This is a genomic window from Streptomyces sp. AHA2 (genome assembly GCF_036857595.1).
GTDB lineage: Bacteria > Actinomycetota > Actinomycetes > Streptomycetales > Streptomycetaceae > Streptomyces.
The window spans coordinates 1-115,343 of record NZ_JAUQWJ010000002.1 but is presented as its reverse complement, the minus strand read 5'-3'; the positions used below and the strand labels follow the sequence as shown (position 1 = coordinate 115,343).

The following is a 115,343-nucleotide window of genomic DNA, read 5'->3' as shown; positions in this document are numbered from 1 at the left end:
CCGTTACGAGACCGTCGGCGCCGGGGACGGGCCGGTCAGGCCCCGCTCCGCGCGCCAGCCGTCCACGATGGCCGCCTGCAGTCCGAACATCTCGGCCTTCTCGTCCGGCTCCTCGTGGTCGTAGCCCAGCAGGTGCAGCACCCCGTGGACGGTGAGCAGCTGGAGCTCCTCGTCCATGGAGTGCTGTGTCTCCGCTTCCCTGCCCTGCTTCTCGGCGACCTCGGGGCACAGCACGATGTCGCCGAGCAGGCCCTGCGGCGGCTCGTCGTCGTCCTTGGACGGCGGACGCAGCTCGTCCATGGGGAAGGACATGACATCCGTCGGGCCCGGGAGGTCCATCCACTGGATGTGCAACTGCTCCATGGCGTCGGCGTCCACGACGATCACCGACAGTTCGGAGAGCGGGTGGATGCGCATCCGCGCCAGCGCGTAGCGGGCGATGTCGAGGATCGCCTGCTCGTCGACCTCGGTGCCGGACTCGTTGTTGACGTCGATCGACATGGTGTTGTGCTTGTCTACTTCCCCTTGTGCGCGGACTTGCCCCGGCCCTTGTGCGTGCCGTTCTCGGTGCCGTGCGTGGTGTCGTACTTCTCGTACGCGTCGACGATACGGCCCACCAGCTTGTGCCGGACGACGTCCTGCGACGACAGCCGGGAGAAGTGCACGTCCTCCACGCCGTCCAGGATGTCCTGCACCTGGCGCAGGCCGCTCTTCGTCCCGTCGGGGAGGTCGACCTGCGTCACGTCACCCGTGATGACGATCTTCGAGTCGAAGCCGAGGCGGGTGAGGAACATCTTCATCTGCTCGGGACTGGTGTTCTGCGCCTCGTCCAGGATGATGAAGGCGTCGTTGAGCGTGCGTCCGCGCATGTAGGCGAGCGGCGCGACCTCGATCGTGCCCGCGGCCATCAGGCGCGGGATCGAGTCCGGGTCGAGCATGTCGTGCAGCGCGTCGTACAGCGGGCGCAGGTACGGGTCGATCTTCTCGTAGAGCGTGCCCGGGAGGAAGCCGAGCCGCTCTCCGGCCTCGACCGCCGGGCGGGTCAGGATGATGCGGTTGACCTGCTTGGACTGCAGGGCCTGCACGGCCTTGGCCATGGCCAGGTAGGTCTTGCCGGTGCCGGCGGGGCCGATGCCGAAGACGATGGTGTGCTTGTCGATCGCGTCCACGTAGCGCTTCTGGTTGAGCGTCTTGGGGCGGATCGTGCGGCCGCGCGAGGACAGGATGTTCTGCGTGAGCACCTCGGCCGGGGTCTCCTGGCCGTCGCTCTCGCCGTTGTCGCTCGCCTTGAGCATGGCGATCGAGCGTTCCACTGCGTCCTCCGTCATCGGCTGCCCGGTGCGGAGCACCAGCATCATCTCGTCGAACACGCGCGCGATGAGGGCGACGTCCTTCGGATCGCCGACCGCGCTGATCTCATTGCCCCGGACGTGGATGTCGGCCGCCGGGAAGGCCTTCTCGATCACGCGCAGGAGGGAGTCGCCGGATCCCAGCACGGTCACCATGGGGTGCTGGGCGGGGACGGTGAACTGTGCTCTCGCCTGCTCCTGCGCGGAGGTGTGAGCTGTCGGTGATTGAGTCATGGGCCGGCGCTTAAGGCCTGCGGTTCCTCCTCGTCACGGCCGCACAGCTGAGGGCGGCCTCGCGATTCCCAGGGTACGACGGTGCGGTGACAACACCGTAGGAGTTTCGGGGACGGGAGGACGGCCGGCAGCGGCGGCGGCTCCCGGCCGGCGCCGGGTTCCCGGCTGCGGCCGGGTCATGCCGAGCGGCGGAAGCCGATCGTCGGCACCGCGCGCCGCAGCGGCCACGGCCTCACCAGCTCCTCCGGCACCAGCCCGGCCAGGAACCCGTACCGCCGCAGCGCCTGGGGGTCCTGCCCCTCGACGGACTGCACCCTGCGCCACCACGCCGCGATCTCCGACCACCCGGGTGCGGACAGCGATCCGCCGAACTCCTGGACCGACAGCGCGGCCGTCAGCCCCGCGAACGCCAGCCGGTCGGCCAGCGGCCAGTCCGCCAGCGTCCCGGCCACGAACCCGGCGACGAACACGTCCCCGGCCCCGGTCGGGTCCAGTGCCTCGACCTCGATGGCCGGCACCTCCGCCGTCTCCCCCGTGCGCCGGTCCACCGCGTACGCGCCCTCCGCGCCGAGGGTGACGACGGCGAGCGGCACGTGCTCGGTGAGGGCGTGCGCTGCGGCCCGCGGGCAGTCGGTGCGGGTGTAGCGCATGGCCTCCTGCGCGTTCGGCAGGAACGCCTCGCAGTGCTTCAGGTCGGGCAGCCGGGCCAGGTCCCACGCGCCGGTGTCGTCCCAGCCGACGTCGCCGAAGACGCGCGTGCCCCTGCTCGCGGCCTGCGCGATCCAGGGCGCGCTCACACCGGGCGCGAGGGAGGCGACGGCGGCCCGGGCACGCGGCGGGCACGCGGGGGCGGGCTCCTCCGGGGGCGGCTCGTGGCCGTGCGAGACCATCGTCCGCTCTCCCTCGTACGCCATGGACACGGTCACCGGCGAGTGCCAGCCGGGCACCGTGCGCGACGGGGAGAGGTCGATGCCCTCGCCGTGCTCCAGGGCGTCCCAGCAGTACTCGCCGTAGTGGTCGTCGCCGAAGGCCGCGGCGAGGGAGGTGCGCAGCCCGAGCCGGGCGAGCGCGGTGGCCATGTTGGCGACGCCGCCGGGGCTCGATCCCATCCCGCGAGCCCAGGACTCCGTGCCGCGCACCGGGGCGGAGTCGAGCCCGGTGAACACGATGTCGAGGAAGACGGTGCCGGTGAGGTAGACGTCCCAGGGCGGGTCGTCCGGCGCGCGCAGCGGGGCGAGGGGATCGACCTGGCTCTGACGGTGCGATCCCTTGCCGGCCGGGCCCTTTCCCGCCGGACCCTTTCCTGCCGGGGCGGTGGACGCGATCACGATGCGCTCCCTGACGTGGTGCGGATCAGGCCAGTCTGCACCACACCGCCGGGAAGCGGCCGCTACCAGCGGGGCATCGAGGGCGTCGCCCACCCCGGGTCCGCGACGCGCATCGCCGCCGCGTCGTCCCGGTCGCGCAGCGTCCCGTCGTCGTCCAGCCAGCGCCGGTGCAGCACGGCCAGCCGCTCGCGGTCCAGCTCCACGCCGAGCCCGGGGGCGTCGGACACCGCCACGCGTCCGCCCTCGAAGGCGATCCGCTCGGTGAGGACGTCCTCCGACTGCCACGGGTAGTGGGAGTCGCAGGCGTGGTGGAGGTTCGGGACGGTGGCCGCCACGTGGGTCATCGCGGCCAGCGAGACGCCCAGGTGGGTGTTGGAGTGCATGGACACCCCGACGCCGAAGGCGCGGCACACGGCGGCGAGTTGCTGGGTGTTGCGCAGTCCGCCCCAGTAGTGGTGGTCGCAGAGCACGACCTGTACGGCGCCGCGGACGAACGCCTCCTCGATCTCGGCGAAGGTCGTCACGCACATGTTGGTCGCCAGCGGCACCCCCGTCCCGGCGGCCACCTCGGCCATGGCGGGCGTACCGAGGGCCGGGTCCTCCAGGTATTCGAGGACGTCCCCCAGCTCCTCGGCCACCCGCAGCGAGGTCGCGACCGACCAGGCACCGTTGGGGTCCAGCCGCAGCGGACGCCCGGGGAAGGCCTCGGCCAGGGCGCGCACGGCCGCGATCTCCTCGTCGGGCGGGAACACGCCGCCCTTGAGCTTGAAGGAGGTGAAGCCGTGGCGTTCGGTGAAACGGCGGGCCTGCTCCACCACCCCGGCCGGGTCCAGGGCCGCGCCCCAGTCGTCCGTCTCGGCCGGCACCCCCTCGGGGTGGGCGGCCCACTTGTAGAACAGGTAGGCGCTGTACTCGACCGCGTCGCGCACCTTGCCGCCGAGCAGCGCGTGCACGGGCAGGCCGAGCGCTTTCCCGAGGGCGTCCAGACAGGCGACCTCGAACGCGGAGACGACGGACAGCCGGAGCTTGCCGGCGGTCTGGACGCCGCGCAGTCCGCCGACGTCGACGGCGGTCTCGACCCGGGAGCCGTCCACCGCCACCCGGTCCGCGAGGGTGAACAGCCCGTTCAGATCGCTGACCGGGTGTCCGGCCAGCTGTTCGGCGAAGGGCCGGGCCAGCTCCAGGTACTTGCCGTCGCCGTAGGTCTCCCCCACGCCGGTGACCCCGTCCGCCGTGACGACCTCGACGATCAGCCGGGGCGTGTACGGCTGGTGGACGCCCTGCGTGTTCAGCAGCGGCGGGTCCGCGACCAGGATGGGCGTCAGCCGCACGTCGGTGATGGCGAGCTTCACAGGGCGGCTCCCACGAGGTCGAGTCCGGCGGTGAGGAGGGCGGTCAGGGCGGCCAGGTCGGCGGGCGCGGGGTCGGTGAGCGGGGCGCGCACGGGGCCCACGGCCCGGCCGCGCAGGCGTGCGGCGGCCTTCACCAGTGACACCGCGTATCCGGGGGCGCGGTCGCGGAGTTCGACGAACGGGACGTAGAAGCCCCGCAGGAGCTTGTCGACGGTGCCGTCGTCGCCGTCGCGCAGGGCGGTGAAGAAGGCGCCGGCGATCTCGGGGGCGAAGGCGTGCACGGCGGAGGAGTAGGCCGGGACGCCGACGGCGGCGTAGGCGCGGGCCTGGATCTCCGCGGTGGCGGCGCCGTTGAAGAACAGGAAGTCCTCGGGCGCCGCGAGGGTGAGGCGCTGGAGCCGGTCGAGGTCGCTGTGGCCGTCCTTGAGGCCGATGACGGTCGGCAGCGCGGCGATACGGCGGAGGGAGTCGGCGGTGAAGGCGGTCCGGCCGCGCTGGTAGACGACCAGCGGCAGCGGGGTGCGGGCGGCGATCGCCTCGACCTGGGCGACGAGACCGTCCTGCGGGGCCTCGACGAGGTAGTGCGGCAGGACGAGCAGGGCGTCGGCTCCGGCCTCCTCGGCGACGCGCGCGAACCGGGCGGCCTGGGCCCAGCCGTAGCCGATGCCGGCGACGACGGGGACGCGGCCCGCCGTCTCCTCGACGGTGAGGGCCACCACCTGCCGGTACTCGTCCTCGTCCAGGGAGAAGAACTCGCCGGTTCCGCAGGCGGGGAAGACCGCGCCCGGCGCTGCGGCGAGCCGGCCGGCCACGTGGGCGCGGCAGCCGTCCGGGTCGAGCGCGCCGTCGTCGCGGAAGGCGGTCAACGGGAAGGACAGCACCCCGCCCGCCATGCCCTCGCGCAGCCGCCGCGCGACCGCCACCGCACCAGCACTCACGTCGTCTCCTCACGCAGCCGTCATCCACGTATGAGAATGCTGGTTGGATATACGAACGTCAACAGGTGCGACGGCGAGGACCCTTGACGGGCGGCACGACCGGCGAGGGCGCGCGTTTACCCGAGGTTCATCGAGACAAACCGAATGTGACTCAGATCACATCGACCGGGCTCCCGTGTCCGAGTGGTTGCTTGATACAAATTGCCCGCGCGTTCCTGTCCGTCGACGGTCGTCGCCCCACCTCCCCCTGATCGCCGCTCCTTTCGCCTGCCCCGGGAACGCCCGTGTTCGCCCCCCGCACCACTCCCTGGCCCCTCGTCGCCCTTTTCACGGCCGGGTACCTCGCTCCGTATCTGCTGCCCACCACCGTGGGCCGCCTCGACTCGGGGCTTGCGCTGTCCGCCACCCAGGCCGGGGCCGTCGGCAGCGCCCTGCTGCTGAGCTCCGCCACCGCCGGATTCGCCCTGGCCTCCCGGGTCGAACGGGTGGGCGCCCGCACCCTCGCCCGGCTCGGCCTCGCCCTGGCCCTGCTCGGCTACGGCGGCGCGGCCCTGACCACCGCGGTCCCGGCCGTCGTCGCCGGCGCGATGCTCGGCGGGTTCGGCTCCGGCACGGCCACCACCGTCGCCGCGACCCTCATCGCCGGGCAGAAGGACCCCCACCGGGCCTCCACCGCCGGGCTGCTCAGCGTCTCCGCCCTCGCGGGCGCCGTCTATCTGACGGTGCCGCATCTCGGTCCGGGGCACGGGCTGCCGCTGGCCGCGATCGCCCTCACGGCCGTGGCCGTGTGGCCGCTGACCGGCCGGCTGCCCGCCGGGACGCCCCCCACCCCCGTGCGCACCGGCAAGGCCCGTCTGCCGCACGCCCGTTCCGGGCTGGTGCTGGCCGCCGCCATGGTGTGCTGGTCCCTCGCCCAGAACTCGCTGTGGGGCGTGAGCGGCCGGATCGGCCTGGAACAGGCGCACCTGAGCGAGACCACCGTCGGTGCCGTGTTCGCCGTGGCCCTGGGCGCCGGGCTCACGGGCGTCCTCGCGGCCGGCGCCCTCGGGGCACGGCTCGGCAGGGCGGTGCCGATCGGCCTGGGCACCACGCTCATCGCCGGCTGCATCGTGGTCAGCGCCTCCGCGACCGGGCTCGGCGGCTTCGCGGCCGGCGAGATCGCCTGGAACACGCTGTACCCGGTGGTGCTGTCGTACCTGATCGGGCTGGCCGCCTCCCTCGACCCGCGCGGGCGCTGGGCGGTCCTGGTCGGCTCGGCGTCCTCGCTGGGCACCGCGGCCGGGCCGCTGACCGGCAGTGTGCTGTCGGCGCAGGCCGGTTTCCCGGTGATGGGAGCGGTCCTCGGCGCCGGGCTGCTGGTGGTCGCCCTGCCGATGACCGCCGTCGCCCTGCACACCGGAGGGCGCCCGCTGCTGCCCGGTGCGATCCGCCGCCGCGGCGGCCACCCGGCCGCCCTGGTCGCCGCCGCCACCGGCACCCCCACCGGCGCGGTCCCGCAGATCGGCGCCCCGGAGCAACCGGTGGTGGAGATCCCCGTCGAGGCCCCGGCCGTCCCCGCCCAGCGCGCCTACGGCAAGGCCGGGTCGGAGGCCCCGTGAGGGCCTGGGGCCTGTCTGACGATCACCGCCGTCGCCCGGAGGGCGGCCTCGCGGCGTCAGGTGCGGGCTCTCGGCGTGCCGGGCGTAGAGCGTCGTACTGGAGTACTCGGTTCTGCGCCCGGTGCGGCGAGAGTGCGTGCATGGCGTCGCGAGGCAGGAGGGAATCGTCAGACGGGCCCTAGCCGAAGCTGTACGCCTCGACCTCCGCCAGGTAGCGCGCCCGGAGCTGCTCGTCGTCCTCGAGGAACGAGGCGAGGAAGGAGTTGCGGGCCAGCTCGCGCAGCCGCTCCTCGCCGAGCCCGAGGGTGTCGCGCACGGCGTCGAAGTTGTCCCCGGCGTAGCCGCCGAAGTAGGCCGGGTCGTCCGAGTTGACCGTGCACACCAGGCCCGCGTCCAGCATGGCGGGCAGGGGGTGCTCGGCGAGGGTGTCCACCGTGCGCAGCCGGACGTTGGACAGCGGGCACAGCGTCAGCGGCACGCGGTCGCGCACCAGCCGCTCCACCAGGGCCGGGTCCTCCACGCAGCGCAGCCCGTGGTCGACCCGCTCGACGCCGAGGACGTCCAGCGCCTCGGTGATGTAGGCGGGCGGCCCCTCCTCACCCGCGTGCGCGACCCGTCGCAGCCCCAGCGCGGCGGCGGCCTCGTAGACCTCGCGGAACTTCGCCGGCGGGTGCCCGACCTCGGCGGAGTCCAGGCCGATCCCGGTGATCCGGTCCAGGTGGGGCCCGGCGGCGTCCAGTGTGGCCAGGGCCGACTCGGCGGACTCGTCGCGCAGGAAGCACAGGATCAGCCGGGTGGAGACACCGTGGTTCGCCTCGCTGTTCCCCAGCGCCCGCCACAGCCCTTCGACGACCGTGCCGAGCTCCAGACCGCGGCCGGTGTGGGCCTGCGGATCGAAGAAGATCTCGGCGTGCCGCACGCCCTGCGCGGCGGCCCGGGCCAGGTAGGCGTTCGCCAGGTCCTCGAAGTCGCGCTCGGTGCGCAGCACGGCCATGAGCTCGTAGTACAGGTTCAGGAACGACTGCAGGTCCTCGAAGCGGTACGCCTGGCGCAGCTCGTCCGTGTCGGCGTAGGGCAGGGTGACGCCGTTGCGCGCGGCGAGCTCGAAGGCAAGCTCCGGCTCCAGAGTGCCTTCGATGTGAAGGTGCAGTTCGGCTTTGGGGAGGGGCATCAAAGCATCGTACGGTCGTTTCACCGACGCTTCGGAACCGGCACCCGCAGCAGGTCGCGTGCCACGGTCAGCTCGCCCTCGTACCCGGCGGCCCGCGCCTGGCGCTCGAACTCCTCCGGTTCGGCGTAGCGCTGGCTGAAGTGGGTCAGCACCAGGTGCCGCACCCCGCTCTCCTGCGCCGCCCGCGCCGCCTGGCCCGCCGTCAGGTGACCGTGCTCGACGGCCAGGTCCTGGTCCTCGTCGAGGAAGGTCGACTCGATGACGAGCATGTCGCAGCCCTCGGCCAGCGCGTACACGCCGTCGCACAGCCGGGTGTCCATGACGAACGCGAACCGCTGCCCGCGCCGCACCTCGCTGACGTCCTCCAGCGAGACGCCGCCGAGGGTCCCCTCGCGCTGGATGCGGCCCACGTCCGGGCCCCTCAGGCCGTGCGCGGCGAGCCGCTCGGGCAGCATGCGCCGGCCGTCGGGCTCGACGATGCGGTAGCCGTAGGACTCCACCGGGTGCGACAGCTTGCGGGCCTCCAGCAGGTAGCCGCCGGTGCGGGCGAGGGGGCCGTCGGCGTCGACCGGCGCCTCGGTGATGCCGACGGTCTCGCGGTAGGCGGTGGCGTACCGGAGCCGGTCGAAGAAGCGCTGCCCCGAGCGGGGGTAGTGGGCGGTCACCTGGTGCGGGACCCGGTCGAGGTTGATCCGCTGGATCACGCCCGCCAGGCCCAGGCTGTGGTCGCCGTGGAAGTGCGTGACGCAGATCCGGTTCAGGTCGTGCGCGGCCACCCCGGCACGCAGCATCTGCCGCTGCGTGCCCTCACCGGGATCGAAGAGGACGCCCTCGCCGTCCCAGCGCAGCAGGTAGCCGTTGTGGTTGCGGTGCCGGGTCGGCACCTGGCTGGCGGTGCCCAGGACGACCAGTTCGCGTACGGACAAGACGCGTTACCCCGGAGGCCACTGCAGACCGCGGCCGCCGAGCACATGGCCGTGGACGTGCCAGACCGTCTGGCCGGCACCGCTGCCGGTGTTGAACACCAGGCGGTAGCTGTCGAGCTTCTCCTCCTCGGCGACGGCCCGGGCCTCGCGGAGCACGTCCGCGGTGAGGGCCGGGTCGGCCTCGACGAGGGCCGCGGCGTTCTCGTAGTGCGCCTTGGGGATGACCAGGACGTGGGTCGGGGCCTGGGGGTTGATGTCGCGGAACGCGAGGGTCGTCTCCGTCTCGCGCACGATCGTCGCCGGGATGCTGCCCGCGACGATCTTGCAGAACAAGCAGTCGTCCTGGGGTTCCCCTGCCATTGTCCCTCCGGGGGTCGGCCGAATGCGGTCTCGGGTGGGCATCGTATCGTCGTCGGGTGCGGGTGCTTCGTGGCCGGTCGCGCAGGCGCCCGCGCCGCTAGGGAGCCGGGATGGCCGGGGGAGCCTTCGCAGGGCTGGCCTCCAGACTCTCCAGCGCCAGGCGGATGGCCTCGTCGAGCTGCACGTCCCTGCCCGCCGCGTGGTCCTGTGGGCGTTGGACGATCTCCACGTCGGGATCCACCCCGTGGTTCTCCACGCCCCACTCGTAACCCTCCAGCCAGAAGGCGTACTTCGGCTGGGTGACCAGAGTGCCGTCGACCAGGCGGTAGCGGCTGTCGATGCCGATGACACCGCCCCAGGTGCGGGTGCCGACGACCGGTCCGAGGCCCAGGGCCTTGATCGCCGCGTTGACGATGTCGCCGTCCGAACCGGAGAACTCGTTGGCGACGGCCACGACGGGACCGCGCGGGGCGTCCTCGGGGTAGCTGTAGGGGCGCATGCCGCGCGGGACGGCCCAGCCGACGATGCGCCGGGCGAGCTTCTCCACCACGAGCTGGGAGGTGTGGCCGCCGCGGTTCTCGCGCACGTCGACGACCAGGCCCTCGCGGGCCACCTCGACCCGCAGGTCGCGGTGGATCTGGGCCCAGCCGGGCGCCTGCATGTCCGGGACGTGGAGGTAGCCGAGGCGGCCGCCGGACTTCTCGTGGACGTAGGCGCGGCGGTCGGCGACCCAGGCGTGGTAGCGCAGCGGCTCCTCGTCGGCGAGCGGGACGACGACGGCGTGCCGGGGCTCACCGCCCCCGGACGGCGAGATCGTGAGCTCCACCGGCTTGTTCGCCGTGCCGACCAGCAGCCGTCCGGGTCCGGTGACCGGGTCGACCGGCTGCCCGGCGATCGCCACGATGGCGTCCCCGGGGCGTACGGCCACACCGGGCGCGGCCAGCGGGCTGCGGGCCTCCGGGTCGGAGGTCTCCGAGGGCAGGATGCGGTCGACCCGCCAACTGCCGTCCTCGTGACGGGAGATGTCGGCGCCGAGCAGTCCCTGGCGGGGGCCGCCGCCGTGGCCGGCGCGCGGGGTGACGTAGGCGTGCGAGGTGCCCAGTTCGCCCTGGACCTCCCACAGCAGGTCGACCAGGTCGTCGTGGGTGGCGCACCGGTCCACGACCGGGCGGTAGCGGTCCAGGACGCCGTCCCAGTCGACGCCGCTCATGTCCGGCCGCCAGAAGTGGTCGCGCATGATGCGGCCGTTCTCGTCGAACATCTGCCGCCACTCGGCGGCCGGGTCGATGAACTGGCGCACCCGCCCGAGGTCGACGGTGAGGTTGGAGTCGCTCTCGTCGTCGCCGGAGGCACGCCGGTCGCTGGGGACGACCTTGAGCCGTCCGCCGGTCCACAGCAGCACCCGCTTGCCGTCGCCGCTGACCTCGAAGTGGTCGGCGTCCGCGGCCAGATGCTCGACGCGCTGCTGGACGAGGTCGTAGCGCTCCAGCTCGGTCTTGGGCTCCTGCGCGTCGGGCGTGGCGCGCGACGCGCCCAGCACCCCGGCGACGGGGTGGCGCAGCCACAGCACCCCGTCCTTGGCGGCGCGCAGACCCGAGTAGCGGGCGGCCTCGACCGGGAACGGCACGATGCGGTCGGCGAGGCCGTCCAGGTCGATGCGCGTGGTGGGAGTGCCCTCGCTGTCGGGGGTCTCCTCACGGTCGGGCGTCTCGAAGGGGCGGCCGTGCCGCTGCGGGCCGAACGGCGAGGGCGTGGTGGCCGCGAGGGTGATCAGGTGCGGCCGGGCGCCCTCCACGAAGGCCAGGTCGAAGACGTGCTCGTCGTAGACCGGGTCGAAGGCGCGGGTCGACAGGAAGGCGAGGTGCCTGCCGTCGGCGGTGAAGGCGGGCGAGTAGTCCTGGAAGCGCAGCGGGGTGGCCTCGGTGACCGACAGGTCGGTGGTGTTGGCGAGCCGGAGCTGGGACAGCGGGCGCGGTCCCGGGTGGGACCAGGCGAGCCAGGCCGAGTCGGGTGAGAAGACCAGGCCGGACACGTCGCCGTCCTCGCTGCGGTCCACTTCCCGCACCTCGCCGGTCTCCCGCTCCACCAGCAGCAGGCGCCCGTCGTGCGAGGCCACGGCGGCACGGCTGCCGTCGGGCGCCATGGCGAGGTCCAGCACCCTGCCGAGCTGCCCGGCGGCGAGCCGGCGCGGGGTGGCGCCCGGGGTGAGGCCGGTGGCGGGCGCGAACTCCAGGGCGTCGTCGCCCTCGGCGTCCGTCACCCACACCACCCACTCCTCGCCGTCGGCGCGGAACGTCCGGGGCAGCCGGGCCCGGACGCCGGGCGTGGCGGCGAGCGCGCGGGCCGGGCCGGAGCGGTGGGTGACCCAGTGCACGGAGCCGCGCACGGACACGGCGCTGCCGCGGGCGGTGTGGTCGGGAGAGGCCGAGCCGAACCAGCGGGAGGCGTTCACCGTGAAGGGCTGGAGGTCGGCGCGCTGCCCGCCGAGGCGCAGGTCGAGCCGGCGCGGCTCGGCCCCGTCCAGGTCGTCGAGCAGCCACAGCTCACCGGCGCTGGAGTAGACGACCCGGCTGCCGTCGGTCGCGGCGTGCCGGGCGTAGAAGCCGCCGAGGGGGGTGTGGCGGCGCAGGTCGGAGCCGTCGGCGAGGGAGGAGTACAGCGCGCCGGTGCCCTCGTGGTCGGAGAGGAAGCCGACCCGGTCCCCCACCCACAGCGGGTACTCGAGGTTGCCGTCGAGGTCCTCGTGCAGCCGCACGAACTCGCCGTCGCCCTCGCGGTCGATCCACAGCTTGCCCGCGGTGCCGCCGCGGTACCGCTTCCACCAGGCCGCCTCACGGCCCATGGGCGCGGACAGCAGCACCGTGTGCGGGCCGTGGGCGACGTCCCCGACGGGACCGTAGGGCAGGGTGGCGGCCGGGCCGCCGTCCAGCGGCACGGCACGGGCCCAGGTGCGGCGCAGACTGGCCTGCCCCTCGGTGCTGATCGCCAGGACCTCGCCCCCGGGGGTCCACCCGCGCACCTGGGTCCTCAGGCTGCCCCAGTGGGTCAGTCTCCTCGACGGGCCGCCGTCGACCGGCGCGATGTGCACCTCGGGAGCTCCGTCGCGGGTGGAGGTCCAGGCGACGGTGGTGCCGTCGGGAGAGATCCGGGGCTGGGTCACCGGCACGTTGTCGGCGCTGACCCGCCACGCGCGGCCGCCGTCGAGCGGGGCGAGCCACACGTCGTCCTCGGCGGTGAAGGCGACCAGGTCGCCGTGCACATGGGGGAACCGGAGGTAAGCAGGCGATGTCACCCGATCACCCTATGCAGGCGGGCCGTCGCGCGGACAGGGTTCGGATCACTTGCCCTCGACGGGGCGGCAGTCCGGGTACCGGTCGCACCAGATGGTCTGCGTGACGGTCACGGTGACGGTGGGTCCGGGCTGCCCGTTCCCGCTCCCACTCCCGCCCCCGCCGACCGGCGGCGGGCTGGTGCGGTCGCAGTCGCCGAGCCCGTCGACCGTGAACCAGGTCTTGCCGTCGACCTCGGCGGTGATGGTGCCGCGCACGCAGGCGCCCTCGACGGCGTGGGTGACGCGGCCCTCGACGTCGATGTCCTTGCCGTCCTTCGTCTCGCCCTGGCAGTCGACGGTGGCGACGGTCCGCTCGCCGGCCCGGTCCGCCGAGGGCGACGCCTTGCCGCCGTCGCCGTAGGAGGCCGTGCAGGTCAGCCAGCGCACGCCCGCCTTCTGCCGGTTCAGCTCCCTGGTCACGGTCTCGTCGACGGTGTACGCGACGGACGCGGAGCTGATGCCGCCTGGCTCACACGCGACCGCACCGCCCACGGCGACCACCGCGAACACCGCCGCCACCGCCACCCGGCGGCCCCGCGCTCCCCGACAGATCCTCCTGAATGCCCCCATCATGAAGGGCAGCCTGCCACCGACGGGGGCGGCGCGGTAGGGCGCAAAGGCGTCAACCGCGCAGCAGGAGCCGCTCCTGACGCTCCACCAGATTCCCCAGCTCGTCGCCGAGTTGCACCGCCCGCGTGCGGTCCGCGCGTTCCACGGTGCCTCCGGAAGGGGTCAGGACCAGCGCCCGGTGCGTGCCAGGAGCACGGCGGCCGCCGCCGTCCCGGCGGTCGAGGTGCGCAGCACACTGCGCCCGAGGCGGTACGCCCCGGCCCCCGCCTCCTCGAACAGCGCGAGCTCCTCCGGCGCGACGCCCCCCTCGGGCCCCACGACGAGCACGATCTCGCCGGTGGACGGCAGGCCGGCCGTCGCCAGGGGCTCCTCGCCGCTCTCGTGCAGCACGGCCGCGAAGTCCGCCCCGGCGAGCAGCGCGGCGACCTGCTTGGTGGTCGCGGCCTCCGCGACCTCGGGGAAGCGGACCCGGCGGGACTGCTTGCCGGCCTCGCGGGCCGTCGCCCGCCACTTCGCCAGGGCCTTGGCCCCGCGCTCGCCCTTCCACTGCGTGATGCACCGCGCGGCGGACCAGGGCACGATCGCGTCGACACCGACCTCGGTCATGGTCTCGACGGCCAGTTCCCCGCGGTCGCCCTTGGGCAGGGCCTGGACGACGGTCACCCGGGGCTGCTCCGCGGGCTCCTCGCTCACCGAGTCGAGCCGGACGATCAGCCGGTCCTTGCCCTCGGTGCCGAGCACGACGCAGTCGGCCCAGCGCCCGGCGCCGTCCGTCAGGACGACGTCCTCGCCGGCCCGCAGCCGCTTCACCGCGACGGCGTGCCGCCCCTCCGGTCCGTCGAGCACGTACCGGCCGCCGCCGTCCGCGGGGAAGTGCTCGACCACGAACACCGGCGCGGTCATCGCGCACCCCCCGCCAGCGCCGCGCGGGCGGCGGCGAGTTCCCCGGCGAGCACCTCGACCAGGTGCCCAGCGGGCATCTCCCGGGCCAAACGGTGCCCCTGCCCGGCCCAGAGCGCCATCCCCTGGGCGTCGCCGGCCTTGGCGGCGGCCTTGCGCAGCGGCGCGGTGAGGTGGTGGACCTCGGGGTAGGCGGCGGGCGCGTACGGGCCGTGCTCGCGCAGGAACCGGTTGACCAGGCCGCGCGCCGGGCGGCCGGTGAAGGCCCGGGTCAGCTCCGTGCGGACGAACAGGGGGTTGGTCAGGGCCTGCTTGTGCAGGGCGTGCGCACCCGACTCGTGCGTGGGGAGGAAGGCCGTGCCGAGCTGGGCGGCGCCGGCGCCCGCCGCGAGCACCGCGGCGATCTGGCCGCCGCGCATGATGCCCCCGGCGGCGACGACGGGGATGGTCACGGCCTCACGCACCTGCGCGACCAGGGAGAGCAGTCCGATGCCGCTGCCGTCGGTCTCGGGGGTGTCCCGGTGGGTGCCCTGGTGGCCGCCGGCCTCGACGCCCTGCGCGATGACGCCGTCCGCGCCGGCCCGCTCCACGGCCCGGGCCTCCTCGGGGGTGGTCGCGGCGGCCAGGACGAAGGTGCCGACGCGGTGCAGGGTGTCGATCACCTCGCGGTCCGGGACGCCGAAGTGGAACGACACCACCGGCACGGGGTTGTCGCGCAGCACCACGAGTTTGGCCTCGAAGCCGTCGTCGCGTCCGCTCTCCGGGTCGCCGAGCTCGGTCTCGTACCAGGTCGCCTCGCCGGCCAGCTGGTGGGCGTAGACGTCCACGGCGGCGGGGTCGGCGAGGTCCGGGTGCGGCATGAAGACGTTGACGCCGAACGGCCTGCCCGTGAGGCTCCTGAGCTGCTTGATCTCCTGGTACATCCCGTCGGCGGTCTTGTACCCGGCGGCGAGGAATCCGAGCCCGCCCGCCTCGCACACGGCGGCGGCGAGCTGCGGGACGGAGATGCCGCCCGCCATGGGGGCCTGCACGATCGGGAGCGGGAAGAGATCGGTCAGAGCGGAGGACATGACCGCATGTTGTCACGTCCTCCGCGCCCGCCCGAAACCGGCCTGCTGTATGGCATAGACCAGAGGAATGCCCGCTTCCGCACCCCGCCGCGGCGCTTTCGCCGACACCGCCCGCAGGCTCGCTCAGCGCCCGTTGAACGCGTCCTTCAGCCGCGAGAACAACCCCTGCTGCCCGGGCTGGAACTGGCCCGTGGGGCGCTCCTCGCCGCGGAGTTTGGACAGCTCGCGCAGGAGGCGCTCCTGCTCGGGGTCGAGCTTGGTCGGCGTCTGGACCTCGACGTGGACGATGAGGTCGCCGCGCCCGCCGCCGCGCAGGTGGGTGACACCCCGGCCGTGCAGCGGGATCGACTGGCCGGACTGGGTGCCCGGGCGGATGTCGACCTCCTCCAGGCCGTCCAGCGTCTCCAGCGGGACCTTCGTGCCGAGGGCCGCCGCCGTCATCGGCAGCGTGACCGTGCAGTGCAGGTCGTCGCCGCGGCGCTGGAACTGCGCGTGGGGCAGCTCGTGGATCTCGACGTAGAGATCGCCGGCCGGACCGCCGCCGGGCCCGACCTCGCCCTCGCCGGCGAGCTGGATGCGCGTGCCGTTGTCCACACCCGCCGGGATCTTGACCGTGAGGGTGCGGCGGGAGCGCACCCGGCCGTCGCCCGCGCACTCGGGGCACGGCGTCGGGACGACCGTGCCGAAGCCCTGGCACTGGGGGCAGGGACGGGACGTCATGACCTGGCCCAGGAAGGACCGGGTGACCTGCGACACCTCGCCGCGGCCGCGGCACATGTCGCACGTCTGCGCGGAGGTGCCCGGCGCGGCGCCCTCGCCGTTGCAGGTGTTGCAGACGACGGCCGTGTCGACCTGGATGTCCTTCGTCGTGCCGAAGGCCGCCTCGTCGAGCTCCACCTCGATGCGGATCATGGCGTCCTGGCCGCGGCGGGTGCGCGAACGCGGTCCGCGCTGCGACGCCGTGCCGAAGAACGCGTCCATGATGTCGGAGAAGTTCCCGAAGCCGCCGGCTCCGAAGCCGCCCGCCCCGGCGCCGCCGGACTGCGAGAGCGGGTCGCCGCCGAGGTCGTAGACCTGCTTCTTCTGCGGGTCCGACAGCACCTCGTAGGCGGCGTTGATCTCCTTGAACCGCTCCTGGGTCTTCGGATCGGGGTTGACGTCCGGGTGCAGCTCGCGGGCGAGCCGCCGGAAGGCCTTCTTGATCTCTTCCTGCGACGCGTCGCGGCGCACGCCGAGTACGGCGTAGTAGTCCGTGGCCACTACGACTCCGCCAGGATCTGTCCGACGTACCGTGCCACTGCGCGTACCGCTCCCATCGTTCCCGGGTAGTCCATGCGGGTCGGTCCGACCACGCCGAGCTTGGCGACTGCCTCGCCGCCCGAACCGTAGCCGACCGACACGACGGACGTGGAGTTGAGTCCTTCGTGGGCGTTCTCGTGACCGATCCGTACGGTCACGCCCGGATCCTTCGCCTCGCCGAGCAGCTTGAGGAGCACGACCTGCTCCTCCAGCGCCTCCAGCACGGGCCGGATCGTGAGGGGGAAGTCATGACCGAAGCGGGTCAGATTGGCGGTGCCGCCGATCATCAGCCGCTCCTCGTTCTCCTCGACGAGCGTCTCCAGGAGTGTGGAGAGCACCGTGGAGACCGTACCCCGGTCCTCGTGCTCGAACGCCTCCGGGAGATCCTCCACCAGACCGGGCACGTCCGCGAAACGGCGGTTCGCCACCCGGCTGTTGAGGCGCGCGCGCAGATCCGCGAGCGAGGCCTCGCCGAAGGGCGCCGGGCAGTCCACCACGCGCTGTTCGACCCGGCCGGTGTCCGTGATCAGCACGAGCATCACCCGGGCGGGCGCCAGGGAGAGCAGCTCCACGTGCCGCACGGTCGAGCGGGTCAGCGACGGGTACTGCACGACGGCGACCTGGCGCGTGAGCTGCGCGAGCAGCCGCACCGTGCGCGCCACGACGTCGTCGAGGTCGACGGCGCCCTCCAGGAAGTTCTGGATCGCGCGCCGCTCGGGCGCGGTCATCGGCTTGACGCCGGCGAGCTTGTCCACGAACAGGCGGTAGCCCTTGTCGGTGGGGATCCGCCCGGCACTGGTGTGCGGCTGGGCGATGTACCCCTCGTCCTCCAGGGCCGCCATGTCGTTGCGCACGGTCGCCGGGGAGACGCCGAGGTTGTGCCGCTCGGTGAGGGCCTTGGAGCCGACCGGCTCCTCGGTGCCGACGTAGTCCTGGACGATGGCGCGCAGCACTTGCAGCCTGCGTTCACTGAGCATCGCGCACACCTCCAGAAGTCGTCCGCCCGTTGCCCGCCGTTCGCGGCCTGGCACTCTGCGCGTGCGAGTGCCAGCATTCCCCGGCCCAGTGTACGGCGGTGGGGTACGCCCCCGGCAAGGCTGGTCGTGCGGCGTCGTGCCGCGGGCGGGGCGCACCGCTAGCGTCGCCGTATGACGGTGACTTGGGAAGAGGCCGGGTGGGAGCGGATGGCCGCCGGGGTGGGGCGGTGCCGCCTGCCGGTGTGGGACTGCACGGCGGGGCTGGTCGCCGGTGAGGGCGCGGTCCTGGTGGTGGACGCGGGGTCCAGCCCGGCCGAGGGCGCGCGGTTGCGCGAGCAGGCGCAGTCGCTCACCGGTCGCCGTGTGACGCATCTCGCGCTGACGCATCCCCACTTCGACCACGTCTTCGGGGCGGCGGCGTTCACCGGGGCGGAGATGTTCGCGGCGGTGGGCGCGGACGCGGCGCTGACGCGTGCACGGGACCGCGAGGAGCTGTACGAGGACGCGGTGGGCAACGGCCTGGCACGGGACGTGGCCCGCGCGTCGGCGGACCGGCTGGCCGCGCCCCGGCACCTGGTCTCCGGCGAGTGGACCCTGGACCTGGGCGGCGGGCGGCGGGTGCTGCTGGCGAACGTGGGCCCGGGGCACACCGCGCACGATCTGGCGGTGCTGGTGCCGGGCGATCCGGAGGTGGTGTTCTGCGGGGACCTGGTGGAGGAGTCGGGCGAGCCGCAGGCGGGCCCGGACGCCGTGCCCTCGCAGTGGCCGGCCGCGCTGGACCGGCTGCTCGCCCTCGGCGGCGAGGACGCGCTGTACGTGCCCGGTCACGGAGCGGTGGTCGACGCGGCGTTCGTCCGGGCCCAGCGGGACGCGCTGGCCGCGCGTTTCGGCGTGTCGTCGTGACCGTCCGGCGGCTTTCCCTATCGTCGTGCGAATGCGCCAGTACTCGACCGATCTGACCCCGCCGTGGAAGAAGCCGAAGCCGGTTCCCGAGGTCCCGGCCGAGCCGGGCCTGGTGGTGGAGGAACCCGGAACCGGATTCTGCGGCGCGGTGATCCGCTGCGAGGCGGGCACGGTGACCCTGGAGGACCGCTTCGGCAAGCACCGGGTCTTCCCCCTGGAGCCGCGCGGGTTCCTGCTGGAGGGCCGGGTCGTGACGCTGGTCCGGCCGGGCCCGGGCGCTCCGGCACGTCCCTCGCGCACGGCGTCCGGTTCGGTGGCGGTGCCGGGTGCCCGCGCGCGCGTGGCCCGGGCGGGCCGCATCTACGTCGAGGGCCGGCACGACGCCGAGCTGGTCGAGAAGGTGTGGGGCGACGACCTGCGCATCGAGGGCGTGGTGGTGGAGTACCTGGAGGGCGTGGACGACCTCCCGTCGATCGTCGACTCCTTCGCACCCGGCCCGGACGCGCGCCTCGGCGTCCTGGTCGACCACCTCGTGCCGGGCTCCAAGGAGTGGCGCATCGCGCAGTCGGTGACGAGCGAGCACGCGCTGGTGGTGGGCCACCCGTACATCGACGTCTGGGAGGCCGTGAAGCCGTCGTCCCTCGGCATCGCGGCCTGGCCCCGTGTGCCGCGCGGCCAGGACTGGAAGACGGGCGTGTGCCGCGCCCTGGGCTGGCCGGAGAACACGGGCGCGGCCTGGCAGCGGATCCTGTCCGGGGTCCACTCGTACAAGGACCTGGAGCCCGAACTGCTCGGGCGGGTGGAAGAGCTGATCGACTTCGTGACGGCCCCCGCGGACTGACCGCCTCGCCCCGTTGCCGCACGCGCGGCCCGCCGGCAGCGCCCTCAGTCCACCAGGTCGCGCACCACGCCGTCCGCCAGCAGCCGCCCCCGCAGGGTCAGCACGGCCCGCCCCTGCTCGTACGGCCCCGGCTGCAGCAGTCCGTCCGACAGCGCCCGGCGCGAGGCGGCCAGGCCCGCCTCCCGCAGCAGTGACAGCGGGACCCCGTCCCGCAGCCGCAGCTCCAGCAGGATCCGCTCGACCCGCCGGTCCTCCGCCGAGAGCACCTCACGACCGGCCCCGGGCGACCTTCCCGCCGCCAGGGCGGCCGCGTAGGCGCCCGGGTGCTTCACGTTCCACCAGCGCACCCCGCCGACGTGGCTGTGGGCCCCGGGTCCGGCGCCCCACCAGTCGGCGCCCCGCCAGTACAGCTCGTTGTGCAGGCACCGGCCCGCCTCGGAGGTCGCCCAGTTCGACACCTCGTACCAGTCGAACCCGGCGCCGGAGAGCACCTCGTCGGCGATCAGGTACCGGTCGGCGTGGACGTCGTCGTCGGTCATCGGCACCTCGCCCCGGCGGATGCGGCGGGCCAGCTGCGTGCCCTCCTCGACGATCAGCGCATAGGCGCTGACGTGGTCGGGCCCGGCGCCCAGCACCGCGTCCAGAGAGGCCCGCCAGTCGTCGTCGGACTCCCCCGGCGTGCCGTAGATGAGGTCGAGGTTCACGTGCTCGAACCCGGCCGCCCGGGCCTCCGCGACGCAGGCCTCGGGCCGCCCGGGCGTGTGGGTGCGGTCCAGCACCTTCAGCACGTGCTGCCGTGCGCTCTGCATGCCGAAGGAGATCCGGTTGAAGCCGCCTTCGCGCAGGGTCGCCAGGTACGCCGGGTCCACCGACTCGGGGTTCGCCTCGGTCGTGATCTCGGCGTCCTCCGCGAGGCCGAACTCCTCGCGGACGGCCCGCAGCATCCGCACCAGGTCCCGGGCGTCCAGCAGCGTCGGCGTGCCCCCGCCCACGAACACCGTCCGCACGGACCGCGGGTCGTCCCCCAGCACCTTGCGGGCCAGCCGGACCTCGTCCACCAGCGTCCCGGCGTAGTTGTCACGGGAGGCCAGCACGCCGCCGGTGCCGCGCAGCTCGGTCGCCGTGTAGGTGTTGAAGTCGCAGTAGCCGCAGCGGGTCGCGCAGTAGGGGACGTGCAGGTAGAACCCGAGGGGGCGGTCGGCGGCCCCGGCGAGAGCGGACGCGGGCAGCGCGCCGTCGGCGGGGACGGGCTCGCCGTCGGGGAGTGCGGAAGGCATGCCTTCCATTGTCCAGCACCGGCGGGCTCACTCCGCCTGGAGCACCAGCAGCGCCAGATCGTCCGCCGGGGGCCGTTCCCCGAAGTCGTGCACGAGCCGCTGGATCCGCTCGGCTATCAGCTCCGCCCGGAGCCCGGCGCACCCGGCCAGCGCCGCCGCGAGCCCGTCGCCGTCGTCGAACTGCCGGGAACCGGAACGGCGCTCGGTCACGCCGTCGGTGACGCACAGCAGGGTGTCCCCCGAGCGCAGGTCGAAGCTCTCACTGGTGTACGTGGCGTCCTCCACGACGCCCAGCAGGGTCTGCGGCCGCGCGCAGGGCTGGACCTCGCCGCCCGCCCCGAGCAGCAGCGGCAGGGGGTGCCCGGCGGAGGCGACCGTGCAGTGGACCCCGCCGTCGAAGGGGACCAGTTCGCCGTAGAGCAGGGACAGGAAGCGCGTCTGGGGGCCGTCGCCGGGCGGGGTCGGACGGGCCCCCGCGGCCACCAGGGCCCGGGCCGCGGCGTCGGCGGCCTCGGTGGCGTCGTCCAGCAGGAGCTGGTTGAGGCGGTCGAGGACATCGGCGACGCGGTAGCCCTCGCGGGCCAGCAGGCGCAGCCAGGGGCGGGCCAGACCGATGACGACGGCCGCCTCGGGCCCCTTGCCCTGGACGTCGCCGACGGCGAAGCACCAGCGGCCGTCGCCGGCCGGGAACAGGTCGTAGAAGTCGCCGCTGGGCCCGCCCTTGTCGCACGGCTCGTAGACGAGCGCGCTGCGCACGCCGGGGATCTCGGCGACGGCGCCGGGCAGCAGTCCGCGCTGGAGCACGGCGCTGATGGTGGCCTGGCGCGCGTACTGTCGGGCGGCGCCGACGGCGAGCGCGACGCGCCGGCTGAGGTCCTCGACGAGGCCGGTGACCTCGTCGGGGAAGCCGGCCGTCCCCGACCGTCCGATGACGAGGGTGCCCAGCGGCCTGCCCCCCGCGACCAGCCGGTACGCCAGGGCCGCGCCGGGCTCGCCGAGGGCCTCACCGGGCCAGTGGTAGGCGGCGGGCCCGGGCCGGGCCGGGTCGGACGGCTGCGGCGGCTCCTTCTCCAGGGCCCGGCGCAGTTCCTCGACGCGGTGCTCGCTGCCGTGCCAGACCCGGGTGAGGCCGGGCCCGTCCGCGCCGCTCCAGCCGCCGGTGGCCTCGTCCTCCATCCACATCGCGCACCAGTCGGCGAGCCGCGGCACGATCAGCTGCCCGGTGAGCGCGGCGACCAGGTCCTCGTCGAGCTGCCCCGCGAGCAGGTCGGAGGCCTCGGCGAGGAAGGACAGCGCCCCGCGGCCCAGCCAGCCGCCGTCCCGCTCCTCGCACCGCTCCCGGCGGTCGCCCGGGCCGGCCGGCTCCCGCGGCTGCGCCGGGCCGGCCGCGTCCGGTGCGTCGTTCCGCCGGGTCCCTGCTCCGGGCCGGGCGGGCCCCGGCGGCTCGGGGGCGAGACTCTCCGCGACCCGCAGGTCGCGCACCAGCGCGTGCTCCCCGTCGTACGTCCCGGCCTGCGCGTCGATCTGCCCCTGCGCCTCGCACCCGGCCACGGGCAGCCGCGCCCACACGGTCTTGCGGCCGGTGCGGTACGTGATCCCCCACGCTTCGGACAGGGCGCCGACGAGCCGCAGGCCGCGCCCGTACTCGGGCGGCTCCGGCGACGGCTCCGGCTCGACGCCGCGCGGCGCGCGGGAGGGGTGGTGGTCGCAGACCTCCACGACCAGCGCGGCCGTGTCCGGCGCGTCGCCCTCCAGCCGGCACTCCAGCTCGACGTCGGTGCCGGCGTGCACGACGGCGTTGGTGACGAGTTCACTGACGACGAGCCGGGCGTCGGCGGCCAGTCGCTCGGTGAGGTGCCCGGCCCCGGGCAGGCCGGCCTCCGCCCACTCGGCGAAGGCGGCGCGCAGCAGGCTGCGGGCGGCGCCCGGCGCGAGGGAGCTGCCGGGCAGGGTGGCGTGCGCCCGCGCGTGTGTGGGCGCGGGCGCCTGCCCGGCGGGCGCGAACGCTTCGGGAGCGGGCTCGGCGAGCCCTTCCTGCACGGGCACGGACGGGTCCCGGGCATGCGCAGGCGCCTGCGAGGCACGGGAGACGGTCTCCCGTTGCGTCGGAATGGCCCCCATGGACGGCTCCCCGGGCAGTTCGTACGAATACGCCACAGTCGATGCCGACAGGGTGACAGAACGGCCACGCCCATGAGCGCGGAGTTACCGAAGTGGGCCGTCATGAGTGAGACGAGTGCTACGGACGTGGTCGAGAAACGGTCACGAGACGGTCGGATCCGAGCACCCGGGTGTCACCGCCCGCTCCGGGGCCGCGCCCGCGCCCCACGGACGGCAGCGGGCCGGCGCCTGTGCGGCGCCGGCCCGGGACGGATCACCCGCAGGCGTGCTACGCCTCGCGGGACCCCTCGTACATCTCCTCGATCAGGTGCTTGTACTCCCGCTCCACGACGGGCCGCTTCAGCTTCAGGCTCGGCGTGATCTCACCGTGCTCCACGTCGAGGTCCCGCGGCAGCAGCCGGAACTTCTTGATGGTCTGCCAGCGCTGCAGCCCCTCGTTGAGCTGCTTCACGTACCCGTCGACCATCTCCACGGTCTGCGGCGCCGCCACGATCTCCGCGTACGGCCTGCCCTCGAGGCCGTTGTCCTTGGCCCACTCGGTGATGGCGATCTCGTCGAGCGCGATGAGGGCCGTGCAGTAGTTCCGGTCGGCCCCGTGCACGAGGATGTTGGACACGTACGGGCAGACCGCCTTGAACTGCCCCTCGACCTCCGCCGGAGCGATGTACTTGCCGCCCGAGGTCTTGATGAGGTCCTTCTTGCGGTCGGTGATCCGCAGGTAGCCGTCGGGCGACAGCTCCCCGATGTCGCCGGTGTGGAACCAGCCGTCCGGCTCCAGCACCTCGGCGGTCTTCTCGGGCAGGTTGTGGTAGCCCTCCATGATGCCGGGGCCGCGCAGCAGGATCTCCCCGTCGTCCGCGATGCGCACCTCGGTGCCGGGCAGCGGCTTGCCGACCGTGCCCGTGCGGTAGGCCTCGCCCGGGTTGACGAAGGACGCGGCGGAGGACTCGGTCAGGCCGTAGCCCTCCAGGATGTGGATGCCGGCGCCCGCGAAGAAGTAGCCGATCTCGGGCGCGAGGGCGGCCGAGCCCGACACGCAGGCCCGCAGGTTGCCGCCGAAGGCCTCCCGGATCTTGGCGTACACCAGGGTGTCGGCGACCTTGTGCTTGGCGTTCAGCCCGAACGGCACGGTCGCGACACCGGTGCGCCGGAAGTTGTCCTGGGAGACCTTGGCGTACTCGCGGGCGACCTCGGCGGCCCACTGGAAGATCTTGTACTTCGCCCCGCCGCCCGCCCGGGCCTTGGCGGCGACCCCGTTGTAGACCTTCTCGAAGATGCGCGGCACGGCGGCCATGTAGGTCGGCTGGACCACCGGCAGATTCTCGATGATCTTGTCGACGCGACCGTCGACGGCGGTGACGTGCCCGACCTCGAGCTGCCCGGAGGTGAGCACCTTGCCGAAGACGTGCGCGAGCGGCAGCCACAGGTACTGCACGTCGTCACCGCCGACCAGCCCGGTCGCGGCGATGGCCTTGGCCATGTACGACCAGTTGTCGTGCGGCAGCCGCACGCCCTTGGGGCGACCGGTGGTGCCCGAGGTGTAGATGAGGGTGGCGAGCTGGTCCTTGGTGATGGACCCGACCCGCTCCTTGATCAGCTCGGGTTCCTTCTCGAGCCGGGCGGCGCCGCGCCTCTCCAGCTCCTCCAGGGTGAGGATCCAGTCGGCCGTCTCCGCGCCGGCCGGGTCCACGACCACCACATGGGTCAGCTCCGGCAGTTCGGCCCGCTTCTCCTTGGCCTTGGCGAGCTGCTCGGCGTTCTCCGCGATGAGCACCCGGCTCTCGGAGTCCGACAGGATGTACGCCGACTCGTCGGCGTTGGTCTGCGGGTAGACCGTGGTGGTGGCGGCGCCGGCGCACATGATGCCGAGGTCCGCCAGGATCCACTCGATGCGGGTGCTGGAGGCCAGGGCGACGCGCTGCTCCGGCTGCACGCCCAGCTCGATCAGGCCCGCGGCGATGGCGTAGACCCGCTCGGCGGCCCGGGCCCAGGTGAGCGACTTCCACTCCTCCGGCCCCTCGCCGGAGGGCGAGGGCACCGGATACCGGTAGGCCTCGGCGTCCGGCGTGGCGGCCACGCGCTCCAGGAAGAGGCCCGCCACGGAGGGCGGACGGTTCTCGATCAAGGTCTGTGTGTCGCTCACGACATCCTCCGGGCCCGCGGCAGCGCGGCTGGCTCAGGTGCGGCTGGTTGGTCCTCACGAGCTGCAGGTCACGCCTGTTGTTTAACTGGTGAGTAACTATCGAGCAGGGATCAGAGTAAAGGTCGGCCGGTTCCTGCGTAAGGGGCCGCGGCCTGTCACTTCGTACAGAGAGCTACCCCGTGGACGCACCGGGGCCCGCCGCGCTTTCGCACGACGGGCCCTTGTTGTACCCGGTTTGCGGTGTAACCCGCGGTATCGGCGGCTACTTCTTGGCCTTGCCGGACCCCGCGCTGTCATCGCTGGACAGGACCGCGATGAAGGCCTCCTGAGGAACCTCCACGGACCCCACCATCTTCATCCGCTTCTTGCCCTCCTTCTGCTTCTCCAGCAGCTTCCGCTTACGGGAGATGTCACCGCCGTAGCACTTGGCGAGGACGTCCTTGCGGATGGCGCGGATGGTCTCGCGGGCGATGACCCGGGAGCCGATGGCGGCCTGGACCGGCACCTCGAAGGCCTGCCGCGGGATGAGCTCCTTGAGCTTGGCGACGAGCCGGACCCCGTAGGCGTACGCCTGGTCCTTGTGGGTGATCGCCGAGAAGGCGTCCACCTTGTCGCCGTGCAGCAGGATGTCCACCTTGACCAGGCTGGAGGTCTGCTCGCCGGTGGGCTCGTAGTCGAGCGAGGCGTAGCCGCGGGTCTTGGACTTCAGCTGGTCGAAGAAGTCGAAGACGATCTCGGCGAGCGGCAGCGTGTAGCGGATCTCGACCCGGTCCTCGGACAGGTAGTCCATGCCGAGCAGCGTGCCGCGCCGGGTCTGGCACAGCTCCATGATCGAGCCGATGAACTCGCTCGGCGCCAGGATGGTGGCCCGCACGACCGGCTCGTACACGTCCGAGATCTTGCCCTCGGGGAACTCGCTCGGGTTGGTGACGGTGTGCTCGCTGCCGTCCTCCATGACCACGCGGTAGACCACGTTCGGCGCGGTCGCGATCAGGTCGAGCCCGAACTCGCGCTCCAGCCGCTCGCGGATCACGTCCAGGTGCAGCAGCCCGAGGAAGCCGACGCGGAAGCCGAAGCCGAGCGCGGCGGAGGTCTCCGGCTCGTAGACCAGCGCGGCGTCGTTGAGCTGGAGCTTGTCCAGGGCCTCGCGCAGCTCCGGGTAGTCCGAGCCGTCCAGCGGGTACAGGCCGGAGAACACCATCGGCTTGGGGTCCTTGTAGCCGCCGAGGGGCTCGGTGGCGCCCTTGGACTGGCTGGTGACGGTGTCACCGACCTTGGACTGGCGGACGTCCTTCACACCGGTGATCAGGTAGCCCACCTCGCCGACGCCCAGTCCGTCGGCGGGCAGCATCTCCGGCGAGTTGGTGCCGATCTCCAGCAGCTCGTGGGTGGCGCCCGTGGACATCATCTTGATGCGCTCGCGCTTGTTGAGCTGCCCGTCGATGACACGGACGTAGGTCACCACACCGCGGTAGGAGTCGTAGACCGAGTCGAAGATCATGGCGCGCGCGGGGGCGTCCGCGACACCCACCGGGGCCGGGACCTCGGCGACGACCTTGTCCAGCAGCGCGTCGACGCCGACGCCGGTCTTGGCGGACACCTTCAGGACGTCACCGGGCTCGCAGCCGATGAGGTGCGCGAGCTCCTCGGCGAACTTCTCGGGCTGCGCGGCCGGCAGGTCGATCTTGTTCAGCACGGGGATGATCGTGAGGTCGTTCTCCATCGCCAGGTACAGGTTGGCGAGGGTCTGCGCCTCGATGCCCTGGGCGGCGTCGACCAGGAGGATGGTGCCCTCGCAGGCGGCGAGCGACCGCGAGACCTCGTAGGTGAAGTCGACGTGCCCCGGGGTGTCGATCATGTTCAGGATGTGCGTGTTGCCCTTGTCGTGGGTGGGGGCCCACGGCAGACGCACCGCCTGAGACTTGATCGTGATGCCACGCTCGCGCTCGATGTCCATGCGGTCGAGGTACTGGGCGCGCATCTGCCGCTGCTCGACCACTCCGGTCAGCTGGAGCATCCGGTCGGCGAGCGTGGACTTGCCGTGGTCGATGTGCGCGATGATGCAGAAGTTGCGGATCAGAGCCGGGTCGGTACGGCTCGGCTCGGGCACGTGGCTGGGGATCGCGGGCACGCAGGGTCCTGATTCTTGAGGCGTCCGCAGTGTCTGCGGTCTCGGGTCGGATCGATACGTAGCCTCCATGGTCCCACGGGTGCGGACCGCGGACGGGTTTGGGCCGGGAAAGGGCCCGCTGGTAGCCTGGGTGGCTGTGCCTCATGCCCTCTCGCAGGAGGCACGACTCAAGAAATCACCGGTACGGGACCCGAGCGGTGCCGTGCCAGAACCTGAGAAGGCTCATTCGTGGCGAACATCAAGTCCCAGATCAAGCGGATCAAGACCAACGAGAAGGCGCGGCTGCGCAACAAGGCCGTCAAGTCCTCCCTCAAGACCGCGATCCGCAAGGCCCGTGAGGCTGCTGCCGCGGGTGACGTCGAGAAGGCCACCGAGTACCAGCGCGCTGCCGCGCGTCAGCTCGACAAGGCCGTCTCCAAGGGCGTCATCCACAAGAACCAGGCCGCCAACAAGAAGTCGGCGCTGGCTCAGAAGGTCGCCGCGCTCAAGGGCTGACGTCTGATGTGACGCCGGAGGGAATCGAGCGGGCCCTCTCTCATCCGCTCCCGTCCGGCACCCCTTCGGATCCGCGCGCGGCCTGCGTTCGCCACGCGGGCGCGGATCCAGCAGCGTGAACCGAACGGCCGGGTGTCCTCCTGTTCCCCATGGGAGGGCGCCCGGCCTTCGGCTTTCACCGGCCTCTCCTCAGGACCAGAACTCGTTGCTCCTGTCGATGTCCTCGACGCACTCGTCGAGGTCGGTGACCTTGTCGCCGACGATCCGGAAGATGATGCAGCCGGTGTCGTCGAGGTGCCTGCCGTTGCGCTCGGCCGTGAAGCGGGTCATGCCGACCGCGTGGCCGCGGCCGTCGACCGCGACGCCGATCAGTTCGGCACGCATCGTCCCCTGGGTCTCCGCGCCGAGCCGCTCGTACATCTCGATGATCGCGTTCGCCCCTTTGAAGTCACCCGACAGCGGGTGATCGCCGGGCACGTGGTGCGTGGCGTCCGCGGCCATCAGTTCGCGCAAGGTGTCCATGTCCCCGCGTGAGAAGGCCTCGAAGCCCTTGCGGACGAGCGCTGCGTGCGGGTGTTCAGCCATGATCCTCGCCACCTTTCCCTGGACTCGGCGACGTACGGCTGACTGTTTCGATTCTGCCTCCGGCCGGGTCCGTCGGCACAGCGGGGAGACGGGTTCCGGGGAGGGACGGGGTGCCGGCGACCCGGACGCACCGGCCTGGGTCCCCAGGACGACCCGGCTCCCGCACGGGACCCGACCGGCCCGCCGTTCCCATGCCGGCAACCTCGGCCTGTACCCGGCCGGCGACGGCCCGGCGCCCTCCACCGGTACGGCGGCGGCGAGTTCGCGCTGTTCTCCGGTCCCGGAATCCCCCGCGTGCGTCAGGCCCGGCCCCGGGAGCGGGCCGCGCGGGCGATGGTGACGACCGCCTTCTCCAGGGCGTACTCGGGGTCGTCGCCCCCGCCCTTCACACCCGCGTCCGCCTCGGCGACGGCCCGCAGCGCCGCCGCCACCCCGTCGGGGGTCCAGCCGCGCATCTGCTGGCGCACCCGGTCGATCTTCCAGGGCGGCATGCCCAGCTCCCGCGCCAGGTCCGCCGGCCGGCCGCCGCGGGCCGACGACAGCTTGCCGATGGCCCGGACGCCCTGCGCCAGCGCGCTCGTGATCAGCACCGGCGCCACTCCGGTCGCCAGCGACCAGCGCAACGCCTCCAGGGCCTCCGCGGCCCGGCCCTCGACCGCACGGTCCGCGACCGTGAAGCTCGACGCCTCGGCCCGCCCGGTGTAGTACCGCCCGACGACCGCTTCGTCGATCGTCCCCTCGACGTCCGCGACCAGCTGCGACACGGCCGACGCCAGCTCGCGCAGGTCGCTGCCGATCGCGTCGACGAGGGCCTGGCACGCCTCGGGGGTGGCGGACCGCCCGGCCGTGCGGAACTCGGCCCGCACGAACGCCAGCCGGTCCGCCGGCTTGGTCATCTTCGGGCAGGCCACCTCGCGGGCCCCGGCCTTGCGGGCCGCGTCGAGCAGACCCTTGCCCTTGGCCCCGCCGGCGTGCAGCAGGACGAGGGTGATCTCCTCGGCGGGCGACCCGAGATAGGACTTCACGTCCTTGACGGTGTCGGCCGACAGGTCCTGCGCGTTGCGCACGACGACGACCTTGCGCTCCGCGAACAGCGAAGGACTCGTCAGCTCGGCGAGCGTGCCGGGCTGCACCTGGTCCGACGCGAGGTCCCGGACGTCCGTGTCCGCGTCGGCGGCCTTCGCTGCGGCCACCACCTCCTGCACGGCGCGGTCCAGCAGCAGGTCCTCCTGGCCGACGGCGAGGGTCACCGGCGCGAGGGGATCGTCGTTCGCACTCTTCCTGGGCATCGCGACAAGCATCCCACGCGGCAGTGACAACGAGCCGGGCAGGACGGACCCGCGGACGGGCCTACGGCTCCTCCCGCCAGCCCTCCCACTCCCCGGCGAACCGGTCCAGCTCGTCCGGGTCCAGCCGCTCCTCCTCGTCGCGCAGCACGACCAGCCACTGCGCGTCCTCGGCGTCGTCCTCACCGGCCAGCGCGTCCCGCACCAGCTGCGGCTCCTCGGCGACACCGAACCGCTCCCCGAGCGCCTCCACCACTTCCTCGGCCGCGTCCCGGTCCGGCAGCACCAGCACATGTCGCACGTCACTCACGCCGGACATTGTCCGACACGGGCCCCGAGGCCGGCCCTCGGCCCCGGGTGGAACCGGTGCCGGCGGGCATGGCCGGCCCCGAAGGCACCGCGCTACACCGGGGTGCGCACGGCCGGCACCTCGGTCAGCACGATCCCGAACCTCTCGCGGTAGGCCGCGAGCACCTCCCCGTCCGTCTCCAGCTTCCACTCCTCCCGCGTACCGTCGGCCGCCGTCGCCGTCAGCTTCCGTCCCCCGAGCGTGATCCGTCCGCCGTCCTCCGTCACGCGGGAGCAGACCAGCGACCGTGTGAAGTGCGACTCCGGCGACGTTTGGTGCCACCACGCCCCGGCCACGAAGTCGCCGAGCACCCGCGGCCGCACCTCCAGGCGGTACTGCGGGCGACCGTCGCGCGTCACGTCCAGGTCCGCCGCCTCCGCGGCCCCGTGCCCGCCGCGCACCCCGGCCGCGTCCGGTCCCGCCTCGACGATGCGGAACGTGCCGGCCGGATCCTCCTGCTCACCGCGCTCCCCGAACGCCAGCGGCAGCCGGCTGTGCGCCCCGAAGCCGACGTCGGCCAGCCAGTCCCCCGCGTCCACCGTGCGCACCCGCAGCGCGAGGTGGTCGTACGGGATCCCGAGCCGCTCCCCGTCCGCGTGGACCCGCGCCGCCAGCAGCGCCACGTCGTACCCGAGCGCGGCGAGCAACGCCCCGAAGGCACCGTTGAGTTCGTAGCAGAACCCGCCCCGGCGCGCCCCCACCACCTTGTCCAGCAGCCGCTTCTCCTCCAGCACGATCTCCTCACCGAGGTGGATCGAGAGGTTCTCGAACGGCACGGTCTGCAGATGCCGCAGGTGCAGCTCGCGCAACGCGCCGACGGTGGGCCACGCCGGCTGCTCGACTCCGAGACGGCGCAGATAGGCATCAACCTGACTTGGGTTCATGCCCTCAGTCTCGCGCCACCGCCGGCCCTCCGTCCTCTCCCGTGACCGCCAGGGCGCCGTCCCGGTCCGTGCGCAGCACCGCCGCGCCCCCGGCGCGCAGCGCCGCGACCGTGCCGGGGGCCGGATGCCCGTACGGGTTGTCCTCGCCGCAGGAGATGAGGGCCAGCCGCGGGGCCACCCGGCGCAACAGGCCCGGGTCCTGGTACGCCGAGCCGTGGTGGGCGACCTTCAGCACGTCCACGCGCTCCAGCCCCCGGGCCGCCGGTGACCGCGCCAGCGCCCGCTGGGCCGGGGGTTCGAGGTCCCCGAGGAGCAGCAGGCGCAGTCCGCCGGACCGGACCAGCATGGCGACACTGGCGTCGTTCGGGCCCTCCGGTGCCGGGTGGGCCGGGAGCAACGACGGGGGCGTGCCCGGAGGCGGGCTGGTGGGCGGCCACACCACCTGCCAGGACAGCTCCCCCGCGCGCCGCTGCTCCCCGGCCGCCGCCCGCGTCACGGGAACCCGCCGCGCCGCCGCGTGCCTGCGGACGAACGCGGCCTGGTCCGCCGGTTCCTCGAAGCCCGTGGTGGCGATGGCCCCCACCTCCCGCCCGCGCAGCACCCCGGGCAGGCCCGCGACGTGGTCGGCGTGGAAGTGGGTGAGCACGATCAACGGGATGCGGGTGATGCCGAGGTCGCGCAGGCAGCGGTCCGCGAGCTTCGGGTCGGGCCCCGCGTCGACGACCACCCCGGCGCCGTCGCCCGCGGCGAGCACCACGGCGTCCCCCTGGCCGACGTCGCACATGACCAGCCGCCAGCCCGGCGGCGGCCAGCCCGTGAGGGTGCGGGTCAGCGGCGGCGGCTGCACCACGGCCAGCACCAGCACCACAGCGCAGGCCCCGCACCACCAGGGGTGGCGGACCAGCCGCCGCCCGGTCAGGACGAGGACGAGCGTCACCACGGCGAGCAGCGCCGCTCCCGCCCAGCTGCCGGGCCAGTCCACTCCCGCGCCCGGCAGCGCGGCCCCCGTCCGGGCGATCGACGCGATCCACCCGGCGGGCCACTGCGCGCACCACGCGAGGGCCTCGGCCATCGGCATCGCCACCGGCGCCGTGGCCAGGGCGGCGAAGCCCAGGACGGTCGCCGGAGCCACCGCGGCCTCGGCGAGCAGGTTGCACGGCACCGCCACCAGGCTCACCCGCGCCGACAGCACCGCGACGACGGGCGCGCACAGGGCCTGCGCGGCCGCGGCGGCACCCAGCGCCTCGGCGAGCCTCGGTGGCACCCCCCGCCGACGCAGCCCGGCGCTCCAGCGGGGCGCGAGGGTGAGCAGCGCCCCGGTGGCCACGACGGAGAGCAGGAACCCGTAACTGCGCGCCAGCCACGGGTCGTGGAGCACCAGCAGCAGGACCGCCGTCGCCAGCGCCGGGATCATGGATCTGCGGCGGCCGGTGGCGAGGGCGAGCAGGGCGACGGCTCCGCAGGCCGCGGCCCGCACCACACTCGGCTCCGGCCGGCACACCACGACGAACCCGAGCGAGAGCGCGCCCCCGAGCACGGCGGTGCCGCGCAGGGGGATACCGAGACGCGGCGCGATCCCCCGCCGTTCGGCCCGCGCGGCCAGGCCCGGAGGGCCGAGGAGCAGGGCGAGCAGGATGGTGAAGTTGGCCCCGGACACGGCGAGCGTGTGGGTGAGGTCGGTCTCCTTGAAGGCCTCCTCCAGCTCGGGGGTGACCCGGGAGGTGTCTCCGACGACCAGGCCCGGCAGCAGGGCCCGCGCGTCGGAGGGCAGCCCCTCGGTCGCCTCCCGCAGCCCGGCCCGCAGCAGCCCGGCGAGCCGCTGGGCCCGCGACGGCTCCCGCACCACCTGCGGCCGGCCCGGGCCCCGCACCCGCAGGACGGCCGCGATCCGGTCACCGCCCGACAGGGCGGGCGCCGACCGCGCCTCCACCCGGAGCCGCGTCGTCGGCAGCAGCCCCAGCCACGGCGAGGGCACCGGCCCGTCGACGGCCCGGTTCGGCGTCGACGCCCTCACGTCGACGATCAGCAGCACCGGCGTCCGCGTGGCCACCGTCGCTCCACCCGGTTCGTGCACGCGCCGCACCTCCGCGTCGATCAGCACCGCGGTGGGAACCAGGTGGTCGCCCCTCACCTTCGGCCTGCTGAGCCGCGGATCGGAGGTCAGCTCCACCTCCGCGGTCACGGGCCGGTACTCCCTCGCCAGACCGGGCACGGGCCCCCGGCGCAGGTCCGCCCCGTGCAGCCCGGCCGACGCGGCGGCAGCGGCCACGCACAGCAGCACGGCGGCGGCCGACGCGCGCGCCCAGGACGGCACTTCGAGGCGCCGGGCGCACGGCAGCAGCGCGACGGCGAGCAGACAACCGGCCACCACGCCCAGGGCCCATCCGGGCGGTGCGTCCAGTACCAGGGCCGCCGTGCCCCAGGCCGCGAGGGCCGGCGGCACGAGACGCAGGTCGGTGGGACCTTCCTGCCGGGGGCGCGAACTCCCCAGCCGCCTCCCGGAGGCGGCGTGCACGGCCGAACGGGCAGTGCGGAGTTCAGACACGGCCCGGTCCGGGGACACGGGCGTGCCGATCCGGTCCGGGGACACCGGCGTACCGGCCCGTTCCGGGGACACCGGCGTACCGGCCCGTTCCGGGGACACGGGCGTACCGGCCGTGTGCCTCATGGCCGTACGAGAGCGCGCAGGTCGGCGAAGCGGCGATCACCGATGCCGTTCACCTCGCGCAGCTCGTCCACGGACCGGAAACCGCCGTGCCGCGTGCGGTAGTCGATGATGTGCTGCGCGAGCACCGGCCCGACGCCCGGCAGGGTGTCGAGCTGGTCGAGGGTGGCGGTGTTGAGCGGGACGGGAGCCGCCGGAGCCGCGCCACCCGTCACACCACCGGTCCCCACCGTGCCCGACGTGCCTGCCGCGCCGGCCGGACCTGCGTAAGGCGCGCCGCCCGGCCCGGCACCCGCCGCACCGACGACGACCTGTTCGCCGTCCACCAGGAAGCGGGCGCGGTTGAGCCCGTCGGTGTTCGTGCCCGGCTTCACACCACCCGCCGCGCGCAGGGCGTCCGCGACCCTGGAGCCGGCCGGCAGACGGTGGACCCCCGGTTCGCGGACCTTGCCGCCGACGTCCACGACGATCTCCGCCGCCCCCGCCTTCGCCGCCCCGGCCGAAGCCGCGGCCACGGATCCGGCGGACCCGCCGTCGGCCTCCCCCGCGCCGCCCGGCCCAGGCTGCTCCCCCGCCCGGCCGGTCCCGTCCCGCTCTCCATAGGGAGCCGCCGCCCTCACGACTTCCGGCGGCCGCACGGTCTCGGTGCGGCCGGCCCAGAAGTGCTGCGCGGCGAACGTCGCGGCGAGCACCAGCAGGGCCGTCAGAGCTAGGACGCTCCGCCGCTCCAGGCCACACCGCGCCTGCATCCACACCGGCAGGCGCTCCCGCAGGGCGAGCCCGGCGCGCTCGCGCCAGGTGCCTCCGGCGGCGAAGCCGCCCAGGCCGTCAGGGGCGAAGCCACCCCGCATCTCGGCCTCGAAGCCGCCCCGAGTCCCACCCATGAAACCGCGCCGGTCCCCCTGCGCCGGGTGGCCACGGTGCTCGGGAGCCGGGTGGCCACGACTCCCCTGCGCCAGCCCGCCGTGATTCCCCTGCGCCGGGTCGCCGGGATTCCCCCGCGCCGGGCAGCCACGGTCCTCCCGTGTCGGGCCGCCGTGGTTCCCCTGCGCCGGGCAGCCACGGTCCTCCTGTGTCGGGCCGCCGTGACCCTCATCCGCCACGCCCCTTCGGCTCTCGGCGGCAGGACCGCCCCGACCATGCCGCCACCCCTCCGCCCCGGCACCAACGCCCCCGCGCTGCGCGACGGCCACCGCCCGCTGCCCGACTGCCACCCCCCGGTCCGCCGCGGAAGCGGCCGAGTCCGGCGGCGGCCCCTGCCCCGACTCCCGCCGCTCCCCTGCTTCTTCGGCAGGTCCCGGGGACCCGCCGAACAACAGCCCCGCCCGCCGCCGCAGTTCCTCCGCCGGGGCGTGCGCACGCGCATGCCGCCGCCCGGCTCGCCCGCGCGGACCGGACCCGCGCCGTCGGTCCCGACGGTGCCGTACGCGTCCGTCCGACGTCGGCCCTCGGCCCGGCCCACTGGTCGCCGTGCCCGTGTGTGAACGTGATCGAAGTGCCATGCGACGAGCATCGGCCACACCCGCCCACCCGCGATGATCTTGGTCGATTCCCGGGGACAACCCACAGGTTGTGGACAACTCCGTCCCTCACACGGGTGAATCGCCCGCGACGTTCACCGAGGCGAAACCACAACTCCCAGCAGCCCGGGCCCGGTGTGTGCCCCGATCACCGCCCCGACCTCGCTGACGTGCAGATCCACCAGCCCGGGCAACCGCGTCCGCAACCGGTCGGCGAGGGCCGACGCCCGGTCGGGGGCGGCGAGATGGTGCACGGCGACGTCCACCGGCGCACTGCCCGCACGGTCGGCCGCGATCTCCTCCAGGCGGGCGATCGCCTTGGACGCGGTCCGCACCTTCTCCAGCGGTTGGATCCGCCCGTCGGCCAGCTGCAGCAGCGGCTTCACCGCGAGCGCGGAACCGAGCAGGGCCTGTGCCGCACCGATACGGCCGCCCCGGCGCAGGTAGTCGAGGGTGTCGACGTAGAAGTAGGCGGAGGTCCCGGCGGCCCGCTTCTCCGCTGCCGTGACGGCCTCGTCCACCGTGCCGCCCGACTCGGCGGTCTCCGCCGCCGCGAGCGCGCAGAACCCGAGCGCCATGGCGATCATGCCGGTGTCCACCACCCGCACCGGCACCGGCGCCCGGCGCGCGGCGAGCACGGCCGCGTCGTAGGTGCCGGACAGCTCGGCGGACAGGTGGAGGGAGACGATGCCCGTGGCGCCGGACTCGGCGACCTCGCGGTAGGTCTCCTCGAAGACCGCGGGCGCGGGCCGCGAGGTGGTCACGGGGCGCCGCTTCTGCAAAGCCTGGGCGAGGGCGCGGGTGGAGATTTCGGTGCCCTCCTGCAGGGCACGGTCGCCGAGGACCACGGTCAGGGGGACCGCGGTGATGCCGTGCCGCTCCATCGTCCGGGCCGGAAGGTAGGCCGTTGAATCGGTGACGATCGCGACATGGCGGGACATGAGCTGGAGGTTACCTGCCGTGGTGGGCGTGCGGCAGCCCGGCCCCGGAGCCCCGGGGCGCGCGTGGCCGGATCAAGTGGTGCTCTCGGGGCGGGGCTTCTTCTGCCAGGGGTAGGTAGGGCGGGGCGCGGGCGCCGTGATGGCCGGTCGCGTCACCGGCCCCTGCTCCGGGCCGGACTGTACGGTCCCGGGCCGGGTCTGCCCGGCGGCGGGGGCATCCGCGGCCGGCGCGTCGGGCCACGGACGCCCGGTGGGCTGCGGCGCGGCGGCCTGCCCGGCCCCCTGCGCCTCCGGCGTCCCCTGGGCGGAGGCGGGCGCGGCGTCCGTCGTCGTCCAGTGCCGCAGGGCGCCGGCCTCCACGTCGATCTGCGCGCTGAGGGTGTCCAGGTCGTCGCCCGCGAAGCGGTGGGCGCGGTCACGGATCGCCCAGCGCAGTGCGTCCGCGGACTGCGTGATGCGTTCGGTGCGCTCGCGCAGCTCGGGCAGGCGCTCCCGCAGGGCGGTGCGGTCCGGCTCGGATTCCAGGCGCTTCAGCTCGCCGTCCAGTTCGTGGCCGTGCACGCTGAGCCGCTCGAACAGGCCGATGGACTCCTTCACGGATTCGTCCTCGGCGGCGGCCGCGTTCAGCGCGTCCTGGGTCGCGCGCATGGAGGTGCGCAGCTTCAGCCTCAGCTGGGCGAGTTCGCCCGCGGCGCCGGTCTGGGCCAGGGACTTGGCCCGCAGGGTGTGGTCCTCGACCGTGCGCCGGGCCTGGCTGATGCCACGGTCGACGCTGCGCTTGGCGGCACCCACGGCCTTCACGGTGGCGTACGCGCCGAGCGCGACGAGGAGCACGAAGAGCAGGGCGAAGACTGCGATCACTGCTTCCACAAGGGCTCCTCCTCAGGGCGCCACGGCACACCTCACATCGCTCTCCACGGTAAACGCAACAGGCAGGCCCGGAGTTCCAGAAAAACCCCGAACCTGCCCGTAGGGGACCACTAGGGGGTCACCGGCAGGTCACCCCCACGGCGGTCCCGAGGCCCCGGCGCTCACGCCGGGACGATGTTCACCAGCTTCGGCGCGCGCACGATGACCTTGCGGATGCCGGCCCCGCCCAGCGCGGCGACGACCTTCTCGTCGGCCAGCGCGACCTTCTCCAGCTCGTCCTCGGAGATCGACGGCGGCACCTCCAGCCGCGCCTTGACCTTGCCCTTGATCTGCACCACGCAGGTCACGGTCTCGTCCACGACGTACGCCGGGTCGGCCACCGGGAAGTCCCGGTGGACCACCGAGTCGGTGTGGCCCAGCTTGCGCCACAGCTCCTCGGCGATGTGCGGGGCCAGCGGCGCGACCATCAGCACCAGCGGCTCGGCCACGGAACGCGGCACGGGGCCGCCCACCTTGGTCAGGTGGTTGTTCAGCTCGGTGACCTTGGCGATGGCGGTGTTGAACCGCATGCCCTCCAGGTCCCCGCGCACCCCGTCGATCGCCTTGTGCAGAGCGCGCAGCGTGTCCTCGTCCGGCTCGGCGTCCACGACGGTGACCTCGCCGGTCGCCTCGTCGACGATGTTGCGCCACAGCCGCTGCAGCAGCCGGAACTGGCCGACCACCGCGCGCGTGTCCCACGGCCGGGAGACGTCCAGCGGGCCCATCGCCATCTCGTACAGGCGCAGGGTGTCCGCCCCGTACTCGGCGCAGATCTCGTCCGGAGTGACCGCGTTCTTCAGGGACTTGCCCATCTTGCCCAGCAGCCGGGAGACCTTCTCGCCCTGGTACCAGTAGGCGCCGTCGCGCTCCTCCACCTCGGCGGCCGGCACGGCGATGCCGCGGCTGTCGCGGTAGACGTAGGCCTGGATCATGCCCTGGTTGAACAGCTTGTGGAACGGCTCGGCGGAGGACACGTGCCCCAGGTCGTACAGCACCTTCGACCAGAAGCGGGCGTACAGCAGGTGCAGCACGGCGTGCTCGGCGCCGCCGACGTACAGGTCGACACCGCCGTGCGGCATGCCCTCGCGCGGGCCCATCCAGTACTGCTCGATCCCGGGGTCGACCAGCTTGTCGCTGTTGTGCGGGTCCAGGTAGCGCAGTTCGTACCAGCAGGAACCGGCCCAGTTGGGCATGGTGTTGGTCTCGCGCCGGTACTTCTTCGGGCCGTCGCCCAGGTCCAGGGTGACGTTGACCCAGTCCTCGTTGCGCGACAGCGGCGTCTCGGGCTGGGTGTCGGCGTCGTCCGGGTCGAAGGTGCGGGGGCTGTAGTCCTCGACCTCGGGCAGCTCCAGCGGCAGCATCGACTCGGGCAGCGCGTGGGCGATGCCGTCCTCGTCGTAGACGATCGGGAAGGGCTCGCCCCAGTAGCGCTGGCGGCTGAACAGCCAGTCGCGCAGCCGGAAGTTGACGGTGCCCTCGCCGGCGCCGGTCCGCTCCAGCCACTCCGTGATGCGCGCCTTGGCCTCGGCGACGCCCAGGCCGTCCAGGCTGACCTGGTCGTTGGACGAGTTGATGATCCTGGCGTCGTGGGAGGAGAAGGCGTTCTCCCACGTGGCGGTGTCGGTGCCGCGGCCGTCGGTCGGCTCGACGATGCAGTGGATCGGCAGCTCGAAGGCGCGCGCGAACTCGAAGTCGCGCTGGTCGCCCGCGGGCACGGCCATGATGGCGCCGGTGCCGTAGCCCATCAGCACGTAGTCGGCGATGAAGACCGGGACCTGCTCGCCGTTGACCGGGTTGGTCGCGTAGGCGCCGATGAAGACACCGGTCTTGTCCTTGGCCTCGGCCTGGCGCTCCACGTCGGACTTGGCCGCGGCCTGGGCGCGGTAGGCGGCGACGGCCTCGGCCGGGGTCGCGTGACCGCCGGTCCACACCTCGTGGGTGCCCTCCGGCCAGGCGGCCGGGGTGAACTTCTCGACCAGCGGGTGCTCGGGCGCCAGCACCATGTAGGTGGCGCCGAACAGGGTGTCGGGGCGGGTGGTGAAGACCGTGATGCGCTCGCCGTCGATGGGGAAGTCGACCCGGGCGCCCTCGCTGCGGCCGATCCAGTTGCGCTGCTGCAGCTTGATGGCCTCCGGCCAGTCCAGCGCGTCCAGGTCCTCCAGCAGCCGGTCGGCGTAGGCCGTGATGCGCATGTTCCACTGGCGCAGCTTCGCCTTGAAGACCGGGAAGTTGCCGCGCTCGGAGCGGCCCTCGGCGGTGACCTCCTCGTTGGCCAGCACGGTTCCCAGCCCGGGGCACCAGTTGACCGGCGCGTCCGAGGCGTAGGCCAGCCGGAACTCGCCCAGGACGTCGGCCTTCTCGGCGGCGCTCAGCTCGCTCCACGCGCGCGTGTGCCCCGGTACGGGCCGCTCACCGGACTCGAACGCGGCGACCAGCTCGGCGATCGGGCGGGCTCGGCGGGCCTCCTGGTCGTACCAGGAGTTGAAGATCTGCAGGAAGATCCACTGGGTCCACTTGTAGTAGTCCGGGTCGATCGTCGCGAACGACCGGCGCTTGTCGTGACCCAGGCCCAGCCGGCGCAGCTGCGCCTTCATGTTCTCCATGTTGGCCTCGGTGGACACCCGCGGGTGCGTGCCGGTCTGCACCGCGTACTGCTCGGCGGGCAGGCCGAAGGCGTCGAAGCCCAGGGTGTGCAGCACGTTGTGGCCGGTCATCCGCTGGAAGCGCGCGAACACGTCCGTGGCGATGTAGCCCAGAGGGTGGCCGACGTGCAGGCCGGCGCCCGAGGGGTAGGGGAACATGTCCATGATGAACTTCTTGGGCCGGGCGACGGTCTCCGGGTCGCCGGACAGGTCGCCCGTGGGATTGGGCGCCGCGTAGGTGCCGTCGGCGTCCCAGAAGTCCTGCCAGCGCGCCTCGATCTCGGCAGCCATGGCGGCCGTGTAGCGGTGCGGCGCCGCCACCTCGGAGGCGGCGGCGGGGTTCGTCTCGCTCATGATCCTCAAAGCTCCATCGATCGTCTCTGCCTGCGGCTGTCTGGTTCGAGAAACGAAAAATCCCCTCGCACAGGAGGGGACGCCGCGCCGATTCCGGCCACTCGATTCGTCCGGTGGCCGGGACTGATCAGCGCGGCCCGCTAAGCAGAAGGCGTACGGCACGCATGGCGCCAGGGTACCGCAGAGCCTCAGCGTGCCGCGACGCGCCGGCCGACGGCCCGGGGCCCGCCCTTGACTGAACCACGGTCAAGAGTTACTTCGCGTAACAGACGCTATGGGGCATCACAACAACCACATTGTCCTTTGATAACAACGCAATAACTCAAACCTGCTACCGATCGGTATGGCTCCGCTTAGAGTGCGGCGCGGGACCGCTGCTTTCCCGAACCGCTCGGAGTTGCCCCCATGAACCCTCTTCGCAGAATCAACTCGCCACACCCGGTCACCGGGACGTGGGGAGGCCGGTCGTGAACCCCTACGACTCCACGGCGGACGACTCGTTCGCCGAGTTCCTGAACTTCGGCGCCGGAGTGCTGTCCCTCGTGTGCCTGTCGTGCTCGGTGATCTGGGGGCTGGTGGCCCAGGACCGGATCCTGCTCGACGCGCGCCGGCGCATCCTGGCGCAGGCCGTGCACCGGACCACGGCCGTCGCCTCGATCGTCTTCCTGCTGGTGCACATCGGGGTGAAGCTGGCGCTGGCCCACACCTCGTGGATCGCCGCCGTGATCCCCTTCGGCCTGCTGCTCACCGACGAAGAGCTGGTCACCGGCCGGGCGTTCCTGATCGGACTGGGCACCCTGGCGGGGCTGCTCATGATCTTCGTGGGCATCACCGGCGCGCTGCGCAACCGCTTCGCCTCCCCGGCGCCCGTCGCGGCCCGCTGGCGCGCCATGCACATGCTGGCCTACCCGGCGTGGTGCGCCGCTCTCGTGCACGGCCTCTACGCGGGTCGTGCGGCCAAGCCGGTCTTCGTCGTCCTGTACTGCCTGTCCCTGGCCGGCGTGACCGCCGCCCTCGCCCTGCGGGCGGCCCCGCGCCCGGTGAAGCGCAAGGTGGCCGACCGGATCGCCGCCCTGATCGGCCCGGGCGAGGGCCAGGGCCGCAGGAACCTGGAGGAGAGCCGGGCCCGGGCGGCCGGCGGCGCGACACTGCCCGGCTACGGCAACCGCAAGGCCGGCGCCGGGCAGGAGGCGCCCGCACCGCGCTACGAGCAGGCCGAACGCCCCTCGCCGCAGGAGACCACGGGCGGCTTCGCCGCGGCCTACCGCGCGGTGTCGGCCCCTCCCCTGGGCCGGCAGGCCTACGCCCCGGGGCCCACCACCAGCATGGAACTGCCGCTCGACCTGCAACCCACCCAGGCCGTCCCCACCGTGGACAGCCCCTCCAGCACCTCGGGCAACTGGCCCATCCCGTCCCCGCCCCCGGTCGGCGAGGCCCCGCCGTCGGCCTACGACCCGCTGCAGGACACGGGCTTCAACATCCCGCCCTACGACCCCCTGCAGGACACCGGACAAGGCATCCCGGCCTATGGCAATCCCGGCACCGGTGGCTACGGATCGAGTGATGTGTACGACACGGGTGAGACGAACGCCGTGCGCGGCACGTACTACCCGGACGACACGTACAACAGCGGTCCCGCCACTGAAACACTGCCCGGTGCGTCCTACGACTTCGACGCACCGGGATCGGGCGAACCTTGGAACACGCCTTCCGGAGGCTTTAAGTGAACGAGGCCCTGCCCGACGTTCCCGAAGTCCGCGTGGTCGGACTTCCCCAGCTCACGTCGGGCTTCGACCTTGTCGATCGGCTCGATCTGCCCATGCACCTGAAGGTGCACGGGCCGCTCGAGCCGATGGGCGGTGAGCAGCTCGCGCAACTCGCCGAACGCATCAACCTCAGGGGCCGCGGCGGCGCGGGCTTCCCCTTCCACAGGAAGCTGCGCTCGGTCGCCGAGGCGGCGATCAAGCGCGGCGTCCGGCCGGTCGTCGTCGTCAACGGCAGCGAGGACGAGCCGGCCTGCCGCAAGGACACGGTGCTGATCAACCGTGCCCCGCACCTCATCCTGGACGGCGCGCTGCTGTGCGCCGAGGCCCTGGGAGCCCGCACGCTCGTGGTGGGGGTCACCCGTGAGTCGACGCAGCGCTCCATGGAGGCCGCGCTGGCCGAACGCGGCCTCAGCAACGGCCGCAGGTCGGCCCTGCGCGCCCGCGTGCAGCGCAACCCGGTCCGGATGGTCACCGGCGCGGCCGCGTCGCTCATCCGCTCGATCGACGGCGGCCCCGCCGTCCCGCCCGGCCGCAAGGTCAGCGCCTCGCAGAACGGCGTCGGCGGCGCGCCCACCCTGCTCTCCAACGCCGAGACCTTCGCCCAACTGGCCATCGCCGCCCGCATCGGCCCCGAGCGCTACGGCAACACCGGCCTGTACGACGAGCCGGGCACCGTCATGCTGACGGTCTCCGGGGCGGTGGCGCGGCCCATGGTGATCGAGGTCCCCACGGGCGTACCGCTGCGTTACGTCCTGCAGCTGGCCGGCGCACCACCGGTCCCGCAGGGCGTGCTCACCGGCGGCTACCACGGCAAGTGGATCGACGCGGCGACGGTCAACGAGGCGATCGTCTCCCGCAACTCCCTGGACGCGGTGGGCGGTTCCCTGGGCGCCGGGGCCATCCTGCCGATCAGTCAGGACACCTGCCCCCTGGGCGAGTCGCTGCGGGTCGCCCAGTGGCTGGCCGAGGAGAGCGCCGGCCAGTGCGGCCCCTGCTACCTCGGCCTGCCGGCCGCGGCACGCGGCATGGAGGACATCCTCAACGGCGGCGGACCGGCGGCCCTGGAGGCCCTCAAACAGGTCGCCAAGAACGTGAAGCGGCGCGGGGCGTGCTCGCACCCCGACGGCTCCGCGATGTTCCTGGAGTCGACCATCAAGGCCTTCACGGACGACCTGGCCGCCCACGTCCTCGGCAACGGCTGCGGACGGCGCGTGGAGGGCGTCCTGCCGCTCTTCGAGGGGGGCAGGACCCCGACGGGCATCCCGGGCGGGGAGTCCGAGGACAACGGCCCCAGCCGCCAGAAGATCTTCGTGGACTGGACGCTGTGCCGGGGCCACGGCCTGTGCGCGGACATCCTGCCCGAGGTGTTCCAACTGGGCGCCGACGGCTTCCCGACGGTGGCGCAGGCGCAGGTGCCGCGGTACGCCGAGGCCAAGGCTCTACGCGCGGTGCGGCGCTGCCCGGCGCTGGCCCTGCGCATCGAGGAGGACACGCGCGGGCAGGCCCCGTCGCGCAACCTGCCGGTCCTCTCCCAGGGCCGCGGCCGCCGCGCCCTGGGCCGCTGACCCCACCTGCGTGGCGGGCTCCCCTCCGGGGGAGCCCGCCGCAGGCGTACGGACGGCAAGAGGGCGGGCCATCCATTCGGATGGCCCGCCCTCTCATCTGCTGTGGAGCTAAGGAGAATTGAACTCCTGACCTCCTGCATGCCATGCAGGCGCTCTACCAACTGAGCTATAGCCCCTTGCGGTGTCGCCCCCCGGGTTTCCCCGGCGGCGACGCCAACATTACTGGTCCTGCGGGCCCAACACCAAATCGATTTCCCCTTGCCCGGTATGACCGTTTCGTCGACCTGTTGGGTCTCAGGCCGTCACGAACGAGTAGAACCGCTTGAGCGTGCAGTGCTCCTCCAGGAGCCGGCCGTAGATCGGCTCGCCCTCCAGCTCGCGGTACGTCTCGATCGGGTCGCCCTTTATGATCAGCGCCCGCGCGCATTCCTCGCACCAGTACTGGTAGTCGGCGTTGATCGGCTCCATGTCGCGGACGATCGGCGTCCCGCTGCCGCACCAGTCGCACTTCCGCCTGTGTGCACCCATCGATCAGCTCCAGCTGTGGCCGCAGGCCGTGCACACGTAGGAGATACCGCCGTTGTCGCCGAGCATCTGGGCCACATGCGCGGAACCGCAGGAAGGGCAGCTGAGGCGGGTGGACATCACCGGTGGCACCGCTGCTCCGAGGAGGTGGTCGGCCTCCTCGAGGATGCTCGCAGGCATCGCTACTCCCTCCCGTCGGGTCGCGCCCCCTTCCGGCCGTTTGATTCTGCCACGGCCGGACCAATACGGTCAGCGACGCCTCAGTACCAGTCCGGACACGGCACCCGGCGGGGCCGTAGAGGTATACGCCTCGAACGGCCCGGACGACTCAACCGCGGGCATGAAAAATCCCGCCCCCTGATGGGAACGGGATCTTGATGTGGAGCTAAGGAGAATTGAACTCCTGACCTCCTGCATGCCATGCAGGCGCTCTACCAACTGAGCTATAGCCCCTGGTGTTCTCTCCCCGCTGGCGGGGCGAACAAGAAGAACTTTAGCCTGCGACCTGCCGGAAAGTGAAATCCGGGGGTCAGTCGTCGTCTCCGAGCACCGGCTCCGGCAGGGTGCCGGCGTTGTGCTCCAGCAGCCGCCAGCCGCGGGCGCCTTCGCCGAGCACGGACCAGCAGCAGTTGGACAGGCCGCCCAGGCTCTCCCAGTTGTGGGCGTCCAGCCCCAGCAGACGGCCGATGGTGGTGCGGATGGTGCCGCCGTGGCTGACCACGACGAGCGTGCCGTCCTCGGGAAGCTTCTCCACGTGCCGGAGCACCACCGGGGCGGCCCGGTCGGCCACCTCGGTCTCCAGCTCGCCGCCGCCGCGGCGCACGGGCTCCCCGCGCTTCCACGCCGCGTACTCCTCGCCGAACCGGCTGATGATCTCTTCGTGCGTCAGGCCCTGCCAGACGCCCGCGTAGGTCTCGCGCAGTCCCTCGTCGTGGGCGACGTCGAGGCCGGTGAGCACGGCGAGCTCGGCGGCCGTGGCCGCCGCCCGCTTCAGGTCGGAGGCGACGATCGCGTCCGGCTTCAGCGAGGCCAGCAGACGGGCCGCGCGACGGGCCTGGGCGACACCGGTCTCGGTGAGCTCGACGTCCGTGCTGCCCTGGAAGCGGCGCTCCACGTTCCAGGCAGTCTGGCCGTGCCGCCACAGGATGATGCGACGGCCCCGGCCCGGCCTGCCGGCCTCACTGAAGGCGCTCACCGCCAGTCACCGTCCAGCTCCGCCGCCTCCTCGGCCGCCTGCAGCTTGGCGTGCTCCTCGGCCTTGCCGCGGGTGGCCCGGGCGTCGTCGGGGAGTTCCAGCTCGGGGCAGTCCTTCCACAGCCGCTCCAGGGCGTAGAAGACGCGCTCCTCGCTGTGCTGGACGTGCACGACGATGTCGACGTAGTCGAGCAGGACCCAGCGGGCCTCGCGGTCGCCCTCGCGGCGCACCGGCTTGGCGCCGAGTTCCTTGGACAGCCGCTCCTCGACCTCGTCGACGATGGCCTTGACCTGGCGGTCGTTGGGCGCGGAGGCCAGCAGGAAGGCGTCCGTGATGGACAGCACGTCGCTGACGTCGTAGGCGACGATGTCGTGGGCCAGCTTGTCTGCGGCCGCCTGGGCGGCGGTGTTGATGAGCTCCTGGGAGCGGTCGGTCACGGTCACTGCATGGCTTTCCGTCGGTGGACACTTGTCCTCAAGGGTCTCACGGACGGCAGCGGGCCCCCCACGCGACGGTGACGGATCGCACGGAAGGGCCCGCTGTCGCGGCCCGGGCTTCGTTCCCGCTCGCGCTACTCGGACGAGGGCCTGTAGTCCTGGCCGAGGACCACGGCCACATCGGCGCTCGCCGGGGTCTCGCCCTTGGTGACGGAGCCCGCGGGCAGGCCCAGCGTCTTGGCGACCTCGGTCGCGTGCTCCTTGGCCGCGGCGTCGGACCAGTAGACCTTCGACGTGGCCCGTGCGGTCGCCGTGCCGCCCTCCAGGAAGGTGAAGCCGCCGTTGAGCAGGACGACGCGGGCCTTTTCGGTGTTGTCCTTCACACCGGTGGCGTTCTGCACGGAGACGCTCGTGGCGGCGTCCTCGTCCGGGCTCTTGGCGGTGCCGCCGAGGACGTCCCGGACGATCTTCGCGCCGGCCTGGGCGGCGAGCGTGCCGTCGCCCTGGACGGGCAGCAGGTCGGTCCGGTAGTCGCCGCCCTTGGCGAGGTCGGAGAGCCCGGCGAGGAAGGTGCCGAGGTCCTTGTCGGTCAGGGACGGGTCGAGGATCTGCGCCAGGGTCTGGATGGTCGTGGTCGCGGCCGCGGGGTCGGAGGACAGCTTGCGCAGCACGCCCTGCATGACCTGGCCGAACCGCTTCAGCTGGGCGGTGGCGGCCTCGCCGGGCGCGCGGTGGGTGGCGTAGGCGACGGCCGTCTTGCCGCTGAGGGTCTGGTCCTGGCCCCGGTGGACCAGAGGGGCCTGGCCCTGCTTCTTCGCGGCCGGGTCGGGGACGTCGGTGTCGGTGTCGACCTCGATGTTGCCGACCAGGTCGACGAGGTTCTGCAGGTAGGGGGTGTCCAGGCGCCAGGTGCCCTGGATGTCGGTGCCGAGCACCGTGTCCAGCGCCTCGCGGGTGCCGTCGGAGCCGTCGTCGTCCACGGACTCGGCCAGGGTCGTGGTGGTGCCGTCGTCGCCGGTCAGGGCGAGCGAGTTCGGCACCAGGACGGTGGTGCCCTTCCGCGTGGTGGTGTTGTCGACGAGGAGGGCCGTGGAGGTGCCGCCGCCCTTGGTGTCGTGCAGGTGGACGACGATCACGTCGCGCTTCTGGGCGCCGGCGGCCGTGGTGGTGCCCGTGCCGGAGCCGCCGGAGGAAAGGCCGGGCAGCTTGCCCGCGTACCAGAGCCAGCCCGCCCCGCCGGCCGCGACGAGGGCGAGGACGACGGTCAGGGCGACGATCCGGCTGCGGGCGCGGCGCCGGGCCTCCTCGCGGCGCTCGGTGCGGTTCTCGGTGAACTTCAGCCAGTCGATGACGTCCTCGGAGTTGCCGTCCGGTTCCTCGACGAAGGCGAACTGCTCGGTGTGGTACTCCCGTTCCGCCTCGCCGGTGTCCTCGCGTCCGGCCGGGCCGGCCTGCTGCGGGATGTGGGCCGTCTGCTGGAAGGACTGCTGCGAGGTCTGCCGGGCGGTCTGCCCGACGGTGTGGGACTGCTGCCCGCCGTACGGGTCGTGGTGCCCGGTGGTGCCGTACGGGTCGTAGCCCTGGACCTGGGGATGGACCGGGCCGGCACCGTCGTCGTACGCGACCGGGGGCTGCTGGCCGCCGGTGGCGTAGGGGTCGTGGCCGTAGCCCTGCTGGTACTGCTGGGCGTACGGGTCGTAGGTGTGCTGCTGGGTCTGGACGTGCCGGTAGACGGGCCGGCCGTACTCGTCGTAGCCGACGAGCTCGTACTGGCCGGCGCCGTGGTCGGCGGCCCCCGCGTCGTATCGGTCGTTCACCGGTGCCCCTCTCGGCTCATTCGCCGCGGTACAGCTCGCGCTTGTCGATATAGCGCACGACTCCGTCGGGCACCAGGTACCAGATGGGGTCCCCCTTGGCGACTCTCGCGCGGCAGTCCGTGGAGGAGATGGCCAGCGCCGGGACCTCCATGAGCGAGACGCCCCCCTCGGGGAGCCCGGGGTCGTCCAGCCGGTGGCCCGGGCGGGTCACCCCGATGAAGTGCGAGAGGGAGAACAGCTCAGCCGAGTCCCGCCAGGTGAGGATCTGGGCGAGCGCGTCGGCGCCGGTGATGAAGAACAGGTCCGTGTCGGGGTTGAGGGCGCGCAGGTCGCGCAGCGTGTCCACGGTGTAGGTGGGTCCGCCGCGGTCGATGTCGATGCGGCTGACGGAGAACTGCGGGTTCTCGGCGGTCGCGATGACCGTCATCAGATAGCGGTCCTCGGCCGGGGAGACGCTGCGGTGGCTCTTCTGCCAGGGCTGCCCGGTGGGCACGAAGACCACCTCGTCGAGGTGGAACGCCGCGGCGACCTCGCTGGCGGCCACCAGGTGCCCGTGGTGGATCGGGTCGAAGGTGCCGCCCATGACGCCCAGGCGGCGCTTGCCGGACTGCGACGGGCTCTTGCCGGGGCCGTCGATCCGGCGCGTCGTCGCGGCGGCACGGCGGGGCTCCGGGTGCCGCTCGGTGCCGCTCGCCGTGTCCGGTGCCGGGTCGTGCGGCGTCTCGTTCGCCGGACCGGTAGGCATGTCCTGCTCTCCCATGCGTTCAGACCCTACCGGCCCCGGCCGAGGGCTCCGGCCGCCCCCGTGGTCCCCGGGGCGCCCCGCGGGGGGCGCCCGGCCGGGCTCAGCGGTCGCGGTTGAAGCGGGTGGTGATCCACAGCAGGAGCAGCAGGATGAAGAGGGCGCCGCCACCGGTGAGGTAGGGGCTGAGGCTCTCGTGGTTTCCGCCGTGCTCCTCGCCCTCGGCGGCGAGGGTGACCAACTGGGCAGCGGTGCTGTGGAAGCTCATCTTCGGCAGGACCTATCGCGTGTGGGCGGGATAAAGACGTCGGCTCATCGTAAGCGGGCGCCCCCGCCGCGATCACCCCGACTCCGCCTGTTCGTGCCGCGGGCCCCGCCGCGCGGCCACCACCCGGCCGTCGGCGCCCACCGCGGCGAGCGCCGGTCCGGCCCCGGGGACCGGGGACCCGGTGGGGAACCTTCCCGATTCCTCAGTCGTCCTTGTGTCTGTAGCCACGCAGCAGGAACCACGCGGTCAGCGCGGAGCCCACGAGCATCACCACGAGCACGACCCGGAGGATCCCCGGTCCCCCTCGTCCGTCGGCGGTGTTCGCGGCCTGCGCGAGCCAGGCGGCCGCGAGGTGGTGCTCCATGGCGGTGGTCTCCTTCGCTGTACTGCCCGACCACCGTAACTCCGCCTAGTCTGGGCTCCGCCCAGGAAGGGCAAAGGGCCGCACAAGGGGCCGCAAAGGTCATACAGACGCATGGGGGAAGACATGTCCGACGGCCACGAGCACCACGGGCACGAGCGCGTGCCGAGCAGGCAGCGCAGGCGCTTCCCCGGGATCTCCTCGCGCGCCTACGAGCATCCTGCCGACCGCTCGGCCCTGGTGGCGCTGCGCAAGCTGAGCGGTTTCGACACGGTGTTCAAGGCGCTCAGCGGCCTGCTGCCCGAGCGCAGTCTGCGGCTGCTGTTCCTGTCCGACTCGGTGCGGGTCTCGGACCAGCAGTTCTCGCATCTGAACGTGATGCTGCGGGACGCCTGCTACATCCTGGACCTGGAGAAGGTCCCGCCGATGTACGTGACGCAGGACCCGCAGCCCAACGCGATGTGCATCGGCCTGGACGAGCCGATCATCGTCGTCACGACGGGCCTGGTCGAGCTGCTGGACGAGGAGGAGATGCGGGCGGTCGTCGGCCACGAGGTCGGTCACGCGCTGTCCGGGCACTCGGTCTACCGGACGATCCTGCTGTTCCTGACCAGCCTCGCGGTCCGGGTGGCCTGGATCCCGCTGGGCAACCTCGCGATCATGGCGATCGTGACCGGGCTGCGGGAGTGGTTCCGCAAGTCGGAGCTGTCGGCGGACCGGGCGGGCCTGCTGGTCGGGCAGGACCTGCAGGCGTCCATGCGCGGACTGATGAAGATCGCGGGCGGCAACCACCTGCACGAGATGAACGTGGACGCCTTCCTCGCCCAGGCCGAGGAGTACGAGGCCGGCGGCGACCTGCGCGACTCGGTGCTGAAGATCCTGAACGTACTGCCCCGTTCCCACCCCTTCACCACCGTGCGGGCCGCCGAGCTGAAGAAGTGGGCCGCGTCGCGGGACTTCCAGCGGCTCATGGACGGTCACTACGCGCGCCGCGAGGACGACAAGGACACCTCGGTCCGTGATTCCTGGCGCGAGTCGGCGAACCACTACAGCAGCACGGTGAAGAACTCCAAGGACCCGCTGATGAAGCTGGTCACGGACATCGCGGGCGGCGCCGGCGACCTGGGTGACCGGGTCCGCCGCGGCTTCGGCGGATTCACCGGTTCGGCCCAGCAGCGTTCCGGGGACACGGACGCGCCGGGTTCGTCGGACACGCCCGGGGACGACCGTCCGCCGGGCGACGGCAGGTAGTCGGACGACGGCAGATGGCAGGGCGGCAAGGGCAGGCAGCCGGACGACGGGAGCCGGCCCCGGCAGCGGCCGGGGGTCAGACCTTCGGCTGCGCGCTCGTCGCCAGGGTGCCGCACAGGGCGGTGGCGCTGCCCGTCGCGTAGGGGTCGGTGCCCGCGGGGCCGCCCTCCTTGGCCGTCTGGCCGGCGAGCAGGGGGCGCAGGTGGTTCGTGGAGTCCTCGGCGCAGGACAGCGGGCCGGCCTGGACGTAGGAGACCACGAGCCGGGCCTGGTGCAGGCGCAGGTCCTCGCGGTCGAAGCGGAACTGCAGCTCGCGTCGCAGGGTGAACAGGGAGACCTCGTCCTTCGCGGCGGCCCCGGCCGGACGCAGGGCGTACACGAAGGTGTGGTCCGCGGTGACCTCCAGCGTGGAGGAGTCGGTCTCGGCGGCCTGCAGGGTGCCCTGCACCCGTACCTCCCGCTCGGCCAGCTCGGCGCGCGAGGGGTCGAAGCGGACCAGCCAGCCGGTGGGCGCGTGACGGCCGTCGGCGGTCGGGCGGGCGAAGCTCTGGTCGAACTGGTCCAGCTGCTCGGGGTCGAGCAGGACGCGCACGGAGCGCACCTCGCGCCCGGTGAGCACCTCCGGGTCGAGGGCGGAGCGGACGATGTAGTCCTTGGCGGTGGTCAGGGCGGTGACGACCTGGCTGTCGGAGAAGTGCGCGGTGCGCCGCGAGGCCGGCAGCGGCACGCCCTCCGCGCCGGACTTGAACTGCGCGGCGGGGCTGTGCGCGTACAGGTACGCCGGGTCGGCCGTGCCGGGCACCTCGCCCTCGGGGGCGAGCGGGATGACGGTCATCCGCAGGGGCTCGCCGGGTCCCCGGGCGGCCGGGGTCTGGTAGGGGTGGCGCACGCCCATGTAGATCGCGGTGCCGAAGGCGACGGCGATGAGCAGGACCAGGACGAGGGCCTGCCGGGACAGGCCCCGGCGCAGGGGCGGGCGGCGGCGCACGGCGGGCGCGTGGTCGGCGATGCGCTCCTCGGCGGAGAACTCCTGGAGGCGGGCAGCGCGGACGAAGGATTCGTCGAAGACGACGGATCGATACTCGTCCTCGCCACCTCCGGGAGCGCCCTCGGGAGTCCCCTCGGGTGGGTTGCCAGGCCCGCTCATATCTTCACTGTAGGTTCCGCGGAGCCCGGGTAAACGCCGGGCTGCTCCACAAGTTGTGACAGGTTCTCACCCGGGTCGGCGGGTTCCGGTCAGGGGGTGCGCGGGATCACCGACATGGCCGGCCGGGAGTGGTCGGCGGATGCGGACGGCGCGGTCCCGCTGCCCTGCTCCGGCCCGGTCGAGGTGGGCGGGGGCAGCGGTTCCTCGCGGTCGGCGGAGGCTCCCCGGTAGACCGCGGTGAAGGCCAGGGCGACCATGCCGACGCCCATCACGAGGGCGAGCACCCAGGCGACGGGGCGGTGCCAGCGGACCTGCCTGGAGTAGGGCCCGGGGTGGCGGTGGTCCTCGAGGACGTCCGGGTCGTCGAACTCGCCGAGGCCGGAATCATGGCCGAATCCGCCCCGGGGGTCCGAACCGAACCCGTCGTCGTAGCGCTCGCCTCTGGCGTGGGCCCGGCGGGCCTCCGCCTCGGAGGCCTCGGCTCTGGCCTGCGCGGCGGCCAGGAGGCGTTCGACGGCGGTCGGCTCGTGCACCACGGCCGCGCGTACGAAGGCCTCGTCGAAGACCACGGAGGCGAACTCTTCGTCCGACACCCCGCGGTCGTGGTCGTCGTCGGGCTCCCGGCCGTCCGCGAACGGCGTGCCCCCCACGTCCTCCGGCACGGATCCAGAGTAGACCTGGGGGGTCAATTTGGGCAGACGGTATGGAAATTCATCCGCCTTCCGGGGCGGCTCTCGCGGGGCGCCCGGCGGCGCGCGTCCGGCAGGTCCGCGCCCGTGCCACGCGCGTGCGCCGCCCGGGGCCGTCCCCGGCGGGGTATGCGGCGATCCGCATACCCCGTTACGCCGTTCGGGTCAGCGCCGTACGTGGCCGTCGCCGGTCACGATGTACTTGGTGCTGGTCAGCTCCGGCAGGCCCATCGGGCCGCGGGCGTGCAGCTTCTGCGTGGAGATGCCGATCTCGGCGCCGAAGCCGAACTGGCCGCCGTCGGTGAAGCGCGTCGAGGCGTTCACGGCGACGGTGGTGGAGTCGACCAGCTGGGTGAAGCGGCGGGCGGCCTGCTGGGAGGTCGTCACGATGGCCTCGGTGTGGCCGGAGGTCCACAGCCGGATGTGCTCCACGGCCTTGTCCAGGGAGTCCACGACCGCAGCGGCGATGTCGTACGACAGGTACTCCGTCTCCCAGTCCTCTGCGGTCGCCTCCACGACGGTGGCCTTGGAGTTCCCGGCGTAGGCCTGCACGCGCTCGTCGGCGTGCACGGTGACCCCGGCCTCCGCCAGGGCGTCCAGGGCGCGGGGCAGGAACGCGGCGGCGATGTCCTGGTGGACCAGCAGGGTCTCGGCGGCGTTGCAGACGCCGACCCGCTGGGCCTTGGAGTTGACGAGGATCTCGACGGCCATGTCCAGGTCGGCCTGGGCGTCGACGTAGACGTGGCAGTTGCCGGTGCCGGTCTCGATGACGGGGACGACGGACTCCTGCACGACCGTGTTGATCAGGGAGGCGCCGCCGCGCGGGATGAGCACGTCGACCAGGCCGCGGGCGCGCATCAGCTCGCGCACGCTGTCACGGCTCTCGCCCGGCACGAGCTGGACGGCGTCGGCGGGCAGCCCGGCCCCGCCCACGGCGTCGCGCAGGACCCGCACGAGGGCGGTGTTCGACCGGTAGGCCGAGGAGGAGCCGCGCAGCAGGACGGCGTTGCCGGACTTCAGGCACAGGGCCGCGGCGTCGACGGTGACGTTGGGCCGGCCCTCGTAGATGATGCCGACGACGCCGAGGGGCACGCGCACCTGGCGCAGGTCGATGCCGTTGGGCAGGGTGGAGCCGCGGACGACCTCGCCGACCGGGTCGGGCAGGGCGGCGACGTCACGGACGTCGGAGGCGATGGAGCGGACCCGCTCGGGGTTCAGGGTGAGCCGGTCGATCATGCCGTCGGCGAGACCGGCCTCACGGGCCCGGGCGACGTCCTCGGCGTTGGCCTCCACGATCTCGCTCGTGCGGACCTCCAGCGCGTCCGCGATGGCCAGCAGCGCGTCGTCCTTGTCGGCCCGCGGCAGCGGCGCGAGGGACGCGGCGGCGGCCTTGGCGCGGTAGGCGGCCTCGGTGACCGGGGACATGGAGTCGTACGGAGAGAGCGTGGTCATGAGGGAAGGGTAGTGCGCCGGACGCGCCGGTTCACCGCCTGTTCCACAGCCCGAGACGCTTCCCGGACGGCTGTCAGAACGGATGGATGCCCACGGGAGAGGCGGGCGGCGGGCCGTACCCCTCGGCGACGCGCTGGTGGTACGTGGCCCGGTCGATGACCTCCAGGCCCACGATCTCCCAGGGCGGCAGGCCGGCGGTCTGCCGGTGCTCGCCCCACAGCCGCAGGGCCACCGCGGCCGCGTCGTGCAGGTCGCGGGCCTCCTCCCAGTAGCGGATCTCCGCGTGGTCGACGGCGTAGCGGCTGGTGAGGAGGAAGGGGTGGTCGTGGGCGAGCTGCTCCAGGGCGCGCCGGACCTCGGGCAGCGGGGCCTGCTTGCCGGAGACGCTGAGAGTGACGTGCCACAGGCGCGCGGTCTCCGCGGGCTGCTCCCCGTCGAACCGGTCTCCGGCCGCCACGCTGGTCAGGGCGCGCTCCTCACCGGCCGCGCGGGAGCCGGCACCACCACGGGACACGGTGGCCCCAGGGCGCACTCGTCTCACGACGGCCTCCTTCGCTCAGCGGCGATGCTGCGGGACAGTTCCCCGAGACAAAGTTGAGCAGGCCGCAAGGGTTCGTGGGGCGGTTTTGCGGAACGTCCACCACCGGGGGCGGACCTTTCGGAACATTACGGGTGCAGGACCACCAGGTCGTCCCTGTGTACGACCTCGCGTTCGTACGCGGGGCCGAGATCCCGGGCCAGCTCCCGGGTGGAGCGGCCGATGAGCCGGGGGATCTCCTTGGCGTCGAAGTTGACCAGCCCCCGGGCCACGGCGTGCCCCGTGCCGTCGCGCAGCTCGACCGGGTCACCGGCACTGAAGTCGCCCTCGACGGCGGCGATGCCGGCGGGCAGCAGCGACTTGCGGCGGTCCACGACGGCCCGCACGGCGCCGTCGTCCAGGGTGAGCGCGCCCTGCGGGGTGGAGGCGTGCTGGAGCCACAGCAGCCGGTCGGCGGAGCGCTTGCCGGTGGGGTGGAACCAGGTTCCGGTGTCCTGCCCGGCGAGGGCGTCGGCGGCGTGGACGGCGCTGGTCAGGACGACGGGCACACCGGCGGCGGCCGCGATCCGGGCGGCCTCGACCTTGGTGACCATGCCGCCGGTGCCGACACCGGCCCTGCCCGCGCTGCCGATCTCGACGTGGGCGAGGTCTGCGGGATCGCGGACCTCGGCGATGCGGGAGGTGCCGGGCCTGGCCGGGTCGCCGTCGTAGACGCCGTCCACGTCGGACAGCAGGACCAGCAGGTCGGCGTGGACGAGGTGGGCGACGAGGGCGGCCAGGCGGTCGTTGTCACCGAAGCGGATCTCGTCCGTGGCGACGGTGTCGTTCTCGTTGACGATCGGGAAGGCGCCCATCGCCAGCAGCTCGTCCAGGGTGCGCGAGGCGTTGCGGTGGTGGGCGCGGCGGCTCATGTCGTCGCTGGTCAGCAGCACCTGGCCGACGCGCACGCCGTAGCGGGCGAAGGAGGCGGTGTAGCGGGCGACCAGCAGGCCCTGCCCGACACTGGCGGCGGCCTGCTGGCGGGCCAGGTCCCTGGGGCGGCGGCGCAGGCCGAGCGGGGCCAGTCCGGCGGCGATGGCACCGGAGGAGACCAGGACGATCTCCTTCTCGCCGCCGCTGCGGACCTTGGCGAGGACGTCGACCAGCGCGTCCACGCGGTCCGCGTCCAGGCCGCCCGAGGCGGTGGTCAGCGAGGAGGAACCGACCTTGACGACGATCCTGCGGGCCTCGCCCACGGCCTGCCTTGCCCCTGCCACGTCCCCGTCCGTCCCCTCGCGTCGCTTCGGTGCCTCACCGGCGGAATCTCCGGTGTCCCACCAGGGAAGTCCTCCGGTTCTCCCTCACGGAATCTACGGGACGGACCGGCGGGACGCCTCGCCGGTCCACGCTACGGACGGCGCGTCCCACCTGACGTGACCATGATCTCCATACCCCGATGACGACAGCAGCGCAATCTTCCGCTACGGTCCCTGGGCACGGCAGGACGACGATCGTCCGACACCCCGACGTCACGCACGTGTCGTCGGGAGACAGCCGCGCGTTAACCCGGACGGCCGATATGCGCCGAACCGACGCACCTGGAGTGACCGCAGTGCCCCTATCTCTCCCCCGTCCGCCTGCCCTGTACAAGGGGCTGGCGGCCGTCGCCCTGGCCGCAGCCTTCGCCGCTCAGGCGGTCGCCGCTCTGCTGCCCAACGTGCCGCTGCTGCTCGCCTCGACCGCCCTCTCCCTGGCCGTGGAGGGGGTGCTGTACAGGTGGCAGCGCGGGGTGCTGTCCCTGTTCGCCAAGTCGCACGCGGACATCACCGTACGGCACGTGCTGCGGGACCTGCTGCTCGTCGTGGCCCTGCTGCGGCTCGGCGAGCAGGACCGGGAGACGGTCTACGCCCCGCTCGTGGCCGGACTGCTGCTGTTCTACGTGCTGCACTTCGCCGTGCAGGCGGCCTCGGTCCTCGTGCGGCGCAGCCGCACCCTGCCGGTGGTGACCCGGAACATAGACGCCTCCGCGCTGCGGCTGTCCCCGGCCCCGGCCGCGCTGCTGCGCCGCCCCGGCCAGCGGCTGCTGGTGTTCGGCCTGCCGACGACGGTCGGGCTGCTGGCCGCTGCGCCGGGCGACGACCCGGTGTACGCCGCGGTGGGCATCGCCCTCTCGCTGGTCCTCTGCCTGGGCGGCCTCTGCGCGCTGCTGCTGCGGCTGCTGCCGAGCCGCCGGCCGGCCGGCGAGGAGGAGGTGCTGGCGTGGTTCGACCAGTGGCTGGCGGAGTACCGGCCGACGGCCGGGCTGTACTTCTCCGGCGGGGTCTCCTCGGCCTACCAGGCGAACATGTGGCTGGAGCCCCTCGCGCACATCGAGGGCAGGCCCATCATCGTGCTGCGCGAGCGGTTCATGGTGCAGAAGATCGCGGCGACGGACATCCCGATCGTGTGCCTGCCGAAGGTGTCCACGCTGATGCGGCTGGAGCACTCCACGCTCCAGGTGCTCATCCACCCGTCGAACTCGGGCAAGACCTCCCAGGTGCTGCGCATCCCGACGATACGGCACACCTTCGTCAACCACGGCGAGAGCGACAAGCTGTCCTCGTGCAACCCGTACGCGAAGGCGTACGACGAGGTGTGGGTGGCCGGGCCCGCCGCACGCGAGCGGTACGCCCTGGCCGAGGTGGGCGTCGAGGACAAGGACGTGGTCGAGACGGGCCGCCCGCAGCTGGACGGCGTCCTGCCCCACGCCGGTCCGCCGAAGGGCGCCTACACGACCGTGCTGTACGCCCCGACCTGGGAGGGCTGGGACGGCAACCCCGGCAACACCTCCGTGGTCGCGGCCGGGGAGAACCTGGTGCGGGCGCTGCTGGCCGACCCGGGCGTGCGGCTGCTGTACAAGCCGCATCCGCTGACGGGCTCCGTCGATCCGCGTGCGGGCGCGGCCGACCTGCGCATCCGCGAACTGATCCGCGCGGCGAACCGGCAGCGGCAGCAGTCCCAGCCGCAGGCCGCCGGTGAACTGGCACGGCTGACGGCCGAGCTGGAGCGGCTCACCACCTCGGTGTTCCGGTCCGGGGCCGACGCGGCGGAGCGGATGCTCGTCCAGTCGGCGCCCGAGCCGGGCCGTGCCGCGGCGGTGCGGCGGGCGACGGCCGCGTGGGAGGCGGCGTACTGGGCCTCGCTGCCGGCCGGTGAGCACCAGATCATCACGGACGCCCGGCCCGCGCTGTACTCCTGCTTCAACGCGGCCGACCTGCTGATCAGTGACGTGTCGAGCGTGATCAGCGACTTCCTGGCGAGCGAGAAGCCGTACGCGGTCGCCAACACCAGCGGGCTGCCCGAGGACGCCTTCCGTGCGGCGTTCCCGACGGTGGCGGCGGCGACCGTGCTGACGCCGGACGCGACGGGCGTGCCCGCGCTGCTGGAGACGGTCCGGCACCCGGAGAACGACGAACTCGCCGAGGCCCGGGCCGAGTTGAAGCTGCGGCTGCTGGGTCCTGCCGAGCCCTCGTCGCAGGAGCGCTTCAACGCGGCCGTGCAGGCGCTGTGCCAGGAGGCCCGGGAACACCGGGCGCGGGTGGCGGAGCGGCTGACGACGGAGCGCCTGGCGGCGGAACTGCCGGGTCAGCGCACGGAGGCGGCCGTGTCCAGCGCACCGCGCTGACCGCCGGCGGGACAGCCACCACGGGGGGCGCCGGGCGATCTCGGCGGCCCCCGTCGCGCTGTTCACGCCGCCGCCCGGGCCCCGCGGGCCGCCCACACGCTGCGCGCCTTGCGCACGGCCCGGCGCACGAACGTGTCGACACCGCTCTCCCGGTAGCCCGGGAACGCCCGGGCCTCGCGGGGCTCGGCGAGGTAGACCGCGTCGGGGATGCCCGCTTCGCGGTCGCGGAAGTGCGGGTAGGCCAGGTAGAGGCGGCGGCCCTTCTTCTCCAGGAGGGCGGCGGCCTGCTTCTTGGCCTTGACGAACTCCACCACGTCCGGCAGCAGGTCGGGCCGCTGCTCGGCGACCAGGTGCAGCCGCAGCCGCTCGTGCACCTTCAGGCGCCGGGCGACACCCTCGGTCCAGTGGGCGTCCATCAGCGGCGCGGCCAGCTCGAACTTGTGCCGCCGCACCTCCTCGCTGTCCGTGAGGTACTTGGGCCCGAACTGCGGCAGCAGCGTCACCAGGAACGGCCGGACCATCAGCTGGTCGCGCCGGCCGCCCGCGGGGACGTGCTCCGCGATCAGGTTCATCAGGGCCCGCGCGGAGTCGAAGCGCAGGGTGTAACCGCCGCTCCTGGTCACGTGCTTGCCGTCGTCGCGGCCCACCAGGTAGTAGCAGGTGTGGTCGGCGACGATCGAGACGCCGTCCGCCCGCAGGTACGCCTCCATGGTGAACAGCGCGTCCTCGCCGGTGAACAGCGACTCGTCGAAACGCATGCCGTGCCGCTCCAGCAACTCCCGGCGGAACAGCTTCTGCGCGCTGAGCGTGAACTTGATGTTGGAGGAGAAGACGTCCGTCCGCTCCACCGTCGCGCCCCACATGGACTTCGGCGCCGAGCGGTTGACGCCCTCGACCTTGCCGAGGACCACGTCCGTGCCGGCCCTGTCGGCCATGGCGACCATGCGCTCCAGCGCCTCGGGGCCCAGCCGGTCGTCGGCGTCCAGGAAGAAGACGTAGCGCCCGGTCGCCTTGTCCAGGCCGACGTTGCGCGGGCCGCTGGGGCCCCCGGAGTTCTCCTGCCGGATCACCACGACGTGCACGGGAGCCCGCTGGGCGAACTCCTCCAGATACTCCCCCGTGCCGTCCGTCGAGCCGTCGTCCACCGCGATGACCTCGATGCGCTCCGGACCGATGGTCTGCGCCTCGACCGAGGAAAGGCAATCGATCAGGTACGGCATCGCCTCGTACGCACCGATGATCACGCTCACATCAGGCTGCGCGGCCACGTTCCCTCCCAGTTCGACGGGATGTTCCCCGGTAGCACCTCATTGGCTACCTGATAGACGGGTGCCGGGAACAAGCGGTTGTCCGGCAGTCGGGTGTTCCTGCCTCACCTCACCTGTACGGCGAGCGGAGCCGGAAACGTCAAGGAGTCCGGCCCCGAGGCACTCCCTCGAAGCCGGACTCCTCGGCGCGGTGGCCGGTCACACCGTGGCGGCTCCACCGGTGTCACCGGCGGCGGGCACCCGCTGCCCGGGCACGGTGTTGGTCAGCTCGGCCTCGGCCTGAGTCTCGGCCTCCGCCTGGTCGAGCGCGGCCGCATCCCGTGACCGCAGGCCGACGTTGCGTGTCTCGGCCTTCAGTGCCAGGTTCGCGACGGCCGCGTTGAACTGCTCCAGGGAGGTCGGCTCGTCCGGGCCCAGCAGGTACTGCTTGAGGTCCTTGCGGTCCTCGGCCAGCGGGTCGGCGGCCGGGTCGCGGACGGCGCTCAGCAGCTCGCCCAGCTCGGCGGCGCTGTTGGTGAGGATCACCGCGGCACGCACCGCCGTGTTGTTCCGCTTGAACTCCTCGGCGCCCACCCCGGCGGAGTCGGTGACCGCGTAGGGCTTGCCGCTGGCGATGAAGTCGGACACCACGCTGGAGATGTCGGAGACCATCGCGTCGGAGACGTTGAAGCAGTCGTACAGGGCCGGCTCGGCGCCGGTGATCACGCGGTGCTCCCACGTGGGGAAGGAGCGCCAGTAGGCGTCGTTCCACTCGGCGCGCAGCCGGGCGACCTCCTCGTGCCGGGCGGTGTCGAGCAGCCCGTCCCGGGTGGCTTCGGCCTCGTCGACCCGGTCGGATCCGGCACCGGACAGCTGGGCGAGCCGGGCCTCGACGCGCTGCAGCTCGGCCTTGGCCTGCGCCTGGGCGGCGGTGTCCGGGAGGAACCGGGGATCGAGGGCGCGCTCGGCGGCGGCCTTCTCCACCAGGGCGGTGATCCGCCGGTGCGCGGCCTCGGCCTCCTTGCTGACGGTGCCGGTGAACGGGTGCGGCTTGTACAGGACGCGGACGGGCGGGTCGGCCGCGACCAGCTCGCGCACGATGTTCTCGCCGGCCAGAACGATCGAGGTGTTGCCCGGGTTGCCGTCCCAGCCCTCCCAGGTGGGGGCGTACAGCACGGTCGGCATGCGGCCCTCGGGCACGCCCCGCCAGGTCTGGATCGGGGCGAGCTGGGGGCGGCCGACCTCGACGATGTCCTCGTCGCGGACACCGACGTCGGCGATGGCGTAGCGGTCGCGGCCCGCGCGGCCGGCCGTCCAGACCTCGTCGTAGACCTTGCTGTACGGGTTGACGCTGGCGAGCTTGTCGCTGTCGCCGTGGCCGATGAAGACGTGCTTCATGGTGGGCACGCGCAGCAGGTGGATGTTCTTGCCGACGTTGGCCGCGTAGAGCGCGACGCGCACGGTGGACAGGTCCAGGTTCATCAGGTGCACCCCTCCGGGGACGCAGATGACGGGGACCGTCGTGGGCGCCAGGTTGGTGAGGATGACGCGCTCGCGCAGGATGATCAGTGGCCTGGAGTCCAGCTTCTCCATGGTGTCCAGCCACATGTTGACCTGGTAGGCGGAGTCCTTGGACCCGGAGAAGTACAGGACGGTCTCCGGCTTGTACTCCCCCAGCCAGTCGTCGACGGCGGCCAGTACCCGTTCGGCGTTCGGCGGGATCCGCCCGCCGCACACGTACGGCACGAGCACGAGGACGTACAGGGTGGCGAGGGCCAGTGTGAGTCCGATGCCGATGAAGCCGATCAGGGACGATTTCACCTGGGCGGCGACCACGATGCCGACGACCGCCGCCAGGTCGAGGTGCAGCATCTTCTCGGCGGAACGGTGCAGCAGCACGTACGGCGGGGCGTCGGGAATGCGGATGCGCGAGCCGAGGTCGACGTTGCGGGTGGCGACCGGCATGCGGCGGCGGTTGCGGATCAGCTGGACCAGCGCGCCGTGCGGGGCCTGCAGACCGTAGAAGGCGATGAAACAGGCGATCGCCCCGTAGTAGATCAGGTTGTCCGCGAGGGACAGCCGGGCCAGCAGCAGGACGAGCAGCAGCTGCCGGATCAGGAAGCGGATCGACAGGCCGGCCCGGACCTTGCCGAGGCGGTTGATCAGGTAACTGCCCTTGTGGTGCAGATAGTGGTCCGCCAGGTACGTCACGGCGGCCGCCGCCGCGAAAGCGGGGACGCTCGGCACGAGCGCGGCCAGCATGAGGGCGGGGAAGCTCGCCACCATGAGGATCGCCGCGGCCAGCTCGGCCGCGCTGCCCACCCTGGCGACGCGAATAGCTGTGGATATCACGGAGGAACCTGCTCTTGTGAGGGGTCTGCCGGTCTTGCTCACGGATGCGGCTGGTCTGTGAAGACGCCCAGGGATACGGATGCAGGCTCCTGCGAACACCCTTGCCGTCCTGATGGATGACAAAAGCACAGAAGCCCGAATTGTCGCAGCTCAGCGGGCGGCAATTGTTACACGCCGTCCTGCCGGTCCAGAACCGAGGCCAGGGCCTGCTCGAAGCCGGAGGCCCGGGCCGCGTCGGCGGTGGGGTCCTGCTGGCGGACGTCGATGACGTGGCCGGTGAGCCCGGAGAGCAACACGTCGAGCGACGCACGGGCCACCGCCTCGGAGGACAGCAGCGAGCCCGCGGGCTCCTGCCCGAACGCCTTGGTGCGCATCGGGGTGGCGGTGCGCTCGGGGTTGATGCAGTTGACACGGATGCCGTCGGCGGCCCACTCGTCGGACAGGGCCTGGGTGAGGTTCACCATGGCGGCCTTGGTGGAGGAGTACAGGCTGTACTCGGCGCGACCGCGGGTGTAACTGCTGGAGGTGTAGAGCAGCAGCTGGCCCTTGGTCTCGGACAGGTACTTGTGCGAGGACCGGGCGATCTGCACGGGGGCCAGGTAGTTGACCTTGAGCGCCTCTTCGATGGTGGCGTTGTCGGTCTCGGCGAGCTTGCCTATGCGCAGCACGCCGGCGGTGTTCACCACGTAGTCGATGCGGCCGGTCTCGGCGTAGGCCTTGGACAGGGCGTCGTCGACCTCCTCCGGGTTCTCCACGTGGGTGCCGGTGGTGGAGCGGCCCAGGGCATAGACCTTGGCGCCGTACGACTCCGCCAGCTCGGCGATGTCCTTGCCGATGCCGTAGGAGCCGCCGAAGACGACGACGGTCTTGCCGGTCAGCAGCTCGCGGTAGGCGTCCTCGGTGACCTGCTCGGGCGCGGCGGTGGAGGCGAGCTGGAAGAGCTTGTCGGCGATGAAGACGTCGACGGGCTGGGTGACCTTCATGTTGTACTCGTCACCCGCGACGACGTGGATCGGCACGTCGGGCAGGTACTTGAGCACCACGGAACAGTCGTCGGTGGCCTGGAAGTTGGGGTCGCCCGAGGCGACCTCGTAGGCCCGCTTGATCGTGGACAGCTTGAAGGCCTGCGGGGTCTGGCCGCGGCGCAGGCGGGAGCGGTCCGGGATCTCGGTGATGAACTCGCCGTCCTGGCCGTGGGTGCGCGTGACGATGATGGTGTCCGCGGACGGGATGGCCACGTCGACGGCCTCGTAGCGCTCCAGCGCGGCCACGCAGTCGTCGATGACCCGCTGCGACAGCAGGGGGCGCACCGCGTCGTGGAAGAGGACGTTGAGGTCCTCGCCCTCGGCCAGGCCCTCGCCCAGGGCGGCGATGGCGCGCTCGGTGGTCTCGTTCCGCGTCGAGCCGCCCTCGATGATCTTCGAGACCTTCTTGAATCCGGCCTTCGCGACGATCTTCTCGACGTCGGGCACGTAGCCCTGGGCCATCAGCACGATGACGTCGTCGATCGAGTCGGCGTTCTCGAAGGTGGCCAGGGTGTGCTCGATGACTGCCTTGCCGGCGATCTTCAGCAGTTGCTTCGGGATCGACAGTCCCACCCGCTGACCGGTGCCCCCGGCCAGGATCACCGCGGTGGTACGGGGCTTGGCTATGTGCTGAGGCACAGGTTACCTACCTTGAGACGACAGGGAACCTCAAAAGGGTCCCACTTGTGGTGAACGCAGTGCAAGGTGAGCGACATGTACCGCCCGTGTGCGCGCAACCTGTCATTCACCTCCCACTGCTGGTGATCGGTTAGACGGTTGAGCGGGCCTTTTGGAGGCCTACTGTGAGTGATTCCACAAGATTTCGACGACGCGAGTCATGCGGGACAGCGGTGACTGAGGTCCTTCGCGCGTTCCCGGACGAGGTCCGTTGCACGATACGTGCTGTGACGGACCGGCCGGACGGGGCGCGATGCGGCTCGTCCGTCATTCCTTCACGGGCGGAATGCGCCCGGGACTGCGCGCCCTTGCGGCTGCGGCGGGGCAAGGGCGGCAGCGGGGGCGCCGATTCACCGGGACGGGTCCGCCACCGGACAGGATGACGGGCCGCGCGGCCGCCGGTGGACGCACGGAGCCCGGGGCCCGGCCGGGCCCCGGGCTCACGCGCCGGAGGGAGCGAAGGGCGTCAGACGACCTCGACGCCGGGACGGCCCGCCTCGACCCTCAGCCGGGCCAGCGTGCTCGGGGTGGCGGTCGGCTGCCGCACGGTGTCGACCACCCGCACCTGCGCGTCGATACCGCCGCGGCCGATGTCGAAGAGGTGGTAGCCGCGGTGGGCGTCGAGCAGCTTCCAGTGCGGGTTGTCCGGGCGGCGCGGGTCCCACTCCCGGCGGAAGGCGTCCTGGTCCTGGTCGCCGTTGCTGGAGACGGACGTACCGACGAACTCGGCGCCGACGACCGCGGATCCGGGGTCGGCGTAGTCCTTCTTGAGGTCGCTGATCATCGTCAGGTGCCGGTCGCCCGACAGCACGACGGGGTTGCGGACGTGCTGGAACTCCTGCATGAACCGGTTGCGTTCGGCCTGGTAGCCGTCCCAGGCGTCGTAGAACCAGAGCTTGCCCTCGCCGACCTTGAGGTCCGTCTCGGCCATCATGATCTGCGAGGCGACGAGGTTCCAGCGGGCCGGCGAGTTCCGCAGCCCGTTCAGCAGCCAGCGCTTCTGCCCGGCGCCCAGCATGGTGAGGGAGGGGTCCTGGGCGCCTTCCTGGCTGGTGGCCTGGTCGCTGCGGTACTGCCGGGTGTCCAGGACGTTGAGCCGGGCCAGGCGGCCGAACTCCAGACGGCGGTGCATGCGGATGTGCGGCCCCGTGGGCACGGCGGTGGCGCGGACCGGCATGTGCTCGTAGAACGCCTGGTAGGCGGCGGTCAACCGGGCCACGAAGGCGTCGTGCGACTGCTTGTCCGGGTCCTGCGGGATCTCGCCGGCGAAGTCGTTGTCCACCTCGTGGTCGTCGAAGCTCACCACGAAGGGCGCGTGCGCGTGCATCGCCGCGAGATCGGGGTCGCTGCGGTACTGCGCGTACCGGTTGCGGTACTGGACCAGGCTGACGGGCTCACCGGTGCCCTCGTGCCGCCGCACGGCCGTCGCCGAGGGCGTCGACTCGTAGATGTAGTCCCCGACGAACACCACCGCGTCCGGGTCCTGCTCCTGCATGTCGGCGTACGGCGTGAAGTAGCCGTGCTGCCAGTTCTGGCAGGAGGCGAGGGCCAGGCGCAGGGAGCCACCGGAGCTGTGCGGGTGGGGCGCGGTGCGGGTGCGGCCGGCCGGTGAGAGTTGCCCGTCGGCGCGGAAGCGGTACCAGTAGACGCGGCCCGGGCGCAGGCCGCGGACGTCCACGTGAACGCTGTGCCCGTACTCGGGTCTGGCGTGGGCCTTGCCCCGGCGGACGGGCTTCCTGAACCGCCGGTCCTCCGCGACCTGCCACTCCACGGGCACCGCGCGGTCGGGCATGCCGCCGCCGTGCAGCGGGTCCGGGGCGAGCCGCGTCCACAGCACGACGCCGTCCGGCAGGGGGTCGCCCGAGGAGACACCGAGACTGAAGACGCCGTCGGGCAACGGGGTCTCGGCCGCGCGCGCGGTGGCCGGGAGCCACAGCTGGGTGGTGGCGGCCGCGCCGAGCACGGCGGCGCCGCCGGTCAGGAAGCGGCGCCGGCCGGGGGATGCTGCTGCGGTCATCGGGTGACTCCCTTACCTCGCTGGCCACTTGGACTCCGGGAAGCTTCACGCTCGCGGGCGGTCCGCCCGCTGAACGCCGGGGTTCACGTACATGACAACTAAGCAAGCAAAGGGAGACCCGCCGCCAGCGCTGGAACAAGCCTTTGCCGGGGCGGGTCTGACGGACGTTCAGCAGGTGGCGCGTCCGACGGATGTTCCATGGGTGAGGCCGGTGCCCGGACGGGCTCAGGTCGCGCTCATGCCGGCCGGTGCGCCGACGTGCGCATCACGTGCCGACGTACGCCGACATGGCCGTCGCGCCTCACGATGCGGGCCGGACCTGACCTGCCGGGCCCCTCCGCCCCGCTCCTCGACGCTGCACGGGGAAGCGGCCCGGTGACGCTGCACGGGGGACGGACCGATCGGCCTGCGGGGCCGCGACGACGCGCGGCCCCGCAGCACAGCCGGTCGGTCCGTCAGCGGGGAGACCAGGTCAGAACGGCTCGAAGTCGTCGAACTCCTGCTGCGCCTCGTCGCGTTCGGCCTGCCGGTCCCTGCGGCGCTGCGCGGCGGGCCGCGCTGCCTCCAGCCGGTGGTCCTCGCCGCGCCGGCCGAGCATCTCGGCACCGGCCATCATGGACGGCTCCCAGTCGAAGACGACCGCGTTCTCCTCCGGGCCGATGGCGACGCCGTCGCCGCCCCGGGCGCCCGCCTTGAGCAGCGCCTCCTCGACACCGAGCCGGTTGAGCCGGTCCGCGAGGTAGCCGACCGCCTCGTCGTTGTTGAAGTCGGTCTGCCGCACCCAGCGCTCGGGCTTCTCGCCGCGCACCCGGTACAGGCCGTCCTCCTCCTGCGTGACGGTGAAGCCGGTGTCGTCCACGGCCTTGGGCCGGATGACGATGCGCGTGGCCTCTTCCTTCGGCTTCGCGGCCCGGGCCGCCGCTACCAGCTCGGCGAGCGCGAACGAGAGCTCCTTGAGGCCCATGTGCGCCACGGCCGACACCTCGAACACGCGGTAGCCGCGCGCCTCCAGGTCGGGCCGGACCATCTCGGCCAGGTCCTTGCCGTCCGGTACGTCGATCTTGTTCAGCACGACGAGCCGCGGACGCCGGTCCAGGCCGCCGTACTGGCGCAGCTCCTCCTCGATGACGTCGAGGTCGGAGACCGGGTCGCGGTCGGACTCCAGGGTCGCGGTGTCCAGGACGTGCACGAGGACACTGCACCGCTCGACGTGCCGCAGGAACTCCAGGCCCAGACCCTTGCCCTGGCTGGCCCCGGGGATCAGCCCGGGCACGTCCGCGATCGTGTAGACCGTCGAACCGGCCGTGACGACACCGAGGTTGGGCACCAGCGTGGTGAAGGGGTAGTCGGCGATCTTGGGCTTGGCGGCGCTCAGCACCGAGATCAGCGACGACTTGCCCGCGCTCGGATAACCGACGAGCGCCACGTCCGCGACGGTCTTCAGCTCCAGGACGACGTCCCGCAGGTCGCCCGGCTCGCCCAGCAGCGCGAAGCCGGGCGCCTTGCGCCGGGCGGAGGCCAGCGCGGCGTTGCCGAGGCCGCCCCGGCCGCCCTGCGCGGCGACGAAGGAGGTGCCGTGGCCGACCAGGTCGGCGAGGACGTTGCCCGCCTTGTCCAGCACCACCGTGCCGTCCGGCACCGGCAGCACCAGGTCCTGGCCGTCCTTGCCGGAGCGGTTGCCGCCCTCACCGGGCTTGCCGTTGGTGGCCTTGCGGTGCGGCGAGTGGTGGTAGTCGAGGAGCGTGGTGACGGACTGGTCGACGGTGAGGATCACGTCGCCGCCACGGCCGCCGTTGCCGCCGTCCGGGCCGCCGAGCGGCTTGAACTTCTCACGGTGGACGGAGGCACAGCCGTGGCCTCCGTTACCCGCGGCGACGTGCAGTTCGACGCGGTCCACGAAGGTGGTCATGGGATGTGCCTCCAGTTACTGCCTACTGCGGGGATGTCTCTTGGTTAACACGCGAAAGGCGGACCCGCTTCCCCTCGGGGAAGTGAGGCCCGCCTCGCGAAGGTTTCCGATCAGGCGACCGGAACGATGTTCACGACCTTGCGGCCGCGGTGGGTGCCGAACTGCACCGAACCGGCCTGCAGGGCGAACAGCGTGTCGTCGCCGCCGCGGCCGACACCGGCGCCCGGGTGGAAGTGGGTGCCACGCTGGCGGACCAGGATCTCACCCGCGTTGACGACCTGACCGCCGAAGCGCTTCACGCCGAGCCGCTGGGCGTTGGAGTCGCGACCGTTCCGGGTGGACGATGCGCCCTTCTTGTGTGCCATTTCTCCTCAGTCCCTTACTTCGCAGCCGTGGGGATCTCAGTGACCTTGATCGCCGTGTACTGCTGGCGGTGGCCCTGGCGACGGCGGTAACCCGTCTTGTTCTTGTAGCGCAGAATGTCGATCTTCTGGCCCTTGTGGTGGTCCACGACCTCGGCCTGGACCTTGATGCCGGCCAGCACCCACGGGTCGCTGGTCACGGACTCGCCGTCGACAACGAGCAGGGTCGAGAGCTCGACCGTGTCGCCAACCTTGGCAGTGGAAATCTTGTCAACCTCAACGATGTCGCCGACAGCAACCTTGTGCTGGCGACCACCGCTGCGCACGATGGCGTACACGCGGAACTCACTCTCTCGCTCGGGAAACGGCACCCCCGCAGGCCAGCAGCCCGACACGGCGGGCCGCCTCTCCTGGGCGCCCGGCGCCCAGGAGGATGAGGTTTACGGGGATGTGACGCGTCAGTCGACACGCCGACGGTCAAGGTTACGGGGCCGCGACCGGAAGGGTCAAACCGAGCCGGGGCCGCCCCCTGTGCGACCGGTCACGCGGTCCGTCCCCCCGGGGCGTGCGCGTGGATCACGCACGCCCCGGGGGACGTCCGGGCCGGTCAGGCCTCGTCGGTGGAGGCCGTGACGGAGGCCCCGGAGGACTGCTCCGCCGCGACCGTCTTCTTCGACGTGGCCTTCTTGGCGGCGGTCTTGGTGGTCTTCGCCGCCTTCTTCGCCGTCGTCTTCTTGGCCGCGGTCTTCTTCGCCGCCGTCTTCTTGGTGGCGGCCTTCTTCGCCGTGGCCTTCTTGGCCGTCTTGCGGGCCGTCTTCTTGGCGGGGGCCGTCTCCTCGGCGGCCTCCTCCGTGCCGGCACCGTCGGGCGCGGGCATCTCGGCCGCCGGCTCGGCGGCGGCCTCCGACCCGGTCGTCCCGGTCACGGCTCCCTCGGAGGCGGCCGTCTCGGGCGCGGCCGACGGGACGACCACCACGGCCGTCTCCTCGGACGCCGTGGACACCGTGGGCTTGCGCACGGCACGACGCCGCGGACGGGCGGGGGCGGCGCTCTCGGCGGGCGCCTCGGCGACCGGCCCGGAGGGTGCACTCCGTTCGGGCGCCTCGGCGGCCTCGGCCACCGGGGCCGTTTCGGCGACCGTCACCACCGCGGCCTCGGCCCCCGCGGGGGAACCGGCCGGAGCCGACACCTTGCGGGTGGCCCGGCGCCGAGTACGGCCCTTGGGTGCGGCCTCCTCCGCCGGAGCGGCCTCGGCAGCCCGAGCGGCCGACGGGGCCTGCGCGGCCTCGACCACCGGGTCCTCCACGGCCGTCGGCTCGGCCTGCGCCTCGGCGGCCGGCTCCGGCTGCACCGGACGGGCGGCCTCCTGCTCTGCGGTCACGTCCTGAGCCGTCGGCACCTCGGCCTCGGCCTGCTCGGCCCGGCCCCGGCCGCGCCGGGTCTTCTCACCGGCCTGCTCGGCCTTCGGCTCGGCAGCCTCACCGCGCGGCGCGCCCGCCGGGGCCGACGCACGCCGGCTCGCCCGGCGCCGGGACCGGCCGCGCGTGGCCGCGGCCTCCGCCTCGGCGGCGCTGCTGTACAGCTCCTCGTCCGGCTCGAAGGCCGGCTCGGGCAGGGCCACCGGCTCGGCGGCCTCGGCCACGACCTCGGCCTCGGTCTCCGCCTCCTGCTCGGCGGTCTCGACGGCCGCCTCGTGGACGTGCGGCTGGTCGGCGGCACCGGCGCGGGCGCGCTTCTTGCGCTTGCCGCCGCCCCCGGTCGAGGTCGGCTGCTCCATGTGCACGATGACACCGCGCCCGTTGCAGTGGACGCAGGTCTCGGAGAACGACTCCAGCAGTCCCTGGCCGACCCGCTTGCGGGTCATCTGCACGAGCCCCAGCGAGGTCACCTCGGCCACCTGGTGCTTCGTGCGGTCCCGGCCCAGGCATTCCAGCAGGCGCCGCAGCACCAGGTCCCGGTTCTGCTCCAGCACCATGTCGATGAAGTCGATGACGATGATGCCGCCGAGGTCGCGCAGCCGCAGCTGGCGGACGATCTCCTCGGCCGCCTCCAGGTTGTTGCGGGTGACGGTCTCCTCGAGGTTGCCGCCCTGGCCGGTGAACTTGCCGGTGTTGACGTCGACGACGACCATCGCCTCGGTCCGGTCGATCACCAGCGAGCCGCCGCTGGGCAGCCACACCTTGCGGTCGAGGGCCTTGGCCAGCTGCTCGTCGATCCGGTACGTGGCGAAGACGTCGACCTCGGAGGTCCACCTCTGCAGCCGCTCGGCGAGGTCCGGGGCGACGTGCGAGACGTACCCGTGGATCGTCGACCAGGCCTCGTCGCCGCTGACGACGACCTTGGAGAAGTCCTCGTTGAAGATGTCGCGCACGACCCGGACGGTCATGTCGGGCTCGCCGTACAGCAGCGTCGGGGCGTTGCCGCTCTTGGCCTTCTTCTGGATGTCCTCCCACTGCTGCTGCAGCCGCTCGACGTCCCGGCGCAGCTCGTCCTCGCTCGCGCCCTCGGCGGCGGTGCGCACGATGACGCCCGCGTCCTCGGGGACGATCTTCTTGAGGATCGTCTTCAGCCGGGCCCGCTCGGTGTCGGGCAGCTTGCGGCTGATGCCGGTCATGGAGCCCTCGGGCACGTACACGAGGTAGCGGCCCGGCAGGGAGACCTGGCTGGTCAGACGGGCGCCCTTGTGACCGATCGGGTCCTTGGTCACCTGGACGAGCACGGACTGGCCGGACTTCAGGGCGGACTCGATGCGGCGCGGCCCGTGGGCCATGCCGAGCGCCTCGAAGTTGACCTCGCCGGCGTACAGGACGGCGTTGCGGCCCTTGCCGATGTCGATGAAGGCGGCCTCCATCGACGGCAGCACGTTCTGCACCTTGCCGAGGTAGACGTTGCCGACGTACGAGGTCGCCTGCTCCTTGTTGACGTAGTGCTCGACGAGCACGTCGTCCTCGAGGACGCCGATCTGCGTGCGGTCGCCGTGCTGGCGGACGACCATCACGCGCTCGACGGCCTCGCGGCGGGCCAGGAACTCGGCCTCGGTGATGATCGGCACCCGGCGGCGGCCCTGCTCGCGGCCCTCGCGGCGGCGCTGCTTCTTGGCCTCCAGACGGGTCGAGCCCTTGATGGACTGCACCTCGTCGGACGGCTCCGCCTTGGGGCGGGGCTCGCGGACCTTGACGACGGTGCGCTCGGGGTCGTCCTCGGAGGGCTCGGCGTCGGTGCCGGAGTCACCGGCACGGCGGCGGCGCCGGCGGCGCCGGCGGCTGCTGCTGGAGCCACCCCCGGCCGACTCGTCCCGGTCACCGTCCTCGGAGTCCTCGCGGTCCTCCTCGGCGGTGTCCTCCGCGTCCTGCGCGGCCTGGGCGGCGGCGACCTGGTCGGAGTCGTCGTCCCCGGCCTCGCCGGACTCGTCGAGGTCGGCGGACTCGCCGCGGCGACGGCGGCGGCCGCCCCGGCGGCGGCGACGGCGCGATCCGCCGCCCTCGGACTCGTCCTGGTCCTCGCCGTCGGCCTGGTCCTCCGCGGAGTCGTCCAGGGCGTCCGTCTCGTCCTCCTCGGACACGGCGTCCTGCGCGGGGGCCTCAGGGATCCGGGGCTCGGCGGCGCGGTCCTCGGTCTCCTCGGCGGAGCCGCGGCGGCGACGGCGGCGGCGCGCACCGGCGGACTGCTCCTCGCGGGGCTCCTCCGCCTGCACGGCCTCCTGGGACTCCTCGGGCTCCTCGGGCTCAACGGCACCGGCGGCCTCGGCGGCGGCCGCCGCGGCGGCCCGCTCCGGGGTCTGGAACTGGGGCTCGGTGAACACCGGGGCCTGGAACAGGGCCACGGCGGGCCGCGCCGGACGCGCCGGGGCCTCGCTCGCGTCGTCGGCCGCACCGGCGTCGGACGTGGCGGCGCGCTTGGCGGCCCTCGCGGGCCGGGCGGGCTCGGCGAAGCCGCCCGCGGCCCGGCGCACGACCCGGCGACGGCGGCGCGGACCGGCGTCCTCGGCCGGCTCGCCGGACTCCTCGGCCCGGGCGGCGGGGGCGGCCTCGGCGGCCGGTGCTTCGGTGGCCGGGGCTTCAGCAGCGCCGGTGGCGGGCTGCACGGCGGCCTCCGCCTCGGGGGCGGGCTCGGCGGCCGGGGTCCCGCTCACGGCGGGCTGGGCCCCCTCTGCGCTCTCGTCCGCACCGGTGGGCGCGGCGGCGGGCGCGGTGACCCGCCGGGAGGCGCGCCGGCGGGTCCGGCGCGGGGCGGCGTCCTCGGCGTCGGCGGCAACCGGGTCGGAGTCGCTCGACGCGGCCTGCGCGGGCTCGGCCTGCACAGCGGCGGGCTCGGCGGCGGCCGGCGCGGTCTGCGCCGTCTCGGCCTGCGTCGCGGCGGGGGAGGTCACCGTGCGCGTGGCGCGGCGCCGGGTGCGGCGGGGAGCGGGCTCCTCGGACGCCTCGGCGGTCGCGGGGGCCGCGGCCGGCTCGGGCGTCGCGGGGGCGGCGTCCGCGGCGGAGGTCGCGGGCACCACGGTCTCGGCGGCCCCGGCGTCGGCCGGGGTACCGGCGGGCGAGGAGGCGCGGCGCACCGCGCGCCGCCGCTTGGGGGCGGGGGATGCGACGTCCTCGGCGGCGGCTGCGGCCGCGGGGGTCTCCTCGATCTCGGCGGCGGCCGCCTCGACCTCGTCGGTCTCGACTCCGTCGGCGGCGAGCTCGTCGGCCTCGGCGGCCGCCACGGCCGGCGCGACGGTCTCCGCCGCGGCCTCGGCGGCTCCACCGGCGGGGGGACCCGCCGGGCGGGAGGCGGCACGGCGCCGCCGGCGGGGCGGCAGGGTGTCGCTGGGGGTGTTGTCGTTCTCGTCGGAGCCCGTCGAGGACTCTGCGGGTTCGGTCGGTTCGAGCATGCGGGCTTGTCTCCCGTCAGGCTCCCGGGCGCCGCGCCTGGCCCGGCGATGCCGGTGACGTCCGCGGCTCGCGCTGTGCGCGTCGCCGCCGTCCGGGGCGCGGGCGCCGCACGGGAGCTGTCCGTGTCCTGTCTCGCCGGTTCCGTACGCCGAATGCGTACGGCCTGGCGAAAGTCTTCTGGTCGGTGCGCTGCCCGACCCAGGTGGCTCCCGAGTCCGAGGGCGGCGCTACGACGTCCGTCCCTACGCGGGACCTTCTTACGCCGGCGCCGTCGCGGTGGCAGTCTCTTCGGCCGTTGTGGGGGCCTCGGCTGCCTCGCGGTCGGGCGCGAGCGGGTCGGTCACCGTGCCGGTCTCTTCATCGAGCAGCCCCTGCGCCAGCCTGGTCACCGCTGCGGGGACCGGCGGCGCCAGGTCGGCCACGGCGCGGAGACCGGACAGGACGTCGTCGGGTCGAACGGCAGGCGTCACGTGCCGAACAACCAGCCGCAGTATCGCACAGGGCCGGTCGGTCGGCCTATCAGCCTGCGCACCGTGCGTCTCCGGGAGGTCGCGCACCTCCAGGCTCACGACGGCGGAGCGGGCGTCGAAGGTGCGCACGCCGTTCTTGGCGAGTCGCTGGACCTCGACGGTCGCCGCCGCCTCGAAGGCGTCCGCCGCACGGCGGGCCTCCTGCGGCGCGACGCCGTCCAGCCGCAGCTCCCACACGGAAGCCGTCAACCGGTCGGCGAGTCCCGAGGTGCGGGCCTCGACCGCCTCGACGATGTCGAGCCCGGCGGGCATGGACTCGTCGAGGAGGACCCTGAGCCGCTCCGGGTCGCGGGGCGCGGTGAGCGCGATCTCCAGGTACTCCGCCTCACTGCCCGTGCCGGTGGGTGCGGCATTGGCGTACGACACCTTCGGGTGCGGTGTGAAACCGGCCGAGTAGGCCATCGGCACCTCGGCACGGCGCAACGCACGCTCGAAGGCGCGCTGGAAGTCACGGTGGCTGGTGAACCGGAGGCGGCCGCGCTTGGTGTAACGCAGTCGGATGCGCTGCACCGCGGGTGCGGGCGGCGGGCCTTCGGGCTGTCGCTTGCCCAGTGTCGTTCAGTCCTTCGTGAGAGCGGTCGTACTGTTGCCAAGGGTACGCGGCTCGCGACCCGAAGGTTCCCTCCGGTCGACCGGCCGGGGCCGGCCCGGCTCGCCGAACAGCGTCCGCCGCAGGTCGGCGCGCGCCTGGCGTGCGGAGTCCCGGGCGGCGGCCAGGGCCTGTCGCGCGGTCCGCCGGGCGGCGCGGGCGGCCGCGGCGGCGGGCCGCAGGACGGTGTCCCGCACGGCGTGCCCGACGGGTGTCAGGACACTGCGGTACGCCCACCGCACCGGCTCCACGAAGATCCACCGGAAGCAAGTGGCCAGGAACCGGCCGACCGCGAGGGAGAGGTACCCGGCAACGCGCCAGGCATGCCCGAGGGCGTCCCCCACCTCGCGTCCGACGACGGCCAGGACGTGCCCCGCCGGGGCGAGGACGCGGCGCCACAGGGCGAGGGCGGGCACGACGAACAGGATCCGCGTGATCCGGTACAGGCCCGTCGCGATGGCGCCGACGACGGTGCCCACCAGCCACACCAGGCCCCTGCCGCACCGGGCGACCGCGCGGCCGACCGGCGCGAGCACCCAGGTGTACAGCCAGACGGCGGGCACGACGACGAGGTGCCGCACCAGCCAGGCCGATGTCGCCCACAGGCCGACGCCGAGGGCGGCGAGGACAGCCCCCAGTCCCTTCACCACCCACGCCAGGGCGTGCCCGGCGGGCGTGAGCAGGCGGGTGTACACCCGGCCGAGCGCGGTCCACACGCCCCGGGCGGCCCGGGCGGCGGCGTGGCCCAGCGGTGCCAGGAGGTGCCGGTGGAGCCATACGGCGGGCACGACGAGGAGCACGTGCCCCAGCCGGGCGAGGGCCTTGCCCACCGGCACGGCCACGTACCGCCACAGGCCCACGAACGGCCAGACGAACACCGTCCGCGCCAGCCGCAGCAGGGCCCGGCCGAGCGGCCGGAGCAGTACGTCGTCCAGGAACCGGCCGGCCACCGCCAGCGCGTCCCACAGCATCCGCACGGGGACGACGGCCACGAGCACGACGATCCGCACGGGGATCCGGACGGCGACGGTGAGGCAGCCACCGGGCTCCTCCGGCACGCGCCCGGGCGGCTCGGCGGTCCGCCCGTGCGGCTCGGCGGTCCGCCCGTGCGGCTCGGCCCGCGCTGCGGCCTGCTCGCGCGACGGTTTCTCCAGGTGCATACCGTCGTAGACGCCTCGGGACCCGGTCCGGATGCAGCGGCGACCGGGCCGGGACGCGCGACCGCCCCGGGGGGCGGGTGCCGGCTCGCGGTCAGGACTCGGCCGGGTCCGCGGTCCCGTCCGCCTCCCAGCGCAACAGGTCGCCCGGCTGGCACTCCAGCACCTCGCACAGTGCGGCGAGGGTGGAGAAGCGGACCGCCTTCGCGCGGCCGTTCTTGAGCACGGCCAGATTGGCGGGGGTGATGCCGACCCGCTCCGCCAGCTCGCCCACGGACATCTTCCGTTTGGCCAGCATCACGTCGATGTCGACGGCGATCGGCATCAGATGACCTCTTCCAGCTCGGCCCGCATCCGGTCGGCCTCGATGTCGCGGGCGACGGCCTGGGCGAGCAGCATCCGCAGCACGAGCACGACGAGCGCGACCCCCAGCACGGCCACGCCGACGCCACCCAGCAGCAGCACGACTCCCGGTGCGACGGCCTCGCCCGGGGCGAGCACCACCCCCAGGGCGAACACCAGGCACGCGGCCGCGACGAACGCGCCGATCACGATGTGCACGTACCGGAAGGCGCCGGACGAGAACACCGTGCCCCGGCGCACCATCGTCACCAGCCGCCACACGCACACCGCGACGACCTGGGCCGTCAGCACCCCGAGGACCACGATCACCAGGATCGGTGTGCGCAGGTGGGCGTACTCCGGCTTCAGCCCGTTCATGTCGGCGGCCAGCAGCGGCACCATCACGCCCTGCACGAACAACGACCCCGCGAGCAGCACCACGAGCACCACGCGCAACGCCACCACGGCCAGCTTCCCCATCGCCACTCCTTCGATCGACCTACGATGGAAAACTATCGAAATTCGATAGGTCAGGCAAGTGGCCACCCGTTCCGGGGCGTGGAACTCGTGGCACCGTGGCAAGAGGAACCAAGGCCGGGACGCGGACGAGGAGGAAACGGTGGACTGGCGCGTGTTCGCACGGGAGATGGCCTCCATGGCGCGCGACCTGCTCGCCCAGGACTCGGTCGAGGCCACCCTGAAGCGCATCACCGGCTCGGCCACCGAACTCGTCGAGGGGTGCGACGCGGCCGGCGTCCTCCTCCTGCACGGCACACGCGTGGAGTCACTCGCCCCGACCCACGACCTGGTGGTCGGCAGCGACCGGCTCCAGGAGCGTCTCGCGGAGGGACCGTGCTTCGACGCGGCCCGCACCGGCACCGGTGAGCGGGTGTTCCGCATCGCGGACCTCACCGCCGAGCAGCCGCGCTGGCCTTCCTACGCCACACAGGCCCGTGAGCTGGGCGTGGGCAGCCTGATGGGCTTCCTGCTGTACACCGAGGACGAGGAGTTCGGCGCGCTCAACTTCTACTCCCGCCGGCCGGGGTCCTTCTCCGAGGACAGCGAGACCGCGGGCTGGCTGCTGGCCTCGCACGCGGCCGTCGCCTTCTCCAGCGCCCGCAGCCACGCCCAGATGGAACAGGCGATGGCGACCCGCCACACCATCGGCGAGGCCATGGGCATCCTCATGGGCAGCCACCACCTCACCGAGCAGCAGGCCTTCGACGTACTGCGCCGCTACTCGCAGGAGAACAACGTCAAGCTCCGCGAGGTCGCCCGCCGGGTCTGCGAGCAGGGCGCCCTCATCTGACGGCTCCCCCGGCACACAGTCTGAACCGAGGGAGCCTCGGCCGGGTCCATCCCCCGGGGGAGCGTCACCGACCCGGCCTGCTCAGCGGGTCCCCCGCACAAGGGCCCTCTCACCTCCCGCGGACGGTCATGGCGCCGGGGCTCTCGTCCTGCCGGCTGGTCGGCGGGCGAGCCGTCGTGGGCGCGGGGGAGACGGATCGGCCAGGCCTGCACACCCGCCCGGGGCGCCTCCTCGGCCCGATGCCGCTTCGCGGCCGCCTGCTGGGAGGGCGGCACGTCCACGGCGCGGATCATGCGCCGACCCGCCGCGAACACCGCCACCGCGACGAGGGCCACGTCGGCGTCCACCACGGCACAGGCCGCGGTGAGCGGGGCACCGGCCCGCAGGGGCCGGCCGGGTGCCGGTGTCCCGCCCGGCCGCCCGGCGGCAGCGGTCAGGACTCAGTGCGCGTGGCCGCTCGGGGCCGGCGCCGCGTTCTTGACCGTCAGGGGGAGCAGCTTCTTGCCCGTGGGGCCGATCTGGATGTGGGTGTCCATCTGCGGGCACACGCCGCAGTCGAAGCACGGGGTCCAGCGGCAGTCCTCGACCTCCGTCTCGTCGAGGGCGTCCTGCCAGTCCTCCCACAGCCAGTCCTTGTCGAGGCCCGAGTCGAGGTGGTCCCAGGGCAGGACCTCCTCGTAGGTGCGCTCGCGGGTGGTGTACCAGTCGACGTCCACGCCGTACGGCTCCAGCGCCTTGTCCGCGCAGGCCATCCAGCGGTCGTAGGAGAAGTGCTCGCGCCAGCCGTCGAAGCGGCCGCCGTCGTCGTACACCGCGCGGATGACCGCGCCGATGCGGCGGTCGCCGCGGGAGAGCAGGCCTTCGACGATGCCGGGCTTGCCGTCGTGGTAGCGGAAGCCGATCGAGCGGCCGTACTTCTTGTCGCCGCGGATCTTGTCCCGCAGCTTCTGCAGGCGGGCGTCGGTCTCCTCGGCGGACAGCTGCGGGGCCCACTGGAACGGCGTGTGCGGCTTGGGCACGAAACCGCCGATGGACACGGTGCAGCGGATGTCGTTGGAGCGGGAGACCTCGCGGCCCTTGGCGATCACCTTCGTCGCCATGTCGGCGATCTGCAGGACGTCGTCGTCGGTCTCGGTGGGCAGGCCGCACATGAAGTACAGCTTCACCTGCCGCCAGCCGTTGCCGTACGCGGTCGCGACCGTGCGGATCAGGTCCTCTTCCGAGACCATCTTGTTGATGACCTTGCGGATGCGCTCCGAGCCGCCCTCCGGGGCGAAGGTGAGACCCGAGCGGCGGCCGTTGCGGGTCAGCTCGTTGGCCAGGTCGATGTTGAACGCGTCCACACGGGTGGACGGCAGCGACAGGCCGATCTTGTCGTCCTCGTAGCGGTCGGCGAGGCCCTTGGCGATGTCGCCGATCTCGCTGTGGTCGGCCGACGACAGCGACAGCAGGCCGACCTCCTCGAAGCCGGTCGCCTTCAGGCCCTTCTCGACCATGTCGCCGATGCCCGTGATGGAACGCTCACGAACCGGGCGGGTGATCATGCCGGCCTGGCAGAAGCGGCAGCCCCGGGTGCAGCCGCGGAAGATCTCCACGGACATGCGCTCGTGGACCGTCTCGGCCAGCGGGACCAGCGGCTGCTTGGGGTAGGGCCACTCGTCGAGGTCCATGACGGTGTGCTTGGACACCCGCCACGGCACACCCGACCTGTTGGGCACGACCCGGGCGATACGGCCGTCGGGCAGGTACTCCACGTCGTAGAACGCCGGGATGTACACCCCGCCGGTCTTGGCCAGGCGGAGCAGGACCTCCTCGCGGCCGCCGGGACGGCCCTGCGCCTTCCACTCGCGGATGATGCGCGTCATGTCGAGGACGGCCTGCTCGCCGTCACCGATGACGGCCGCGTCGATGAAGTCGGCGATCGGCTCGGGGTTGAACGCCGCGTGGCCGCCGGCCAGGACGATCGGGTCGTCCAGGCCTCGGTCCTTGGACTCCAGCGGAATCCCCGCCAGGTCCAGGGCCGCCAGCATGTTCGTGTAGCCGAGCTCCGTGGAGAAGGACAGGCCGAACACGTCGAACGCCCTCACCGGCCGGTGGCTGTCCACCGTGAACTGGGGGACGCCGTGCTTGCGCATCAGCTCCTCCAGGTCCGGCCACACGCTGTACGTGCGCTCGGCGAGGACGCCCTCCTGCTCGTTCAGCACCTCGTAGAGGATCATGACGCCCTGGTTGGGCAGGCCGACCTCGTAGGCGTCCGGGTACATCAACGCCCAGCGGACGTCGCAGGCGTCCCACTCCTTGACCGTGGAGTTGAGTTCTCCGCCGACGTACTGGATCGGCTTCTGCACGTGCGGGAGCAGAGCTTCGAGCTGCGGGAAGACCGACGCAGCGACTTCGGCAGGCATGTCGCGCACCTTCGTGAGCTGGACTGAACTGACAGGGGTGACCATCCAGACTAACGCGAGCGCGGGGCGCCTCCGTACGCCCGCGGGGTCACAGGCCCGACGCCCCGCCCTCGATCCGGCCCCAGAGCCCCGGAAGCTCGGCCTCGGCCCGCAGGGCGCGCTGCTCCTCGCGCTCGTGCAGCAGGCCGTAGGTGAAGGCGTTCTCCCCGGCGGCGTGGGCGACCGCCGACAGTTCGCGCAGGGTCTGCCGGGCCATGACGCTGTCCTGGTGCTCGCCGAGCAGGTTCTGCAGGGTCTTCATGGACGTGGTGAGCTTCTTGGCCGGCTTGCCCAGGACCGGGCGGGCGGCTTCCGCCGCGTAGCGGGTGCGCTTGGCCTTCTTGCGGGCCTCGTGCAGGGCGACGTCCCGCTCGGTGCCCGGCTCCAGCTCCAGGGCGCGGCCGACCAGCTCGGCGACCTTGCGGAAGTCCTTCTTCACCGCCCGCGCGACCGGCTTGCCGGGCTTCTTCCCGGCCGCCTGCAGCAGGGGCGGGTCGGCGATCAGCGCGTCCAGGGTGTCGAGCAGGGTGAGGTAGCGGCGCGAGTCGAGCACGCCGGTGAGGCGGCCACGCGCGCCGCCGTGCTCGGCCTTCGACCAGGCGAGCATCCGCTCCTGCACCGGGCCGCGGACCAGACCGGTCGGCACCTCGTCCAGGGTGTCGGTGAGGCGCTCGGTGAGGACCTCCCGATCCCGGTCCACGCCCAGCTCACCGGCGAGCCACTTCAGCTCGTCGGCGACCGGGTCGGTCACGGTCCGGTCGAGGACGTTGCGGAACGTCTTGAAGGTGCTGCGCAGCCGGCGGGTGGCCACGCGCATCGAGTGCACCGAGTCCTCGGCCTCCTGCCGCACGGCCGGGTCGAGCCCGACGATCGCGTCGCGCTGCTCCCGCACGTACGCCAGGACGAGATCACCGGCGGTCTCGGTCTTCTTCGCGGCGGTGGACGGGCGGCGGCGCCGCTGCGGTGCCGTGTCGGCCAGGGCACGGGCCAGCTTCGACGCCGACCGCGACGGCCGTACGCCCGCCTTGCGCAGCCGCTTGTCGACCTTGTCGAGGAAGGCCGGGTCGCCACCGTCGGCCAGCTCCACCTCGACCTCGGTCCACCGCACCTCGCCCCCGGCACCGGTGAGCCGCTCGGCGCGCACCGCGTCCGTGCTGACCTCGGCGAGCAGCCGTCCGGCGGAGTCGAGCAGGTGCCGCACCTCGCGGTCCGAGCGCAGCCGCACCAGCGGCAGCAGTTCCCCGTCGCGGACCCGGGAGCGGACCAGCGCGGCGAGTTCGCCGGGGAGGGCGTCGGTCAACGGGGCCCGGATCTCGTCCCGTTCGCCCGGGCCGACCGGGAGTTTGAGGTGCCAGCCCGCGTCGGAGCCGCCGGTGCGGCGCCGGAGGGTGACGGACGACGCCGCGAGGCGTTCGTCGGCGGTGTCGTAGTAGGTGGCGTCGAGGTGGGTGACCCCCCGGTCGACAACGGTCTCGACCCCCGCCACGCCGGTCAGGTCGGGCAGGCCGCCGTCCGGGGCCTCGTACTTCCGCTCGATCTCGCGCTTCGTCTCCGCCATGCAGTACATCTAACCGTCCGGACCGGGACGCGAACACGGTGCGTCGGACGCGCTGCGTCGGACGCGGTACGGGGCGCCACCGGGGCGCCCCGTACCCGCTCAGGCCGACATCGGCCGCTGCACCCTGATCGACTGCAGCAGTCCCACCGCTATCCACACGGCGAACATCGACGATCCGCCGTACGAGACGAACGGCAGCGGCAGACCGGTGACGGGCATGATGCCCAGGGTCATGCCGATGTTCTCGAACGTCTGGAAGGCGAACCAGGCGACGATGCCCGCGGCGACGATCGTGCCGTACAGGTCCGAGGTGTCCCGGGCGATCGCGCAGGCCCGCCACAGGACGATCCCGAGCAGCAGGATGATCAGGCCGCCGCCGAGGAACCCCAGCTCCTCCCCCGCCACCGTGAAGACGAAGTCGGTCTGCTGCTCGGGCACGAACTGCCCGGTGGTCTGCGAGCCGTGGAAGAGGCCGGAGCCGGTCAGTCCGCCGGAGCCGATGGCGATGCGGGCCTGGTTGGTGTTGTAGCCGACGCCCGCCGGGTCGAGCTCGGGGTTGGCGAAGGCGGCGAAGCGGTTGATCTGGTACTCGTCGAGGATCCCGAGCTGCCAGACGGTGATCGCCCCGAGGGCACCGGTGCCGATCAGGCCGAACACCCAGCGGTTGGAGGCTCCGGAGGCCAGCAGCACGCCCAGCACGATGATGACCATGACCATCACCGACCCGAGGTCGGGCATGAGCATCACGATCGCCATGGGCACGGCGGCCAGTCCCAGTGCCTGCACCACCGTGCGGTGGTCGGGGTAGGTCTTGTCGCCCGCGTCGACCCGGGCCGCCAGCAGCATCGCCATGCCCAGGATGATCGTCACCTTGACGAACTCCGAGGGCTGCAGCGAGAAGCCGCCGGGCAGTTTGATCCAGGAGTGGGCGCCGTTGATCGTCGAGCCGAGCGGCGTGAGGACCAGCAGGATCAGCAGCAGCGAGACGCCGTACAGGAGCGGCACGACGGTGCGCAGGCCGCGGTGGCCGAGCCAGATCGTGCCGACCATCAGGGCGAGCCCGATGCCAGTGTTGAGCAGGTGCCGGACGAGGAAGTAGTACGGGTCGCCCTGGTTGAGCTCGGTGCGGTTGCGGGTGGCCGAGTAGACCAGGAGCGTGCCGAGCAGCGACAGGGCCAGCGCCGCGAGCAGGATCGGCCAGTCGAGGCGCCGTGCCACCGAGTCGCGGGCGAGCAGCCGCGTCCAGCCCGAGCGCTCGGGCCCGTAGCCGGAGACCTGGAAGCTGTTCACACCGCCGGTCATGTGGGCAACCTCCGGCTTCCCCGCCGGCGCCGGCGCCTTCGGGTGTCGCGGTTCTCGGGCGACGGCGGTGCCGACGTCGCGGGCTGGAGCGGATCGGCCGGGGCGTTCGGGTCCTGCTTCTTCGCCTGCTGGTCCTTGGCCGGGTCCTTGGGCAGCTTCGGCGAGGCGATGGTGCCGTCGACCTTGATCTTGGGCAGGGTCTTCTGCGGCGTGGGCAGCAGGGCCTTCTTGCTGTCGATGTCGCCGTCCGGGGAGACGCCGTACAGCGCGTTGTAGATGTTGCGCACGGCGGGGCCGGAGGCGCCGGAGCCCGTACCACCCTGGGAGATCGTCATGACGATCGAGTAGTCCTTGGTGTACGTGGCGAACCAGGAGGTCGTCTGCTTGCCGTAGACCTCCGCCGTACCCGTCTTGGCGTGCATCGGGATCTTGTCCTGCGGCCAGCCGCCGAACCTCCAGGCGGCGGTACCGCGGGTGGCGACTCCCGCGAGGGCATCGCTTATCTCGTTGCGCGTCTTCTCGCTCATCGGGAGCTTGCCGTAAGCCCGGGGCTTGATCGGCGTCACGGTCTTGCCGTCGGCGCTGATGACCGCCTTGCCCACGGAGGGGTTGTACATCGTGCCGCCGTTGGAGATGGCCGCGTAGATGGTGGCCATCTGGATCGGCGTGACGAGGGTGTCGCCCTGCCCGATGGAGTAGTTGACGGAGTCACCGGCGCGCAGGCGGTTGCCCTCGAGGCAGTTCTCGTAGGCGATCTTCTCGGCGTAGCTGCCGTTGCGCTTGCCGGTGCGGCACCAGGCGTCCTTGTTGGCCTTCCAGTAGTCGAGCTTCCACTGGCGGTCGGGGACGCGGCCGGTGACCTCGTTGGGCAGGTCGATGCCGGTCTCCTTGCCGAGGCCGAACTGGTGGGCGGTCTTGTAGAACCAGTCGTTGGCGTTCTTCTTCGGCTTGGTGCCGCCGTCGCGCTTCCACTCCTCGTGGGAGAGGCGGTAGAAGACCGTGTCGCAGGAGACCTCCAGGGCCCGGCCGAGGCTGATCGCCCCGTAGCCCTTGGACTCGAAGTTCTTGAAGACCTGGCCGCCGATGGAGTACGAGCTGGAGCACTCGTAGGGGCCGTTGAAGGAGTAGCCGGCGTTGACCGCGGCGGCCGTCGGGATGACCTTGAAGATGGAGCCGGGCGCCGACTGGCCCTGGATCGCGCGGTTGAGCAGCGGGTAGTTGGACTTCTTGCCGGTGAGCCGCGCGTAGTCCTTGGCGGAGATGCCGCCGACCCAGGCGTTCGGGTCGTAGGTCGGGTTGGAGGCCATGGCGACCACGCGGCCGGTCTTGGCCTCCATGACGACGACGGCGCCGGAGTCGGCCTTGTAGTTCGTGCCCGTGTTGCGGTCGTGCTCCTTGCGGGCCTGCTTCATGGCCTCGTTCAGTTCGTACTCGGCGATCCGCTGGACGCGGGCGTCGATGCTGGTGACGAGGTTGTCGCCGGGGTGGGCCGGGTCGGCCTCCGCCTGGCCGATGACGCGGCCGAGGTTGTCGACCTCGTAGCGCGTGACGCCGGCCTTGCCGCGCAGCTGCTTGTCGTACTGCCGCTCCAGGCCGGAGCGGCCGACCTGGTCGGAGCGCAGGTACGGGGAGTTGGTGTTCTGCGCCTTCTTGATCTCCTCGTCGGTGACCGGGGAGAGGTAGCCGAGGACCTGGGCGGTGTTGGCCTTGCCGGGGCTCGGGTAGCGGCGCATGGCCTGCGGCTCGGCGCTGATGCCGGGGAAGTCCTCGGCGCGTTCGCGGATCTGCAGGGCCTGCTTGGGAGTGGCCTCGTCGGTGATGGGGATGGGCTGGTACGGCGAGCCGTTCCAGCAGGGCTGGGGCGTCTTGGCGTCGCACAGCCGGACCTTCTCCTGGACCTCCTTGGGCGACATGCCCAGGACCCCGGCGAGCTTGGTGAGGACTTCCCTGCCGTCGTCCTTCATCTTCAGCAGGTCCGTGCGGGACGCGGAGACCACCAGCCGTGTCTCGTTGTCGGCGAGGGCCACGCCCCGGGCGTCCAGGATGGAGCCCCGCACGGCGGGCTGGACGACCTGCTGGACGTGGTTGCCCGAGGCCTCCTTGGCGTAGGCCGCGCCCTCACGGATCTGCAGGTACCACAGGCGTCCGCCGAGGGTGAGCAGGAGAGAGAGGACGAGGACCTGGATGACGACGAGCCGGATCTGGACGCGTGAGTTACGCCCGGTCTCGGGAATGTTGGTCACTGCGGCTGCCTCCCCCTCTCGGTGCGCGTGACGCTGTGCGGAACCGGCCGTCCGCCGGCGCACGTGTGTGCGGTGTCGAGTGATGAACGCCCGGTCACTGAACCGGCGTTCCCACCGGACCGGCCCGTTCGGGTGAACTTCACCGTGGATGCCCCCCGGTTCACAGCCGCTTGACCCCCTTGATGCGCCCGGCGCGCGCCATCCGCGCGCGGGCCGCCTTCACGCGCAGCCCGTTGCGCTGGCTGCCGATCTTCAGGCCGGTGCCGCCGGCGAGCCAGCCGGAGGAGATGTCGGTGGCCTTGGCGGCCGCCGAGGTGGACTCGGCGAGCGGATCGTTGTCGACCCGCCGGGCCAGGGCCATGACGCCCGGCACCACGAACGGGGCGAGCAGCAGGTCGTACAGGGCGGCCGTGAACAGCAGTCCGCCCAGGCCCACGTGGCGGGCCGCGGTGTCCCCCACGAGGGCGCCGACCCCGGCGTACAGCAGGGTGGAGCCGACGGCGGCGGCCACCACCACGACCATGGGCCCGGTGGCGGACTTCAGCTGGCCGGTCTCGGGTTTGACCAGGCCCGCGAGGTAGCCGATGACGCACAGCACCAGGGCGTACCGCCCGGCCGCGTGGTCGGCCGGCGGGGCCAGGTCGGCCAGCAGTCCCGCGCCGAAGCCGATGAGGGCACCGCCCACGTGCCCGTACACCAGCGCCAGGCCCAGCACGGTGAGCAGCAGCAGGTCGGGCACGGCGCCGGGCAGGTGGAGGCGGGCGAGGACGCTCACCTGGATCACCAGGGCGACGACGACCAGGGCGGAGGAGAGCAGGATCCGGTTGACGCGCATGGGATGAGAGCTCCTACTGCTCTTGCTGGTTCTGGCCGTCCACGGGGGCCTCGGCGGACGGCGTCACGGTCACCGTCACGGTCGGCCTCGGGGTGGGCTTGGGCTTGGGCGGGAGCACCGTGTCGCGCGGGTCCTTCTTCGGGGCCTGGACGACGACACCGACGATGTCGAGCTTGCTGAAGGCCGCGTAGGGCGTGACGTAGAGCGTGCGGGTCAGGCCGCCGCCGGAGGGGTCGACGCGGGAGACCACGCCGACCGGGACGCCGGGCACGAACGGCCGGTCGGCCTGGGAGCCGAAGGTGACCAGGCGGTCGCCCTTCTTCACCTCGGCCTTGCCGTTGAGCAGTTCGACGCGCAGCGGGCGGTCGCCCTGGCCGGAGGCGAAACCGAGTTCGTCGCCGGACTCCATGCGGGTGCCGACCGTGAAGTCGGGGTCGTTGGCCAGCAGCACGGTGGCGGTCCGCGGTCCGACCGTGGTGACGCGGCCGACGAGCCCGTCGCCGTTCAGCACGGTCATGTCGCGCTTGATGCCGTCCTCGGCGCCGACGTCGATCGTGATGGTCCAGGAGAAGCCCTGCGCCGCGCCGATGGCGATGACCTCCGCGCCCTTGATGCCGTACTGGCCCTGGCCCGCGACCTTCAGCATCCTGTCGAGCTGCTTCAGCCGGCTGCGGCTGCGGTCGTCGCTGCCGAGGCGGGCCTTCAGCGCCGCGTTCTCCTGCTCCAGCGCGGCGAGCCGGTCGTGCCGCTCGCCCGAGTCACGGATGGCGGAGACCGCGTTGCCGACCGGGTCGACCGCGGCCGAGACGCCGTTCTCGATCGGGCCGAAGACCGTGGCCGCGCCCTGCCGGGCACCGTCGACGGGCGAGTCCTCCCCACCGCGGATGTCCACCGTGATCAACGCGAACGCGATGGCGATCAGCAGCACCAGGAGCAGCCGGCTCTCTCGTGTGTCCCTCACGTGCGGCGGCCGTGCCTTCCTCGTAGGAATTCGGGAAGCCCCAGGGAATACCGAGGGGCTGCTTTGTGGGAGCTTATGCCTCTATATCAACGATCCGCCGTACGAGAGGAGATCGTCCCGTACGGCGGAATCGAAGAGTTATGTCATCTGCGCGGCTGGGCGTCCAGCACCTGCTGGAGTGCCTCGAACTCCTCGACGCACTTTCCGGAGCCGAGCGCCACGCTGTCCAGCGGGTCCTCGGCGATGTGGATCGGCATACCGGTCTCCCGGCGCAGCCGCTCGTCCAGGCCCCGCAGCAGCGCTCCGCCGCCGGTCAGAACGATTCCTCGGTCCATGATGTCGCCGGACAGCTCCGGCGGGCACTTGTCGAGGGTCGTCTTGACGGCGTCGACGATCGCGTTGACCGGCTCCTCGATCGCCTTGCGCACCTCGGCGGCCGAGATGACGACGGTCTTCGGCAGCCCGGACACCAGGTCCCGGCCGCGGATTTCGGTGTGCTCGTCGGTGTCGAGGTCGTACGCCGAACCGATCGTGATCTTGATCTGCTCGGCCGTCCGCTCACCCAGCAGGAGCGAGTACTCCTTCTTGATGTGCTGGATGATCGCGTTGTCCAGCTCGTCGCCCGCGACGCGGATGGACTGGGCGGTGACGATGCCGCCGAGGGAGATGACCGCGACCTCCGTCGTGCCGCCGCCGATGTCGACCACCATGTTGCCCGTGGCCTCGTGGACCGGCAGGCCGGAGCCGATGGCCGCGGCCATGGGCTCCTCGATGATGTGCACCTGGCGGGCGCCGGCCTGGGACGACGCCTCGATGACGGCACGGCGCTCGACGCCCGTGATGCCCGAGGGCACACAGACGACGACCCGCGGACGAGCCAGATACCGCCGCTTGTGGATCTTCAGGATGAAGTAGCGGAGCATCCGCTCGGTGATCTCGAAGTCGGCGATCACGCCGTCCTTCAGCGGACGCACGGCAACGATGTTGCCGGGCGTGCGCCCGATCATCTTCTTCGCTTCGGCGCCGACCGCGAGGATGCCACCGGTGTTGGTGTTGATCGCGACGACGGACGGCTCGTTGAGTACGATCCCGCGACCCCTGACGTACACCAGCGTGTTGGCGGTCCCGAGGTCGACAGCCATGTCACGGCCGATGAACGACATTGAGTTCCCCATCGAGATTCGTCTGGCCTTCCCGTGAGCTTTTGAGGGCTTTTCAGGTAGGCAAAGGTGGGTGCTGTGACGTGAAGGCTTCCATGGTAGACGCGCCTTCGCGAACACTGCGGGAGGGTCCTGGCCATTGTCAGCAGATGGCGACCGCATCCGCTTGTGGAGACGGGCGTTCGGGGCCTTTCGTTCCCTCGATCGCCACGCACGTGCCGCAAAGCCCGGGGACCCCGGTCCTCGGACCCGCCGTATGTGCCGGTGCGGTGGGGAGACTACGACCGGCCGGGGAAGAAGATCTTCACCTCGCGCTCGGCGGACTCCTCGGAGTCGGACGCGTGGATCAGGTTCTCCCGGACGATCACACCGAAGTCACCGCGGATGGAACCGGGCGCCGCGGCGATCGGGTCGGTCGGGCCGGCCAGCCGGCGCACACCCTCGATGACCCGCTCGCCCTCGACGATCAGCGCCACGACCGGGCCGGAGGACATGAACGCCACCAGCGGCTCGTAGAAGGGCTTGCCCTTGTGCTCGCCGTAGTGCTGCTCCAGCGTGTCCTGGTCCAGGGTGCGCAGCTCCAGCGCGGTGATCGTCCAGCCCGCCTTGCGCTCGATGCGGCTGATGATCTCGCCGGTCAGGCCGCGACGGACGGCGTCGGGCTTGAGGAGGACGAGGGTGCGCTGGCTCACGACGGGCTCCTTATGCAATCAAGGTGGTGCGGTGGGACGAGATTACCCGGCGTGTCGGCGCGCCTGTCACGCAGCGTCAGGCGTGGAGGACCCCGCCTCGGCCGCGAATCTCGCCCTGGCGGCGTCGACCTTCCGGCCGTAGTGCACCGACGCCCACCACAGGGCCGCGAAGACCACGCCCAGGAAGAACATCATCGGCACCGCGAACCCCGACGCGATGAGCGCGATCTGCAGCGCCCAGCCCAGGACGACGCCGCCGGGGCGCGTCACCAGGCCGCACAGCAGCAGGCACAGGAACATCGCGACACCACTGACCGTCCACACGGTCGTCATGGACAGGTCGGGGTCCTTCATGGCGACCAGGCCGGCGAAGCCGATGATGAAGAACTCGCCGATCAGCGTCGAGGAACAGAGCGTACGCACGGGATCTCAGCCCTTTCCCAGGAGCAGCCGGGCCTCGCCGACGGTGATGACGGAACCGGTGACGAGCACACCGCCGCCGGCGAACTCGCCCTCCTCCTCGGCCAGCGTGATCGCGGCCTCCAGGGCGTCCGGCAACCGCGGCTCGACCTGGACCCGCTCCTCGCCGAACACCTCGACGGCGATGCCGGCCAGCTCGTCGGCGTCCATCGCCCGGTGGCTGGAGTTCTGCGTGACGACGACCTCCGCGAACACCGGCTCGAAGGCCTCCAGCAGCCCCCGCACGTTCTTGTCACCGCTGGCACCGACCACGCCGATGAGGCGGCTGAACTGGAACGCCTCCCCGATCGCCTCGGCCGTGGCCCGGGCACCCGCCGGGTTGTGCGCGGCGTCCAGCACGACCGTCGGCGAGCGCCGCACGACCTCCAGCCGGCCCGGCGAGGCCACGGCCGCGAACGCCTTGCGGACCGTGTCCAGGTCCAGCGGCTCGGGCCGCTGGGCACCGACCCCGAAGAACGCCTCCACCGCGGCGAGCGCCACGGCCGCGTTGTGCGCCTGGTGCGCCCCGTGCAGCGGCAGGTAGACCTCCGGGTACTCGCCGCCCAGCCCGCGCAGCGTCACCAGCTGCCCGCCGACGGCCACCTGCCGGTCGACCACGCCGAACTCCAGGCCCTCCCGGGCCACCGTCGCGTCCACGTCGACGGCCTTCTTCAGCAGCACCTGCGCGGCGCCCACCGGCTGCTGCGCCATGATGACCGTCGCGTCCTGCTTGATGATCCCGGACTTCTCCGTGGCGATCTCGGCGTGCGTCGAGCCCAGCCGGTCGGTGTGGTCCAGGTCGATGGGCGTCACCACGGCCACGTCACCGTCGATCACGTTCGTGGCGTCCCAGGAGCCACCCATGCCGACCTCGACGACGGCGACGTCCACGGGGGCGTCCGCGAAGGCCGCGTACGCCATGCCCGTGAGCACCTCGAAGAACGACAGCCGGTACTCCTGCTGCCCGTCGACCATCTCCACGTACGGCTTGATGTCCTGGTACGTCTCGATGAACCGCTCGGGGGCGACCGGGGCGCCGTCCAGGCTGATGCGCTCGGTGATCGACTGCACATGGGGCGAGGTGTAGCGCCCGGTGCGCAGCTCGAAGGCGCCGAGCAGGGCCTCGATCATGCGGGCGGTGGAGGTCTTGCCGTTGGTGCCCGTGATGTGGATCGAGGGGTACGACCGCTGCGGCTCGCCCAGGACGTCCATCAGGGCGGCGATGCGGGCGACGGACGGCTCCAGCTTGGTCTCGCCCCAGCGCGTGGCGAGCTCCGTCTCGACCTCGCGCAGGGCCTTGTCGACCTCGGGGTCGGTCGGCCGCGCGGGGACGTCGGCGTCGGGCGGGCCGCCCTGGGTGCGCAGGGTGCGGCTGCCGGCCTCGATGACGGCGAGGTCGGGGTCGCGGGTGGTCTCCTCCGCGACGATCTCGTCGAACGCGTGGAGGGGATCGGGCTGGTCGTCGGCGCTGGGGTCCGGGGGGAGCTCGCTCACGGGGCCAGTCTACGGAGACCGACCGACGTTGTTTGCGGTGGCTTGTGCCGGTGGGGGCTGCGGCTGCGTGGGGGCCGGTCGCGCCCACGCGGCGCAGCCGCACATCCATGCTCCCCGCACTCCCGGGCGCGTGCCCCCGGAGCCGTGAGGCCCCCGGGCCTGACGGCTCCGGGGGCCTCACACCGTATGCGTCCTCACGCCTGCGGCAGGCGCTCCAGCTGGGACTGGATGCGGCTGATGTCCTCCTCCGCCTTGGCGAGGCGGGTGCGGATCTTGTCCACGACGTGGTCGGGGGCCTTCGCCAGGAACGCCTCGTTGCCGAGCTTGGCGTTCGCCTGGGCCTTCTCCTTCTCGGCGGCGGCGAGGTCCTTCGCCAGGCGCTTGCGCTCGGCCGCCACGTCGATCGTGCCGGAGAGGTCGAGCGCGACCTCGGCACCGGCGACCGGGAGGGTCGCCGTCGCCGTGAAGGACTCGCCCTCCGGCTGCAGGCGCAGGAGCTGGCGGATGGCCGCCTCGTGGGGGGCGAACGGCGTGCCGTCCAGCGTCAGGCGGGCCGGGACGCGCTGGCCCGGCTGCAGGCCCTGGTCGGCGCGGAAGCGGCGGACCTCGGTGATGACCGACTGGAGCGACTCGATCTCGCGCTCGGCGTCGGCGTCCCGGAAGCCGCTGTCCTTCGGCCACTCGGCGATGACGACCGACTCGCCGCCGGTCAGCGTCGTCCACAGCGTCTCGGTGACGAACGGGACCACCGGGTGCAGCAGCTTCAGCGTGACGTCGAGGACCTCGCCCAGGACGCGCTGGGACACCTCGGCCGGTTCGCCGCCGGCCTGGAACGTCGTCTTGGACAGCTCGACGTACCAGTCGAAGACCTCGTCCCACGCGAAGTGGAACAGGGAGTCGGACAGCTTGGCGAACTGGTAGTCCTCGTAGTACGCGTCGACCTCGGCGACGACCGAGTTCAGCCGGGACAGGATCCAGCGGTCCGTCGAGGACATCCTCGACGGCTCGGGCAGCGGGCCCTCGACCGTCGCGCCGTTCATCAGCGCGAAGCGCGTCGCGTTCCAAATCTTGTTGGCGAAGTTGCGCGAGCCCTGGACCCAGTCCTCGCCGATCGGCACGTCGACACCCGGGTTGGCGCCGCGGGCGAGGGTGAAGCGCAGCGCGTCGGAGCCGTACTTGTCCATCCAGTCCAGCGGGTTGACCGCGTTGCCGAAGGACTTCGACATCTTCTTGCCGAACTGGTCGCGGACCATGCCGTGCAGCGCGATGGTGTGGAACGGCGGGGTGCCGTCCATCGCGTACAGGCCGAACATCATCATCCGGGCGACCCAGAAGAAGAGGATGTCGTAGCCGGTGACCAGGACCGAGTTCGGGTAGAACTTCGCGAGCGACTCGGTCTGCTCGGGCCAGCCGAGCGTGGAGAACGGCCACAGGCCCGAGGAGAACCAGGTGTCGAGGACGTCGGTGTCCTGGTGCCAGCCCTCGCCGCTCGGCGGCTCCTCGTCGGGGCCGACGCAGACGACCTCGCCTTCGGGGCCGTACCAGACCGGGATGCGGTGGCCCCACCACAGCTGGCGCGAGATGCACCAGTCGTGGAGGTTGTCGACCCAGTCGAAGTAGCGCTTCTCCATCTCCTGCGGGTGGATCTTGACCCGGCCGTCGCGGACGGCGTCACCGGCCGCCTTGGCGAGCGGGCCGACCTTGACCCACCACTGCATGGACAGGCGCGGCTCGATGGTGGTCTTGCAGCGCGAGCAGTGGCCGACGGAGTGGACGTAGGGCCGCTTCTCGGCCACGATCCGGCCCTCGGCGCGCAGGGCGGCGACGATCGCCGAGCGGGCCTCCAGCCGGTCCAGGCCCTGGAAGGGGCCGTGGGCGGTGATGACCGCGTGCTCGTCCATGATCGTGATGGCCGGCAGGTCGTGGCGCTGGCCGATCTCGAAGTCGTTCGGGTCGTGCGCCGGGGTGACCTTGACGGCACCCGTGCCGAACTCGGGGTCGACGTGCTCGTCCGCGACGACCGGGATGGAGCGGTCGGTCAGCGGCAGCTTGACCAGCTTGCCGATCAGGTGCTTGTAGCGCTCGTCCTCGGGGTGGACGGCGACGGCCGTGTCACCGAGCATCGTCTCGGCGCGGGTGGTGGCGACGACGATGGTGTCGTCCCCGTCGCCGTACTTCATGGAGACGAGCTCGCCGTCGTCGTCCTGGTACTCGACCTCGATGTCCGAGATGGCGGTCAGGCACCGGGGGCACCAGTTGATGATGCGCTCGGCGCGGTAGATCAGCTCGTCGTCGTAGAGGCGCTTGAAGATGGTCTGGACGGCCTGGGACAGGCCCTCGTCCATGGTGAAGCGCTCGCGCGACCAGGCGACGCCGTCGCCCAACCGCCGCATCTGGCCGCTGATCTGGCCGCCGGACTCGCCCTTCCACTGCCAGACCCGCTCGACGAAGGCCTCGCGGCCGAGGTCGTGCCGGGACTTGCCCTCCTTGCCGAGCTCGCGCTCGACGACGTTCTGCGTGGCGATGCCGGCGTGGTCCATGCCCGGCTGCCACAGCGTCTCGAACCCCTGCATGCGCTTGCGGCGGGTCAGGGCGTCGATGAGCGTGTGCTCGAAGGCGTGCCCGAGGTGCAGGCTGCCCGTGACGTTCGGCGGCGGGATGACGATGGTGTACGGCGGCTTGTCGCTCTTGGCGTCCGCCTCGAAGTAACCCCGCTCCACCCAGCGCTCGTACAGCGGCCCCTCCACGTCGGCCGGCGCGTACTGGGTCGGCAGGTCGGTGCTGGGCGCTGGTGGCTGCTGCTGAGCGTTCTCGGTCACGGGGGTCAGTTTAGAGGTGTCACGACCCCGTCCCGAAACGCGTTTCCTTTGTAACGGAGGGGGGCCCGATGCCATGCACACGGCGGGTCTGCGCCAGGATGTCGGAAAGACCTGACCATCTGGAGGGGAACCCAGAAGATGAGCTACAACCAGCCGGGCCCGTACGGCGGGCAGCCCCAGCAGCCCGGACCGTACGGCCAGCCGGGCCCGTACGGCCAGCCGCCGCAGGCGCCCCAGCCCGGCTACGGCTACCCCCAGCAGGCCCCTCCGCCCCAGCCCGGTTACGGCCACCCGCAGCAGCCCCCGCAGGGCGTCCCGCCGCAGCAGGCCCCGTACGGCCAGCAGCCGCCGTACGGCCAGCCGCCGCAGCCGCCCTACGGCCAGGCCCCCTACGGCATGCCGCAGCCCCCGGCGCCGGGTGGCGGCAAGAAGAAGACGGGGCTGATCATCGGCGCGGTCGCGGTCGTCGCGGCGATCGGCGTCGGCGCGTACTTCCTCCTCGGCGGCAGCGGCGGCGCGGGCGCGCTGGAGGACGACGGCCCGCACAGGCTGGCCACACCGGCGAAGGTGCTCACCGACTACAAGCGCACCACCAAGGACGGGCAGACCGCCGGCGACGACTCGACGGCGGAGCTGGAGAAGAGCGGCGTGAAGGACGCCAAGACGGCGGCGGGCCTCTACTCCACGGTCGACCTGAGCGACTACGACCCGAACGACCCGTCGTCCGCCGCGAAGATGGCCACGGCCAAGACCCTTTCGGTGGCCGGTGCCTACGGCGAGATCTCCGACCCGGAGAAGACGCTGGACCTGTTCTTCGCCAACTTCAGAAAGTCGGCCGAGAAGGAGTCCGCCACCGGGTCCGGCAAGCCCGAACTGGTCGGCGAGCCGGAGTCGGCGGACCTCGACGGCGCGGTCATGAAGTGCCAGTCGGTCAAGGGCCAGGACCAGATGACGAAGAAGGAGAAGACCAACTGGTTCTGCGCGTGGGCCGATTACAGCACGATCGCCGTCATCTCCCCCGGTGACGCGGCCCAGGGCGTCACCAAGGACGTGGCGATCGACCTCACCACGAAGGTCCGCGGCGAGATCCGCGTGAAGGCCTGACACCGCGAACGACGAAGGCGCCCGGCGATGTCGCCGGGCGCCTCTCGCGTGCTGGGGACGGCGGTCAGGCCGTCTTCTGTTCGCCCGGGCCGCGGCCGCGGGCGTCCCTCGGGATCAGGGTCGGGTTGACGTTGGACTGGACGACGTCCGCCGTGATGACGACCCGGGCCACGTCCTTGCGGGACGGGACCTCGTACATGACGCCCTGGAGGACCTCCTCCATGATGGCGCGCAGGCCGCGGGCGCCGGTCTGGCGGAGGATGGCCTGGTCGGCGATGGCCTCCAGCGCCTCGCGCTCGAAGTCCAGCTCCACCCCGTCGAGTTCGAACAGGCGCTGGTACTGCTTGACGAGCGCGTTGCGCGGCTCGACGAGGATCTGGAGCAGCGCCTCGCGGTCGAGGTTGTGGACCGAGGTGATGACCGGCAGGCGGCCGATGAACTCGGGGATCATGCCGAACTTGACCAGGTCCTCCGGCATGACCTCCTGGAACTGGTCCTTGGACTCCATCTCGCGCTTGGAGCGGATCTGCGCGCCGAAGCCGATGCCCTTGGCGCCGGCCCGGGCCTCGATGATCTTCTCCAGTCCGGCGAAGGCGCCGCCCACGATGAACAGCACGTTCGTCGTGTCGATCTGGATGAACTCCTGGTGGGGGTGCTTGCGCCCGCCCTGCGGGGGCACGGAGGCCGTGGTGCCCTCCAGGATCTTCAGCAGGGCCTGCTGGACGCCCTCGCCCGACACGTCGCGGGTGATGGAGGGGTTCTCGCTCTTCCTCGCGACCTTGTCGATCTCGTCGATGTAGATGATCCCGGTCTCGGCCTTCTTGACGTCGTAGTCGGCCGCCTGGATCAGCTTGAGGAGGATGTTCTCGACGTCCTCGCCGACGTACCCGGCCTCCGTGAGGGCCGTGGCGTCGGCGATCGCGAACGGGACGTTCAGCATGCGCGCCAGGGTCTGCGCGAGGAGGGTCTTGCCGGAACCCGTGGGGCCGAGCAGGAGGATGTTCGACTTCGCCAACTCGATGGCGTCGTCACGGCCGTTGGCCCCGCCGTTCTCCCCGGCCTGGACGCGCTTGTAGTGGTTGTACACCGCGACGGACAGGGCCTTCTTGGCGGCCTCCTGGCCGACCACGTAGCCCTCGAGGAACTCGTAGATCTCGCGCGGCTTCGGGAGTTCCTCCCAGCGGACCTCGCTGGTCTCCGCCAGCTCTTCCTCGATGATCTCGTTGCAGAGGTCGATGCACTCGTCGCAGATGTACACACCGGGCCCTGCGATGAGCTTCTTGACCTGCTTCTGGCTCTTGCCGCAGAACGAGCACTTGAGCAGATCGCCGCCGTCACCGATGCGTGCCACGGTGTGCTTCCCCTTCGCCTGGGAGACTCCTGGACGCCGACGTCCAGCGGACTCCTGGTGCTGCCTTATGTCCGACGGTACCTTGCCGGGCCCCCCGTCCGGGCCCCCCTTGGCGCGGTTGGCTTTGACGTGGACCGTGTCAAACCGTGCCAAGGGGCGGCAGACGTTACAGCCTCTCGCCTCAGCGCAGGCTCGAGTTGTCCATCTTCCGGGTGGTGATGATCTGGTCGATCAGGCCGTAGCTCAGGGCGTCCTCGGCCGTGAGGATCTTGTCGCGCTCGATGTCCTCGCGGATCTTGTCGATCGCCTGGGTGGAGTGCTTGGCCAGCATCTCCTCCAGCTGCGTGCGCATGCGGAGGATCTCGTTCGCGGCGATCTCCAGGTCGGACACCTGGCCGCGGCCGGTCTCGCTGTAGGGCTGGTGGATCAGCACGCGCGCGTTCGGCAGGGCCATGCGCTTGCCCGGCGTGCCGGCGGCCAGCAGGACGGCGGCGGCGGAGGCCGCCTGGCCCATGCAGACCGTCTGGATGTCCGGCTTGACGTACTGCATGGTGTCGTAGATCGCCGTGAGCGCGGTGAAGGAGCCGCCCGGGCTGTTGATGTAGACCGAGATGTCACGGTCGGGGTCCATCGACTCCAGGCACAGCAGCTGCGCCATGACGTCGTTGGCGGAGGCGTCGTCGATCTGGACGCCGAGGAAGATCACACGCTCCTCGAAGAGCTTCGCGTACGGGTCGTACTCGCGGATGCCCTGCGAGGTGCGCTCGACGAAACGCGGGATGACGTAGCGGGACTCGGCCTGCGGGCCGGTGTAGCGGCCCTGCGAGCCGCTCATGTCCTGCACGGCGGGCATACGGTCGTAGATCCCGCTGCCGGGGAACTGGTTCACGGTGTCTCCTGGAAAGGGCTGAGGCGGTCGGCTGGGGCTGGCTGGGGTCGCGGGGGCCCGGGAGGGGCTCCGTGGCCTCACGGGGCGCCACAGGCCCCGTGAGGACCGCTCAGGCCCCGGTGCCGCCGCCGCCCGGCATGCCGGCGGCCGTGGGGATCACGTCGTCGATGAGGCCGTACTCCTTGGCCTCGAAGGCGTCGAACCAGCGGTCGCGGTCCGAGTCGCGGGTGATCTGCTCGACCGTCTGGCCGGTGTGCTGAGCGGTGAGCTCGGCCATGCGCTTCTTGGTGTGCAGCAGCCGCTCTGCGTGGATCTTGATGTCCGAGGCGGAACCCGCCAGGCCCGCGGAGGGCTGGTGGATCAGGATCTCGGCGTTCGGCAGCGCGAAGCGCTTGCCCGGGGTGCCCGCGCTGAGCAGGAACTGACCCATGGAAGCCGCGAGACCCATGGCGATGGTCACCACGTCGTTCTTGATGAACTGCATCGTGTCGTAGATCGCCATGCCGGCCGTGATCGAACCGCCGGGGCTGTTGATGTACAGGTAGATGTCCTTGTCCGGGTCGGCGGCAAGGAGCAGCAGCTGTGCGGTGATCTTGTTGGCAATGTCGTCGTCGACCGGCTGGCCGAGGAAGATGATCCGCTCGTTGAGCAGCCGGTTGTAGACCTGGTCGCCGAGGCCACCACCGATGGAAGGCTCGCCGGCGGCTGAAGGCATCAGATTCGTCACGTATCCACCTGCTCGTCTTACGACGGCGCCGGGCCGTCTCACGTTTCCCTGCGGGGCTCGGAGCCGTTCGGGGACTCCTCTGCCCTGGTATTCATGGACCCTAACGCGCGGGTCCCTTCGGGGAATCCCGGAGATGGGAGTGTTCGCCGGGGGCGTAGCGCGGTGGGCTCCGCCGGTGGGGCCGTGCCGTCTCGCCGGGGTGGTCCTGCCGTCGCCGGGCCGCGGGTGCGTCGTGGTCGCTCGCGCAGTCCCCGCGCCCCTCGAGGACGCTGCCCGCCGGCAGACCGAGAAGGCCCCGGGGCGTGCCCCAGGGCCTTCTCACGAACTCACCGGTGCCGGGGCTCAGCCCTCGGTCTTCTCCTCGGCGGACTCGGCCGGGGTCTCCTCGGCCGCGGCCTCGGCGGACTCGGTCTCGTCCTCCTCGTCGTCGAGGTCGACGATCTCGCCGTTGGTGTCCTTGACCGTGGCCTTCTCGACCACGACGGCCAGGGCCTTGCCGCGGGCGACCTCGCCGACCAGGAGCGGAACCTGCCCGCCCTCGACGACCGCCTGGGCGAACTGGTCGGGGGACATGCCGGAGGAGGCGGCGCGGCGCATGAGGTGCTCGGTGAGCTCCTCCTGGTTCACGTTCAGCTTCTCCTGCTTGACCAGCTCGTCGAGGACGAACTGGGTCTTGATGCCCTTGACCGCGGCCTCACGGGTCTCGGTGTCGAACTCCTCCTCGGTCTTGCCCTGGATCTCCAGGTACTTCGCGAGGTCGAGGCCCATCTGGCCGAGCTGGTGGTGCTCCAGGTTGTGCTTGCGGGTGTTGATCTCGTCCTCGAGCAGCTTCTCGGGGACGGGCACCTCGACCAGCTCGAGCAGCTTCTCCAGGACGCGCTCCTGGGCCTGCGTGGCCTGGTCGTACTGCTTCATGTTCTCGAGGCGCTTGCGGCTGTCCGCGCGCAGCTCCTCGAGGGTGTCGAACTCGGAGGCGAGCTGCGCGAACTCGTCGTCCAGCTCGGGCAGTTCGCGCTTGGCGACCTGGGTGACCTTGACGGTGACCTCGGCCTCCTTGCCGGCCGCCGAGCCGCCCTTGAGCTCGGAGGTGAAGGTGGCCTCGCCACCGGCCTCCAGGCCCTTCACGGCGTCGTCGATGCCGTCCAGCAGCTCGCCGGAGCCGATGGTGTAGGAGACGCCATTGGCGATGCCGTCCTCGAGGACCTCGCCGTCGACCTTGGCCTGCAGGTCGATCGTGACGACGTCGCCGTCCTCGGCGGCGCGCTCGACCGGGGCGGTGGAGGCGAAGCGCTCGCGCAGCTCCTCGACGGCCTTGTCGACGTCCTCGTCGGTGACCTCGACCGCGTCGACCTCGACCTCGATGCCGGAGTAGTCCGGGATCTCGATGGCCGGGCGGATGTCGACCTCGGCGGTGAAGTTCAGCGTCTCGCCGTCCTTCAGCTCCGTGATGTCGACCTCGGGCTGGCCCAGCGGGCTCAGCTCGGCCTCGTTGACCGCATCGGTGTAGAACTTCGGCAGCGCGTCGTTGACGGCCTCCTCCAGCACCGCACCGCGGCCGAACCGCTGGTCGATGACCCGGGCCGGGACCTTGCCCTTGCGGAAGCCCTTCACCGTGACCTGCTGGTTGATCTTCTTGTACGCCGCGTCGAGGCTGTCCTTGAGCTCCTCGAAGGGCACCTCGACAGTGAGCCGAACCCGGGTCGGGTTCAGGGTCTCCACGGCGCTCTTCACGGTTCGGTCTCCTTGTGGCTGACTGCTTGGGTTCTGCCGGGGCCAGAACGGCCCGGCGGATTTCGCCGCCCGGAGGACTTCAGACGCTGAGACACACGGGCGTGCAGCTTGCATAGTAACGGCAGGGACTACACCGCCCAAAAGGCGATCACGTCGGTGACCGGGAGACGATCACACGAGGTGACCGGGTGGCTGGTCGGGGTGGCGGGATTTGAACCCACGGCCTTCCGCTCCCAAAGCGGACGCGCTACCAAGCTGCGCCACACCCCGTCTGGTGCGACACGTAGGGTACATGCCGGCAGGCGGTGCGGCCGCCGCATTTCCACGGTGCCGGCGCCGCGTCGGGCCGTGCGGGAATGCGGTGTGCGGCGAAGGGGGGCGACCCGCTACGATGCCTGCAGTGCCGCGGTCACCGGACCTGCGGCGCGCGCTGTGCGGGCGTAGCTCAATGGTAGAGCCCTAGTCTTCCAAACTAGCTACGCGGGTTCGATTCCCGTCGCCCGCTCTCGGTGGCTCAGGGCCAGGCCGGAGGATCAATCCTCCGGCCTGGCCCTGAGTGCTTCCCGTGCACCCCTCCTCGTTCGGGCGGCTGTCAGAGGTCGCGCACGTTGAGCGTGTAGACGGAGCGGGTGCCGTAGGGGACGTACAGCGCGTCGCCCACCAGGGTGGGGGGTGCGCCCGTGGCGTTGTCCGCCTCGCCGCTGTCGTCGCGGCCGTCCTGGTCACCCTCGACCCTTCCCGTGCGCACGTTCAGGGCGGCGACCCGGCCGCTGGGCGACGCGAAGTAGACGTGCGTGGCGGAGGCCGCCGGGGGGCCCTGCCGCTCCACGGTGGAGTTGCTGTTCCAGAGGGTCCGTCCGGTGCGCGGCGAGACCGCGCTCACCCCGCCGCTGCCCCGGGTGAAGTAGACCCTGCCGCGCAGCAGGTGGACGGCGGAGGCGTCGGCCTGCCGGTCGGAGACCCGGACGGCGGTCACCGCGTGGGTGCCGGTGTGGACCAGGGTCAGGCCCTTGCCGGGCGCGTTGCGGGCGGCCAGCACCAGCCGGTCGCCGTCCCGGCCGAGCAGGTCCAGGTCGCCCTTCGCCGCAGCCGTCCAGCGGACCTCGCCGGTGGCCGCGTCCAGCTCGGACACGGTCGTGCGGGAGGTGTCCTGCTGCCACATGCCGGTCGTGCAGAGGAGATAGGGGCGCTGTGCCGCGGCGCGCAGTGCGCAGGTCTCGGTGCCCCGCGGTTCGGGGCGCTTCCAGCGGACCTCGCCCGTGGCGGCGTCGAGCAGGGCGTACTCGTCGCCCGCCGCGCCGTAGGCCGTGAGGACACCCTCGGGGACGGTGGTGGCACCGCCCACCTCGGCGTCGGGCACGCCGGCGGTCTGGCCGACGGCCGTGCGGGTCCGCCAGAGCACCTTGCCGGTCTCGGCGGACAGGGCCGCGACCGTGTAGGTGAACAGAGGGCCGGCGCCGTTCGCCATCTCCCGGCTGTCCGCCTGGTAGGCGTAGACGCGGTCGCCGTCCGCGCCGATGATCGAGCCCTGTGCCGACGCCAGGCCGTCCGGCGCGGTCGGGTCGACGAAGCGGGTCCAGGTGCGCTCGCCGCGGGCGAGGTCGTAGCGGGCGGCCATGACCTGGCCGCCGGCGCACACCAGGGACGTCTCCACGGCGGTGCACCGCTGGAACGCGGAGTTGCCGGGCAGGCGTCCGGCCCCCTTCATGGGCACCGGCTCGGCGGCCCACGCCCGCCAGCCCTCGGGGAGGCCGGCCGGGGCGGTGGACGACGAGGGCGTGCGCCCGGTGTCGCGGGTCAGGGCGAGCGTGGTGGTGACGAGCGCGGCGAGGACGACCGAGGCCGCGGCCCCCGCCAGCATCAGGGCGTTCCTGCGGCGCCTGCGGGTGCGATCGGCCGCGGGTGCCGCAGGCTCCGCCGGCGGGGTGCCGGGGCCGGACGGGGTGGGGCCGGGGGCCGATGGGTCGGCGGGCGGGGCTGTGGGTTCCGTCGAGGTGGGGCCGGTCCCTGACGCCGGGCGCTCGGCCGGCGAGGTGCCGGGGCCGGTCGGGGTGGGGCCGGGGGCCGGTGGGTCGGCGGGCGGGGTGGTGGGTTCGGTCGGGGTGCGGTCGGGTCGGCGCCGCGTGATCCGGTCGGCGTCCGCTTGCCCGGGCCGGGGCTGCGGGGTCCTCCCCCGCTCGGTGCGGGCCGCCTCGGGCCAGACCGTGGCGGACGGCTCGGTCGGGCGGGTGCCCGGCCAGGGGCGTACGGGCCGGGGGGCGGCGGTGGCGGGGCGGGCGCGTCCCGCGAGGGCCGTCGCACCCTCGCGCAGCAGCGTGAAGAGTTCGCCCGCGGCCGGGCGGGCGAGGCGGTCCTTGTCCAGGCACAGCAGCAGGCAGGGCAGCAGTTCGTCCGGCACGCCGGTGAGGTCCGGTTCGCCCTCGACCACCTTCAGCGCCGTCTCGTAGGCGCTCGGGCTGTCGAAGGGGCCGCGCCCGGTGGCCGCGTAGGCGAGCACCGAGCCGAGGGAGAAGATGTCGGCGGCCGGACCCACGTCCTGCGGGGAGGCGAACTGCTCCGGGGACATGAAGGGCGGCGTGCCCATCACGCGGCCGGTCTGGGTCAGGGCGTCCGAGGCGGCCGCTTCGGCGGCGCGGGAGATGCCGAAGTCGATGACGCGCGGGCCGTCCTCGGCGAGCATCACGTTGGCCGGCTTCAGGTCGCGGTGGACCACTCCGGCGCGGTGGATGTCGCGCAGCGCCTCGGCGAGACCGGCGGCGAGTTCCCGCAGGCGGGGCACCGGGAGCGGGCCGTGTGCCCGGACGTGGGTGCCGAGGTCCGCGCCCGGGATGTAGAGCGTGGCCATCCAGGGGCGGGGCGCGTCGGCGCCGGCGTCGACGACGGGGGCCGTGAAGGCCCCGCTGACCTGCCGGGCCGCGGCGACCTCGCGGCGGAACCGGGCTCGGAACTCGTCGTCGTCGGCGTACTGGCCGTGCACCACCTTGATCGCGAGGCGCCGGCCCGAGGCCGAGCGGGCGAGGTAGACCACCCCCATGCCGCCGGAGCCCAGACGGTCCTCGATGCGGTAGCCGCCCACCTCCGCCGGGTCGGAATCGCGCAGCGCCATCCCCGTACGTTCCCCCCGTCACGCACCGTCCTGTGGTCGGGGCGAGCGTATCCGCCCGGGCCGGGGAACCAGGGCGCGGGGCGGGCCCCGCCGGTCAGAAGCTGATGGAGTTGATGGTTTCCGCTATCGAGTTGAGGAACCTGTTGATGGACGGGGCCATGCCGGTCGAGGCGAGGAAGAAGCCGAAGAGGATCGCCACGATCGCGGGACCTGCCTTGATGGAGCCCCCTCTCAGCAACACCACAAGGATGATCGCCAACAGCAGCACCACAGACAGTGAAATGGCCACAACTGATCACACCCTCGGTCGGTCCGCTCTCCCGGCCCGGGGACGCGACCCCGCGCACCCCCGCCAGAACCATCGTGCCACCAACACGGCCCCGCTATGCGGCCGGTGACACAACGGCCACGGTCCGGAGGGGCCGGCCCGGCGTGTCGCGCGGCGCCGGGCGGCCAACGGCTCGCGGTCGCACGGTAATTCGAAGCACCACCCGTGCAGGGAATTCAGCCGGATCGTTTCCGTCTCCACACAATGCTTTCGCACTTATTTCAAAGCACCCCCGCAGACTTGCCAACACCGGCCGGGGAAGCCCGCGAAGAGGGCGGAAGCAGACATTCCGCCAGAGTCGCCTGCTGGCCTTATGCCCCACTTAGTGGGGATGTATCACCACAACTGGAGCCCGGCCGGTCCTTTCCTGCGGCTCCGAAGTGTGGTGCCCGTCACGCAGCTTGTGATGTCAACTACCCGTTATTCGGGGGCACCCGAAGCGAATAGTCAGGATTCACGTCCGGCGTTTTACGAATAGCCGCAGGGAACGCTAGGGTGCCTCGAATGTTCCACGCTGCCTCGTCCCCCGCATGCGCAGCGAGGTCCCGGATCGTCTCCCCGAGCTTCTGGTGGGAGGGTCTGTGACGAACTCGCTGCGACCGAACGGCGACCAGAGGGCGCCACTTCCCCCGGCACAGTCGCCGGTGGGCGGAGTGCCGAGCCCTCGCTCGCCGCAGAGCCCGCGAAGCCACCAGAAGACACAGAACGGCAAGCAGCGCGACGCGTTCTTCGACAACGCGAAGTACCTCGCGATCGTGCTGGTGGCGGTGGGCCACTCCTGGGAACCGCTCAGGGGCGACAGCCGCGTGATCGACGCCGCTTACCAGGTCGTCTACGCCTTCCACATGCCGGCGTTCATCATCATCTCCGGCTACTTCTCCCGCAGCTTCGACATGCGGCCCGACCGGCTGAAGCGTCTGATCACCGGCGTCGCCGTGCCGTACGTCGTCTTCGAGACGGCCTACTCGCTCTTCAAGCGTTGGATGGACGACCCACACCACGAGATCAGCCTCCTGGACCCCTGGTACCTGACCTGGTTCCTGATCGCGCTGTTCGTCTGGCGGCTGACCACGCCAATCTGGAAGGCGGTGCGCAGGCCCCTCCCGCTCGCCCTGGGCCTCGCCATGCTGGCGACCGTCAGCCCCTCGATCGGCGACGACCTCGACCTCCAGCGCTTGCTGCAGTTCCTGCCGTTCTTCGTGCTGGGCCTGTCGATGAAGCCGGAGCACTTCCACATGGTGCGCCGCCGTTCGGTGCGGATCGCCTCGGTGCCGGTCTTCGCGGCCGCGCTGGCGTTCAGCTGGTGGGCGGCGCCGCGCATGAACGCCGCCTGGTTCTACCACCGTGACTCCGCGCAGGAGCTGGGGGCGCCGTGGTGGACCGGCCCGGTGATGGTGCTGGCACTCTTCGGCTGCTCTCTGGTGCTGACCGCCTGCTTCTTCGCCTGGGTGCCGCGCCGCCACATGTGGTTCACCGCGCTGGGCGCCGGCACGCTGTACGGCTACCTGCTGCACGGCTTCCTGAAGAAGGCCGGTGACTACCAGGGCTGGTTCGAGGCGTCCTGGCTGCACCACCCGGCCGGTGAGATCGGGGTGACCGTCCTCGCCGCCGCCGCCGTGACCGTGCTGTGCACCGCTCCGGTGCGTCGGGTGTTCCGGTGCGTGATGGAGCCGGCGATGGACTGGGCCTTCAAGCGGGACGCGGCCGAGGCCGCGCGTGAGCGCCAGGGCGTGGAGCGGCGCGAGCGCGAGAAGGCGGCCGTGGGCTGAGCCCCGCCCGGCGACACGCACAACGGCCCGCACTCCGCGAGGAGTGCGGGCCGTTCGCGTGTTCGAGGCGGTGGGACCTACTCGCCCTTCAGGTGGCGCATGAGCCGTTCGAAGTCCTGCCACCCCGACAGGTCGGACGGATCGCCCGGGAACGTGTAGCAGAGCGCCGGACGGGTCCTGGGGCCCAGCTCCCGCGGCGCCTCGGGCAGCGGGGTGCGGCGGGCCCGGTCGCCCGGCATCCGGCGGACCTCCTCCGCGCCCAGGACGAACGCGTACGGCACGCCCGGGCCCTCGAAGCGCGGCGGGACGGACAGGTCGCGGCGGGCCCGGCGGATCTGCACCAGCATGGACTGCAGGTCGTGCCGGGTGGCGAGGGCCTCCGCGGCGGCGGTCACGGTCTCCGTGGGGATGTGCTCGCCCGGTCCGTAGCCGAGGACCATCGTGACGTCCTCCTCCACGCCGGCCGTGGTGCGGGTGACGCGGACCGTCGCCAGGCCCGGCCGCTCCGGGGTGCCGACGACCACGAACCAGCTCGGCTCGGGGGCCCGTTCGTGGGCCACGTCGGTCAACTGGCGCAGCGACCAGGGGAGGTTGGCGGGCTCCTCCGTGCCCCAGCCGGCCGGGGGCTCCCCGGTGATCTCCCGCCACACGGCCTCCACGGCGCCGCCGAGCACCAGCCGGTCGTCGGCGGGGTGGACGGCGCGGAAGGAGATCGCGAGCTGGCGCTCCCCCGTGTCGCCCTGTTCGACGACCCCCTCCTGGAAGGAGGCGGCCAGGGGGGTGCGTGGGTCCTCGGCGGTGGCCTGCGGGGACTCCACCGTCACGAACAGGCCGTTGCTCCACTGCAGTACGGCGCCGGTGAGGCCGTCGTAGTAGCCGTCCCGCTCGTCCTGCACGACCCAGCGCGAGGGCCAGCCCGGGAGGCTGTTGCGGACCGCCGGGGACAGGCGGGTGCCCGCCGGGGTGACGATCTGCAGGCCGAGGCCGGCGTTCGCCGCGGCGCGGAAGGCGTCCGACAGCCAGGCCGTCATCGCGACCACGGGACGGTCCTGGATGACGACGGCGACCTTGTCGGTGAGGACGTCCACGGCGGGCTGCGCGGCGGCCGGAGCGGGCGCCACCGTCATCCCGTCCGTCTTGACCACCGCCAGGGACCACGCGGTCTGCGGCGGCCAGGCCGTGCCGCCGACCAGGGTGGCGATCCGGGCGGCGAACGTCCCGGCGAGCTCCTCCGCCTCCTTGACGCCGGTCGTGGCGCGGGCCTCGGTCCACCAGTAGGGCACCTCAGGTTCCCGTGCCCCGAGCAGCCGCTCGGCCTCTCCCCTGACCTGCACGAGCAGCGGCGCCTCGACGGACACGAGCGGGCGGCCCTGCGGGTCGCACAGCTGCACCACGGCGCCCTCGCCCTCGGCGCCCACCAGCAGGTCCGGACCCCCGGACAGCAGGCCCGCCAGCACGCTCAGCGGATCGGGCATCTTCCTGGTGAGAGCGATGACATCCTTCGTCACGCGTTTACCTCGTCCCCTCGTAGACGGTCTGGATGAGCCGGCTCGGTTCGCCCCTGCGGATCAGCACGCCGCGGCCGGGCGGCTGGTGGCTTGCGTACACGTTTGAGAAGAGCTGTCCCTCGCTGCGGTCCCCCGCCATGACCAGCGCCGAGGCGCCCGACTCGCGCAGGCTCTGCAGCAGCGGCTCGTACAGGCCGCGTGAGGCGCCCGCGACACGGCGGGTGAGGACGAAGTGCAGGCCGATGTCGACGGCGGAGGGGATGTACGGAACGAAGGGAGCCAGCGGTTGCTGCCCGGCCGTGGTGAGGACGTCGTAGTCGTCGACGAGGATCACGATGCGCGGGCCGGAGAAGCTGCCCGGTTCCAGGTCGGCGGTGTCGGCGGCCTCGTCGGGCAGCCGCTTCTCCAGCTCGGAGGCGATGCCGGCGGCCAGACCGGCGCACAGCTTGGCGTTGTAGGCGTAGCCGCCCCGGTACTCCTCCGGCACGACCCCGCGCAGGCCGCGGCGCGGGTCGAAGACGCCGAAGACCAGCTCGTCCTCGCCGTAGCGCTCGATCAGGCTCCGGGCGATCACCTTCAGCAGGTTGGTCTTTCCGCACTCGCTGTCGCCCATGACCAGCAGGTGCTGGTCGCGGTGGAACAGGTCGACCAGGACGGGCGCGAGCTGCGTCTGGTCCAGGCCGATCGGCACGCGCCGCGGTTCGGCGGCGGGCCCGGGCAGCTGGTGCGGCTCCAGGACGTGCGGCAGGACGCGCACGGGCTGGGCCACCTCTCCGGTCCAGGTGGCGCGGATCGCCCGGGCGGTGGTCTCCAGCACGGCGCCGAGGTCGGCGGTGTCGGCGAGGCCGTCGGTGCGGGGCAGGGCGACCTGGGCGAAGAGCTTGCGGTCGATGAGAACGCGGCCCTTCTCCTCGGGCGAGAGGGTCTCGCCGAGCTTGCGGTCGATGCTGGACTCGCCCGGGTCGTTCAGGCGCAGTTCCACCCGGGTGCCGAACTGGGACTGGGTGGCGATGCGCACGTCGTTCCAGCGGAGCATGCCGGCGACGACGTGGATGCCGTAGCCGCTGCCCCGCTTCAGGATGTCCACGACCGGGTCGTCGAGGTCCTCGAAGTCGTCGCGCAGGGCGCCGAAACCGTCGATGAGCAGCACGATCTCGGTGCTGGCCAGGTCGGGCAGGCGGCCGGCGGCGCGCAGGGCGCGCAGCTGCTCCAGCGAGTCGATGTTGTGGATGCGGAAGAGTTCCTCGCGCTGGTCGAGCATGGCGCGCACCGAGTCGATGGTGCGGGCGGCGCGCTCCCGGTCGGCCCGGCCCGCGATGCCGCCGACGTGGGGCAGCCCGGACAGGGCCTGCAGGCCGCCGCCGACCAGGTCGAGGCCGTAGACGCCCACCTCCTGCGGGGTGTGGGTCAGGGCCAGGGAGAGGGCGAGGGTGCGCAGCAGGGTGGTCTTGCCGGACTGGGGGCCGCCGATGATCGCGGCATGACCGCCGGCCAGCGTGAGGTCGAGGTACCACCGGCCCTGCCACTGCCTGGTCGGGTCGTCGAGCACGCCCAGCGGCACCTGGAGCGGGCCGCGTCGCTTGGCGAGCTGCATGCCGCGCGGACCGACCTGCACAGGACCCGCGACCTTGTCGAGCGGGACCGCGGAGGGCAACGGGGGGAGCCAGATCTGCCGGACCGGGCGGGCACCGGAGCGCTCCAGCTGGTCGATCATCATGCCCATCTCGGTGGGTCCGGTCTCCCGGCGCCGCATCTGCGGCTCCTCCGGGGAGGCGGTGTCCTCCTGGCCGAGCGTGTTGTACGCGTCGTACTCCAGCACCAGCGGCCCGGTGTCCTCCTCGCTCTCGCGCCGGACGGGACCCCGGTAGGCGCCGGAGACGTAACCCGCCTTGAACCGCTCGTAGTGGCTGGTGTCGACCTTGAGGTAGCCGAAGCCGGGCAGCGGGGGCAGGTGGAAGGCGTCGGTGGTGTCCAGCACCGTGCGGGACTCGTCCGGGGAGAAGGTGCGCAGCCCCAGCCGGTACGACAGGTAGGTCTCCAGGCCCTTCAGCTTGCCGGCCTCGATGCGCTGGCTGGACAGCAGCAGGTGGACGCCGATGGACCGGCCGATGCGGCCGATGGACAGGAACAGGTCGATGAAGTCCGGCTTGGCGGTGAGGAGTTCGCCGAACTCGTCGATCACGACGAACAGGTGCGGCAGCGGCTCCAGGTCGGGGCGCTTGTCGGCGCGCAGCGCGGCGTAGTGGCCGATGTCGGCGACGTTGCCCGCGTCCTTGAGGACCTGCTGGCGGCGCTTGACCTCGCCCGCCAGGGAGGCGTGCACGCGTTCGACCAGGCCGGCCTGGTTCTCCAGGTTGGTGATGACGCCGGACACGTGCGGCAGGTTCGCGAACGGGGCGAAGGTGGCGCCGCCCTTGTAGTCGACGAGGACCAGGGCGAGGTCCTCCGGCGGGTGGGTGGCGACCAGGGCCAGGACGAGGGTGCGCAGCAGCTCGGACTTGCCGGAGCCGGTGGCGCCGACGCACAGGCCGTGCGGGCCCATGCCCAGCTCGGAGGACTCCTTCAGGTCGAGCAGCACGGGTTCCTTGGCGTCGCTCACGCCGATGGGCACCCGCAGGAAGGCCCGCTCGCCCCGGGGCGCCCACAGCCGGCTCAGGTCGAGCCCGGCGACGTCGTCGATGCCCAGCAGTTCGGCGAAGTCGACCGCCCCGGTCAGGGGCGCGTCGACCATCGACTCCGCGGACAGGCGCAGCGGCGCGAGCATCCGGGCCAGACCCTCGGCGAAGGGGGCGCCGATCTCGTCGACGGTGCCGTGCGCGCTGATCGGCTCCGTCTCGCGCAGGTCCTCGATGAGGACCCGTTCGCCGTCGACCGTGATGCGCACGCCCACGCTGCCCGGCTCCTGCACGCGCTGGTCGAGCAGGTGCAGCACGGTGACGCTCATGTCGCGCAGGCCGACCGCGTCGTCGGGGCGCGGCAGGTCCACGGCGTCGCCGCCGTGCGCGTCCGCCACGACGAGCAGCCGCGAGGACATGGCCAGGGCGTCCTTGTCGGACAGGCCGCGCCGGACCTCCGCCGCGTAGGAGGCTCGGCGGCGCAGCTCGCCGCCGATCCGGCGGGCCAGCTGCGGCAGCGAGGGGGCGATGCGGCGGGCCGCGACGGGGCCGTCGAACTGCTCGGCGTCGAGCAGGTGCGGCAGCCACTTGGCCCATTCCCAGTCGGCGATCCGGTCACCGGGCACGGCCAGCGCCATGGCCACGTCGTCGGGCGCGTGGGTGGCGGCGGCCTGCGCGAGCAGCACCCGGGCAACGCGGAGCGTGTCCTCGCGCCGGCCGACGACGGTGACGTTGCCGACGCGGTCGAGGGGGACGGTCAGCGGCAGTTCCGTGCCGTTGGCGAAGCGGGCGACGAGGGCGGAGGCCTCGTTCAGCATGAACTCGTCGGGCGGGGTGAGCACGGAGGAGCCGGGCGGGTCCACCTTCAGGTCGCGCACGGGCATCTCGCCGGTGCCGACGCGCACCCGCAGGAAGTCGGCGTCCAGGCGGCGCCGCTCCCACAGCCGGGCGGGGTCGCGCACGATGTCGTACAGGGCGTCCGGCGGCGGGTTGAGCACCTGGGTGCTCTCGCGTCGTTGGCGCTCCTCCCCGGACAACTCCTCGCGCAGGTCCTCCAGGTAGGCCAGGTAGGCCTCGCGCTGGGTACGGCGGGTGCGCTGGGCCTTGCCGCGCTGGGAGAAGACCAGGACGAGCGAGCCGAGGATGGTGACGACCAGGATGATCGCGCCGAGCGCGGCGAACTGGCTGTTGCGCACGACCGTCATCATCACGACGGAGGACATCACACCCGCCACGGGCAGCAGCGAGGTCGCGATCGAGCCCGTCTTGCCGTCGGGCAGGTTGGGCGGCGCCTCGATGGAGCGCGGCTCGGGGGCGGCCGGCGGGCGGGTGGTGCGGGCCGGCCGGTGGATCAGTCGGGTGCTCATCGTCGTCGCCTCGTCCTGTGAGTCCTTCGGTTCCCTTCTGCAGGGCGGGTTCAGCGGCGCCTGTGGGAGAGCTGGAAGGCCTGTGCCGCCAGGCGGGCGGCGGCCTGCCGGGTGCCGCGCGCCAGCAGTTCGGTGCGGATGGTGCCGCCCGCCGCCAGATGCCGGTCGTAGGGCAGGACGCACACGCTCGCGCCCGTCGCCTTCAGCTGCTCGGCCGCCTTGTCGAGGTCGACGCCGGTGTGCGGCGCGGTCTCGGTGAGCACGACGACCGTGGAGGTGGTGATGTCCCGGGGCAGACCGCGCATCCACTCCAGGACCGCGTGCGTGCTGGCGATCCCCTCCAGCGTCGCCGGCACCGTCAGGATCCGTGCCTGGGCGGCGGACAGGGCGGTGCGGGCGACCTCGGCGGGCAGCGTCTCGCAGTCGGCGACGGTCACGCCGAAGTAGCGGCGCATCGACACCATGATCCGCTCGTAGCCCTTGGTGTCGAGCATCGCCCCGACCTGTCCCTGGCTGCCGGGCAACAGCCAGGCGTTCTCGGGCAGTTGGACCAGGTATCCGGTGATGTCCAGGAGCGTCATCTGCGGTTCGAGGACGTCGGCGAGGTCACCGGTGGTCCAGCGCAGGTTCTCCGCGCCGAGCCGCAGCGGCAGCGAGCCGAGCGCCGGGTCGGCCTCGACGACCAGTACGGGGTCCTGGCGGTAGTGGGCGTACGTGGTGGCCAGGAGCGCGGCGACGGTCGTCTTGCCGGAACCGCCGCGGATCGAGGTCACCGCTATCTGCCGGCCGGTGGTGACCGGCTGCTGGAGCGTCTCGGCGGTCGCGGTGGCCTCGGCGACCTCCCGGGACGCCGAGGACGCGAGGGTGCGGCGGACCGCGCGCACGGCGCGGGCGGCGAACGACTCCCCGCGCCGGGGGCTCCTGCCCGCGCCCAGCAGCTTCTCGTCGACCACCGGCCGGCTGTCGGGGACGGTCCGCGAGGAACGGGCCCGGGGGGCGGGGGCCTGCTCGGCGTACCGCACCGGCCGGCCCTGGTGCTGCTGGGCGTGCTGCTGCGGCGGCTGCCCGGCCGCGGCCTGCGGTGCCTGGCTGTGCTGGTCCGGGTGCGGCTGGTGCGTCCCCCCGGTGTGGGGCTGTTGCTCGGCCGGGTACTGACCGGCGTACGCCTGCTGGTGCTGCGCGTAACTCCGACCGGCCGGGCCGGGCTGCGGGGGTTGCTGCGGGTAGCCGTAGGCGGGCCGCCCCTGGGGGTGGGGGTTCTGTGCGCCCTGCGGGGCGGCGTGCGACTGCGGCTGTGGCTGTGGCTGCGGAGCCGGCGCCTGTGGCGGGGACGCCTGCTGCGGCAGCGACGGCTGTTGCTGGGATGCCTGGTGCGGAGCGGACGGCTGGTGCGGGAACGCCTGCTGCGCGGGCGGCTGGTGCTGTGGCTGGTGCTGTGCGACCGGCTGCCGAGGTGCCGGTGCCTGCTGCGGCTGCTCGTCCGGTTGCCCAGGTGCCGGTGCCTGCTGCGGCTGCTCGTCCGGTTGTGCGGCACGCTGCGGGGGCGTGCCGCCCCTCAGGTCGCGCAGCACGTCGTTCTGCCAGTTGTCGCCGCTCGGCATGTCGCCCTTCTCTCCTGCCGCGCCCTGCTCTGTCGTACCGCGGAAGCGGCGGCAGGCGGGCGCCCGGTCCTCGAAGTCTCAGAACTTGTTGAGCAACTGCCCGTAGATGCCGAACGCCCCCACGGCGAGCGGGAACAGCGCGATCACGCCGAGGGACTCGACCAGGTCGGCGCTCCTGCGCAGCCGCACCCGGACGTGGTCGGGCGGTTCGATGCCGAGGACCAGCAGGGGCAGCAGCGCCGCGGCGCCCAGCAGCACCAGGGCTCCGGCGCCCCCCGCGTGGTCCAGCCACAGCACCGCGAGACGGACGACGAGCACCGCCGCCGCCGCGAACAGCGCCACGACCTCGGCGACCAGCGGGAACGCCCGCGCCCGGGAGAGCAGCACCACGGCCACGACGGAGGCGAGGGCCACCGTCCAGACCGTCGGCTGCCGCGCGGTGGTCAGCATCCAGCCGCCGGCCGCGGCCGACGCCGCGGTGACGACGGTGGCGAGGGCGAGCCCGCGATGGGTGGCGGCCAGGGCGTTGCCGACCTGGTGCCGGCTCACCGACGTGCCGGTCGAGCGCTTGTCGTCGAGCGCGGTGAGCCCGGAGGCCATCAGGGCGAACCGGGGCAGCAGCCCGAGCAGGACGATGGAGAACACGGCCATCACGGCGCCGATCCGGTCCGCCCGGTCCTGGAGGAGGGCCACGCCCTCCCACACGAGGGTGACCGTGACGATCGCCCCGGCCCCGAGAAGCCCGCCCCTGCCCAGCGGGGAGCAGTAGGCCAGCAGCACCAGGGTGATCACCAGCGCGGCGGTGATCCCGGCCAGCCGGGCCGTGCCGCCCCAGTCGTACGCGTCGGCCGCCGTCCACGCCGTGAGCAGGCCGAGCCCGCCGGAGGCCAGGAGCAGCGCGGTCGCCAGGCCCTGGTTGCCCGTGCCGATCTTCGCGGTGGCCGCACCGGCGAGCAGGAACAGGACGGTGACGACGGCGAGTCCCGTCGTGACGGACGCGAGGGAGAACTCCTGTCGGGCCAGCACGGCGGCCGCGACCGTGAACACCACGGTCGCCACGCCGGCACTCACGCGGCGGGCCGCCGGACGCCACCGCCAGGTCCGCAGGTCCAGGTCGTCCGCGACCTGGTCGGTGACGTCGTGCACGACCGGCGCCGGGGGCGCGGCGTGGGCACGGACGAGCCGGAGCACGGCACCGTCGGGCACGCCGGCCGACGACAGCGTCGCGTCATGGGGCAGCGCCGAGCCGTCGGAGGTGATCAACTGCCGGGTCGTGGGCCTGGTGGCCGCACGGTCGTCCAGCAACTGGAGGATGTCGGGGAGCAGTTGGCCGATCGGGGTGTCCGACGGCAGGACGAGGTCGGCTCGTCGCCGCTCGCCGATCAGGGTGACCCGGCTCAGCTGGGTCCGGGACGTCGTCGCTGCGCTCACCACTCACCGGAACCTATCATCGCGTCGTTTCTGGCCCGGCCGCGTCCCGACCGCATCGCGCCGGCCGCACACAGCCCGTTCACTGCTTCTCCGCACTGTCGCCGCCGGCGCCGCTCGCGGAGGCGCCGGGGGTGGGGTTGTACATCTGCTCCTGCTGCTGCCGCTGCTTCTTCTCCTCCGCCTTCTGCTTGGCCAGCGTGGCCTGGAGGAAGGACCAGCCGATGCAGCCGGCACACAGGACGGCCGTGATCGCGATGCCCGCGAAGAGTTTGCCGAACCGTTCGTCGGCCGTCCGCCGGGAGCGCTGGGCGCCGAAGAGCAGCGCGTCGCGCATCCGGCGCCGGCGCACCGCCACCGACTCCAGCAGCTGGCTGTCGTAGTCCCGTGCCATTCAGTCGTCCTGTGCCTCGTCGATGCGTCCTGTGGTACGTGCGTCCTGTGGTGCGTGCCTCTGTGCGTGCCGCCGGTGCGTACGTCCTGTGCACGTGCCCGCCGTGCCGGTGCGTGCTGTGCGTGACGGCCGGTCAGTCCTCCGGGCCGAGGCCGAGGTGCTCGCGCATGTCGGCGTACTTCCGCGTGAGCCGCCGGGCGGTGGCCGGGTCGAGGACGGCGAGACGGGCGGGGTCGGCGTTGTGCGCGAGGTCGGCCGTCTTCACCAGCCGGGCGCCCGGTGTGGCGAGGATCCGCCGCGCGTACGCCTCCGGCTCCTCCCCCGGCCGCTTCGTCACGGCCCGTACGACGTCCTTGGTGAGCTGCGTGAGCGCCGCCGCGTCGAGCCAGTCCTCACCGAGGACGCCGTCCTCCAGCGCGTCGTGCAGCCAGGCGGCGGCGACCAGTCGGTCGTCCCCGCCACGTGCGCGCACGCCTGCGGCGACGGCCGCCAGGTGCTCCGCGTACGGGCGACCCGCCTTGTCGGTCTGCCCGGCGTGCGCGGTGCGAGCGACGGTCTCGACCTCGGCGAGACTCATTGGCTGCGGCATGCCGACCCCCCTAGCTACGCCTTCGCAACATAAGACATGAACGCGCCAGGAGTACAACCGGGGTGCGCCGGTCCCCCGGGTCCCCCCAGCGCGTTCACATCCCTCCGGACAGCCCCGACACGACCATGAACAGCACCCACAGCACGGGGATCAGGGCGACGTAGGCACGGGGCCTGCGGCGCACCGGCACCCCCGGGTCGTAGCGGGGCCCGAGCGTGCCCGGCCCCGGCGCGGGGAGCCGCTTCACCTTCCGCACCGCCAGGACGTTGCGGACCAGCGTGAGCGGCGCGAACAGGAAGAGGGACAGCGGGCTCCACCATCCCCGGGCGAGGGTGTGGGCGGTCAGCGCCCGGTACACGGCCAGCCCGCACGTCAGGCACATGGGGCCGTCGGTCCGCCGGAAACCGAGGAGCAGGACGAGACCCCGGTGGGCACGGAAGGCCACGTCCACGGCGGGAGAACCTCCGCAGAACCTGCACATGAGGAGGGCGGGGTCCGGCAGTTCGGGGGGTGCGACCGCCGGCTGCGCGGCCACGCCGGCGGTCGGGTCGGCCGGCTCCGGGTCCGCCGGGCCGGAGTCCGCCGGCTCCGGGTCGGCCGGGTCCGGGTCCGCGTACCAGGCGCGCAACGAGGTGGCGACGGCGTCCAGGAGGCCGTCGTTCAGGGCGTGGTCGATGAGCCCGTCGCAGAACTTCTCCCCGCGCACGACCGCGGTGGCGGCCCGCACGGCGTCGGCGGGCCGCAGTGCGCCGTCGGGTCCGGGTGCGGGGACGGGGTTGTCCATCCACCGGTGCTCGGGGGTGACGGCACCGATCCGGCGAAGGGCTCCCACGGCCCGGTGGACGCCCGCGCTGTACTCGGGGAACGGCACGTGGATCGCCCCGCCGGGCGACTTCCGCCCACCGCCCCACTGCACGTGGCGGTCCTCGTCCGTGAGCGCGTCGAAGGCGTCGGCGAGCTCCCGCCACGCCTCCGCGTCCGCGCGGTCGAGCTGCGCGAGCAGACGGCGGTCGTCGGCCGGGGTGACGATCCGGGCGAGTGCCTCCACGGCCGCGGCATCGGCGGCCCCGGTGACGGGGCCCACGCCGGGTTCGCGGCTGAGCAAGTGCAGGACGCCGACGGGGGTCAGCCCACGCTCCCGGGCCTCGCGCACCCTGCGGTACCACTCGGTGCCGAGCTCGTAGGCCCTGCGGCTGCCCGCCGCGCGGCTGATCCACTCGACGTCGCCGGCTTCCGCGCCGGCCCACGCGTATCCGACGATCTCACCGTCGTCGGGGGCGATGACGGTGACGTACCGCACGGCCCCGGTCGCGGTGCCCGGCGGGGTGCGCGGGCGTCCCCGCGCGGAGCCGTCGTCGGGTGCCTCGCTAGGCATCCTTGGCGAGGGCCTCGACAGCGGCGGCACTGGGGGCGTCGGCGAGGGAGCCGGGCAGCGGACGGGTCCTGCCACGCGGCTCGGCGTCGGCGTACAGCTCGGCGAGTGTCTGCGTGGGGCGGAGACCGCGCGCCTTGCCGTCACGCAGCCGGCTGATCCAGGCGATGCCCGCGTTCACGGCGCGGGGGCCGCCTTCCTGTCGCGGCTCGTAGGCGGCGGCGTCGTCCTCGTCACCGGCCCAGACGTACCCGAGGGCCGTGCCGCTCTCCTTGTCCACCACGGTGAAGTACTGCACCGGCTTCTCGGTCCAGTCCCGGTATCGCGCCGGTCCGCCCGGCTTCTCACGGAACTGCAGGTCCTCCTCGAAGCGCGAGGGCGCCGGTTGCTCACTGCTCATGGGTTTCATCCTCCTTGAGTCGCCCGTCCGGTCCGCGACCGTGACGCGGCTACGGCTGGGCCTTCGGCGCGACCTCGCAGTAGACCTGCCACTTCCCGGCCTCGTCCTGGAAGACCCGCGTCACCTTGTATTCCACACCACGGGCGAGCAGCAGCTCCCGCTCCCCCTTGTTCACGGAGATGTGGTCGATCCAGAGGGCAGGCGTGCCCTGCGGCACCCGCAGGTGCAGGTGGACGGGCTGATATGCGAAGGCCGGGTCCTTGCCGAGGGACGTGGACATGTACCCGAGCTCGTCGTAGACGTTGCCCTGCATCTCGAGCGGTGACCGCAGGTTGAGGTAGCTCACGTCGGTGCCCCGGACGACCATGATGTTCTCGGGCACCGGGCGCGAGCCCATGACCCGGTCCATGTTGTCGACGAGATCCGCGACGGGGCGTTCCAGGGGTACGTCGACGTTCCGCAGCTGACCGTTGATGTTCTGGTAGTAGAAGCTGCTGTACCTCTCCAGGGCGCCCCTGGCCTCGGGATCCAGGTTGTCGAGGTGGTCGTTCCAGTACGCGTCGCCGTACTCCTGGCCCGCCCTGTTGCTGGTGCTGGGGTACGGGTTGGTCCCCCGTTCCAGCTCGGCGGTGGCCACCGCGTGCCGCTCGGCGTCGGTGGCCAGGTCGGCGAAGTCCTCCGCGGACATGATCGGCCGGTACTCGAACGGCTCCCCGGCCGTGCCGCCCGGCACGTCCACACCCTGGTGCCCGGCACCGACGGGAGCATCGGTGCCGTGGGGTACACCGGCGTCCCCGGCATCCGCGTGCTCACCGGCGTGCGCGACGTCGTCCGCGTACTGCCCGGCATCGGCGTCACCGTGACCGGCACCGTGGGAGACGTCGTCGGCGTGCCCGTGGCCGGCGTCGTAGGCGTGCCCGTGGCCCGCACCGTGCCCGGCGTCGTCCGCGTGTCCGGCTCCCGGGAAGTCGTGGCCGCCGGTGTGCGTGTGCGGCGTGGTCGTCGGCGAGGTGTCGTAGGAGGACGGCGACGGCGCGTGGTCGTACGCGGACGGGGCCGGTGACGGGTCGAAGGCCCCGCCCGGGGCGTGGATCGGAGCGGTGGGCGGTGCGTGGTGGTACGCACCGCCCACCGCGTTGTCCCCGGTGTGCGCGACGCCGTCCGTCCCGGCGTGCACCCCGGCGTACGAGGGCGTGGGAGAACCCTGCGTCGTCCAGTGAGCGGGAAGCGTCGGCGTGGTGCCGTGCGGGACGGTGGGAGTCGTGCCGTGCGGCGCCGGAGTCGCACCGATCGTGCCGTCCGGGGCCACGAGGTCGCCGTTCGGCGTGAGTTGGTGGCCGTCGGGCAGATGGACCGAGCCGTCGGGCAGCGTGGGGATGTCGATGGCGCCCACTCCGCGCAGGCCCTTGGTGATGTCGCCGATCTTCGACAGACCCGCGCCCGCGCCCTTGGCGATGTAGGTCATCGGGTCGATCACCCGGCCCGCCTTGCCCGCCACCGACAGCGCCTTCGCCACCGCACCGGCCTTGCCCGCACCCGACGCCGCAGCCCCCGCACCACCCGTGAACACCGTCGTCACCACGTTGAAGGTGACCGCGCCCGCGGCGCGCGCGGGGTTCTTGCCCCACTGATCCCACGCCACCAGCGCCTTGCCCGTCTCCTTCATCGCGGTCCGCGAATCACGGATCCAGGACGGCAACTTGTCGTCCGGCAGCGCCCAGAACGCCGTCGCCACCCCCGGGACCGCCGACAGAGCCAGACCCGTCGCCAACTGCGCCAGGCCCTTCCACGCCTGGCCCATCGCCTCCCAGCCACCGAAGCCGACCAGCGTGCCCAGGCCCTTGATCGTGCCCCACACACCGTCCAC

General features: G+C 72.5%; 89 protein-coding genes and 4 tRNA genes. 12 read left to right on the top strand and 81 right to left on the bottom strand.

Features of this window, described 5'->3' with window-relative positions; translation table 11 throughout:
• Positions 1-3: 3 nt before the first annotated feature.
• The 5 genes from ybeY to Q5694_RS04320 all read right to left on the bottom strand — a co-directional run bounded on the left by ybeY (position 4) and on the right by Q5694_RS04320 (position 5,156).
• Positions 4-501, bottom strand: coding sequence for an rRNA maturation RNase YbeY (ybeY, locus tag Q5694_RS04340; RefSeq protein ID WP_311686795.1), 498 nt, complete (start codon positions 499-501; stop codon positions 4-6).
• A gap of 14 nt (positions 502-515) precedes the next feature.
• Positions 516-1,583 (bottom strand): PhoH family protein, encoded by a 1,068-nt coding sequence (locus Q5694_RS04335; RefSeq protein ID WP_333930659.1) that lies wholly within the window; start codon positions 1,581-1,583, stop codon positions 516-518.
• Positions 1,584-1,759: 176 nt separating this feature from the next.
• On the bottom strand, positions 1,760-2,911 hold the full coding sequence (locus Q5694_RS04330; RefSeq protein WP_443040813.1) for a carbohydrate kinase family protein: 1,152 nt from the start codon (positions 2,909-2,911) through the stop codon (positions 1,760-1,762).
• Between the two features lie 62 nt (positions 2,912-2,973).
• Positions 2,974-4,263, bottom strand: coding sequence for a glucarate dehydratase family protein (locus tag Q5694_RS04325; RefSeq protein ID WP_333930658.1), 1,290 nt, complete (start codon positions 4,261-4,263; stop codon positions 2,974-2,976).
• Positions 4,260-5,156, bottom strand: coding sequence for a 5-dehydro-4-deoxyglucarate dehydratase (locus Q5694_RS04320; protein WP_333931289.1), 897 nt, complete (start codon positions 5,154-5,156; stop codon positions 4,260-4,262). Before Q5694_RS04320 ends, Q5694_RS04325 begins: the two co-directional genes overlap by 4 nt.
• Positions 5,157-5,485: 329 nt before the next feature.
• Between Q5694_RS04320 and Q5694_RS04315 the strand changes: the two genes are divergently transcribed.
• The gene (locus Q5694_RS04315; RefSeq protein WP_333930657.1) at positions 5,486-6,799 is read left to right on the top strand and encodes an MFS transporter; all 1,314 of its coding nucleotides are present in this window, start codon (positions 5,486-5,488) and stop codon (positions 6,797-6,799) included.
• 178 nt (positions 6,800-6,977) lie between these two features.
• Here the strand turns inward: Q5694_RS04315 and Q5694_RS04310 are convergent, their stop codons facing one another.
• The 9 genes from Q5694_RS04310 to hrcA form a co-directional block, all read right to left on the bottom strand.
• Positions 6,978-7,970, bottom strand: coding sequence for an adenosine deaminase (locus tag Q5694_RS04310; RefSeq protein WP_333930656.1), 993 nt, complete (start codon positions 7,968-7,970; stop codon positions 6,978-6,980).
• Positions 7,971-7,990: 20 nt separating this feature from the next.
• Positions 7,991-8,896 (bottom strand): ribonuclease Z, encoded by a 906-nt coding sequence (locus tag Q5694_RS04305; protein ID WP_333930655.1) that lies wholly within the window; start codon positions 8,894-8,896, stop codon positions 7,991-7,993.
• A 6-nt stretch (positions 8,897-8,902) separates the two neighbouring features.
• Entirely contained in the window at positions 8,903-9,256 is a 354-nt protein-coding gene (locus Q5694_RS04300; protein ID WP_333930654.1) for a histidine triad nucleotide-binding protein, read from the bottom strand.
• Positions 9,257-9,353: 97 nt separating this feature from the next.
• Positions 9,354-12,503 carry a S41 family peptidase gene (locus Q5694_RS04295; protein ID WP_333931288.1) on the bottom strand — a complete coding sequence of 1,050 codons (3,150 nt, stop codon included), beginning with the start codon at positions 12,501-12,503 and terminating at the stop codon, positions 9,354-9,356.
• Between the two features lie 90 nt (positions 12,504-12,593).
• Complete coding sequence (locus Q5694_RS04290; protein ID WP_333931287.1) at positions 12,594-13,157, bottom strand: hypothetical protein; 564 nt, start codon at positions 13,155-13,157, stop codon at positions 12,594-12,596.
• 162 nt (positions 13,158-13,319) lie between these two features.
• The gene (locus Q5694_RS04285; protein WP_333930653.1) at positions 13,320-14,060 is read right to left on the bottom strand and encodes a 16S rRNA (uracil(1498)-N(3))-methyltransferase; all 741 of its coding nucleotides are present in this window, start codon (positions 14,058-14,060) and stop codon (positions 13,320-13,322) included.
• Positions 14,057-15,127 (bottom strand): nitronate monooxygenase, encoded by a 1,071-nt coding sequence (locus Q5694_RS04280; RefSeq protein ID WP_333930652.1) that lies wholly within the window; start codon positions 15,125-15,127, stop codon positions 14,057-14,059. Before Q5694_RS04280 ends, Q5694_RS04285 begins: the two co-directional genes overlap by 4 nt.
• Before the next feature lie 123 nt (positions 15,128-15,250).
• Positions 15,251-16,387, bottom strand: a complete 1,137-nt coding sequence (gene dnaJ, locus Q5694_RS04275; RefSeq protein ID WP_333930651.1) for a molecular chaperone DnaJ — start codon at positions 16,385-16,387, stop codon at positions 15,251-15,253.
• On the bottom strand, positions 16,387-17,403 hold the full coding sequence (hrcA, locus tag Q5694_RS04270) for a heat-inducible transcriptional repressor HrcA (protein ID WP_333930650.1): 1,017 nt from the start codon (positions 17,401-17,403) through the stop codon (positions 16,387-16,389). The genes dnaJ and hrcA overlap by 1 nt, the downstream gene beginning before the upstream one ends.
• 171 nt (positions 17,404-17,574) lie before the next feature.
• Between hrcA and Q5694_RS04265 the strand changes: the two genes are divergently transcribed.
• The gene (locus tag Q5694_RS04265) at positions 17,575-18,306 is read left to right on the top strand and encodes an MBL fold metallo-hydrolase (RefSeq protein ID WP_333930649.1); all 732 of its coding nucleotides are present in this window, start codon (positions 17,575-17,577) and stop codon (positions 18,304-18,306) included.
• 31 nt (positions 18,307-18,337) lie between these two features.
• Complete coding sequence (locus Q5694_RS04260) at positions 18,338-19,147, top strand: DUF3097 domain-containing protein (RefSeq protein WP_333930648.1); 810 nt, start codon at positions 18,338-18,340, stop codon at positions 19,145-19,147.
• Between the two features lie 44 nt (positions 19,148-19,191).
• Here Q5694_RS04260 and hemW read toward each other — a convergent pair whose 3' ends face one another.
• From hemW to lepA, 4 genes are all read right to left on the bottom strand, one after another.
• Positions 19,192-20,424, bottom strand: a complete 1,233-nt coding sequence (hemW, locus tag Q5694_RS04255) for a radical SAM family heme chaperone HemW (RefSeq protein WP_333930647.1) — start codon at positions 20,422-20,424, stop codon at positions 19,192-19,194.
• A gap of 27 nt (positions 20,425-20,451) precedes the next feature.
• Complete coding sequence (locus Q5694_RS04250) at positions 20,452-22,545, bottom strand: SpoIIE family protein phosphatase (RefSeq protein ID WP_333930646.1); 2,094 nt, start codon at positions 22,543-22,545, stop codon at positions 20,452-20,454.
• Between the two features lie 268 nt (positions 22,546-22,813).
• Entirely contained in the window at positions 22,814-24,688 is a 1,875-nt protein-coding gene (locus Q5694_RS04245) for an AMP-dependent synthetase/ligase (protein WP_333930645.1), read from the bottom strand.
• Between the two features lie 262 nt (positions 24,689-24,950).
• Positions 24,951-26,819: a translation elongation factor 4 gene (gene lepA, locus Q5694_RS04240; RefSeq protein WP_333930644.1), complete on the bottom strand. Its 1,869-nt coding sequence runs from the start codon at positions 26,817-26,819 to the stop codon at positions 24,951-24,953.
• Positions 26,820-27,047: 228 nt separating this feature from the next.
• On the opposite strand from lepA, the gene rpsT reads away from it, so the two are divergent.
• Positions 27,048-27,314, top strand: coding sequence for a 30S ribosomal protein S20 (gene rpsT, locus Q5694_RS04235; protein ID WP_010042013.1), 267 nt, complete (start codon positions 27,048-27,050; stop codon positions 27,312-27,314).
• Positions 27,315-27,503: 189 nt separating this feature from the next.
• Here rpsT and Q5694_RS04230 read toward each other — a convergent pair whose 3' ends face one another.
• From Q5694_RS04230 to leuS, 9 genes are all read right to left on the bottom strand, one after another.
• Positions 27,504-27,899: a nuclear transport factor 2 family protein gene (locus tag Q5694_RS04230; protein WP_333930642.1), complete on the bottom strand. Its 396-nt coding sequence runs from the start codon at positions 27,897-27,899 to the stop codon at positions 27,504-27,506.
• A gap of 299 nt (positions 27,900-28,198) precedes the next feature.
• Entirely contained in the window at positions 28,199-29,188 is a 990-nt protein-coding gene (gene holA / locus Q5694_RS04225) for a DNA polymerase III subunit delta (protein WP_333930641.1), read from the bottom strand.
• Positions 29,189-29,249: 61 nt separating this feature from the next.
• The gene (locus Q5694_RS04220; protein ID WP_333930640.1) at positions 29,250-29,495 is read right to left on the bottom strand and encodes a hypothetical protein; all 246 of its coding nucleotides are present in this window, start codon (positions 29,493-29,495) and stop codon (positions 29,250-29,252) included.
• Positions 29,496-29,587: 92 nt separating this feature from the next.
• Positions 29,588-30,418, bottom strand: a complete 831-nt coding sequence (locus Q5694_RS04215) for an arylamine N-acetyltransferase family protein (protein WP_333930639.1) — start codon at positions 30,416-30,418, stop codon at positions 29,588-29,590.
• A gap of 4 nt (positions 30,419-30,422) precedes the next feature.
• Positions 30,423-33,086 carry a ComEC/Rec2 family competence protein gene (locus Q5694_RS04210; RefSeq protein WP_333930638.1) on the bottom strand — a complete coding sequence of 888 codons (2,664 nt, stop codon included), beginning with the start codon at positions 33,084-33,086 and terminating at the stop codon, positions 30,423-30,425.
• On the bottom strand, positions 33,083-33,967 hold the full coding sequence (locus Q5694_RS04205) for a helix-hairpin-helix domain-containing protein (RefSeq protein WP_443040812.1): 885 nt from the start codon (positions 33,965-33,967) through the stop codon (positions 33,083-33,085). Before Q5694_RS04205 ends, Q5694_RS04210 begins: the two co-directional genes overlap by 4 nt.
• A gap of 731 nt (positions 33,968-34,698) precedes the next feature.
• A complete protein-coding gene (locus Q5694_RS04200; RefSeq protein ID WP_333930637.1) occupies positions 34,699-35,544 on the bottom strand; it encodes a DegV family protein in 846 nt (281 codons plus the stop codon).
• Positions 35,545-35,616: 72 nt separating this feature from the next.
• Positions 35,617-36,414 carry a hypothetical protein gene (locus tag Q5694_RS04195; protein WP_333930636.1) on the bottom strand — a complete coding sequence of 266 codons (798 nt, stop codon included), beginning with the start codon at positions 36,412-36,414 and terminating at the stop codon, positions 35,617-35,619.
• Positions 36,415-36,575: 161 nt separating this feature from the next.
• Positions 36,576-39,449, bottom strand: coding sequence for a leucine--tRNA ligase (gene leuS, locus Q5694_RS04190; protein ID WP_333930635.1), 2,874 nt, complete (start codon positions 39,447-39,449; stop codon positions 36,576-36,578).
• A gap of 467 nt (positions 39,450-39,916) precedes the next feature.
• On the opposite strand from leuS, the gene Q5694_RS04185 reads away from it, so the two are divergent.
• The gene (locus Q5694_RS04185) at positions 39,917-41,176 is read left to right on the top strand and encodes a ferric reductase-like transmembrane domain-containing protein (RefSeq protein WP_333930634.1); all 1,260 of its coding nucleotides are present in this window, start codon (positions 39,917-39,919) and stop codon (positions 41,174-41,176) included.
• Positions 41,173-42,780 carry an NADH-ubiquinone oxidoreductase-F iron-sulfur binding region domain-containing protein gene (locus Q5694_RS04180; protein ID WP_333930633.1) on the top strand — a complete coding sequence of 536 codons (1,608 nt, stop codon included), beginning with the start codon at positions 41,173-41,175 and terminating at the stop codon, positions 42,778-42,780. The genes Q5694_RS04185 and Q5694_RS04180 overlap by 4 nt, the downstream gene beginning before the upstream one ends.
• 103 nt (positions 42,781-42,883) lie before the next feature.
• On the opposite strand, the gene Q5694_RS04175 is transcribed toward Q5694_RS04180, so the two are convergent.
• The 10 genes from Q5694_RS04175 to Q5694_RS04130 form a co-directional block, all read right to left on the bottom strand.
• Positions 42,884-42,956: transfer RNA gene (locus Q5694_RS04175), tRNA-Ala, on the bottom strand.
• Between the two features lie 118 nt (positions 42,957-43,074).
• On the bottom strand, positions 43,075-43,308 hold the full coding sequence (locus Q5694_RS04170) for a hypothetical protein (RefSeq protein WP_067006897.1): 234 nt from the start codon (positions 43,306-43,308) through the stop codon (positions 43,075-43,077).
• A 3-nt stretch (positions 43,309-43,311) separates the two neighbouring features.
• Positions 43,312-43,485: a hypothetical protein gene (locus Q5694_RS04165; RefSeq protein WP_333930631.1), complete on the bottom strand. Its 174-nt coding sequence runs from the start codon at positions 43,483-43,485 to the stop codon at positions 43,312-43,314.
• A 200-nt stretch (positions 43,486-43,685) separates the two neighbouring features.
• Positions 43,686-43,758 (bottom strand) — tRNA-Ala (locus tag Q5694_RS04160).
• Between the two features lie 76 nt (positions 43,759-43,834).
• Entirely contained in the window at positions 43,835-44,506 is a 672-nt protein-coding gene (locus tag Q5694_RS04155) for a histidine phosphatase family protein (RefSeq protein ID WP_333931285.1), read from the bottom strand.
• Positions 44,497-44,943 carry a ribosome silencing factor gene (rsfS, locus tag Q5694_RS04150; protein WP_333930630.1) on the bottom strand — a complete coding sequence of 149 codons (447 nt, stop codon included), beginning with the start codon at positions 44,941-44,943 and terminating at the stop codon, positions 44,497-44,499. The genes Q5694_RS04155 and rsfS overlap by 10 nt, the downstream gene beginning before the upstream one ends.
• A 128-nt stretch (positions 44,944-45,071) precedes the next feature.
• The gene (locus Q5694_RS04145) at positions 45,072-46,754 is read right to left on the bottom strand and encodes an LCP family protein (RefSeq protein ID WP_333930629.1); all 1,683 of its coding nucleotides are present in this window, start codon (positions 46,752-46,754) and stop codon (positions 45,072-45,074) included.
• A 16-nt stretch (positions 46,755-46,770) separates the two neighbouring features.
• The gene (nadD, locus tag Q5694_RS04140) at positions 46,771-47,514 is read right to left on the bottom strand and encodes a nicotinate-nucleotide adenylyltransferase (RefSeq protein ID WP_333930627.1); all 744 of its coding nucleotides are present in this window, start codon (positions 47,512-47,514) and stop codon (positions 46,771-46,773) included.
• Between the two features lie 85 nt (positions 47,515-47,599).
• Positions 47,600-47,764, bottom strand: a complete 165-nt coding sequence (locus tag Q5694_RS04135) for a hypothetical protein (RefSeq protein ID WP_003990192.1) — start codon at positions 47,762-47,764, stop codon at positions 47,600-47,602.
• Between the two features lie 202 nt (positions 47,765-47,966).
• On the bottom strand, positions 47,967-48,128 hold the full coding sequence (locus tag Q5694_RS04130) for a hypothetical protein (RefSeq protein WP_333930626.1): 162 nt from the start codon (positions 48,126-48,128) through the stop codon (positions 47,967-47,969).
• A 123-nt stretch (positions 48,129-48,251) separates the two neighbouring features.
• On the opposite strand from Q5694_RS04130, the gene Q5694_RS04125 reads away from it, so the two are divergent.
• On the top strand, positions 48,252-49,376 hold the full coding sequence (locus Q5694_RS04125) for a M48 family metalloprotease (RefSeq protein ID WP_333931283.1): 1,125 nt from the start codon (positions 48,252-48,254) through the stop codon (positions 49,374-49,376).
• A 76-nt stretch (positions 49,377-49,452) separates the two neighbouring features.
• Here Q5694_RS04125 and Q5694_RS04120 read toward each other — a convergent pair whose 3' ends face one another.
• From Q5694_RS04120 to proB, 5 genes are all read right to left on the bottom strand, one after another.
• Positions 49,453-50,523 (bottom strand): SCO2583 family membrane protein, encoded by a 1,071-nt coding sequence (locus Q5694_RS04120; protein WP_333930625.1) that lies wholly within the window; start codon positions 50,521-50,523, stop codon positions 49,453-49,455.
• A gap of 89 nt (positions 50,524-50,612) precedes the next feature.
• Positions 50,613-51,185 (bottom strand): SCO2584 family spore wall biosynthesis protein, encoded by a 573-nt coding sequence (locus Q5694_RS04115; RefSeq protein WP_443040811.1) that lies wholly within the window; start codon positions 51,183-51,185, stop codon positions 50,613-50,615.
• Between the two features lie 192 nt (positions 51,186-51,377).
• The gene (locus tag Q5694_RS04110; protein ID WP_333930623.1) at positions 51,378-52,664 is read right to left on the bottom strand and encodes a glutamate-5-semialdehyde dehydrogenase; all 1,287 of its coding nucleotides are present in this window, start codon (positions 52,662-52,664) and stop codon (positions 51,378-51,380) included.
• A gap of 73 nt (positions 52,665-52,737) precedes the next feature.
• Positions 52,738-53,196 (bottom strand): hypothetical protein, encoded by a 459-nt coding sequence (locus Q5694_RS04105; RefSeq protein WP_333931282.1) that lies wholly within the window; start codon positions 53,194-53,196, stop codon positions 52,738-52,740.
• Between the two features lie 134 nt (positions 53,197-53,330).
• Entirely contained in the window at positions 53,331-54,437 is a 1,107-nt protein-coding gene (proB, locus tag Q5694_RS04100; protein ID WP_333931281.1) for a glutamate 5-kinase, read from the bottom strand.
• A 323-nt stretch (positions 54,438-54,760) separates the two neighbouring features.
• Between proB and Q5694_RS04095 the strand changes: the two genes are divergently transcribed.
• A complete protein-coding gene (locus Q5694_RS04095) occupies positions 54,761-56,845 on the top strand; it encodes a hypothetical protein (protein ID WP_333931280.1) in 2,085 nt (694 codons plus the stop codon).
• Positions 56,846-56,907: 62 nt separating this feature from the next.
• Here Q5694_RS04095 and Q5694_RS04090 read toward each other — a convergent pair whose 3' ends face one another.
• The 12 genes from Q5694_RS04090 to Q5694_RS04035 form a co-directional block, all read right to left on the bottom strand.
• Positions 56,908-58,113, bottom strand: a complete 1,206-nt coding sequence (locus Q5694_RS04090; RefSeq protein WP_333930622.1) for a glycosyltransferase family 2 protein — start codon at positions 58,111-58,113, stop codon at positions 56,908-56,910.
• Positions 58,114-58,311: 198 nt separating this feature from the next.
• Positions 58,312-60,444: a hypothetical protein gene (locus Q5694_RS04085; protein ID WP_333930620.1), complete on the bottom strand. Its 2,133-nt coding sequence runs from the start codon at positions 60,442-60,444 to the stop codon at positions 58,312-58,314.
• Between the two features lie 167 nt (positions 60,445-60,611).
• A complete protein-coding gene (locus Q5694_RS04080; protein ID WP_333930619.1) occupies positions 60,612-62,108 on the bottom strand; it encodes a bifunctional cytidylyltransferase/SDR family oxidoreductase in 1,497 nt (498 codons plus the stop codon).
• A 505-nt stretch (positions 62,109-62,613) separates the two neighbouring features.
• Positions 62,614-64,164, bottom strand: a complete 1,551-nt coding sequence (locus Q5694_RS04075; RefSeq protein ID WP_333930618.1) for an alkaline phosphatase D family protein — start codon at positions 64,162-64,164, stop codon at positions 62,614-62,616.
• A 472-nt stretch (positions 64,165-64,636) separates the two neighbouring features.
• Complete coding sequence (obgE, locus tag Q5694_RS04070) at positions 64,637-66,073, bottom strand: GTPase ObgE (RefSeq protein WP_333930617.1); 1,437 nt, start codon at positions 66,071-66,073, stop codon at positions 64,637-64,639.
• 110 nt (positions 66,074-66,183) lie between these two features.
• A complete protein-coding gene (rpmA, locus tag Q5694_RS04065; protein ID WP_010041940.1) occupies positions 66,184-66,438 on the bottom strand; it encodes a 50S ribosomal protein L27 in 255 nt (84 codons plus the stop codon).
• A gap of 14 nt (positions 66,439-66,452) precedes the next feature.
• Positions 66,453-66,773 carry a 50S ribosomal protein L21 gene (rplU, locus tag Q5694_RS04060; protein WP_333930614.1) on the bottom strand — a complete coding sequence of 107 codons (321 nt, stop codon included), beginning with the start codon at positions 66,771-66,773 and terminating at the stop codon, positions 66,453-66,455.
• 269 nt (positions 66,774-67,042) lie between these two features.
• The gene (locus Q5694_RS04055; RefSeq protein WP_333930613.1) at positions 67,043-71,302 is read right to left on the bottom strand and encodes an Rne/Rng family ribonuclease; all 4,260 of its coding nucleotides are present in this window, start codon (positions 71,300-71,302) and stop codon (positions 67,043-67,045) included.
• 258 nt (positions 71,303-71,560) lie between these two features.
• On the bottom strand, positions 71,561-72,343 hold the full coding sequence (locus Q5694_RS04050; protein WP_333930612.1) for a TIGR03936 family radical SAM-associated protein: 783 nt from the start codon (positions 72,341-72,343) through the stop codon (positions 71,561-71,563).
• Positions 72,344-72,391: 48 nt separating this feature from the next.
• Positions 72,392-73,582, bottom strand: a complete 1,191-nt coding sequence (locus Q5694_RS04045) for a hypothetical protein (RefSeq protein ID WP_333930611.1) — start codon at positions 73,580-73,582, stop codon at positions 72,392-72,394.
• Between the two features lie 91 nt (positions 73,583-73,673).
• Positions 73,674-73,904 carry a helix-turn-helix domain-containing protein gene (locus tag Q5694_RS04040; protein ID WP_333930610.1) on the bottom strand — a complete coding sequence of 77 codons (231 nt, stop codon included), beginning with the start codon at positions 73,902-73,904 and terminating at the stop codon, positions 73,674-73,676.
• Positions 73,904-74,401, bottom strand: a complete 498-nt coding sequence (locus Q5694_RS04035) for a DUF2975 domain-containing protein (protein ID WP_333930609.1) — start codon at positions 74,399-74,401, stop codon at positions 73,904-73,906. Before Q5694_RS04035 ends, Q5694_RS04040 begins: the two co-directional genes overlap by 1 nt.
• Before the next feature lie 139 nt (positions 74,402-74,540).
• Between Q5694_RS04035 and Q5694_RS04030 the strand changes: the two genes are divergently transcribed.
• On the top strand, positions 74,541-75,230 hold the full coding sequence (locus Q5694_RS04030; protein ID WP_333930608.1) for a GAF and ANTAR domain-containing protein: 690 nt from the start codon (positions 74,541-74,543) through the stop codon (positions 75,228-75,230).
• A gap of 440 nt (positions 75,231-75,670) precedes the next feature.
• Here Q5694_RS04030 and Q5694_RS04025 read toward each other — a convergent pair whose 3' ends face one another.
• From Q5694_RS04025 to Q5694_RS03975, 11 genes are all read right to left on the bottom strand, one after another.
• Entirely contained in the window at positions 75,671-77,635 is a 1,965-nt protein-coding gene (locus tag Q5694_RS04025; protein WP_333930607.1) for a TIGR03960 family B12-binding radical SAM protein, read from the bottom strand.
• An 88-nt stretch (positions 77,636-77,723) separates the two neighbouring features.
• Positions 77,724-79,232 (bottom strand): CYTH and CHAD domain-containing protein, encoded by a 1,509-nt coding sequence (locus tag Q5694_RS04020; protein ID WP_333930606.1) that lies wholly within the window; start codon positions 79,230-79,232, stop codon positions 77,724-77,726.
• 99 nt (positions 79,233-79,331) lie between these two features.
• Positions 79,332-80,534: a rod shape-determining protein RodA gene (gene rodA / locus Q5694_RS04015; RefSeq protein WP_333930605.1), complete on the bottom strand. Its 1,203-nt coding sequence runs from the start codon at positions 80,532-80,534 to the stop codon at positions 79,332-79,334.
• Positions 80,531-82,777 (bottom strand): penicillin-binding protein 2, encoded by a 2,247-nt coding sequence (gene mrdA / locus Q5694_RS04010; RefSeq protein ID WP_333930604.1) that lies wholly within the window; start codon positions 82,775-82,777, stop codon positions 80,531-80,533. The genes rodA and mrdA overlap by 4 nt, the downstream gene beginning before the upstream one ends.
• Before the next feature lie 160 nt (positions 82,778-82,937).
• Complete coding sequence (mreD, locus tag Q5694_RS04005; protein ID WP_333930603.1) at positions 82,938-83,612, bottom strand: rod shape-determining protein MreD; 675 nt, start codon at positions 83,610-83,612, stop codon at positions 82,938-82,940.
• A gap of 13 nt (positions 83,613-83,625) precedes the next feature.
• Complete coding sequence (mreC, locus tag Q5694_RS04000) at positions 83,626-84,573, bottom strand: rod shape-determining protein MreC (protein ID WP_333930601.1); 948 nt, start codon at positions 84,571-84,573, stop codon at positions 83,626-83,628.
• A 143-nt stretch (positions 84,574-84,716) separates the two neighbouring features.
• Positions 84,717-85,736 (bottom strand): rod shape-determining protein, encoded by a 1,020-nt coding sequence (locus Q5694_RS03995; RefSeq protein WP_006133575.1) that lies wholly within the window; start codon positions 85,734-85,736, stop codon positions 84,717-84,719.
• Between the two features lie 275 nt (positions 85,737-86,011).
• Positions 86,012-86,425 carry a nucleoside-diphosphate kinase gene (gene ndk / locus Q5694_RS03990; RefSeq protein ID WP_333930600.1) on the bottom strand — a complete coding sequence of 138 codons (414 nt, stop codon included), beginning with the start codon at positions 86,423-86,425 and terminating at the stop codon, positions 86,012-86,014.
• A 66-nt stretch (positions 86,426-86,491) separates the two neighbouring features.
• Positions 86,492-86,848, bottom strand: coding sequence for a DUF4233 domain-containing protein (locus Q5694_RS03985; RefSeq protein ID WP_333930599.1), 357 nt, complete (start codon positions 86,846-86,848; stop codon positions 86,492-86,494).
• Positions 86,849-86,854: 6 nt separating this feature from the next.
• Entirely contained in the window at positions 86,855-88,378 is a 1,524-nt protein-coding gene (folC, locus tag Q5694_RS03980; RefSeq protein ID WP_333930598.1) for a bifunctional tetrahydrofolate synthase/dihydrofolate synthase, read from the bottom strand.
• Between the two features lie 194 nt (positions 88,379-88,572).
• Positions 88,573-91,197, bottom strand: coding sequence for a valine--tRNA ligase (locus Q5694_RS03975; protein WP_333930597.1), 2,625 nt, complete (start codon positions 91,195-91,197; stop codon positions 88,573-88,575).
• A gap of 138 nt (positions 91,198-91,335) precedes the next feature.
• Between Q5694_RS03975 and Q5694_RS03970 the strand changes: the two genes are divergently transcribed.
• Positions 91,336-92,301, top strand: a complete 966-nt coding sequence (locus Q5694_RS03970) for a hypothetical protein (protein WP_333930596.1) — start codon at positions 91,336-91,338, stop codon at positions 92,299-92,301.
• A 64-nt stretch (positions 92,302-92,365) separates the two neighbouring features.
• Here Q5694_RS03970 and clpX read toward each other — a convergent pair whose 3' ends face one another.
• The 5 genes from clpX to Q5694_RS03945 form a co-directional block, all read right to left on the bottom strand.
• Positions 92,366-93,652: an ATP-dependent Clp protease ATP-binding subunit ClpX gene (gene clpX / locus Q5694_RS03965; protein WP_031114127.1), complete on the bottom strand. Its 1,287-nt coding sequence runs from the start codon at positions 93,650-93,652 to the stop codon at positions 92,366-92,368.
• Positions 93,653-93,833: 181 nt separating this feature from the next.
• Complete coding sequence (locus tag Q5694_RS03960) at positions 93,834-94,541, bottom strand: ATP-dependent Clp protease proteolytic subunit (RefSeq protein WP_333930595.1); 708 nt, start codon at positions 94,539-94,541, stop codon at positions 93,834-93,836.
• Between the two features lie 109 nt (positions 94,542-94,650).
• A complete protein-coding gene (locus tag Q5694_RS03955) occupies positions 94,651-95,256 on the bottom strand; it encodes an ATP-dependent Clp protease proteolytic subunit (RefSeq protein WP_030240055.1) in 606 nt (201 codons plus the stop codon).
• A gap of 354 nt (positions 95,257-95,610) precedes the next feature.
• A complete protein-coding gene (tig, locus tag Q5694_RS03950) occupies positions 95,611-96,999 on the bottom strand; it encodes a trigger factor (RefSeq protein WP_333930594.1) in 1,389 nt (462 codons plus the stop codon).
• A gap of 193 nt (positions 97,000-97,192) precedes the next feature.
• Positions 97,193-97,269, bottom strand: a tRNA-Pro gene (locus tag Q5694_RS03945).
• Positions 97,270-97,433: 164 nt separating this feature from the next.
• Here Q5694_RS03945 and Q5694_RS03940 point away from each other — a divergent pair.
• Positions 97,434-97,504, top strand: a tRNA-Gly gene (locus Q5694_RS03940).
• A gap of 87 nt (positions 97,505-97,591) precedes the next feature.
• Here the strand turns inward: Q5694_RS03940 and Q5694_RS03935 are convergent.
• Both Q5694_RS03935 and Q5694_RS03930 read right to left on the bottom strand, forming a co-directional pair.
• The gene (locus Q5694_RS03935) at positions 97,592-100,105 is read right to left on the bottom strand and encodes a serine/threonine-protein kinase (protein WP_333930593.1); all 2,514 of its coding nucleotides are present in this window, start codon (positions 100,103-100,105) and stop codon (positions 97,592-97,594) included.
• A gap of 94 nt (positions 100,106-100,199) precedes the next feature.
• On the bottom strand, positions 100,200-100,394 hold the full coding sequence (locus Q5694_RS03930; protein ID WP_010041885.1) for a hypothetical protein: 195 nt from the start codon (positions 100,392-100,394) through the stop codon (positions 100,200-100,202).
• 620 nt (positions 100,395-101,014) lie between these two features.
• On the opposite strand from Q5694_RS03930, the gene Q5694_RS03925 reads away from it, so the two are divergent.
• Positions 101,015-102,202 carry an acyltransferase family protein gene (locus Q5694_RS03925; protein WP_333930592.1) on the top strand — a complete coding sequence of 396 codons (1,188 nt, stop codon included), beginning with the start codon at positions 101,015-101,017 and terminating at the stop codon, positions 102,200-102,202.
• Positions 102,203-102,279: 77 nt separating this feature from the next.
• Here the strand turns inward: Q5694_RS03925 and Q5694_RS03920 are convergent, their stop codons facing one another.
• The 9 genes from Q5694_RS03920 to Q5694_RS03880 form a co-directional block, all read right to left on the bottom strand.
• Entirely contained in the window at positions 102,280-103,710 is a 1,431-nt protein-coding gene (locus Q5694_RS03920; RefSeq protein ID WP_333930591.1) for a DUF6177 family protein, read from the bottom strand.
• A gap of 4 nt (positions 103,711-103,714) precedes the next feature.
• Complete coding sequence (gene eccCa / locus Q5694_RS03915) at positions 103,715-107,692, bottom strand: type VII secretion protein EccCa (RefSeq protein WP_333930590.1); 3,978 nt, start codon at positions 107,690-107,692, stop codon at positions 103,715-103,717.
• A 50-nt stretch (positions 107,693-107,742) separates the two neighbouring features.
• Entirely contained in the window at positions 107,743-109,293 is a 1,551-nt protein-coding gene (locus tag Q5694_RS03910; protein ID WP_333930589.1) for a nucleotide-binding protein, read from the bottom strand.
• 78 nt (positions 109,294-109,371) lie between these two features.
• On the bottom strand, positions 109,372-110,727 hold the full coding sequence (gene eccD / locus Q5694_RS03905) for a type VII secretion integral membrane protein EccD (protein ID WP_333930588.1): 1,356 nt from the start codon (positions 110,725-110,727) through the stop codon (positions 109,372-109,374).
• A 76-nt stretch (positions 110,728-110,803) separates the two neighbouring features.
• Positions 110,804-111,115 (bottom strand): hypothetical protein, encoded by a 312-nt coding sequence (locus tag Q5694_RS03900; RefSeq protein ID WP_333930587.1) that lies wholly within the window; start codon positions 111,113-111,115, stop codon positions 110,804-110,806.
• 133 nt (positions 111,116-111,248) lie between these two features.
• Positions 111,249-111,704, bottom strand: coding sequence for an HD domain-containing protein (locus Q5694_RS03895; RefSeq protein ID WP_333930586.1), 456 nt, complete (start codon positions 111,702-111,704; stop codon positions 111,249-111,251).
• Positions 111,705-111,798: 94 nt separating this feature from the next.
• A complete protein-coding gene (locus tag Q5694_RS03890; RefSeq protein ID WP_333930585.1) occupies positions 111,799-113,079 on the bottom strand; it encodes a DUF6508 domain-containing protein in 1,281 nt (426 codons plus the stop codon).
• Entirely contained in the window at positions 113,072-113,476 is a 405-nt protein-coding gene (locus tag Q5694_RS03885) for a hypothetical protein (protein ID WP_333930584.1), read from the bottom strand. Before Q5694_RS03885 ends, Q5694_RS03890 begins: the two co-directional genes overlap by 8 nt.
• A gap of 49 nt (positions 113,477-113,525) precedes the next feature.
• A partial coding sequence (locus tag Q5694_RS03880; protein WP_333930583.1) for an ADP-ribosyltransferase occupies positions 113,526-115,343 on the bottom strand: 1,818 nt, incomplete at its 5' end.

Coding starts and splice junctions, on each gene's coding strand:
- Q5694_RS04230 (WP_333930642.1), bottom strand. CDS start 27,899: ATGGCTGAACACCCGCACGCAGCGCTCGTCCGCAAGGGCTTCGAGGCC.
- obgE (WP_333930617.1), bottom strand. CDS start 66,073: ATGACCACCTTCGTGGACCGCGTCGAACTGCACGTCGCCGCGGGTAAC.
- Q5694_RS04210 (WP_333930638.1), bottom strand. CDS start 33,086: ATGAGGCACACGGCCGGTACGCCCGTGTCCCCGGAACGGGCCGGTACG.
- holA (WP_333930641.1), bottom strand. CDS start 29,188: ATGCCCAGGAAGAGTGCGAACGACGATCCCCTCGCGCCGGTGACCCTC.
- leuS (WP_333930635.1), bottom strand. CDS start 39,449: ATGAGCGAGACGAACCCCGCCGCCGCCTCCGAGGTGGCGGCGCCGCAC.
- Q5694_RS04095 (WP_333931280.1), top strand. CDS start 54,761: ATGCGCCGAACCGACGCACCTGGAGTGACCGCAGTGCCCCTATCTCTC.
- Q5694_RS04130 (WP_333930626.1), bottom strand. CDS start 48,128: ATGGAGCACCACCTCGCGGCCGCCTGGCTCGCGCAGGCCGCGAACACC.
- Q5694_RS04075 (WP_333930618.1), bottom strand. CDS start 64,164: ATGACCGCAGCAGCATCCCCCGGCCGGCGCCGCTTCCTGACCGGCGGC.
- Q5694_RS04020 (WP_333930606.1), bottom strand. CDS start 79,232: ATGGCGGAGACGAAGCGCGAGATCGAGCGGAAGTACGAGGCCCCGGAC.
- Q5694_RS04250 (WP_333930646.1), bottom strand. CDS start 22,545: ATGGGGGCCATTCCGACGCAACGGGAGACCGTCTCCCGTGCCTCGCAG.
- mreD (WP_333930603.1), bottom strand. CDS start 83,612: ATGCGCGTCAACCGGATCCTGCTCTCCTCCGCCCTGGTCGTCGTCGCC.
- Q5694_RS04040 (WP_333930610.1), bottom strand. CDS start 73,904: ATGCCGATCGCCGTCGACATCGACGTGATGCTGGCCAAACGGAAGATG.
- hrcA (WP_333930650.1), bottom strand. CDS start 17,403: ATGCTCAGTGAACGCAGGCTGCAAGTGCTGCGCGCCATCGTCCAGGAC.
- Q5694_RS04200 (WP_333930637.1), bottom strand. CDS start 35,544: ATGTCCCGCCATGTCGCGATCGTCACCGATTCAACGGCCTACCTTCCG.
- eccCa (WP_333930590.1), bottom strand. CDS start 107,692: ATGAGCACCCGACTGATCCACCGGCCGGCCCGCACCACCCGCCCGCCG.
- Q5694_RS04170 (WP_067006897.1), bottom strand. CDS start 43,308: ATGGGTGCACACAGGCGGAAGTGCGACTGGTGCGGCAGCGGGACGCCG.
- Q5694_RS04205 (WP_443040812.1), bottom strand. CDS start 33,967: ATGGGTGGGACTCGGGGCGGCTTCGAGGCCGAGATGCGGGGTGGCTTC.
- Q5694_RS03970 (WP_333930596.1), top strand. CDS start 91,336: ATGAGCTACAACCAGCCGGGCCCGTACGGCGGGCAGCCCCAGCAGCCC.
- Q5694_RS04035 (WP_333930609.1), bottom strand. CDS start 74,401: ATGGGGAAGCTGGCCGTGGTGGCGTTGCGCGTGGTGCTCGTGGTGCTG.
- Q5694_RS04260 (WP_333930648.1), top strand. CDS start 18,338: ATGCGCCAGTACTCGACCGATCTGACCCCGCCGTGGAAGAAGCCGAAG.
- Q5694_RS04055 (WP_333930613.1), bottom strand. CDS start 71,302: ATGCTCGAACCGACCGAACCCGCAGAGTCCTCGACGGGCTCCGACGAG.
- Q5694_RS03955 (WP_030240055.1), bottom strand. CDS start 95,256: ATGCCTTCAGCCGCCGGCGAGCCTTCCATCGGTGGTGGCCTCGGCGAC.
- Q5694_RS04320 (WP_333931289.1), bottom strand. CDS start 5,156: ATGGCGGGCGGGGTGCTGTCCTTCCCGTTGACCGCCTTCCGCGACGAC.
- Q5694_RS04280 (WP_333930652.1), bottom strand. CDS start 15,127: ATGTCCTCCGCTCTGACCGATCTCTTCCCGCTCCCGATCGTGCAGGCC.
- Q5694_RS04045 (WP_333930611.1), bottom strand. CDS start 73,582: ATGCACCTGGAGAAACCGTCGCGCGAGCAGGCCGCAGCGCGGGCCGAG.
- rodA (WP_333930605.1), bottom strand. CDS start 80,534: ATGACCGGCGGTGTGAACAGCTTCCAGGTCTCCGGCTACGGGCCCGAG.
- Q5694_RS04265 (WP_333930649.1), top strand. CDS start 17,575: ATGACGGTGACTTGGGAAGAGGCCGGGTGGGAGCGGATGGCCGCCGGG.
- Q5694_RS04135 (WP_003990192.1), bottom strand. CDS start 47,764: ATGAGCTTCCACAGCACCGCTGCCCAGTTGGTCACCCTCGCCGCCGAG.
- ybeY (WP_311686795.1), bottom strand. CDS start 501: ATGTCGATCGACGTCAACAACGAGTCCGGCACCGAGGTCGACGAGCAG.
- Q5694_RS03995 (WP_006133575.1), bottom strand. CDS start 85,736: ATGTCGTTCATCGGCCGTGACATGGCTGTCGACCTCGGGACCGCCAAC.
- rpmA (WP_010041940.1), bottom strand. CDS start 66,438: ATGGCACACAAGAAGGGCGCATCGTCCACCCGGAACGGTCGCGACTCC.
- hemW (WP_333930647.1), bottom strand. CDS start 20,424: ATGCCTTCCGCACTCCCCGACGGCGAGCCCGTCCCCGCCGACGGCGCG.
- Q5694_RS04025 (WP_333930607.1), bottom strand. CDS start 77,635: ATGCCTGCCGAAGTCGCTGCGTCGGTCTTCCCGCAGCTCGAAGCTCTG.
- Q5694_RS04335 (WP_333930659.1), bottom strand. CDS start 1,583: ATGACTCAATCACCGACAGCTCACACCTCCGCGCAGGAGCAGGCGAGA.
- Q5694_RS04125 (WP_333931283.1), top strand. CDS start 48,252: ATGTCCGACGGCCACGAGCACCACGGGCACGAGCGCGTGCCGAGCAGG.
- Q5694_RS04285 (WP_333930653.1), bottom strand. CDS start 14,060: ATGACCGCGCCGGTGTTCGTGGTCGAGCACTTCCCCGCGGACGGCGGC.
- Q5694_RS04120 (WP_333930625.1), bottom strand. CDS start 50,523: ATGAGCGGGCCTGGCAACCCACCCGAGGGGACTCCCGAGGGCGCTCCC.
- Q5694_RS03900 (WP_333930587.1), bottom strand. CDS start 111,115: ATGGCACGGGACTACGACAGCCAGCTGCTGGAGTCGGTGGCGGTGCGC.
- Q5694_RS03890 (WP_333930585.1), bottom strand. CDS start 113,079: ATGCCTAGCGAGGCACCCGACGACGGCTCCGCGCGGGGACGCCCGCGC.
- Q5694_RS03895 (WP_333930586.1), bottom strand. CDS start 111,704: ATGCCGCAGCCAATGAGTCTCGCCGAGGTCGAGACCGTCGCTCGCACC.
- nadD (WP_333930627.1), bottom strand. CDS start 47,514: ATGGGAGAGCAGGACATGCCTACCGGTCCGGCGAACGAGACGCCGCAC.
- Q5694_RS04300 (WP_333930654.1), bottom strand. CDS start 9,256: ATGGCAGGGGAACCCCAGGACGACTGCTTGTTCTGCAAGATCGTCGCG.
- Q5694_RS04110 (WP_333930623.1), bottom strand. CDS start 52,664: ATGACCACGCTCTCTCCGTACGACTCCATGTCCCCGGTCACCGAGGCC.
- Q5694_RS04310 (WP_333930656.1), bottom strand. CDS start 7,970: ATGCCCCTCCCCAAAGCCGAACTGCACCTTCACATCGAAGGCACTCTG.
- Q5694_RS04290 (WP_333931287.1), bottom strand. CDS start 13,157: ATGGGGGCATTCAGGAGGATCTGTCGGGGAGCGCGGGGCCGCCGGGTG.
- Q5694_RS04165 (WP_333930631.1), bottom strand. CDS start 43,485: ATGCCTGCGAGCATCCTCGAGGAGGCCGACCACCTCCTCGGAGCAGCG.
- Q5694_RS04215 (WP_333930639.1), bottom strand. CDS start 30,418: ATGAACCCAAGTCAGGTTGATGCCTATCTGCGCCGTCTCGGAGTCGAG.
- Q5694_RS03885 (WP_333930584.1), bottom strand. CDS start 113,476: ATGAGCAGTGAGCAACCGGCGCCCTCGCGCTTCGAGGAGGACCTGCAG.
- Q5694_RS03935 (WP_333930593.1), bottom strand. CDS start 100,105: ATGGCGCTGCGCGATTCCGACCCGGCGGAGGTGGGCGGCTACCGCATC.
- Q5694_RS03910 (WP_333930589.1), bottom strand. CDS start 109,293: ATGCCGAGCGGCGACAACTGGCAGAACGACGTGCTGCGCGACCTGAGG.